The organism is Streptomyces sp. L-9-10, from assembly GCF_004151105.1.
Classification (GTDB): Bacteria; Actinomycetota; Actinomycetes; order Streptomycetales; family Streptomycetaceae; genus Streptomyces.
Genome location: NZ_PHRF01000164.1, coordinates 1 through 114455 on the forward strand (window position 1 = coordinate 1; position 114455 = coordinate 114455).

Genomic DNA, 114455 nt, shown 5'->3' on the forward strand with positions numbered 1-114455 from the left:
GCCACCGCCCTCGAACTCTGCACGCACGGCCACCTCTGCCGAAAGGGCTGTGCGGCGCGCTCATCGGCGGAACGCGTCCTTCGCCTTCTGGCCGGCGGTACGCATGTCTCCCTTGGCGCGTTCGGCCCTGCCCTCGGCGGTCATCCGCTCATTCCCGACCATGCGGCCCACGGTTTCCTTGATGGCGCCCTTGGCCTGGTCGGCCTTCGCGGAGAACTTCTTGTCTGCGGTCATGGTTCGCGCTCCTCACTGTCGAGCTGTTGAGCCGTTCCCTTGACGTAGGAGCGCCTGCCCGAGCACTTCCACCGCAAACCCGTGAACCGCGGAACCGTGAACCCCGCCGCCCCCACGGCCGCCGACCCCCGCGGGCCTCAGCGGACCTTGGCCACGCCCACGTAGAAAGAGCTCTGCTCGTCCTCCGGCGCCGGTGTCCCCTTGAACCACTTCGGGGCCGTCACCAGCCCCGGCTCCACCAGATCCAGCCCGTCGAAGAACCGCAGGACCTCGGCGTGCGTGCGCAGCCGGAGCGCGATGCCGCCCTTGCCGTACGTGTTGGTGACCTTGCCCACCAGGTTCTGCGGCTGGAAGTCCGCGGTGCCCTGCGAGAAGACGAAGACGCTGCCGGACGGCAGCGCGTCCACCAGGGTGCGGGCGATGCCGTACGGGTCGTCCTCGTCCGGGATGAAGTGCATCAGGGCGATGAGCGACAGCGCGACGGGCCTGCTGAAGTCCAGGAAGCCGCGGGCGTGTTCGAGGATCTCGTGCGGCCGGCGGACATCCGCCTCGATGTAGTCGGTGGCGCCTTCGGGCGTGCTGATCAGCAGGGCCTCGGCGTGACGCAGCACGATCGGATCGTTGTCCGTGTAGACGACGCGCGAGGCCGGGGCGATCTTCTGGACGATCTGGTGGAGGTTCGGCTCGGTCGGGATGCCCGTACCGATGTCGAGGTACTGGTCGATCCCGCTCTGCGCCACCCAGGCCGCGGCGCGGTGCATGAACGCGCGGTTCAGCCGGGAGTCGCGCCGGGAGTCCTCGGGCAGTTGCTGCCCTATCTCCCGGTCGACCGGGTAGTTGTCCTTACCGCCCAGCAGGTAGTCGTACACCCGCGCCGGGTGGGGCTTGCTGGTGTCGACCTGGGGCTTGGGTGTGCCTGCCGTCATCTCGGTTCACAGTTCCTTACGGAAATCGGCGAGGATTTGTTTGGTGCGGCGCGCGGATTCCGCGTGAGCCACCATGCGGTCCATCGCCTCCATGTGCTCCGCCACCTCACCGGTGTTGTCGATATAGAGGGCGCCGGTCAGATATTCGACGATGACCATATCGGGCAATTCGGGTATAGCGAATCGGAACAGCACGAAGGGGCTGTAGGTGCCGGGGTGATGCCCGGCGGCGAACTCGGCTATCTGAAGCGTCACATTCGGCAGCTCGGTCGCGGCCAGCAGCCGGTCCACCTGGGCGCGCATCACGGCGGACGAGCCCACGGGGCGGTGTAAAACCGTCTCGTCCATGACAACCCAGAAGGCCGGGGCGTCCGGCCGGGTCAGCAGTGACTGGCGCGCCAGGCGCAGCGCCACATGGCGTTCGATGCGTTCGGGATCGTTCCGGCCGACCTCGCCGTAGGTCAGGATCGCGCGTGCGTAGTCCTCGGTCTGAAGGAGCCCCGGCACGAAATGCGGCTCGTAGGACCGTATGGTCTTGGCCGCTTCCTCCAGGCTGACATGGCCGCCGAACCACTCCGGCAGAACGTCGTGGAAGCGCTGCCACCAGCCGGGCTTGTTGGCCTCGTCGACCAGTTGGAGAAAGGCGACGGCCTCGTCGCCGGTCACACCGTACGAGGGCAGCAGCATCTGTATGTACGGGACCTTGAGCGCGACCTCGGCCATCTCCATGCGCCGTATCGTCGCGGGCGCGACATGCAGCAGTCTGGCGGCCTCGTCGCGGCTGAGGCCGGCTCTCTCGCGCAGCCCCTGGAGCTGCTTGCTCAGGACGAGTTGCCCGATCGTCGGGGCAGACCGAGGCTCGCTCACACCCCACCACCGGCCACCAGCATGCGGGCAGTTTGCCATAGGGGCCCGAGGTCGCACACGGGGGCATCGGCGTGGACGGACGCGGGCGTTCCGGCCGGACGGCAAGATGAACCCGCGACGTCGACTGGGACATCTTCCGGTGTCCTGAGGATGGCGTCCGCCGGTTAGCATCGATTCGCGGCACCTTCTCGCTTCCCGCCGTTCACCTGTCCTGCCCTGCCCCGTCTCCCTGCCGCTGCCCGCCCTCCGTCCCCTGCGTCTCCCCTCCCTTCCCGCCGCTTCCTCCCTTCCCGCCCCTTCCTCCCTTCCCTTCCGTCACCGAGAGCTGGAGTGATCTGGACGTGTCCCGACCGCGTGTGGGTGTGGCCGTGCTGACGATGGGGACCAGGCCCGTCGAGCTGCGAGCCCTGCTGGACTCCGTCGCCAAGCAGCGGGAGGCCCCGACGCGGATCGTGGTCGTCGGCAACGGCGCCCCGCTGCCCGAGCTGCCCGAAGGCGTCATCGGGATCGAGCTGGCGGAGAACCTGGGGGTCTCCGGAGGGCGCAATGTCGCCATGGAGAAGCTCCGCGACTGCGGTGACGTGGACGTTCTGGTGGACCTGGACGACGACGGCCTGCTGATCGAGGCCGATGTGATCACCCGCGTCGCCGATCTGTACGAGGCGCACCCCCGGCTCGGCATCGTCAGCTTCCGTATCGCGGACGAGACCGGGCTCACCCAGCGGCGGCACGTACCCCGGCTGCGGGTCGACGATCCGATGCGCGCGGGCGAGGTGACGACGTTCCTCGGCGGCGGGCACGCGCTGTCCATGCCGATGCTGGCCGAGACGGGCGGCTGGCCCGACGCGTTCTTCTTCACCCACGAGGAGACCGACCTCGCGTGGCGTGCGCTGGACGCGGGCTGGTCGATCCGCTACGAACCGGAACTGGTCCTCCAGCACCCGCGCACCTCACCGGCGAGGCACGCGGAGTTCTACCGGATGACCGCCCGCAACCGGGTGTGGCTGGCGCGCCGGCATCTGCCCGCGCTGCTCGTACCGCTCTACCTCGGTACGTGGATTCTGCTCACCGTGGCCCGTACGCGGTCGGTGAGCGGGCTGCGCGCGTGGTTCGGCGGATTCTTCGAGGGCGTACGGACGATGTGCGGGCCCCGGCGGCCGATGCGCTGGCGGACGGTACGCCGCATGACGGCACTGGGCCGGCCACCGGTCATCTGACCGCGCCGCCGCACGCGGCTTGGTTCAAAAGCCCGCTCCCTACGCCGCTCCCTACGCCCGCTCGATCGGCAAGTGGCGGGGCCCCCGGAGGATCGAGCTGCGGCGGTACGGGGGCGGGTCCTCGGACAGTTGGAAGCCCTCCAGGCGGGGGACCAGCGCGTTCAGGGCGATCTGGGCCTCCACGCGGGCCAGCGGGGCGCCGAAGCAGTTGTGGATTCCGCTGCCGAAGCCGAAGTGCTGGTTGTCCTCGCGCATCGGGTCGAAGTGGTCGGGGTCCTCGAAGCGCAGCGGGTCCCGGTTCCCGGCGGCGAGTACGAGGACCAGCGGGGCGCCCTTGGGGATCGTGACGTCCGCGACCTCGATGTCCGCGAGCGGGGTGCGCTGCGGGAGCAGGTGGACGGGGGGTTCGTAGCGCAGCAGTTCCTCGACCGCCCTGGGCATCAGTTCGGGCTTGTCGCGCAGCAGCCGGTAGGCGTCGGGGAGGCGCAGGAAGGTGAGCGTGCCGTTGCTGATGAGGTTGACCGTCGTCTCGTGCCCGGCGATGAGCAGGAGGGTCCCGGTCGCCATCAGTTCGGTCCTGGTCAGCCGCCCGTCGGGGCCGTTGTCGTGGACGAGCGCGGAGATCATGTCGTCCGAGGGGTGGTCACGGCGCTTGTCGGAGAGGTCCCCGATGTACTCCCCCATCGCCAGCCGGGCGTCCTGGCCGGCTCTCTGGCGGCTCTCCTCGTCCTGCCCCGGCGTCAGGTCGAAGCCGGCGATGATCGCGTTCGTCCAGGCGCGGATCCGGGGCACGTCCTCGTGGGGCACGCCGAGCAGGCGGCAGATGACGGTGACGGGGAGCGGGTACGCGAAGTCCTCGACGATGTCGATACGGTCCTTGTCCCGGAACGCGTCGATCAGTTCGTCGCAGATCCGGGTGATGTCCGCGCGCAGCGCGTCGATCCGGCCCGGGGTGTGGGGCGGTCCGAAGGGGCGCATCGCGATGCGGCGCAGCCGGTCGTGCTCGGGGTCGTCGTGGCCGATGAAGGCCATCTGCTCACTGCTCCGCCTGATCAGCGGGACCGAGGACGGGTCGGCGCGGTTGCGCCAGTCCGAGCTGATCCGCGGGTCGTGGAGCAGCGCGGCGATCTCGTGGTACGTGCCGACCAGATAGCTGCCGTCGTCCTGCCGCGACACCCCGTTCTCGCGGAGTTCGGCGTAGAGCGGGTACGGGTCGGCGCGGTTCGCGTAGTCGGTGATGCGCTGGTAGAGGGTGTCCGGGGACATGCGAGGGGCTCCTCAACGACGGTGGGCGGCGGTCGGGGTCGGTTCGTGCCGCACCAAGGTCAGGCGCCGGTCCGGCAGATGGCCGGTGAGGGCCACGGTCGGTCCGTGCGAGAGCAGTTGGGGATCCGGCACATCGGAGGGGAAGGGCGCGGCCGAGTCGGGCCGGTCGGCGGCGCCGCGCTCGGGGGGAAACGGCGCCGCCGTCTCGATGAGGTACTCGTAGTGCTCCAGCCACTTGGCCCGGTTCACCGTGACCGCTGCTGTGATCCGCCCCTGGTAGCCGTACACGGCGACGAGCCGGCGCTCCCGCAACGAGCCCTGGGCGATGACCACTTGGTCGGAGAAGGTCGGCACGCCGACGGACTTGATGTTGAGGCCGAACTGACTGGACCAGAAGGCGGGCACCGCCAGATGCGGGCGCCTGTGCGGGCCCGTGCTGACCATGTTGTGCGCCGCCACCTCCGCCTGCGCGACCGCGTTGCCCCAGTGTTCGAGGGCCAGCATCTGGTACCCGAAGAGCGGATGCGGGAAGCGGGCCACGTCACCGGCGACGAAGACGTCGTCGGTGACGATCCCGTACATGTTGAAGGCACGGCACCCCGCGTCGCAGGCGACGCCCCGCGGGCCCGCGGCCAGACCCGATTCGGCGAGCCATTCCGTGTTGCGCACGGCGCCGAGCGCGACCACCGCGACATCGGCTTCGATCCGGCTGCCGTCGGAGAATTCGGCGCCCGTGAGCCGTCCGTCGCGGCCCTTGAGGGAGGTGACCGTCACGCCGCAGCGCAGATCGACGCCGTGCGCGCGCTGGAGCTTGGCCGCGAACCCGCCGAGCGCGCCGCCGAGCGCCCCGACGAGAGGAGACGGGCCGCGTTCGGCGACGGTCACCTCCAGACCGCGTTCCCGGCAGGCGGAGGCGATCTCCGAGCCGGTGAACCCGGCGCCGATCACCAGGACACGGCGCGGCCCGGCGTCGAGCCGCTCCGCCAGCTCCGCCGCCTCGTCTCTCGTACGCAGCGTCAGCACACCGTCCAGCCGGGCTTCGGCGGGGTCCGGCCAGGGGCGGGCGCGGGTTCCGGTGGCGATCAGCAGCCGGTCGAACGGCAGGCGTTCACCGTCGGCGAGGATCACCTGCTTCTCGTTCGGATCGATCCCGCCGGCCCGTACGCCGAGCTTCCACCGCGCGTCCACCTCACGGCGGGCCGGCAGCCCGATGTCCGCCGCCCGCGTCCGGCCGAGCAGCACCTGTTTGGACAGCGGCGGCCTGTCGTACGGGGGATGCGGCTCCTCCCCCACCAGCGTCAGCGGTCCGGTGAAGCCTTCGTCCCGCAGCTTCTCGGCGGCGCGCAGACCGGCCAGCGACGCGCCGACGATGACGATGCGGCCGTCCCACGGTTCAAGGGTCACCGGGACCCCGCCCGCTCACCGACGAGGATGGCCTGGACCGGACACGCCGCCGCTGCCCGGCGTACGTGCTCATGCTGGCCGTCGGGCACGGTCGGGGTGAACATCAGGGCCTCCTCGCCATGCAGCTCGAACACCTCAGGGGCGAGAAACACGCATTGCGCGTATCCCTGACAGCGATTGAGGTCGACAACGATCTGCATACCGGTCCACTCCTCCGCGCGCCGCCCGCCGTCTCCGTCCTATGGCCTGCGCGGGAGCGGCGCGAGCGGTGCTGCGCCGACGGGGTGACCTCGGTGGCAGCGGGGTTCGCTCAGGGGCGTCGGGTGTAGAGCGCGTAGAAGACCACGATGACCGTGGCGGCGCCGATGGCCAGTCCGATGCCCGAGGACAGCAGAACGCTGTGGTTGCCGAGGCTGTAGAGGAAGCCCACGCCTCCTCCGACCAGTACGCCCCAGGCCGCCGCGCGTACTTCCGTCATCAGCCGGGGCTGTACGCGGACGAGGCCGAAGACCAGGAGGGCCGCGAGCGCGCCGGAGATCAGGGCCAGGGCGAGCTGGCCGTAGGTGGCGGGGCCGCCGCCCCGGGCGATGTAGGACGCGTAGGCGCCGTAGGCGATGCCCAGCAGCAGAGAGTTCACCAGGAGGCGTGGTGAGACACGGCGCCGCCCGGACTCCTGGGGACGTGCGCCCGGCGCGCCGGGTGGCCGCGCGCCGTCGTGCCGCGGGAGATGCCCCGGAAAGCGAGGCGGAAGATGAGGCATCAGCGTGCGGTGCCGTGTGGGCACCGGTGTCTGGGTCGCCATGGCAGGGGGCTCCTTCCCTCGCACCCCCCGCGTCCGCCCCCGCTTCTCCAGGGCACACCCGCCCGCCGTACGCGTCAACCTCAGCCGAGTGCCCACCAGGCGCCCACCAGGGCCCCGCCAGGTACCCGCCGAGCGCGTACAGCGAGCCCACCGAGAGCCCGACGGGAGCCCGACGCACACCGGCACACACCCGGCACACACCCGGCACACACCCGACGCGCTCTCACCGGGTCGGCGGCGCCCCGCTCGCGCCCGTCGCCCCGTACCCGTTCCCTTGAGGAGTGCGGACCTACCTCTCCACGGCGCTGATCGTCCTGCTGACGGTCCTCGCCCCGCTGAGCGCGGTCGCGGCCTGGGTCGATCTGGAGGTCGGCGACACCGACCGCTTCGTCTCCACCATGGCGCCGCTCGCCTCCGACCCGGACGTACAGAACGCCGTCGCCGACCGGATCACCGACGAGGTGCTGGCCGAGATCGACGTGGGGCCGCTCCTCAAGGACGGGGTCCGCGGGCTGCTGCACGACGCCGTCCTCTCGTTCGAGACGACCAACGCCTTCAAGAACGCGTGGAAGACGGCGACCCGCGCCGCCCACGCCACCGCGGAACAGGCACTGACCAGCGGCGGCGGCAACGCCGTGACGATCGATCTGGCGCCCATCACCGCGCGGGTGAAGAAGCAGCTGACCGACGACAGCGTGCCGTACGCGAACCGGATCCCCGTGCGGCATACGCAGATCATCGTCCTGGAGGCCAACGGACTCGGGATCTGGCGCGATGTCACGCAGGGGCTGCGCGCGGCGGGGATCTGGCCCGCCGTCGGGACGCTGGTCCTCACCGGGGCGGCCGTACTGCTCGCCGTCCACCGCCGCCGCGCGCTCATCGGTGCCGGTCTCGCGTACGCGGCCGGTGCGGCGCTGCTGTTCCTCTGCGTCGCCGTGGCGCGCGGGTCCATCCTCCAGGACCTGCCGGACACCGGTGACAGATCGGCAGCCGCCGCCATCTTCGACGCGTTGACCTCTTCGCTGCGTACCGCCGGCTGGTGCGTGCTCGCCGGTGGGCTCGCCCTGGCCCTCGGGGCCTGGCTGAGCGGCCGGTTGCCCCGGGCGCCGCACGCGCCGCCTCTCGCTCCCAGCGCGCCGCGCAGCTCCTCTCCCGTCTGACTTCCGCCTGGTTTTCAGCTGTTCTTCGGCTGGTTTCCGGCTGATTTTCGGCCGACTTTACTAAATCTTTATGCCGATCCCACCCGACCGAATGTCCCTTTTGAGGCATTTGGAGCACCATGGGGTTATGAGCCAGAACACAGCACAGAGGCCCCCCACCACGGGCATGGGCACAGGAATGGGCACAGGCACGGGCACAGGAACAGGCATGAACACCGGCACCGGAGCAGGTACCGGCTCGCATGCGGAAAGGAAGGCAGCCTGGGCTGTTGGCGGTAGCTTCTTCGCCGGTGTTCTCATGCTGGTCGCGGGAGCTGTCGACATACTTCAGGGCATAGCGGCCGTACGCGGCAACGCGGTCTTCAACCGCGTCACCGGATACGCGTACACGTTCAATCTCGGCTCCTGGGGCTGGATCCACATAGCCCTCGGGATCCTGGTGGCCCTCACCGGACTGGCGCTTCTCATGCGCGTCCCGATGGCACGCTACGTCGGTATCGCACTGGCGGTGGTCTACTTCGTCGCGCAGTTCATGTACCTGCCGTACGCGCCTGTCTGGGCGTTCGTCGGCATGGCCCTCGCGGCGTTCGTGATCTGGGCACTGACCACGGACCGCGGAGCGTCCCTGACGGGCAGCAGATCCTGACGGGCCGGCACTGACGGGCCGGTACTGACGGCCCGTCCCCTCCCCCGACCACGCGTCAACAAGCGCTCGACCACGCAACGTACGCGCATACGGGCACAGCGGCTCTCGCTCCTGTGTCCGTATGCGCGTACGTACGCGGCATGGCAAGGAGAACGGGATGAACGCAGCCAGCGACGCCGCCGGCAGCGGCAAGAACGGCAGCGGCAACGACAGCGGCAAGAACGACGAGATCCTCGACACCATCGGCGCCCTCGTCGCGGAGGAACGCGGCCTGCGCGAACGCTCGACCGAGCATCTCGGCCTCGCCGCCGACGAACAGACGCGGCTGCGCTCCGTCGAAGTCCGGCTCGACCAGTGCTGGGATCTGCTGCGGCAGCGGCGCGCCAAGTCGGAGTTCGGCGAGAACCCCGACGAGGCCGCGGTACGGCCCCCGGGCGAGGTCGAGGGCTACCAGGGCTGACGCCGCCCCACCTCCGCCGGCACCGGCCGGCACCGGTCCCCGCTCCTACGGCGCCGACGGGCCCGGCCTCGCCGACGGGCCCGGCCTCACTGATCGGACGCCTTGAGCGTCCTTTCGGGCACTTTGAGCGTGACCCACACCCGTTTCCCCGGGCCGAGCCGGGGCGCCACGCCCCAGTCGTCGGCGAGCGCGGCCACCAGCGCGAGTCCCCGTCCGCACTCGTCTTCGAGATCGGGGGTGCGGGGGCGTGGCAGATAGTCCCCCGCGTCCTCGACCTCCACCCTGAGCAGCCCCTCGGCCCGTTCCAGGGTGACGGCGATCTCCCTGCCCGGCGGGCTGCCGTGGCGCAGCGCGTTGGTGACGAGCTCCGACAGCAGGAGGGCGGCGGTCTCGCCGGGATCTCCGGGCAGATCAACTTTCGTATGAAGAACTTCCCTGGCCCGGCCGACGCTACGGGGGTGGCTGGGGAGGCGGAACGTGAAGCGCTGTGTGTGCTGGTGCGGCTGTTCGCGCTGTTCACCGTCGTGGTTCATGGGAATGACCTTCCCTGTGGTGCCGGTTTTACTTTCCGTGCACCAAAGGTGACTGTGTGCAGCTAAACTCATCCGTTCGCGGACATTCCCGGAGCCCCGCGATCAGCCCCGTGATCAGCCCTGCGACCGCCGGTCCCGAGCGCGGTCCTGTGCCCGGTCGTGTCCCCGGTCTTGTGACCAGTCCGGGGCCTGGTCCTGAAGCCGGTCCTGAAGCCGGTCCAGCTCCCTGCGGTCGCGCTTCGTGGGGCGGCCCGCCCCCCGGTCGCGAAGGGCGATGGGGACGGTCAGTTCGCGCGGCGGAGGCGGCGGGCTGTTGTCCACGTAGCACTCCACCGCCACCGGCGCGCCCACCCGCTTCTTCACGACGCGCGAGACCACCACGACCCGGTCGCGCGCCGCGTGGCGCAGCCGGATCTCGTCGCCCGGCTTGATCGCGTACGCGGGCTTGACCCGCTCGCCGTTGACGCGGACGTGGCCGGCGCGGCAGGCGGCCGCGGCCTGGGAGCGGGTCTTGGTGAGCCGTACCGACCAGATCCAGGAGTCGACCCGTGCGGTCCCCGCGTCCGAAGCCTCAGAAGTCATATATCGAGGGTAAGCGCGGACGGCCCGACGGCTCACCCCCTTTGTCCGTGTCACCTCACCGCGTCTCATCCGCGTCTCGTCCCCGTCTCGTCCGCGTCTCGTCCCCGTCAACGCCGAGCGGGGTGACGCCGGTCCGAGACGGCGCCACCCCGCGATCACGTCCGGAACTCCGGTCAGATCAATGCGGTTGAGATCGGATCAGGCCGAGGTCAGACGCCGATGTCGCTGCCGTCCTTGCGCCAGACCGCGACCACCGACGGGCGGACGATCTTGCCGGGACCGTCGGGCCACGCGCTCGCCGGCTTCTCGACGGACGCGCCGTCGATCTCGCCCGGGTGCTGCACCGCGACCAGGACCCGGCGGTCCTGGATGACAGGACCGCAGGTCTCCGCACCGTTCGGCATGGTCAGGAACTGCTTCAGCTCACCGCGCCGGTCACCCTGCGTCGCGACGCCGAAGAGGCCGTCGTGCGTGCCGAGCGCGTTGCCGTCCGTCGAGATCCACAGGTTGCCGTGCGGGTCGAAGGCGACGTTGTCCGGGCAGGAGATCGGGCTGACCTTGTCCTTGGGGAAGCCCGCGAAGTAGGTGGCCGGGTCGTTCGGGTCACCCGCGACCAGGAAGAGCCGCCAGGCGAAGCCGTCGCCCGCCGGGTCGTCCCAGTTCTCCGCCAGCTCCAGTACGTGACCGTGCTTGTTGGCGTTACGGGGGTTGGGCTCGGTGGGGCCCTCCTTGCCGGCCTTGCCACGGTCGGTGTTGTTGGTCAGCGCGACATAGACGCGACCGGTGCGCGGCGACGGCTCGACGTCCTCGGGGCGGTCCATCTTCGTGGCGCCGACCTTGTCACCCGCGAGGCGCGTGAAGATGTAGACCTCGTCGGCGCTCATGCCGGGCACGTGCGAGACATCGCCGGTCGCCAGCGGTATCCACACGCCGGAACCGTCGAACTCGCCGTCGTTCGGGAGCTTGCCCGTGCCGTCGAACTCGCCCGCCGGGCTGTCACCGGTCAGCTTGGCGACGTACAGCGTGCCCTCGTCGAGCAGCGTCAGGTTGTGCTCGTGGGCGGCGCGGCTGTTGCCCTTCTTCATCTGCTTCGACGAGACGAACTTGTAGAGGTAGTCGAAGCGCTCGTCGTCGCCCATGTAGACGACGGGGCGGCCGTCGGCGGTCAGCCGGGGCTGCGCGGCCTCGTGCTTGAAGCGGCCGAGGGCGGTGCGCTTGCGGGGCGTGAAGTCCGGGTCGTACGGGTCGAGCTCGACGACCCAGCCGAAGCGGTGCGCCTCGTTGGGCTCCTGCTTGAGGTCGAAGCGCTTGTCGAACAGCTCCCACTTGCGCTCGCTGGCCGCGGTGCCGATGCCGTAGCGCTTGTCCGTATCGCTCGAACCGTTGGCGAAGTACTGGTTGAAGTTCTCCTCGCCGTGCAGCGTGGTGCCCCAGGGGGTGGTGCCACCGGCGCAGTTGTTGAGCGTGCCGAGGACCCTGCTGCCCGTACGGTCCGCCGAGGTGCGGAGCAGATCGCTGCCCGCGGCCGGGCCGGTGAGACGGAACTCGCTGGTCGCGGTGAGACGGCGGTTGAGCTGGTGGCGGGTGACGGCGGTGAGCTTGCCGCTCTTGCGGTCCTCCTCGACCACGACGACGGAGAGACCGTGCGCGGCCCAGGCGATCTCCACCTGCTCGCGGGTCGGCTTGGCCGGGTCGTAGCCCTTGAACATCAGGATCTCGTCGGTGTACTCGTGGTTGGCCACGAGGACCTGACGGTCGCGCTCGCCCTTCAGCGGCAGCAGGCTCAGGAAGTCGTTGTTGTAACCGAACTGGCCCGCCTGCGCCTTGGCGGTCTGCTTGTCCGGGTTGAAGGCCGGCGCACCGCGCAGGATCGGCTCGCCCCAGCGGATGACCACGTTCTGGGCGTAGCCGGAGGGGATGGTCACCTTGTCCGCGGTGTTGGGGGCGACCGGGGTGAAGCGCAGGCCGCGGGCACCGTCGGTCTTGCCACCGCCGCCGTTTCCTTGTCCGTCGCCGTTTCCGGCGACCGGGACGGCGGACGCCGACGAGTTACCGGGGCCGAAGGCGAGCGCGCTGCCCGCCGCGGTGGCGACCGTCACGACGGCGGCGGCGCGCACCAGGGAACGCCTGGACATGGCACCGGCGATGATGTCACCGACGTACTCGTTGTCGCTCTTGTTCGGTACCTCGTGGAAACAGGCGTCGCCACAGCGGTAGCGGCAGGTCAGGGCGGAACGCCCACCCGCGTGAGGACTGGAGCTGGAACTGAGCAGCGGCAGCAGTTTGCGCACTTTCGCCTCCGGAAATGCGATGGTTCGGCGCGCACCGCGCCGACAGCGTGTCGGGATGTCTCGGCTGGTGACGCTAGGTGCGCATGCCACCAGGGTGGCGGCCTCCAGGTGAACGGCACATGAATCCACGCCGACCTCGTGGTCGGGAGAGAGTAATGACGGTGGCGGCCGGGAGGGTACCGTCCTGCCCGTAGGGCCCGTCCTACACGTGGACCGCCCCTGCCGGAGATCGTTCACGGCGGCCGCTAACCTTACGTATCCGCCCTGGCCAGGGATGTGCGTTTCCCCGGTGGCGGACACCGCACCCAACTCATCTGAAAGGCCTCGCCCATGGGCATTCGGAGCTTGCTGCGCAAGGTGTTCGGACGCGACCGTGCGGAGGAGCACCACGAGTCGGCGCCGGTCTCGGCCTCGGTACCGTCTCAGGCGGGCCGTTCGGACCGTACGGATTCGGCGGAGCCGACGCCCAAGGACTCGGGTACGGACACGACGGGCGCTGTCCCGGACGTGACGACGGCCAAGGCCACGACGACGGCTTCGACCTCGGCCTCGACGACGGCTTCGGCCTCGGACGCGGCCTCGGTGTCCGCGCCCGCCCCGGCCGAGCCCAAGGACTCGGTGGAGGCCGTGGAGTCCAAGGACATCGGAGGGGCGGCGGCGGATCTGGTCGCCGCGGCGTTCGACAACCCGCGCCCGGCCGATCCCGATCGCGGCGTGCCGTCGCAGCTGTCGCGGACGAGCGCGATCGAGGAGCCGCCGGCGCTCACGGCCACGCCGGCCCCGGCCGCCACGCCCGCCCCCGTACCCACGCCCACGGTCCCCGCGCAGGCCACGACGGAGCCCGAACTCGACGTGATTCCCGTGCGGGAGGCGGTTGTTCCGGCGGAGCCGGAACGCGAACCGGAGCCGGAACGCGAGCCCGAACCCGAGACCAAGGCGGAACCGAAGGCCGAGGCCGAGGCCGAGGTCAAGGCCGAACCCGAGGTCGTCGAGGTCAAGGCCGAGGTCGCGCCCGAGGTCGTGGAGCCCGCCGCCGAGCCCGCCGCCGAACCGAAGACCGTCGCCGAGCCCGAGCCCGTCGTCGGCACCGGCACCACCACCGGTGCCGCCGCCCGCCCCGCCTTCACCCTCGCCCGCGTCAAGTCCCGTGCCCCCGGCCTCGCCGACCGCTACAAGGCCGCGGGCGCCGCCCTCAAGAAGCGCGGCCTCGCCGGGGAGCGGGCCGGCGTCTATCTGGTGCTCGACCGGTCCGGTTCCATGCGGCCGTACTTCAAGGACGGCAGCGCCCAGCACCTCGGCGAGCAGGCCCTCGCGCTCGCCGCGCACCTGGACGAGAGCGCGACCGTCTCCGTCGTGTTCTTTTCCACCGACATCGACGGGACCGGTGACATCGGTCTCACCGACTACGAGGGGAAGATCGACGAACTGCACGGCTCCCTCGGACGCATGGGGCGTACGAACTACCACCGCGCCGTCGAAGAGGTCGTCGCGCTGCACGAGAAGTCCGGCTCGGCCGGGCCCGCGCTGGTGATCTTCCAGACGGACGGCGCGCCCAGCGCCGTACGCCTCGCCGAGCAGGCTCTCGCCGAGGCCGCGAAGCTGCCGCTCTTCTGGCAGTTCGTGGCGTTCGGCGAGGAGGACGCCAAGGGCTTCGACTTCGCGCGGAAGCTCGGCGCGGACGAGGCCACGGCGAACGTGGGCTTCTACCACGCGGGCCCGGTGCCCAGCGAGGTCCCGGACGCCACGTTCTACCGTGAGCTGCTCGCCGCCTGGCAGCTGTCCGCCCCCGGCAACTGACCTGCCCCGAAACGCCGTTACCACCGTCGTCGCCGTTACCGCCGCCGGCCCCGCGTCCCGCACGCGGCGCCGGCGGCGGTTTCATTCGCGGTCCCGGTCCCACCGGTCGCGGTCCACGTCCCGACGGTCCCCGACGGTCCCCGTCCTGGCAGTCGCGGTCCCCGTCGCCGTCAGTCGCCGTCAGTCGCCGTCGCGCTCCGCCTTCGGCAGCCTCACCGTCACCGCCAGCCCCCCGCCCGCGCCGCCCGGCTCCGCCCTGACCGTCCCCCCGTGCGCCACCGCGATCGAGCGGACGATGGAGAGGCCGAGCCCCGCCCCGCGCCCCATCCGGTCGCGGCCCTCTCCCCGCCGGAACGGTTCGAACAGCGCGGGGATGTCCGCCTCGGCGACAACAGGGCCGGTGTTCCGCACCACCAGCTCCGCGCCCCGTACATCGATGTCCACCGTCCCCCCCGGCACGTTGTACGCCACCGCGTTGGCCAGCAGGTTTCCCACCAACTGCCCGAGCAGCAGCCGGTTTCCGCGCACCACGGCCGCGTCGGCGACACACAGGGAGACCCGCCGCCCGTAGCGTGCCGCCTCCTCGGCCACGGCCTCGCCCAGATCGACCGGCTCCAGGTCCTCCACCTCGCGCTCGCTGCGCGCCAGCACCAGCAGACCCTCGATGAGCTGTTCGCTGCGCCGGTTGTTGTCGAGCAGGGTCTCCTTCGTACGGGCCAGCTCGTCCGGCGTGCACAGGTCGTCCAACCCGACCTGGATCGCGGCGCGTTGGGTCGCCAGCGGGGTGCGCAGCTCGTGCGAGGCGTTCGCGATGAACCGGCGCTGACTGTCGAAAGCTTTCTGCAGGCGCGCCAGGAGCGCGTCCAGGGTGTCGCCCAGCTCCTTCAGCTCGTCATCGGGGCCGCTCGCGCCGATCCGTTCGTGAAGATTGTGTTCGGACAATCGGCGGGCCTTCGCCGTCATCGCGTGCACCGGGCGCAGCACGCGCCCCGCCGTCCACCAGCCGACCGCGACCGCGCACGCCGCCATGACCAGCAGCGCGGCGACGGACCAGAACAGCATCTCGTCGGAGGCGGCGTCCGTGACGTTGTCGGTGAGCTGGTACACGGCGATGGACTGGATCTGCTGCTGGCCGATCAGCCCGCGCACCGACGAGGCGGGGAGCAGAGGCGACACCTGGACCGGCGCCACCCGGGCGGCGATCTCCTGCGCCTCGCTCTGCGTACCGGCGCTGGACAGCAGATTGACGACGGCGAGCAGACAGCCACCGAGGACGACGAAGACCCCGCCGTAGATGAGGGCTATGCGCGTACGGATGGTGGAGCCGGGCCCCAGCGCCTTGCCCGCCGTTCCCGTCGTCCCCCGCCCGCCGCGGTGCGCGGCACATATCACAGCGCGTACCCCACGCCCTGGACCGTACGGATCAGCGGCGGATCCCCGAGCTTGGCCCGCAGCTTGCTGAGACAGACCCGGACCGCGCCGGTGAACGGATCCGCGTGCGCGTCCCAGGCCCGCTCCAGCAGTTCCTCGGCGGAGACCGGCGCCCCGTCCGCCTCCAGCAGGATCTGGAGCACCGAGAACTCCTTGGGCGAGAGGTCGAGCGCCACCCCGTCCCGCGACGCCGTCCGCCGTACGGAATCGAGCCGTACGCCGTGCCGCTCCAGCTGCGGCGGTACGGGCCTGGCGCTGCGCCGCCGCAGCGCGCGCACCCGCGAGACCAGCTCGGGGAAGTCGAAGGGCTTGCCCAGATAGTCGTCGGCGCCCAGATCGAGCCCCTCGACGCGGTCCTCCATGGAGACGGACGCGGTGAGCATCAGGATGCGCGTACGGGACGACTCGGCGACCAGCTTGCGCGCGACGTCGTCGCCGTGGACGCGTGGCAGATCGCGGTCGAGGACGACGACGTCGTAGTCGTGCAGTCCCAGATAGGCGAGGGCGGCGTCACCGCTGTACACGGTGTCGACGGCGAATCCCGCCCGTCGCAGCCCTGTGGCCACCAGCTCCGCCAGGACCTCCTCGTCCTCGGCGACCAGTACCCGCATGCTGCCGTCCCCTGCCCCTGTCCCCTGCCCCGCCTCGTACATGATGCCCTTTCTCTCCCGGGATGTGCCTGTCTACGTCACGAGGTGTTTCGGAAAGCTCTCCCCCTGCCCCGGTGCATCCGCACGCCGTCGCACGCCCCCGCGCATCGCCGCACGCCCTCGCACTCACCCCCGTACACACCCCCGCACACCCGGAGAAAACGCGGGCGACTCGCGCCGGAAGGGTCGGATACGATATTGACATTCCGTAGACCAATTGGTCACACCATGTAGCGACTTGGGAGCAGCCTGCAATGGCTCGACACCTCATCACCAGCGCCCTTCCGTACATCAACGGGATCAAGCACCTGGGCAACATGGTGGGGTCCATGCTCCCGGCGGATGTGTACGCGAGGTACCTCCGCCAGCGCGGCCACGAGGTCCTGTACATCTGCGCGACCGACGAGCACGGCACCCCCGCCGAGCTGGCGGCCAAGGAAGCGGGCGTGCCGGTCGACGCCTTCTGCGCCGAGCAGCACGACGCCCAGAAGGCGATCTACGACGGCTTCCAGCTCGCCTTCGACTACTTCGGCCGCAGCTCCTCCGCGGAGAACCGCGAGATCACGCAGCACTTCGCGCGCCGGCTGAAGGAGAACGGCTTCATCGAGGAGCGGGCGATCCGCCAGGTCTACTCGATCGCCGACGGCCGCTTCCTGCCGGACCGCTACATCGTCGGTACGTGCCCGCACTGCGGCTACGACAAGGCCCGCGGCGACCAGTGCGAGAACTGCACGCGCGTCCTGGACCCGACGGATCTGATCAACCCGCGCTCCGCGATCAGCGGCAGCAGCGAGCTGGAGGTCCGCGAGACCAAGCACCTCTTCCTCCTCCAGTCGAAGCTGGCGGGCGAGGTCGAGAGCTGGATCGACGCGACGAGCGAGGAGTGGCCGCAGCTGTCCTCCTCCATCGCCCGCAAGTGGCTGACCGAGGGCCTGCACGACCGCGCGATCACCCGCGACCTGGAGTGGGGCGTACCGGTCCCCGCCGACGCGTGGCCGGAGCTGGCCGCCGAGGGCAAGGTCTTCTACGTCTGGTTCGACGCGCCCATCGAGTACATCGGCGCGACGAAGGAGTGGTCCGACCAGGACCCGGCGAACCGCGACTGGAAGTCCTGGTGGTACGAGGCCGACGACACGGTCCGCTACACCGAGTTCATGGGCAAGGACAACGTCCCGTTCCACACGGTGATGTTCCCGGCCACCCAGCTCGGCACGCGCGAGCCGTGGAAGAAGGTCGACTACGTCAAGTCCTTCAACTGGCTGAACTACTACGGAGGCAAGTTCTCCACCTCGCAGAAGCGGGGCGTCTTCACCCACGACGCGCTGGAGATCCTGCCCGCCGACTACTGGCGCTACTTCATGATGGCGAACGCGCCCGAGTCGGACGACACGTCGTTCACCTGGGAGCACTTCACGGCGACGGTCAACAAGGACCTCGCCGACACCCTCGGCAACTTCGTGAACCGCGTCCTGTCCTTCTCGCGCAAGCGCTTCGGCGACGCGGTGCCGGCCGGCAAGCCGGCGGGCGAGGCGGAGGCGAGGCTCGGCGACGAGATCGCGGGGCTGCTCGCGGAGTACGAGGGCCACATGGAGACGCTCCAGTTCCGCAAGGCCGCCGCCGCGCTGCGCGCCCTGTGGTCCGCGGGCAACTCGTATCTGGAGGAGAAGGCTCCCTGGCTGGAGATCAAGTCCGACGAGGAGGGCGCGGCGCTGACCCTGCGGACGGCGATGAACCTGATCCACCTGTACGCGGTGATCTCCGAGCCGTTCATCCCGGCGTCCGCCAGGGCGATGCGGGGGGCGTTCGCGCTGACCGACGACACGGCGCGCTGGGTCACGGCCGAGGAGGCGAAGGCGCTGGCGTCCGTTCCGGCCGGTACGGCGTTCACCGTCCCGCCGGTGCTCTTCGCCAAGATCACCGATGAGGACCTGGCCGTGTACCGGGAGCGCTTCGGCGGCGAGGACCCGGCGGCGTAACGCGCGCCTGCCCCTGAGCGGCGAACGGGCCCGGGACTCGGACGAGTACGTCCGAGTCCCGGGCCCTTCGCGCGTACGGAACGGTGCGCGTACGGAACGGGACACGTACGGAGCGGGCGGGGCGGGCGGAGCGGGCGCCTTCGTACGTACCGTCAGTCGCTGAGCGAGTCCGCGTCGCCCATCACCACGATCGGCCGCTTCGCCGGGTCCAGCATCCGCAGCAGTTGCTTCATCCGCCCGCGCGGCAGTGAGACACAACCCTGGGTGGGCCCGCCGTGGTCCACATGGAGCCAGATGCCGCCCCCCTTGTCCTCGCCGAGCGGCCGGGTCCAGTCGAGGGGTGTGGTGCCGGACAGCCGGTTGTAGTTGATCGCGACCACGTAGTCGAAGGACCCCGCGAGCGCCTCGCCCTCGAAGCCGTCGCCCGACGCCTCGAAGGCGGAGCCGCGGTCGTACGGGAGCTTCGTGCCCGGGTTGGCCAGCTTGCCGCCCGCGTCGGTGAGGTCGAACACCCCGATGGGTGAACGCAGATCGCCCTGGAAATGGTCGTCGGTCCAGCCGCGCACGGCGTTGTGGGCGGGCCAGACGTCCGAGACGGCCTGCCAGCCGGTGACCGGATCGCGCTCGTAGACGACGAGGGAGGACGTGCTGGAGTCGCGCTCCATGCCGGTCACCACGACCGCCTGGGACGCCTGCGGGGAGATCTTGGCGCGGGTCGCGGGACCGAGCTCGGGGATCTCCTCCGGCTGGACGCTCTGTGCCTCGGGGGCGGACCGGCCCGTGGCGCCGCCGGTGGTACCGGCGCCGGCCGCGGCGCCCTTGTCCTTCGCGGCCGTCCCGCCCGGCGCCGAGCCCACGTTGTCCGCGTGGTCCGTGGCGCCGCCGAAGCCCGAGCAGCCGGTGAGCAGCAGGCCGGTCGCCAGCAGCGCGGCGATCAGCGGTCTTCCGCGGACAGGGCGGACAGGGCGCACAGACATGTACGGGCCTCTTTCATGTCGCGTTCTGGGGATGCGCGGTGGTTACGGATGCGGTCAGGTCGCTCGGGTCGGTCACAGGTCCTCTGCCGAAGTCTGCGCCGGTGACCATCGCGCGGGCGCCCTCGACGGTCCCCGGCGCGTCGCCCGCGACGCACAGGGTGACGATGACCGCCGAATCGGGGGCGGGGGCGCCACCGATCAGTCCGGTGAACTCCTGGGTGCCCATGACCTCCCGGCAGGCCGGGGAGGGACTGTCCGACGGGTACAGCACCGGCGGATCCTCGGCCTTGGCCGACAGACCGGCCCCTTGGTGCGCGACCAGCGTGAGCAGAGCGCCGCCGGGCCGGAGGGCCTGCACCGGAAGGCACAGGCTCCGGTCCTCCCCGGAACAGGACTGTTCGTACGGGACGAACCGCTGGGTCGAGACGAAGCCGCGGGCCGGCTGCTTGTACCGGGCGTCCTCCGGCACGTCGAGGGCCTGCCAGGTGTCGGGCAGCCGGAGAAGAAGACCGGCCACATGTGCGAAGCGCGTCCGCTGGGCCTGCTCGTCGCCGGCCGACGGGGACGAGCTGTCCGGGACCGGGGCGAGCGAGGGGCCGGTGGCCGGTGGCCGGGTGGGCGGAGCCGCGGTGACCGAGGGGGCGGAGGCCGCGGGGGGCGTGGACTCCTCCCCGGCACGCAGCACGCCGGGGAGCAGCGTGCCGGCGAGGGCCAGTCCGGTCACGGTCGCCGCGGCCCCGGCCGTACGGCGCCGGCGGCGGTTCCGGGCGACCCGTTCCCGTACCTCGCGCAGCCGTCCCTCGGGGGCGGGCAGCCGGGGCACGGCCCTCTGCAGCAGGATCCGCAGCTCCCGCTCGTCCTCCGCGCCCGGTCCGCCCGTCCCATCCATCCTGTCCGTCCCGTCCGTTCCATCCGTCCTGTCCGTCCCGTCCGGCCAGGAGTCACCCACAGCGGTCACCGCCTTCCACGAAGGCGGGCAGCGCGACGCGCAGGGAGCTCAGCGCACGCGCCGCCTGGCTCTTGACGGTGCCGGGGGTGCAGCCGAGGGTCGCCGCGGTGTCGTCGACGCTCAGGTCTTCGAAGTAGCGCAGTACGACCACCGCGCGCTGCCGCACCGGCAGCGCGCGGACCGCGGCGGCCAGCGACTGTTCCAGATCCACCTCGGCGTACGCGTCGAACGTTCCCACCGCGTCCGGGACTTCGCCGTACGGCAGCTCGCCCCGCCAGCGCCGCCGCCACCAGGAGGCGTGCAGGTTCACCAGCGACTTGCGCACGTACGCCTCCGGCCGGTCCCCGGCGATCCGCGGCCACTTGGGCCACACCTTCGCGAGGGTGCTCTGTAGCAGGTCCTCGGCGAGATGCGCGTCCCCGGTCAGCAGCCAGGCCATCCGCAGGAGCCGCGGCCCCCGGGCGGCGACGAATGCCTCGAAGTCGCCGTCGCCCGGGTCCATTGTCCTGCCCTCGCCATTCCGTTCGGATTTCCACGCCAATGAAACGCGGTGGGGCGGCGATCAGGTTGCCTCGGGGCGATGAACGTCCCGCGTCATGGATCACGTTGTCCACATCCGGAGCGTTGTGTACCGTCGTCAGGAGCAGTGTTTGAACTCTCAAGCACAGGTTCCGTCCCCCATGACCCCCCACACCTCAGGAGAGAACACGCTCATGTCCTCCCCCCTTCGCACCACCGCCGGCCCGCTCACCCGCACCTCCGAGGCGACGCCCGCCCCGCACGCCGCCTCGCCGCACGCCTACGACGCCGGACTGCTGCTCCTGCGCGTCGTCCTCGGGCTGACGATGGCCGCGCACGGCAGCCAGAAGCTGTTCGGCTGGTTCGGCGGCGGCGGTATCGACGGCACCGGAGCCTTCTTCACCCAGAGCGGCTACCCCAACGGCAAGGCACTGGCCGTCGTGGCCGGTCTCACGGAGACCTTCGGCGGCCTGGGCCTGGCCCTCGGCCTGCTCACCCCGCTCGCGGGCGCCGCGGTGGTCGGCACGATGGTCAACGCGCTCGCGGTGAAGGGCTTCGGCAGCTTCTTCGCGCCGACCGGCATCGAGTACGAACTCCTCCTGACCGCCGGCGCCGCCGCCCTCGCCCTCACAGGACCGGGCCGCCTCGCCGCGGACCGCTACCTGCCCTGGGTCAGGTCCCACCGCCTGGCCTACGGCGCGGCGGCCCTGGCCCTCGGCCTCCTGATCGCGGCGATCACCCTCCTGCTCCGCAACTGACCCACCACCCCGAACTCGGACACACGCCGCCCCGGGCGCCGCACGGAAGTGGCCCCGGGGCGGCGTCACACCCAGGGCGACTCCGGGAATCCTGGCGTTTTGTCGCCGGTTTCCCGTTCCGTCAACCTTGATCCCTTGACCGCCGGGGCCTGGGCCCAGGAGCATCGAACGTCACTCCAAGTAGCGAGTGGGCACGGGAGAGAGGGACCAGGCCATGAAGGTCACCAAGCTGGTCAGTACGTGCGACATCAAGGACTGCCCGACGCTGTACGCCACCGACCGGGACACGCTGTTGGTACAGGGGAAGACGCCGACCGACCACGGGCTCCAGCTACCCGCCCATGAAAACCTCGTGGAGATTCCGATGGATCTTGTCCGAAGGGCGATTCGTGAGCAGCTCATCTAGGACGCTGGGGGAGCTCTTCGACACCTTCGAGCGGGAAGCCTTCCGGCTGGAGACTCTGAGCGACTACAGCGGGTCCGGCAACGTTGCCTCCTACCAGGAATTCCTTGCCGGTAAGCGTCAGCCGGACGACTACAACTCCGCCTGGGTGAACGAACTCCGCTCGCACACGTCCCTGGGGAAACGCGTGTACCGGGTACACATCCTGTCCCGGCCGCTGAGCCCCTACCTGCGTTTTGAACTCGGCTGGGGATACCGGAAGAACATGAGCGGTGGCGAGGAGTTTTTCATCCTCGACACGACAACCCGGCCGAACCCGCTCCCCGACGTGCCCGATTTCTGGTTCTTCGATTCAGCGGCCACCGCGGTCCTGAGCTACGACAAAGCCGGCGCGTTCCTCGGCTCCGAGGTGCTGGGAGCCGAACGGGCACCGGAATTCGCCGCATATCGCGAAACCGCCCTGGCCGGGGCCGAGCCGTTCACCGACTGGTGGGCCACGTACGGGGAGTGAACAGGGCGCAGTTGGGGGCAGCACTGCGGGCGCTGCGCAGGGCATCCGGAAAGGAGGCCAAGGCGGTGGCCCGCGGTGCCCTGATGTCCCCGTCCAAGCTGTCCAAGATCGAGAACGCGAAGCTCGCGCCCAGCGCGGCGGACGTGGAACGCATCCTGAGTGCCCTCGGCGTGTCGGACGAGGTCAAGGCGGAGTACACGGAGGCCTCGCGGGCGGCGGCAACGGAAGCCACGGCGTGGAGACTGCTGAGACGCACCGGGGTTCACCGGGGACAGCACGCCGCCAAGGCGCTCGAGGCCCAGATGTCGACGTTGCGGCTGTTCCAGCCCGCACTGGTGCCAGGGCTGCTCCAGACGCCGGAGTACATCCGGGCGGTTCTGCGGCGGCACGGCCTGACCAAGGATTCTCTCCTCCGTACGATGAGTGGCCGCATTGACCGGCAGGCGATCCTCTACGACGACACCAAGTCGCTGCGGTTCCTGATCACCGAGCCTGTCCTGCGCTGGCGGATCGTACCGGCCCGGATGATGGCCGCCCAGTTGGACCGGATCGTCTCGATTTCGAGGCTGACGCACGTCGATATTCGGGTGATCCCCCTCGGCACACGGCAGCAGGACTTCGCCGGCCATGCCTTTGTGATCCGGGACGACCGGATGGTCACCGTGGAAACGGTTCACGCGGAGATGGTCGTCACGGACCCGAGGGATATTCAGCTGTATGCCCGGAAGTTCGAGGGGTTCGAGAAGACAGCCCTTTCCGGTGAGGCAATGCGAAGTCTGGTCGAAGGAATCCGAGACGAATTCTTGCAGGAACAGGAAACCGGGTAGTTCAACATTTCCATCGGGCCGATGATTATCACGTTCGGACCGACGGAAGGAATACTCGTGGACAACGGAACCGACCTTTACTCTCTCGATCTCGGCGGCGTGGAATTCGCGAGGGCCTGCGGATGAAATACACACCCCGACGGCGAATCGTGCGTGACTCTCGCCCGCATCGGAGAGGACGCCTGGGCGATGGGCGACAGCAAGCGGCCGGGCGCCACTGCGGTTCACGACCGCCGAGCTGGGAGCGGCGGGCATCGACCCGGCGCGCTTCGGGCTCTCGGCCTGACCCCCTCCGGCCGGCCCCGGCCTCCTGGCCGCGGGCGGCCGGGGCCGGCCGGTCCTTCTCCTCGGCACCGCACACGACAGGACAGCAGCACGTGCACCACCATGGCTATGCGTGGACAGGTCCGAAACATCGCTTCGACCAAGACGGCTCCCGGCGCCCACCAGGACTCCATCCGCCCCTCGCCGGTAGCAGACCGGAGCTGCTCCAACGCTGTCGCGACGTGGCCGCGGAGTTCCCCGTATCCGAGGTGCCCCCCATCCAGACGGCGCACTGGCTCATGAAGCCCCCGGCAGCGATCCGGGGTACGTGGGAGGAACCAGAACGAGCGGTGGCATGGATGAAGAAGCAGCTGGCAGCGTATGCGCCCCGTTTCGATTCCCCGGCGTACCGGGACGGCGGGCACCTGACCTTGTTGGCCGACTCCGCTGCCGAACGGCTCGGCTGGGGTGGTGACGTCTCCCTGGGCTTCTACCTCGAACGCCCCGCGTTTCTGTCGCTGGCCCTGGTCACCTGCTCTCCGAACCGCGCCGCTCCCGCGCTCGCCTGTCCCGCTCGCGCTCCCGCCGCGGCGACGACGCGGTGATCCCGTACCCCGGCACGCCAAGGGGCCCGGAACCACACGGTTCCGGGCCCCTTCGGGTACGGCGGGGGGGCTACTCGCCGGACTTCGCCGGCGGCTTGCGCAGCGCGATGTTCAGCTCGCGGAGGCGGGACTCGGCCAGCTCCGTGGGCGCGCCCATCATCAGGTCCTGCGCGTTGCCGTTGAGCGGGAAGGCGATCGTCTCGCGGATGTTCGGCTCGTCGGCCAGCAGCATCACGATGCGGTCCACGCCCGGGGCGATGCCGCCGTGCGGCGGGGCGCCGAGGCGGAACGCGCGGAGCATGCCCGCGAACTCGTGCTCGACGGTCTCGCGGTCGTAGCCGGCGATCTCGAACGCCTTGATCATCAGCTCGGGCTCGTGGTTACGGATCGCGCCGGAGGACAGCTCGATTCCGTTGCAGACGATGTCGTACTGCCACGCCAGGATGTCCAGCGGGTCCTTCGTCTCCAGGTCTTCCAGACCGCCCTGGGGCATCGAGAACGGGTTGTGCGAGAAGTCGATCTTCCCGGTCTCCTCGTCCTTCTCGTACATCGGGAAGTCGACGATCCAGCAGAACCGGAAGACGCCGTCCTCGAAGTGGCCCGCGCGCCTGGCGGCCTCGACGCGCACCGCGCTCATGATCTTGGAGACCTCGTCGAACTCGCCCGCGCCGAAGAAGACGGCGTGGCCGGGGACGAGCCCCAGGCGCTCGGTGAGCAGCTTGACGTTCTCCTCGGTGAGGAACTTGGCGATCGGGCCGCTCAGCGCGCCGTCCTCGCCGACCCGCACCCAGGCCAGGCCCTTCGCGCCGTGCTCGACGGCGTACTCACCGAGTCCGTCGAAGAACTTGCGCGACTGGCCCGCCGTGTCCGGCACCGGCAGGGCGCGGACGTGCTTCCCGGCGAACGCCTTGAACTCGGAGCCCTCGAAGACGTCCGAGATGTCGGCCAGTTCGAGCTTGGCGCGCAGGTCCGGCTTGTCGTTGCCGTACTTCAGCATCGACTCGCGGAACGGGATGCGCGGGAACGGCGAGGTCACATGGCGGCCGTTGCCGAACTCCTCGAACAGCTCGGTCATCAGCTTCTCGATCGGCTGGAAGACGTCTTCCTGCTCGACGAAGCTCATCTCGACATCGAGCTGGTAGAACTCGCCGGGCGAGCGGTCGGCGCGGGCGTCCTCGTCGCGGAAGCACGGCGCGATCTGGAAGTAGCGGTCGAAGCCCGAGATCATCAGCAGCTGCTTGAACTGCTGCGGCGCCTGCGGCAGCGCGTAGAACCTGCCCGGGTTCAGCCGGGACGGGACCACGAAGTCACGGGCGCCCTCGGGGGAGGTCGCGGTGAGGATGGGCGTGGCCATCTCGTTGAAGCCCAGCGCGGTCATCTTGTGCCGGATGGCGGAGATGACGGACGTGCGCAGCATGATGTTGCGGTGCATGCGCTCGCGGCGCAGGTCGAGGAAGCGGTACTCCAGGCGCCGCTCCTCGTTCACTCCGTCCTCGGCGTTGACCGTGAACGGCAGCGGGCCCGCCGCGCCGAGGATCTCGACCTCGGAGACCTCGATCTCGATCTCGCCGGTCGGCAGCTCCGGGTTGACGTTCTCCGCACCGCGCGCGGAGACCTTGCCGTCGATACGGACGACGGTCTCCTTCGTGAGCCTGGACAGCTCCTCGTTCGCGGGGGTGCCGGGGCGGGCCACGAGCTGCACCAGACCGTAGTGATCACGGAGATCGATGAAGAGGATGCCGCCCAGGTCTCGGCGATTGTGCAGCCAGCCGCTCAGCCGGACGTCGGCACCGACGTCAGAGGCGCGGAGCTCGCCGCAGGTGTGGGACCTGTACCGATGCATCGTCGTGTCATCCAGTTCTTGGCAGTCGGGGTTGGCGGTGCGGAAGCGTTACGTCGTACGACACAACAGGTTACCGCCCGGCCATGACACCCCCCTCGGTGGCGTTTACTCAACACATATTCATAAAGTGGGACAATGCGCACCGAGGATGTCCTGGCCGCGATCGCGACCGGCCTATGGCGCTGGGAGAACGCGTCCGGCACGGTCACCCTCGACGGGGAGGCGGCCCGGCTGCTCGGCCTGCCCGAAGAACCCGTGACCCTCACCGAATCCGCCACGCGCGCCCGTTTCCATCCCATCGACTGGAACGAGATCGACGGCATCGTGAACCTCGCGCTCGCCGAGGAGACCCTGGCCGAGGCCCGGCTGCGGGTCGTGGACGAGAGCGGCCGGGTGCTCCGTACCGTACGGGTCAGGGCCAGGCCGACGGTCACGTCACCGGCCGAGGGGGAACGGGACTACGAGCTGGTCGGCACCGTCCAGGCGGTCATCGAACCCCGGCCGGGCACCACCGTCGAGCGCACCTCCCTCACCGGCGACTGGCGCCGCTCCCGCGAGGCCTTCCTGCTCGACGCGGGCCGCGCGCTGGCCGAGGCGCGCTCGACCGCCGAGGTGCTGCGGGTCGCCGCCTCCCTCTCCATGCCCGGATTCTCACCGGACGGTCTCGCGGTCTACGGCGTCTCAGGCGAGCGGCTGACGATCATCGGCCACCACGGGCACGCCCCGGAGGACTCGGCCCCGTTCGAGGGCATGACGGTGGACACCGACTACCCGGCGGCCGAGGTCGTACGGACCGGCCGGGCCATCTATCTGCCGACCCCGGAGGCGTACGCCTCCCGGTACCCCGCCACCTGGCGGTACGTGGAGCACTTCGGCCGCCACTCCTGGGCCTTCCTCCCGCTGATCGTCGCGGGCCGCACGCTGGGCACCTGGATGGCCGCCTTCAAACACCGGGTCGCGTTCTCGCCCGACGAACGCTCCGTCCTGACGACGGTGGCCCGCATGCTGGCGCAGGCACTGGCCCGCGCGGGCGTCGCCGAGACCGAGCGCGAGCTGTCCCTCGGCCTCCAGCGCACGATGATGCCGACGCTCGGACCCGAGATCCCCGGTATGACGGTGGCGGCCCGGTACGTACCGACCGGCGGCGGGCTCCAGGTCGGCGGCGACTGGTACGACATGATCCCGCTGCCCGGCGGCACGGCGCGCTCCGAGGGCCGCTGGGGCGGACGCTTCGCCCTGGTCATCGGGGATGTCCAGGGCCATGACGTACGGGCCGCCGGCCTCATGGGCCAGCTGCGGATCGCCCTGCGCGCGTACGCCTCCGAGGGCCACCGGCCGGACGCGGTGCTCTCCCGCGCCTCCCGCTTCCTGGCCGGTCTCCAGCACTACCCGGGGCGCGACGGCGGCACCCTCCCCGGCGGCGGACCGCGCACGGACGCGGGGGCCGCCGTGATGGACGAGTGGTACTCCGTGGCCGGCCCGCGCTTCGCGACCTGTCTCTATCTGGAGGTCGACCCGGAGAGCGGCACGCTCGACATCGCCCGCGCGGGCCATCCCGACCCGGTGATCCGCACGGCGGACGGGACCGCGTTCATCCGGCAGACCGAAGGCGGGCTGCCGCTCGGCATCGAGGCCGACTCCGACTACCCCACGACCCGGCTCGTCCTGGGCCCCGGCGAGACGCTCATGCTCTGCACGGACGGGCTCATCGAGACCGGCGGGCACGATCTCGCCACCGGCTGGACGCGGCTGCGGCCCGTACTGGAGCAGGACAGCGGCGAATCCCTGGAGAAGCTCGCCGACGCCCTCATCCAGGCCGTGCACGGCCCCACCTCGCACTACACGACCGGACCGCTCGCGGACCGCCGCGAGGACGACATCGCGCTCCTGCTGCTCTCCCGCGACCTCGCGCCCGCCCGGCTCGGCGGCGGGATCCCCCGGCGCACCGCGCTGACCGTCGCCCAGGCCGAGCCCGAGCGGATCGCGGGCGTACGGCGGCAGTTGCGCGAGCTGCTGCACGACTGGAGGGACGAGGAGCAGATCGACTCCGCGGAGCTGATGGTCTCCGAGATGATCACCAACGTCCTCGTGCACACCGACGGCGACGCCCTGCTCGTCGCGGAGGCGCGCGGCGAGCTGGGAGACCGCCGGCTGCGCGTCGAGGTCGCCGACACCAGCGACGAACTGCCGCACCGCAGGCGCCCCGGAGAGCTGGCGTCCAGCGGGCGCGGCCTGGTGCTGATGGAGGTGCTGGCCGACGCCTGGGGCGTGGACCCGCGCGGCGAGGGGAAGTCGATCTGGTTCGAGCTCTACGAGTGCGGCGGAACGGAACCCGAGGCGTCGTCGTAGACGCCGTAGCGGTCCCTCAGCTCGGACAGGACACCGAACGCGGCGGCCGTCAGCGGTACGGCGAGCAGCATCCCCAGAATCCCGGCCACGCTGGCGCCCGCCGTGATCGCCAGTATCACCACCGCCGGGTGCATCTGGACCGTACGGCTCTGGATCATCGGCTGGAGCACATGCCCCTCCAGCACCTGCACGGCGAGCACCACCCCCAGCGCCCACAGCCCGATCACCCACCCCCGGTCGGCGAGCGCGACCAGCACGGCGACGGCGCCCGAGATGAACGCGCCGAGATACGGGATGTACGCCCCGACGAAGACGAGCGCACCGAGCCCGATCGCGCCGGGGACGCGCAGGATCAGCAGGCCGACGGTGATGCAGACCGCGTCGATGAGAGCGATGACTGTGGTACCGCGCATGAACCCCTCGACGGCGCCGAACGCCCGGCGGGCCATGGCCTCGACGGTATCCCCGGTCGTCCGCGGCGCGAAGGACCTGAGCGCGTCGGCCGCGCGTTCCGAGTCGCGCAGGAAGAAGAACATCAGCAGCAGCGCGAGCACGGCGGTGGCGATCAGCTCGCCGACGACACTGATCCCGGTGAGCACCCCGGAGGCGGCGGTGGCGCCGAACTTCCCGAGCAGCTCCTTGCCGTTCTTCGCCAGATCGTCGAGCGAGGTCCCGGCGGCGCCGAAGTGCCGGGCCATGTCCTGCGCCGCCTGCCGCAGCGAGGTCATGATCTGGTCCCCGTTGTCGACCAGCGCGCTCACGACGATGTACCCCGCGCCGCCGACCACGGCCACGACGGCGACACAGGTGAGCCCGGCGGCGAGCGACCGGTTGAGCCGCAGCGCGACGAGGCGGCGGTAGAGGGGGCCGAGCAGCGCGGTGCCGAGGAGGGCGAGCAGTACGGGCGTGACGGCCGTCTTGAACGTGACGACCAGCCAGATCGCGACGGCCCCGACCCCGGCGATCACCAGCACCACACCGCACCAGGCGGCGAGGCGCCGGGCGCTCTCGGGGAGGACGGACGACGGCGAGATCTGCACGCTCCCACCCGACCACGCGGGAGGAGGCCTGTCCCCCGTTGGCCTCCGCGCGGGTGACGGTCGCCTCCCGGCGGGGGGTCGTGGTCCGGGGTTCGTTTCGGCTCGGGCCGGTGGTTGTGTGCGGGTTGTCGCCGGAGCGGTGCGCCCGCGGCGCGGGGTGCGTCGTGGTGCCGGGTGCCGGGGCCTCCGGAGGTACATGTCCGGACGGCATGATGTACGGCGCGACTCTGCCCAGTCGTTGGTTCGGGCGTCCGTGCGCCACACATCACGCTTCAGTGTCCGTACACGCACCTCCTCCGCCCCCGACCCCCTCCCGCCCGGTGGGCACGCCCGCCCCGCGCACGGACGGGCCTGTCGGTGACGGGCGGTGAAGGGGGGCGCGCAGGGGTCGTGTCCGGGACGTAGAGCGTGATGTGTGGCGCGCGACCGCCCGAACCATCGTCAGGGCAGCTACGCGCCGTAAATCATGCGGTCCCGGGCGCGCGCCCCGGAGCGCCACCCGGCGACAACCCGCACACGACCACCGGCCCCCGCCAAAGACGACCGCACCGCACCCCGCAACCGCCGGCTACGCCGGCACCGTGCCCAGGCGCCCCGCCTGGAAGTCGTCGAACGCCTGCTTGAGCTCCGCGTGACTGTTCATCACGAACGGGCCGTAGTGCGCCATCGGCTCCCGGATCGGGCGCCCGCCCAGCAGGACGACCTCCAGGTCCGGCGTGTTCCCGTCCTGGGACTCGTCCGCGCGCACGCTCAGCGCGCCGCCCGCGCCGAACACCGCCGTCTGCCCCATGTGGACCGGACGCCTCTCCGTACCGACCGAGCCGCGCCCCGCCAGTACGTACGCGAGACCGTTGAAGTCCTCGCGCCACGGCAGGTTGATCTCCGCACCCGGCCGTAGCGTCGCGTGGATCATCGTGATCGGGGTGTGCGTGATGCCGGGACCCTCGTGTCCGTCCAGCGCGCCGGCGATGACGCGGAGCAGCGCGCCGCCGTCGTGCGAGGTCAGGAGCTGGACCTGGCCGCCGCGGATGTCCTGGTACCGGGGGTCCATCATCTTGTCGGACGCCGGGAGGTTCACCCAGAGCTGGAGGCCGTGGAACAGCCCGCCGGACATGACCAGCGACTCCGGCGGAGCCTCGATGTGCAGCAGGCCGGAGCCCGCCGTCATCCACTGGGTGTCACCGTTCTGGATGGTGCCGCCGCCACCGTTGCTGTCCTGGTGGATGAAGGTGCCGTCGATCAGGTACGTGACGGTCTCGAAGCCTCGGTGCGGGTGCCACGGCGTGCCCTTGGGCTCGCCCGGCGCGTACTCCACCTCGCCCATCTGATCCATCATGATGAACGGGTCGAGGTGCTCGTACTTGATCCCCGCGAAGGCGCGACGCACCGGGAAGCCCTCACCCTCGAAACCGCCGGGCGCGGTCGTGACGGCGAGTACGGGGCGGGCCACGGCGTCGGCCGGGGCCGCCACCCGGGGCAGGGTCAGCGGGTTGTCGACGGTCACTGCGGGCATGAGGGCCTCCTTGATGATTCAACGTTCAATTTAGTTGAACAGTGAACATCTGGCAAGGCGCACCGCATTCCCGAGGGGCGGGACATGAGTACGCCGCGGCCGGAGGGGCCGCGGCGGAGGAGGAGCCGGGAAGGAAGGGACAGGACCTAGCCGTACATACGGCGCATCGCGAAGTCCACCATCTGTTCGACCGCCTTCGCGTCGAACACCATCCGGTGGTCGCCCTCCATGTCCAGTACGAAGCCGTATCCCGTGGGCAGCAGATCGATCACCTCGGCGCCGGTGATCACGAAGTACTTCGACTCCTTGCCCGCGTACCGCCGCAGCTCCTTGAGCGTGCTGAACATGGGGATCACCGGCTGCTGCGTGTTGTGCAGCGCCAGGAACCCGGGGTTGTCACCCCGCGGGCAGTAGACCTTCGACGTCGCGAAGATCTGCTGGAAGTCCTCGGCCGACAACGACCCCGTCGTGAACGCCCGCACGGCGTCCCCGAGCGACGGCGGCGAGGGCTCCGGATACAGCGGCTGTTCGCCGTATCCACCCGCGCCGGGGCCGCCCATCGGCTGCTGCTGCGGCTGCTGAGGCGGGTGCGTGTACTGCTGCTGAGCGCCCGGGTTCTGGTCGTAGCCGTACATGAGCGCAAGAGTACTGAGGAATGGTGCCCGGGGGAGCCTCGTCGACCTCGTCACAGTCTCCCGGACGGGGTTGCGCCTTATTACCCATGGGTAGCATCATCGTAGCTACTTACTGGTACGTGTATGAGGAACCCGCCTCCCCGATCCTTACGGAGTCGTCGCCATGGGGCACTACAAGTCGAATCTGCGCGACATCGAGTTCAACCTCTTCGAGGTCCTCGGACGCGACAAGCTGTACGGCTCCGGACCGTTCGCGGAGATGGACGTGGAGACCGCCAAGAGCATCCTCGAAGAGGTCACGCGCCTCGCGGAGAACGATCTCGCGGAGTCGTTCGCGGACGCCGACCGCAACCCGCCGGTCTTCGACCCGGAGACCAGCACCGCTCCGGTCCCGGCCGCCTTCAAGAAGAGCTACCAGGCGTACATGGACTCCGAGTACTGGCGTCTGGGCCTGCCGGAGGAGATCGGCGGCACGACCTCGCCGCGCTCCCTGATCTGGGCGTACGCGGAGCTGCTCCTCGGCGCGAACCCCGCCGTGTGGATGTACGCGTCGGGCCCCGCCTTCGCCGGCGTCCTCTTCGAGGAGGGCAACGAGGCGCAGAAGAAGGTCGCCGCGCTCGCCGTCGAGAAGCAGTGGGGCTCCACGATGGTCCTCACCGAGCCGGACGCCGGCTCCGACGTCGGCGCGGGCCGTACCAAGGCCGTCGAGCAGGAGGACGGCAGCTGGCACATCGAGGGCGTGAAGCGCTTCATCACCTCCGGTGAGCACGACATGTCGGAGAACATCCTTCACTACGTCCTCGCCCGCCCCGAGGGCGCCGGCGCCGGCACCAAGGGCCTGTCGCTCTTCCTCGTACCGAAGTACGAGTTCGACTGGGAGACCGGCGAGCTGGGCGAGCGCAACGGCGTCTACGCGACGAACGTCGAGCACAAGATGGGCCTCAAGGCCTCCAACACCTGCGAGATGACCTTCGGCGACCGCCACCCCGCCAAGGGCTGGCTGATCGGTGACAAGCACGAGGGCATCCGCCAGATGTTCCGCATCATCGAGTTCGCCCGGATGATGGTCGGCACGAAGGCCATCGCCACGCTCTCCACCGGCTATCTGAACGCGCTGGAGTACGCCAAGGAGCGTGTCCAGGGCCCCGATCTGGCGCAGTTCATGGACAAGGCCGCGCCCAAGGTCACCATCACGCACCACCCCGATGTGCGCCGCTCGCTGATGACGCAGAAGGCGTACGCCGAGGGCATGCGCGCCCTCGTCATGTACACCGCCTCCGTCCAGGACGAGATCGCCGTCAAGGAGGCCGAGGGCGAGAACGCGAAGGCGCTGCACGGGCTGAACGATCTGCTGCTGCCGATAGTGAAGGGCTACGGCTCGGAGCGGTCGTACGAGCAGCTCGCGCAGTCCCTCCAGACCTTCGGCGGCTCCGGCTATCTCCAGGAGTACCCGGTCGAGCAGTACATCCGGGACGCCAAGATCGACACCCTCTACGAGGGCACGACCGCGATCCAGGGCCAGGACTTCTTCTTCCGGAAGATCGTCCGCGACCAGGGCCAGTCGCTGAACACGCTGGCCGAGGAGATCAAGACGTTCCTGGCCGTCGGCACCGGCGGTACGGAACTGGCCCCGGCCCGTGAGGCGCTCGCCAAGGCCGCCGCCGACCTGGAGGCGATCGTCGGCCGGATGCTGACCGACCTGACCTCCACCGGCGAGGACGTCAAGAACATCTACAAGGTCGGGCTGAACACGACGCGGCTGCTGATGGCCTCGGGCGATGTGGTCGTCGGCTATCTGCTGCTGCGCGGCGCGGCCGTGGCCGCCGAGAAGCTGGAGACGGCCGCCGCGAAGGACGTGGCGTTCTACCAGGGCAAGATCGCGGCGGCGAAGTTCTTCGCCGCGAACGTCCTGCCGGACGTCTCGACGCAGCGCGCACTCGCCGAGTCCGTCGACGGCTCGCTGATGGAGCTGGACGAAGCGGCCTTCTGACCCGACCCGAGCCGACCTGGCGCCTCCGGGCTCAGACGGCAGGACACCTCCGCAGGCAGGACACCTCTCTCCGGGAGGTGTCCTGCCGTCTGTTCCTCGCGGGACGTTCCTCGCGGGACGTCCCGCCGTCCTGTCCCTTTGCCCACCCCCTCCCCGCCCGTTCTCCCCCTCCGCCCGCCCGCTTCTCGTGCCTGTTCTCCCCATGTGCGGAGCTTGTCCCGCCCAGTTCTGTGCCGTTCCAACCGGTGGCGGGCCCGGTGTCGGGGCCCGTCGTTATGGTGAACCCCATGAGCACTTCCACCCGCTTCGACCGCGGCCACACCGACGACCTCATCTCCTTCTTGACGGCCAGTCCTACGCCGTATCACGCGGTGGCCAACGCCGCGGAGCGGCTGGAGAAGGCGGGCTTCCGGCAGCTGCGCGAGACGGACGCCTGGGACGGATCGGCGGGCGGGCGGTTCGTGCTGCGCGGCGGTGCGATCATCGCCTGGTTCGTACCGGAGGGCGCGGAGCCGCACACCCCCTTCCGTATCGTCGGCGCCCATACGGACTCGCCGAACCTGCGGGTGAAGCCCCTGCCGGACACCGGCTCGTTCGGCTGGCGCCAGATCGCCGTCGAGATCTACGGCGGAACGCTGCTCAACACCTGGCTCGACCGCGATCTGGGCCTCGCGGGCCGCATCTCCCTGCGCGACGGCACGCACCGGCTGATCAATATCGACCGCGCCCTGCTCCGCGTCCCGCAGCTGGCCGTGCACCTGGACCGCTCCGTCAACACCGACGGCCTGAAGCTGGACCGGCAGCGGCACATGCAGCCGATCTGGGGCCTCGGGGATCCCCGGGAAGGCGATCTGATCCGCTTCGTCGCGCAGGAGGCGGGGATCGACGCCGCGGACATCACCGGCTGGGACCTGATGCCGCACGCGATCGAGCCGCCCTCCTACCTCGGCCGCGACCGCGAGCTGCTGGCCGGGCCCCGGATGGACAACCTGCTGTCGGTGCACGCGGGTACGGCGGCGCTGGCCGCGGTCGCCACGTCCGGCGCCGCCGAGCCGCTCCCGTACATCCCGGTGCTCGCCGCCTTCGACCACGAGGAGAACGGCTCGCAGTCGGACACCGGCGCGGACGGGCCGCTGCTCGGCACGGTCCTCGAACGCTCGGTGCTCGCCCGCGGCGGTACGTACGAGGACCGGGCGCGGGCCTTCGCCGGCACGGTCTGCCTGTCGTCCGACACCGGCCACGCCGTGCACCCGAACTACAGCGACCGCCACGACCCGACGCACCACCCGCGCGCCAACGGCGGCCCCATCCTCAAGGTCAACGTCAATATGCGGTACGCGACGGACGGCAGCGGCCGGGCCGTGTTCGCCGCCGCCTGCGAGAGGGCGGGCGTGCCCTGGCAGTCGTTCGTCTCCAACAACTCGATGCCGTGCGGCACGACGATCGGCCCGATCACCGCCGCGAGACACGGCATCCAGACCGTCGACATCGGCGTGGCGATCCTGTCGATGCACAGCGCGCGCGAGCTGTGCGGCGCGGACGACCCGTATCTGCTGGCGAACGCGCTGGTGGCGTTCCTGGAGGGCTGAGCGCGCCCCGGGCCGGACTCCCACCGCCCGCATGGCTGTTACGGACCGGGGTACGCGAATTCCCGTGGCCCTGACAGCCACCACTCACACGAGGAGGCGGGATTCATGGGCATAGGCGGATGCATCGCACTTATCGCGGTGGGAGCGATCCTCACGTTCGCGACCGACTGGGAGATGGAGAGCGTCAATCTCGACCTGGTCGGTCTGATCATGATGGTGGTCGGCATCATCGGGATCGCCACCTTCACCAGCATCGCCCGCCGTCGGCGGGCCATCGTCCCGCCGGTCGCCCCGACCGTGGTGGAACGGGACGACCGGGGCCGGGGCTTCTGACCCGCCGGACCACGCGCTGCCGGCCTACGCGCCGAGGTGGCTTACGCGTCCAGGCCGGCCAGGACGAGTGTGAGCCGGGACGTTCCCGTGCCGTCGACCCGGACGGGCACGCCCCAGTCCTGCTGATGGACATGGCAGGCCGGGTACTCGTTCGCCGGGTCGTCGTCGCAGGAGGCGGCCATCGCGGACACGTGCAGCACGCCCTCGGTGACACCGTCGGCCAGCACCAGTTCGCGGTGGAGGTCCGTACCGGCGCCGCCGCCCTCCGCCAGCAGTTCGGGCGGGGTGGCGGAGACCAGCAGCCGGGTCGAGGGGCCGTAGCGCGTGTCGAGCTTCTGGCCCGTCGGCGCGGTGAAGACGACGTCCAGCCTGAGCGCACCGGGGGCGACCTCGGTGGCCGCCCGCTGGGTGCGATGGGCGACGGCCTCGACATTGACCGCCTCGTCGGGCAGCCGCAGCCGGGTCAGCCGGTGCCGCGCGGATTCGACGACGACGATGTCCTCGCCGACGAGCACGGCGTCGCTCGGCTCGCGCAGATCCGTTGCCAGCGTGGTCACTTCACCGGTCGCCGGGTCGTAGCGGCGCAGCGCGTGGTTGTACGTGTCCGAGACGGCGACCGAGCCGTCCGGCAGCGCGGTGACGCCCAGCGGGTGCTGGAGCAGGGCCTGTCCGGCGGCGCCGTCGCGGTGACCGAAGTCGAAGAGCCCGGCGCCGACGGCCGTACGGATCACGAATCCGCCGCCGTCGCCCTCGCCGTCGCCCTCGCCCGCGCGCTCCACGTAGCGCAGGGCGCTGGTCTCCGAGTCGGCGATCCACAGCCGGTCCCCGGCCGCCGCCAGCCCGGACGGCTGGGCGAACCACGCCTCGGCGGCGGGCCCGTCCACCAGCCCCTCATTGGTGGTGCCGGCCGCGACCCCGACCGTTCCGGTGGCCGGGTCGTACGTCCACAGCTGGTGGACCCCGGCCATCGCGATCCAGACCCGGTCCGCCCACCAGGCGACGTCCCACGGCGAGGAGAGATCCACCTCCAGGGCGGGCCCCTCGGTCGGTGAGCCCTGCCACCACTGCCTGCCGGTCCCCGCGACGGTCTCGATCGCGCCGCTCGCCGGGTCGTACGTCCGCAGCGCGTGGTTCACGGTGTCCGCGACGATCACCTTGCCGTCCGGCAGCAGCGCGAGCCCCTGCGGTTCGCTGAAGGAGTCCGGGCCGAAGCCGCGCACGCCGGTGCCGATCCGGCGGACGACCGTCTCGCCGTCCGCGTCCAGCTCGACCAGCTGATGCCGGGTGGAGTCCGAGACGAGGAAGTGCCCGCCGGGCAGCACCAGCGCCTTCCCGGGGAAGCGCAGATCGGTCGCGACCGGCTCCGGCGGTACGTACGGACCGTCCCCGCGCCGCAGCGTTCCCTTGGCGGCGTGCTCGGTCTCCAGCTCCTCCACCAGCTTCGCGATGGCGTGCGCATGCCCCTCACCCGCGTGCTGGGCCACGACATAGCCCTCGGGATCGATGACGACCAGCGTCGGCCAGGCGCGTACGGCGTACTGCTTCCAGGTCGCCAGCTCGGGGTCGTCCAGCACCGGGTGGTGCACCTCGTACCGCTCGACGGCGTCGACGACGGACTGGTGCTCGGCCTCGTGCACGAACTTCGGGGAGTGGACACCGATGATCACGACCGTGTCCCGGTGCTTCTCCTCCAGCTCCCTCAGCTCATCGAGGACATGCAGACAGTTGATGCAGCAGAACGTCCAAAAATCGAGAATGACGATGCGTCCGCGCAGGTCGGCGAGGGTGTACGACATCTCGCCCGTATTGAGCCAGCCGCCCTTGCCGATCAGCTCGGGGGCACGGACACGGGCGCGGCGGGACGGGGGTGAGGCGGGAACGGGGGTCGCATCGGTCATGAAACAAGGGTGCCACCACCGAAAACGCCCCGGCCGTCAGGGCTCCCGTCGGGCCGCGTGTGAGGCCGACGCCCACGTGTGCGGGGCGCGGGCCGGGGGCACTCGGCGGAGCGGCACCCCACAACCGCGCGCGCCGCACCTCGCACACGGCCGTACGCGTGCGCCCGCGCTCGTATGCGTGCACCTGCGCCGCCGCCGACCGCCGTATCGGCTCCCTCGGGTACCCGTCCTCCATGAGATATCTCGTGCGCGACAAGATCTTCGCGATCGGCGACGACTACTGGATCGAGGACGAGCACGGCCGGCGGGCCTTCCGCGTCGACGGCAAGGCTCTGCGCCTGCGCGACACCCTGGAACTGAAGGCGCCCAGCGGCGAGGTGCTGATCACGCTGCGCCAGAAGCTGCTCAGCCTGCGGGACGCCATGATCATCGAGCGGGACGACCGGCCGCTGGCGACGATCCGCAGAAAGCGGCTCTCGCTGCTGCGCAATCACTACCGGGTCGCCCTGGCCGAGGGCACCGAGCTGGATGTGAGCGGGCGGATCCTGGACCTGGAGTTCGCGATCGAGTACGACGGCGAACTGCTGGCCCATGTCTCGCGGCGCCGGCTGCGGATGCGGGAGACGTACGGCGTGAATGTCGTACGGGACGACGCGGACCACGCGCTGCTGATCGCCGTCGCCGTGTGTGTGATCAGGATGGCGGAGAAGGAACACGAGGACATCTGAGGAGATCGGGGGAGCGAGGGGCCGACGGGCCGGGGGCCGAGGGGCCGAGGGGCCGAGGGGCCGAGGGGCCGAGGGGCCGCAGCTCACTCGGCCACGAGCGGCCACCGGCCTACCGCGTCACGCTCGGCGTCTCCAGTCCCAGCCTGCGGTCCTTCAGCGCGGGGAAGCGTTCACGGGTCGTCGCGACCGTCCCCGGGTCGAGGTCCACGGTGAGGACCTCCTCGTCCGTGCCCGCCTCCGCGAGCACCTCGCCCCAGGGGTCCACCACGATGCTGTGCCCGGACTGCTCCACCCCGGCGTGCGTACCGGCGGTCGCGCAGGCCAGGACGTACGCCTGGTTCTCCACGGCGCGTGCGCGGGTGAGCAGCGTCCAGTGCGCGCGCCTGCGGGCGGGCCAGCCGGCCGGGACGACGAGTGTCTCGGCGCCCGCGGCGACCAGCCCCCGGAACAGTTCGGGGAAGCGCAGGTCGTAGCAGGTGGCGAGGCCGAGAGTGGTCTCCGGCAGCCGGACGGTGACCAGTTCGCCGCCCGCGCCCATCAGCGTCGCCTCGCCCTTGTCGAAGCCGAAGCGGTGGATCTTGCGGTACGTACGCACCAGTTCACCGGCGGGGGAGAGGACGAGCGAGGTGTTGTAGAGGGTCCCGTCCGGGGCCTGGCCGTCCTCGGCTCGTTCCACGATGGATCCGGCGTGCAGCCAGACGCCCGCGTCGCGCGCCGCCTCCGACATCTCCTGGAACGTGGGCCCGTCAGGCGACTCCGCCTCGTCGGCGAAGGACTCGTACGCGAAGGCCCCGACCGGCCAGAGCTCGGGAAGCACCACCAGATCGGCGCCGCGCTGCTCCCGTACCAGCGCCGCCGCGCGCCGTCTGCGCGCGTCGACCGATTCATCCGGTTCTACTGCGATCTGGATCAGCGAGGCGCGCACAGTACCACCGTCCTGGCATTCGAGCCGTCAACACGGGCCTACGATCGTCACACGAAAGCACTGCCGGGGTGCCACCGGGCAGCGTAACTTAGCTGCCAAACCTCCCACGCAGACCGCAGCCCGCCCGCCAGCAAGCCAGCCCGCGTACCGCAGAACCGCCGAGGGGTCCCGTGACCGTCCATCCCAGCCTTCAAAACTACGCCGATGCCTGGACCCACTCCATCGAAGCCATAGCCGAGCTGGTGCAGCCGCTCGTCGAGGGCGAATGGAACCGCCGCACACCGTGCCCCGGTTGGTCCGTACGAGACATCGTCTCGCATGTCATCGGCCTGGAATGCGAGATGCTCGGGGACCCGCGGCCCATCCACTCGCTGCCGCGCGACCTCTACCACGTACGGGACGACCACACCCGTTACATGGAGATGCAGGTCGACGTACGGCGCCACCACACCGCGCCGGAGATGACCTCCGAGCTGGAGTACACGATCATCCGCCGCAACCGGCAGCTGCGGAACGAGAACCGCTCCCCCGACACCATGGTGCGCGCCCCGCTGGGCGCCGAGTGGACCCTCGAAGCCGCCATGCGCGCGCGGGCGTTCGACATCTGGGTGCACGAACAGGATCTGCGTACCGCGCTGAACAAGCCCGGCAACCTGGACTCACCGGGCGCGATCGTGACCCGCGACGCGCTGCTGGCCGCGCTGCCGAAGGTCGTCGCCAAGAAGGCGGGCGCGCCGCCGAACTCTGCGGTCGTCATCGATGTCAGCGGCCCGGTGGAGTTCCTCCGTACGGTCCGGGTGAACGCCGACGGACGCGGTTCGGTGGACGGGTCCCCCTCGCTCGGTCCCGTGGTGACGCTCGCGACGGACTGGGAGACGTACTTCCGGCTGGCGTGCGGACGGGTGCGGCCCGCGGCGGTGGCGGACCGCGTCAAGATCGACGGTGATCTGGACCTGGCCGAGGCGATTCTGCGGGAGTTCGCGGTCACGCCGTAGGGCCGGGCGCGGCGGCGAGACCACGAGCAACGCATCCCACCGGCCGGGGCCGGCCCGGCCCCGCGTCTGCGCCCGGCCCCGCGTCTGCGCCCGGCCCCGCGTCTGCGTCCGCGCTCGGGTCCGCGCCTGCGTCCGCGTCCGCACCCGCGGCCCTGCGCAGGGGCGTCAGGCCGGTACGTGCACGGCCTCCACCCGGCTCGCCACCAGCCGCTCGCGCTCCCGGCGCGCGGTGCGGTTCCGCAGCCGCAGGATCTGCACGACCCCGATCGCCTGGAGAACGAACACGGTCGAGAACGCGATCCGGTAGTTGCCGCCGGTCGCGTCCAGCAGGACGCCGACCGCGAACAGCGTCGTCATCGAGGCGGTGAAACCGCCCATGTTGACGATTCCGGAGGCCGTGCCCTGACGCTCCGGCGGGTTCGCGGGCCTGGCGAAGTCGAAGCCGATCATCGACGCGGGTCCGCACGCGCCCAGGACCGCGCAGAGCGTGATCAGCAGCCACATCGGGGCGTGGTCGCCGGGGTACGCGATCGTCACCGCCCAGGCCAGCGCCGACGCCCCGACGGTCCCCAGGGCCAGCGGCGCCCTGGCCGCGTGGTGGCGGGCGATGACCTGCCCGTAGACCAGCCCGACGACCATGTTGGAAAGCACGATCAGGGTGAGCAGTTCACCCGCGACGGCGCGGGACAGCCCCTGCGCCTCGACGAGGAACGGCATCCCCCACAGCAGCAGGAAGAACATCGCCGGGAACTGGGTGGTGAAGTGCACCCACATCCCCAGCCGGGTACCGGGTTCGCGCCAGGACGCGGCGATCTGCTTCCGTACGTACACGGCACCCGCGTGCTCGGCGGGCGGCGGCTCATGGCCCTCCGGGTGGTCCTTGAGGAAGAGCAGCAGCAGGACGAGGACGAGGACCCCGGCGAGCGCGCTGCCCGCGAAGGTCGTGGTCCAGCCGAGACCGTTCAGGGTGCGGGAGATGAAGAGGGTGGAGACGAGGTTGCCCGCCATCCCGAAGAGCGCGGCGACCTGGGCGATCATCGGCCCGCGCCGGGCCGGGAACCAGCGGGTGCCGAGCCGCAGCACGCTGATGAAGGTCATCGCGTCACCGCAGCCGAGGAGCGCGCGGGAGACGAGGGCGGTGCCGTACGAGGGGGAGAGCGCGAAGCCGAGCTGCCCGAGGGTGAACAGCACGACGCCGATGGTCAGCACCTTCTTGGTGCCGAGCCGGTCGACCATCAGGCCGACGGGTATCTGCATGCCCGCGTAGACGAGCAGCTGAAGTATGGAGAACGTCGACAGGGCCGAGGCGTTGACCCCGAACCGGTCGGCGGCGTCGAGGCCGGCCACGCCCAGGCTGGTACGGAAGATGACGGCGACGAAGTAGACGGCGACGCCGATGCCCCATATCCAGGTGGCACGGCGCCCGCCGGGTGGATCGCCGGGGAGGGTGACCGAGGCGGCACTCACCGGGCCTCACCCCTGACCAGCACCTTGACCCGGCTGACATGCCGGCGCAGACACTGCGCCGCGCCGTCCGCGTCGCCGGTTCTGATCGCGTCGAGCATCTCGGTGTGCTCGGTGATGTTCTTGGCGATGCGGTCGGGGTGCGCCTCCAGCACGGCGACGCCCATCCGCAGCTGACGGTCCCTGAGCTGGTCGTAGAGCTTGGAGAGGATCTCATTGCCCGCGTGGCGCACGATCTCGGCGTGGAAGCACCGGTCGGCGACGGCGACGGCGGCGAGATCCCCGTCCTCGGCCAGCCGCCGCTGCTCCTCCAGCACGTCCTCCAGCCGCGCGATCAACCGCGCGGACGCCGGTACGGCCTTCCGCACGGCGAACTCCTCGACCAGCAGCCGGGTTTCGACGACATCCGCGATCTCCTGCGCGGAGACGGCGAGCACGAGGGCGCCCTTCTTCGGATAGAGCTTGATCAGCCCCTCGACCTCCAGCTTGAGCAGCGCCTCCCGCACGGGCGTACGAGACACCCCGACGGCTTCGGCCAGCTCACCTTCGGTCAGCAGGGTGCCGCCCTCGTAACGGCGGTCGAGAACGGCTTCTTTGATATGGCTGTACACACGGTCCGCGGCGGGCGGTTGCTTCACGACAGCGGCAGGGGCAGCGGCAGGGGCGGGTGGCATGCACACAGCTTAGATACAACAGAGGTGCAACGGCATCCACAGTCCGGGATGCGGACACCCCCGTACGACGCGAGGCTTCCGGACCCCGGCCCGACCACCGCTGTGACGTGAGCCACGGAATCGCTCCCCCGTCCCGTGCATCCCTCGGATCCGCTCACGCGTCCAACACTGGGGACCTTCTACCCACACGGTCCCACTCGGTGTTTTCCCTCGCATTCGCGGATTCGGAGCGTTTCTCTTGATACCCACCCTCCCGGGCGCGCGCAGAGCCGCCGTGGTCTCCCTCACCGCCGGTGCCCTCATGGCCGTCTCGGCCCTGGCCTCACCCGCTCAGGCGGCCGCCGCGCCGACCGTCAGCGCCAAGGGCGGGTTCCTGCTCAACCAAGCGACCGGCGCGACGGTCTTCAGCAAGACCGCCGACACCAGGCGCCAGATGGCGAGCACCACGAAGATCATGACGGCCGCCGTGGTGCTCAGCACCAAGGGCGTCGACCTCGACCGCAAGGTGACCGTCAAGCAGGCCTACCGCGACTACGTCGCCAAGGAAGGCGCGAGCACCGCGGATCTGCGGACCGGCGACAAGCTCACCGTCCGGCAGCTGCTGTACGCCACGATGCTGCCCTCCGGCTGCGACGCGGCCTACGCCCTCGCCGACACCTTCGGCACCGGCTCCACCAACGCCGCCCGCACCAAGTCGTTCATCGCCAAGATGAACGCCAAGGCCACCGAACTCAAGCTCAAGAACACCAAGTTCGACTCCTTCGACGGCATCTCGCAGGGCGGGCAGAACTACACCACCCCGCGCGACCTCGCCAAGATCGCCCAGTACGCCATGAAGTACACCAACTTCCGCTCGACGGTGAAGGCCACCTCGTACAAGAGCACGGCCCCGACCAGCACCGGCGGCAAGCGCACCTACACCTGGTACCAGACGAACCAGCTGCTCGGCTCCTACAACGGCGCCGTCGGCATCAAGACCGGCACCGGCACGGCCGCGGGCCCCTGCCTGGTCTTCGCCGCCACCCGCGGCAGCAAGACCCTCGTGGGCGTCGTCCTGAACAGCTCCGACCGCTACAAGGACGCGGCGAAGCTGCTCGACTACGGCTTCGGCTCGTCGACCGCGAAGACGATGAAGCTGCGGTCGCTCCCGTCGGACGCGCAGAGCGACTGATCCGGAGCAGGTGAGAGCGAGGGCCGTGCCGGGGAACGAGACTCCGGCGCGGCCCTTGTTTCGTACGCCGTGTTCGTAGGCCGGATTCGTAGGCCGGATTCGTACGCCGCGTACAACCCAACAGCCCTCCCAGGACGTTCCGTAGATGGCCGCCGTGCACAGAAAGCTCACAGCGGCCTCACTGATTGCCCCATCGATCCGGAGCGTTCCTTTGACACCCACCCCCCGGGCCCGGCGCGCCGCGCAGGCCACCGCCCTGATCGCCCTCACCGCCGGCGCCCTGCTGACGGTCACGACTCTGGCCGCCCCGGCCCAGGCGGCCACGGCTCCGTCCTCCGCCGCGTCGGCCGTGACACCGCCGACCGCCGCCGCTCCGACCGTCGCCGCCAAGGGCGCACTCCTGGTGGACGACGCGACGGGCGCCACGGTCTTCGCGAAGGACGCGGACACCGGCCGCCGGATGGCGAGCACCACGAAGATCATGACCGCCGCCGTCGTACTCGACGCCAGGAACCTCGACCTCGACCGCGAGGTCACGGTCGAGCAGGCGTACCGCGACTACGTGGCGGCGAACGGTACGAGCACCGCCGACCTCCGCACCGGCGACCGGCTCACCGTCCGGCAGCTGCTGTACGCCACGATGCTGCCCTCCGGCTCCGACGCGGCGTACGCCCTGGCCGACACGTACGGCACGGGCGCCACCAGGGAGGCGCGGACGGCGTCGTTCATCGCGCGGATGAACGCGAAGGCGGCGGAACTCGGCCTCGCCGACACCGTGTTCGCCTCCTTCGACGGCATCGGGACCGACACCACCACCCCGCGCGACCTCGCGAAGCTCGCCCAGCACGCGATGGACAACGCCACCTTCCGCACGATCGTCAAGGCCACCTCGTACAAGAGCACCGCCCCGGCGGCGAACGGCGGCACGCGCACCTACACCTGGTACAACACCAACCAGCTGCTCGGCTCCTACGCGGGCGTCATCGGCATCAAGACCGGCACGAGCACGCCGGCGGGCCTGTGCCTGGTCTTCGCGGCGACGCGCGGCGACAAGACGGTGGTCGGCGTCGTCCTGAACAGCACCAACCAGTACGCGGACGCGGCGGCGCTGCTGGACTACGGCTTCGGGACGTCGACGGCGAAGACGATGAAGCTGCGACAGCTCCCGGCGGGGGCGCAGCGCGACTGATCCGGCGGACTCCGGCGAGTCCTACGGCGCGCGCAGGCCGGCCCGGAAGGCGTCCCACGCGGCGGGGGTGACGCGGACGACCGGGCCGGCCTGATGCTTGGAGTCACGGACGGCGACGGTGCGGGGGAGGTTGAGGGCGACCTCTACGCACTCGCCGGTCTGGTTGCTGTAGCTGGACTTCGCGAAGTCGAACCCGTCACTCACTCATTTCCTTCCCGATGCCCTCAATGAGCTGTACAGAGTCATACGGCGAGAGACTAGCCGCGCAGAGGCGTCCGAAGAGCTGTGCATAGGCAGCGCTCTCCTGCTCGCCTTCGACCCAGGCCGTGGAGCCGAGGCCGTCCATGTGAATCACGTCCACCGCTCCCTCCTCGGCGAACGAAAGAATGTTGAACGGACCTCCCATGCCTGGGTAGCCACCCGCCCGAAAGGGCAGCACCTGGATACGCACGTTGCACAGTTCGGTCAGTTCGCGCAGATGCACCAGCTGCTGTCCCATCACCCTGGCGCCGCCGATGGTCTGACGGAGCGCAGCTTCCCAGATGACCGCGTGTACCTGTAGTGGCCGGTCACCGTACAAACGGGCTTGCCGCTTCCGTCGAACCTCCACGACGCGTTCGATGTGATCGATCTCGTCCGGTGAAGTCTCAGGGACAGCCATGGAGCGGGTGTATTCCGGTGTCTGGAACAGTCCCGGAATGAGCGAGAGCTGCCACTGACGCACCTTGAGTGCCACGTCTTCCATGGCGATGTACTCCCGCAAGTTTCCCTGGTCGAGAACACTCCACCAGCCCTTCGCCTTGCGACGATCGCGGTCCAGCTTGGCCAACCGCAGTAGGCCGTGCACAACTTCGGGGTCTTCAACGCCGTACAGCTTGCAAAGCGCGATGATGTCGGGGTCCCGAAACGGCACCCAGCCCCTCTCCATCTTGGCGACCTTGGCCGTCTGCGCGCTGAGAGCCTCAGCCGCGCGGGACTGGTTGAGTCCGGCGGCCTCTCGGAAGGCCAACAACTGGCCCCCCAACTGCCGTGCCAGAACGGTCGATACACGATTTCCCGTGCTCGCGCGCCGCTGCGTCACTGCACGTCACCTCCTGATGCCAGGCACAGTCTGCAACCGTCGTCCAACCGGACACAATCACGCCAACGGGGAGAATTATCTCCAGGATATTGTCCGTCGCCATACGGACCGCTACTTTCGGTACGCAACCGCTCGCACTGCGGCGCCAACTTGGTGGAAGTGCACCGCCCTGCTCTGCGCCAGAGCAGCCCGCGGCATCGCCACCGCCATGCGCACCACGTACGGGCAGACCCGCCGCACACGGAAAGCGGCGCGTCCATGACCCCAGCCCAACACGAGGCGTCCGAACCTGAGTTCCCTCAGGAGCACGAGCCGCACCAGGTCCTGACAGCCGCCGAAGCGGCCTACACGTACACCTGTCACTGCCACCGCGAACCGGTCCACATCACGCTCCGCGCCTCCGAACTGCCCCGCAGACACGCACGCGGACACTGGAGACGGTGACGACCGAGGGGTAGTCGGGCTCATCCGGTGCGTGTGATGGCGGGTGGGGGCCGCCCCTCAGGCTTCAGTTTCGCGGCTCCGGAGCCGGGCCGCCCCACTCCACTGCCGCGCAGGCCACCCACGTCCCGAGGTCGGCACCAGCGGCTTCCACGCTATCCCGCACTGTGCGGCGACAGCCGCCGTGTGATCCGGTCGAACAGCTCCGTCAGCGGTTCGCCGATGTCGCGGCCGAACTCGGTCAGCCCGTAGGTGACCTGGGGCGGCGTCGTCGGCTCGACCTCCCGCCAGACCAGGCCGTCCTGAACCAGCGCGCGCAGGGTCTGGGCGAGCATCTTCTCGCTGATGCCCTGGATGCTCTCGCGCAGCTCGTAGAACCGGAGGTCGTTGCTCCGCAAGGAGATCAGCACCCAGATACCCCACCTGCTGGTCACGTGGTCGACCAGGTCGCGCGCGGGGCAGTCGGTGTGAAACACGTCATACGGCTTCCCCGCCACGGCCTGTCTGCGCTGCACACCTTCCGTCATGTCATGAGCTTACCTCGGGGTATGTCCTTACCAAAAGTTAGCCCAGGCTCCTAGCGTGACGGCCACAGAGGACATCTGACAAAGGAACTGATCATGATCGTGGTGACCGGGGCTACCGGGAATATCGGCCGGCCGTTGACGCAGGCACTGGCCGAGGCGGGCCGACAGGTGACGGCGGTGTCACGGCACACGGCGGCGGTGCCGGACGGCGTCCGCCACGTGGTGGCCGACCTGGCCGAGCCGGCCGGCCTCAAGCCCGCGCTGGCCGGGGCGAAGGCGCTGTTCCTGCTGCTGTCCGGCGACCTGCACGCCACGGGAGCCAACCCTGCCGAGATCATCGGCGAAGCCGCGGCCGGCGGGGTCCGCCGGGTCGTCCTGCTCTCCACGCTGGGCGTGGTGACCAGGCCCTCCGGCCACACGCGGATCGCGATGCGCGCGCTGGAGGACACGCTGCGGGAGTCCGGCCTGGAGTGGGCCATCCTGCGGCCGGGCGGCTTCGCCTCCAACGCCCTGTGGTGGGCCGATTCCATCCGCACGCAACAGGTCGTCGCCGCGCCCTTCGGCGACATCGGCGTGCCGGTCATCGACCCGGCGGACATCGCCGCGGTCGCGGCGGCCTGCCTGCTGGATGACCGGCACACCGGCGGCGTCTACGAGCTGACCGGCCCGGAGGTGATCACTCCGCGCCGGCAGGCGGAGGCCATCGCCACCGCGCTGGGCTCGCCGGTGAGGTTTCACGAGCTCACCCGCGACGAGGCCAGGACCGCCATGACCCAGAGCATGCCGGCGGAGCTTGCCGACGACACTCTGGACATCCTCGGCTCCCCGAACCCGGCCGAGCTGCGCGTCAGCCCGGACGTCCAGCGGGTCCTCGGCCGCGCCCCGCGCCCCTTCGCCGACTGGGCCGCCCGCAATGTCGCCGCGTTCCGCTGAGACTGGTCAGCGCCGCTGAATCCGCTTTCGTTCCCGGACGACCTGTCCGCCCACAAGGGCGCTGTGATCCCAGCGCACTTGTGGGCCTCGACGCCGGGCATCGTGGCGCACCCTTCCGAGTACGGACACGATTCGGCCCCGTCCTCCCCGCCCCAATTTCCTTTGCCATTCAGCGTGTCCGGCGCGCATGTGACCGACAACTGCCGTGCCCCGATCTCCCGCGTCGAACTGGGAAACGAATGCGGGCAGTTGAGCGGTGAGCCGTGGCGGGGTTCGATGTTTACTCCTCCTTTGTCGGCGTGGCTGTTCCGGTGGCGTGCGGAGATATACGTAATTCTGAGTCACGGACCGCGAGGAGCGCGGGCCATGGGGAACGTTCCTGCTGGAGGTAAAGAGTGTCAAGACAGCGTCTAAGGCTGGGAGTTCTCGCCGCCGCGGCCCTGGTTCTGTCGGGTCCTTCGGTTGCTCCGACCGCCGCGGTAACCCCGTGGTCGGTCGGCACGAGCGTCTCCGCGCAGACCGTCCGGACGAGTCCGTCGGCCGACGAGGACCCGGGCTTTGCCAAGAGGCGCCAGGAAGCCCGGGCCAAGGGGCTCATCGACGCCGACGGCAGGGTTCCGGGAAGTCAGCGCCTGGGGGTCCGGGCGTGGCCACGCGATGACACGGGATACCGCATCCAGCCTCGGGACCTGGCGTTCCTCGGGCTGACGCGGCAGCAGGTCGAATGGTGGCGCCACTACCAGGCACCGTTGGGGACGACTCCGAAGCAGTTCAAGGACATGTCCTCGTCCCTGTTCACGGTCCTGTGCTCCGCATGTGAGCGTCCCGAGGACTACGACGTGCGACTCCAGGGGTCATGGGCGTTCTTCTTCTCGGGCCGCCACAAGAACTTCCCGACCGAGCGGGACCTGGCAGGGCAGCCTCTGGCGCTGGAAAGGTTCCGGCAGTGGATGGGCTCCACACCTCCGAGCGAGCGCCCGGCACGCCGTCCATTCGAATCCTTGTACAAACTGGGGGCGCTCGGTGAGAACGGAAAGCCGGTCGGACCCAGCGACGGCGACTTTCACATCTCGTCCGATGTGATGGTGGCCAAGGCCCGGCAGAAATGGGATGAGATGAGGGACGCGGGAAAGCTCAGCGATGAAGATATCCAAAAGGGTTTCATTCACCAGAAGTACAGTTTCGTCAACCGGACGGCGGTTCGGGAGGCATTCCCGGAGCTTGAGAAGTGGGCGACCATGTGGGAGGAGCGGTTGGGGCGTCCTGTCGCTCCTTCACTGTTCCCCAGCTCCGGACCGCCCAACAAGTCTCAGGTGGGGACTGGAGTGTCCACTCATTTCCGGGACTCCGACTGGGTGGTTACGGTCTCGCCGAAGCGCTGACTCAGGGGTCCGGCGCAAGACCCGCAGGACCTGGAGCACCGAGAAGCCCCACGGCCGTGTGCGCGCCGTGGGGCTCCGTCGTCGGGGCACCGGGGCCCCAGGGTGTTACGCCCAGGTGATCAGGCGCTTCGGCTGCTCCAGGATCGCGGCGATGTCCGCCAGGACCTGGGAGCCCAGTGCGCCGTCGACCAGCCGGTGGTCGAACGACAGCGCCAGCGTGGTGACCTGGCGGGGCTTCACCTTGCCCTTGTGGACCCACGGCTGGGGCTTGATCGCGCCGACCGCGAGAATCGCGGACTCGCCCGGGTTGAGGATCGGCGTACCGGTGTCGACGCCGAAGACGCCGACGTTGGTGATGGTCACCGTGCCGCCCTGCATGGCCGCCGGGGTCGTCCTGCCCTCGCGGGCCGTGGACACCAGCTCCCCGAGCGCCCCGGCCAGTTGGGGCAGCGTCTTGTCGTGCGCGTCCTTGATGTTCGGGACGATCAGACCGCGCGGGGTCGCCGCCGCGATGCCCAGGTTCACGTAGTGCTTGAGGACGATCTCCTGATTCACCTCGTCCCAGGCCGCGTTGACCTCGGGGTTGCGCTTGATCGCGACCAGCAGCGCCTTGGCGACGAGGAGCAGCGGGTTGACCCGCAGGCCCGCCATGTCCTTGTCGGACTTCAGCTCCTCGACCAGCTTCATCGTGCGCGTCACGTCGACGGTGATGAACTCCGTGACATGCGGCGCGGTGAACGCGCTGCCGACCATGGCCGCCGCCGTGGCCTTCCGTACGCCCTTGATCGGGATACGGGTCTCCCGGCCGGCCGCCACGCCGGCCGCCTGGGCCGCCGTCGTCGCCGGCTCGGCGGCCGGCGCCTGGCCGGGAGCCGGGGCGAGAGCCACGGCCGCCGGTTCGGTGGCCGCGGCGGGAGCCGTCGCCGCGTGGACGTCCTCGCGTGTGATGATCCCGCCCGGACCCGTCGGCGTGATCGTCGCCAGGTCCACGCCGAGGTCCTTGGCGAGCTTGCGCACGGGAGGCTTGGCCAGCGGACGGGACAGCGGGGGCGCGCCCGCGTGCCCGTTCATCTCCGCCTGGATGGCGGCGGTCGCGGTCTCCGCGGCCGTCGCCTGCTCCGGCACCGAAGTACCCGGAGCGCCCTTGCGCGCGCGCCGCTTCGTGGACGCCTCGGCGACCCCGTATCCGACGAGCACCGGCGTACGCCCCACAGGTTCTGCGGGCTCGGCCGGTGCCTCCGCGGCGGCGGGGGCGGAGGCGGCGGGCGCCGGCTCCCCGCTGCCCGGTGCCACGTCCACCGTGATGATGGACGCGCCGACGTCGACCGTCGTGCCCTCCTCGAAGCGCAGCTCGTGCACCACGCCTTCGTACGGGATGGGCAGTTCGACGGCCGCCTTCGCGGTCTCGACCTCGCAGACCACCTGGCCGTCGGTGACGGAGTCGCCCGGCTGTACGTACCACTTGAGGATCTCGGCCTCGGTGAGCCCCTCGCCCACATCGGGCATCTTGAACTCGCGGTAGCGGGCCGAGGTGCCGGAAGCGGTGGAAGTGTCAGCAGTCATGGTCACGGCACTCCTCAGTACGCGAGCGAGCGGTCGACGGCGTCGAGCACCCTGTCCAGGCCCGGGAGGTACTCGTCCTCCAGCCTGGCCGGCGGATACGGCGCGTGGTAGCCGCCGACCCGCAGCACCGGGGCCTCCAGGTGGTAGAAGCACCGCTCCGTGAGGCGGGCGGCGATCTCCGCGCCGGAGCCGTAGAAGACCGGCGCCTCGTGGACCACGACCAGCCGGCGCGTCTTCTCCACCGACGTCTGGATGGTGTCGAAGTCGATCGGGGACATCGACCGGAGATCGACGACCTCCAGCGACTTGCCCTCCTCCTCGGCCGCCGCGGCGGCCTCCAGACAGACCTTCACCATCGGGCCGTACGCCGCGAGCGTCAGGTCCGTGCCCTCCCTGGCGACCCGCGCACCGTGCAGCGGGCCGGGGATGGCCTCGGTGTTGACCTCGCTCTTGTCCCAGTAACGCCGCTTCGGCTCGAAGAAGATCACCGGGTCGTCGGTCTGGATGGCCTGCTGCATCATCCAGTACGCGTCCGACGCCGTGGACGGCGAGACGATCTTCAGCCCCGCGACATGCGCGAAGAGCGCCTCGGGGGACTCACTGTGGTGCTCGACCGCGCCGATGCCGCCGCCGTACGGGATACGGATCACGACGGGCAGCTTGATCTTGCCCAGCGAGCGGGCGTGCATCTTCGCGAGCTGCGTGACGATCTGGTCGTAGGCGGGGAAGACGAAACCGTCGAACTGGATCTCCGCCACCGGCCGGTAGCCGCGCAGCGCGAGACCGATGGCCGTGCCGATGATGCCCGACTCGGCGAGCGGGGTGTCGATGACGCGGTCCTCGCCGAAGTCCTTCTGCAGACCGTCCGTGACCCGGAAGACGCCGCCGAGCTTGCCGACGTCCTCGCCCATGATCAGGACCTTGGGGTCGGTCTCCAGCGCCTTGCGGAGCGACTCGTTGATCGCCTTGGCGATCGGGAGCTTCTGTACGGCCATGGCTACTTGCCCTCCCCGGCGGAACCGCTCTGGGTGTCCTCGAACGATGCCTGGTACGCGGCGAACTGTGCGCGCTCCTCGTCGACGAGCGCGTGCCCGTCGGCGTAGACATGGTCGAAGATCGCCATGGGGTCCGGGTCGGGCATGGCCCGTACTACCTCTCGTACCCGCTTTCCGAGCGTCTCGCTCTCCTCGTCCAGAGCCGTGAAGAACGCCTCGTCGGCATGGCCCTCCCGCTCCAGGTAGCGGCGCAGCCGCAGGATCGGGTCCTTGGCCTCCCAGGCCTCCCGCTCCTCGTCCGCGCGGTACTTGGTCGGGTCGTCGGAGGTGGTGTGGGCACCCATCCGGTACGTGAAGGCCTCGACCAGCATGGGGCCCTCGCCCCGGCGGGCCCGCTCCAGCGCGGAGCGGGTCACGGCGAGACAGGCCAGTACGTCGTTGCCGTCGACCCGGACGCCCGGGAAGCCGTAGCCCTGTGCGCGCTGGTAGAGCGGCACCCGGGTCTGCTTCTCGGTCGGCTCGGAGATCGCCCACTGGTTGTTCTGGCAGAAGAAGACCACCGGCGCGTTGTAGACCGCGGCGAAGGTGAACGACTCGGCGACATCACCCTGGCTGGAGGCGCCGTCCCCGAAGTAGGCCATCACGGCCATGTCCGCGCCGTCCTTGGCGACGCCCATGGCGTAGCCGGTGGCGTGCAGCGTCTGGGAGCCGATGACGATGGTGTAGAGGTGGAAGTTGTTGCTGCTGGGGTCCCAGCCTCCGTGGTTCACACCGCGGAACATGCCCAGCAGATTCGTCGGGTCGACGCCGCGGCACCAGGCCACGCCGTGCTCGCGGTAGGTCGGGAAGACATAGTCCTCGTCGCGCAGCGCGCGGCCCGAGCCGATCTGCGCGGCCTCCTGGCCCAGCAGTGAGGCCCACAGCCCCAGCTCGCCCTGGCGCTGGAGCGCCGTGGCCTCGCCGTCGAAGCGGCGGGTCAGGACCATGTCCCGGTACAGCCCGCGCAGCTCCTCCGAGGTCAGGTCGATCCGGTAGTCCGGGTGCTCGACCCGCTCGCCCTCGGGGCTGAGCAGTTGTACGAGCTGCGGCTCAGAACTCGAACTCTGTGGCTGCGACGTACTCTTGGCGCTTGCGCGCTTGGTGCCGCTGCTGCGTCGCGGTTTGCGAGCGGCAGTGCTCTCCACGGTCACGTGCGTGCTCCTCCGTCTGTCCGGCCCCCGGGATCCGCCGGGAACCAGTGCGGCTCGCCTGTTTCCGTCGCGCGCACGGGGGTGGGTGCGACCCGACTGGAACAGACGTGACAGGTGCCCCGGCGAGCGCACTGTCATAGGCACGTTACCCAGTGGGTGGCACTCCTGCGAAACCCCATCTGACCTGCAATTTTGCTTGGATTTCCAAGTAAATTGACAAAATCTCTAACAACCACTGGTCACAGCCCTGCGGGCCGCCGGAACAACGGCACGTTATCCCGCTGATCCACGGCAGGGAAGGGGTGAATGTGTGAGACTGGATTCTGTGTACAAGGACGGAAAAATTACTGTATTTCTTGTTGATGACCATGAAGTCGTCCGCAGGGGTGTCTTTGAGCTTTTGTCCGTCGAGAATGACATCGAGGTCGTGGGAGAAGCGGGTACGGCGGCCGACGCGACGGCCAGGATCCCAGCGGCCCGGCCCGATGTGGCGGTACTGGATGTCCGGCTGCCGGACGGCAGCGGCGTGGAGGTCTGCCGGGAGATCCGCTCGCGGGACGAGTCGATCAAGTGCCTGATGCTCACCTCGTTCGCCGACGACGAGGCGCTGTTCGACGCGATCATGGCCGGGGCCTCGGGCTATGTGCTCAAGGCCATCCGCGGCAATGAGCTGCTGACGGCGGTACGGGACGTGGCGGCGGGGCGGTCGCTGCTCGACCCGGAGGCGACGGCGCGGGTGCTGGAGCGGCTGCGTACGGGCAACAGCCCGAAGGACGACAAGCTGGCCGGCCTCACCGACCAGGAGCGCAGGATCCTGAATCTGATCGGCGAGGGCATGACCAACCGCGCGATCGGCGAGGAGCTGCATCTCGCCGAGAAGACGATCAAGAACTACGTCTCCAGCCTGCTCTCCAAGCTGGGGATGGAGCGCCGGTCGCAGGCCGCCGCCTATGTGGCCCGGCTCCAGGCGGAGAAGCCCTGACCGGGACGTTTCCGGACCGCCGGGAGGCCATGAACCGGGAAGTCCCGACCTTTTGGGAGCCCCGGATCACCCGGAGGCCCCCGGACCGGGCGGACGCGGCCGTGTGTACCGCGTCGGGCCCCGTCCTAATCGGGACCTACGTCCCGCGCATACAGGGCCGCCTCCTCTGTTGGGGAGGCCCTCGGTCACGGACAGTGGACGATATGTCCACCGAGGAACTCCGAGCCATCGATCTGCTCAGCCGGGTGCCGTACGGGCGAGTGGCGACGAGTATGCGCGCGATGCCGTTCGTGGCGCCCGCCCGCCATGTCGTGGCCTGCGGATCCGTCCTGCTGCGCATGCACGCGGGCCTCGGCTACCACCGGGCGTGCGGCGGCGGCGTGGTGGCGTACGGCGCGGACAACTTCAGCAGCGACGAGGCGGACCGGTGGTCGGTGGAGTTCACCGGGACCGCCGAGATCATCGAGCCGACGGCCCCCGAGGTGGAAATGTTCGGCACGGGCCCCCGCCGCGTGGACGGTGAACCCTTCGATCCGGTGTATATGCGGCTTACACCCCAGTTCGTTACCGTACATACGCTCGACTATTCCATGGAGCGACGAAGCCAACACGTTGCGTGATCTAACATCTGACAAGTGCCGCGCTCATATGAAATCGCCGCACCTGCTGCGACCGCCGTGATCTCCCTTCCCGTGCCTGCCGCCGCTCGTGCACCTCGTTCCGTGCTTGCCCCCGTACATCCCTCCGCACCACCACACCCGTCCGCACCACCGCACCCCTCCGCCCCGCTCCACCCGTCAGCCCCGCCTCACCCCTCGGCCCCACTGCACTCCACGCTCCCGCTCCACGCCCCCGCGCCGCCCGTCCGTACGCTCCTGCGCCGCTACCGGAACGCGGGCGAGCCGCTCTCCTGCGAACCCGTCGCCCAAGGGCTTCTCAACCGCGGCTACCGCCTCCGCACCACCCGGGGCGCCTACTTCCTCAAGCACCACCTGGACGGCGACCGCGACACCATCGCCCGCCAGCACCGCGCCACCCAACGGCTCCAGACGCTCGGCGTGCCCGTCGCGCCGCCCGTCGAGAACGCCGACGGCGACACCGTCGCGGTCATCGGCGGCCACTGCTACGCCCTGCACCCGTGGATCGATGGACGCCATCGCGACGGCTCGCAGCTGTCCGCCCGCGGATCGGGCCACCTCGGCGCGCTCCTCGGACTCGTGCACACCCGCCTGGAGCGGGTGATGGAGCCCGAGCCGCCGGCGCTCGCGTACGACAGCCCCGACCCCGCCGACACCTTCGACCTCATCGACGAGCTGCTCTCCCTGGCCCGCGGCCGTACCCGCAGGGACGTCTTCGACGCACTGGCCGAACACCGCCTCATGGAACGCCGGGACCTGCTGGAACGCCACGCCCACCGCAGACCGCCCGCCGGCGCGGAATCGGCCACGGGCTGGGTGCACGGCGACTTCCACCCGCTGAATCTGCTCTACCGGGGCGACGATCCGGTCGCGATCATCGACTGGGACCGGCTCGGCGTACAGCCGCGCGCCGAGGAGGCGGTACGGGCAGCGGCGATCTTCTTCGTCCGGCCGACGGGTGAGCTGGAGCTGACGAAGGTACGGGCGTACGCGCGCGCCTACCGCCGGGCGGCCGGCGCCCGCGCCTCCGAACTGGCCGCGGCCGTGCACCGGGTGTGGTGGGAGCGGCTCAACGACTTCTGGATACTGCGCTGGCGCTACCAGCTGGACGACCGAAGGGCCGACCCGCTGTTCGCAGCGGTGTCGGCCCTCGCGGTGTGGTGGACGCGGGAGTACGAGGCGGTGCGCGAGGCCTTCGCCGGCTGATCCCGGCTCAGGGAGGGCGCGCGGGCCGCGAGGAGCGGCGCGCGGCCCGTCCCCACGCGGCCCGTCCCCGTCCGCGCGCGGCCCTCCGGTCAGGGAGTGGTGCCTCCGGCGCCGGGATCGCCGTTCGCGCCGTTCCCGCCGGGGGCGCCGTTGTTGCCCGTCGTCGTGCCCACGGTGGCGCCCCCGTCGGACGTACCGCCGTCCGAGGTGCCCCCGTCCGACGTACCGCCGTCCGACGTGCCTCCGTCCGACGTACCGCCGTCGGAGGTGCCTCCGTCCGACGTGCCCGTGCTCGACCCGCCGGTGCCGGAGCCCGTCGAACCCGTCTCCGGAGGAGGCGGCGGACTCTCACTCGACTCGTCGGACTCGCTCGGCGTCTCCGACGGAGACTCTTCCGGCGTGTAGCTCGGCAGGTGGTTGCCTCCCGTGGAGGTGTCCGGCTCCGTGGTGTCCTCGTCCTGGGAGTCCGAGGGCGAGGGCGAGTCGCTCGGTGTCGACTCGCTCGTGGTGCTCGACGGCTTGTTCTCCGTCTTGTCGCTGCCGCCGTTCGTGTCGCCGATGCCCTGGAGCGCGTAGGCCACCCCCGCCACGATCGCGATCACCGCGAGCGCGACGAAGATCCACATCTTGCCTCGGCCGCCGCCGCCCTGGTGCCCGCCGTCGTACCCGCCGTCGTCCGGGTTCCTCGGCGGCAGGATCGGGCCCTGTGAGGTGTCACCGTGCGGCGGGTGCCCCATCGCGGTCGTCGCGGCCATGCCCATCGCCGGGGTGTTCCCGCCCATGTGCGGCTCGACCGCCCCGGTGTTCCAGGTACCCGTATGGCTGCCGTGCTGCTGGAGCATCTGCATGCCGTACTGGATCAGCCCGCGCATCTCCTCGGCACTCTGGAACCGGTCGTCCGGCTCCTTCGCGAGCGAACGCATGACCAGGCCGTCCAGCTCCGGCGGCGCCACGTCCGAGACCTCGGACGGCGGGACCGGGATGTCCTGGACATGCTGGTAGACGACCGAGAGCGGGGTCTCACCGGTGAACGGGGGCCGCAGGGCGAGCAGTTCGTAGAGCAGACAGCCCGTGGCGTACAGGTCGCTGCGGTGGTCGACGGCCTTGCCCAGCGCCTGCTCGGGAGAGAGATACTGCGGCGTGCCCATGACCATGCCGGTCTGGGTCATCGTCGACTGCGCGCCGTGCAGGGCACGCGCGATACCGAAGTCCATCACCTTCACCGCGCCGGCGTCCGTGATGATCACGTTCGCGGGCTTGATGTCCCGGTGCACGATGCCGTGCTGGTGCGAGTAGGCGAGCGCCTCCAGCACCCCGGAGACGATGATCAGCGCCTGCTCGGGCGGCGGAGCCTCCGCGCTGACCAGCAGATCACGGATGGTGCGGCCCTCGACCAGCTCCATCACGATGTACGGCACGGTCTGGCCGTTGACGGTGTCCTCGCCCGAGTCGTACACCGCCACCACCGCATGGTGGTTCAGCCCGGCGACCGACTGCGCCTCGCGGGTGAAGCGGGCCTTGGAGACCGGGTCCTCGGCGAGATCCGCCCGGAGCAGCTTGACGGCGACGATGCGTCCCAGCCGTACATCCTCGGCCGCGAACACCTCGGCCATGCCGCCGCGCCCCAGGCGGTGGGTCATGCGGTAGCGGCCGTCGCCGACCATCCCGCCGACCAATCCGTTGTCGCCCCAGGAGTCCGCCGCATCCGACACTCCGCCGCCTGCTTCGGGTTCGGGTGCCATCAGTCCTCGCCGTCGTTTCTGTCCGCGGAAGCGCACGCGCGCGCGAGGCGCCCCGCGGTATGTCTGTGTGTCTCAGAGGGTCTGTGTGTCTCAGAGGGTGTCTCAGGGGTGGCTATGCCACATCACGCTACAGCCTCCGTGTGACACGCCGGTCCAGGATGGACCGGTCATGAAACCCGCTCACGCGGTACCCATGCAAATTCCATGCTTTTCCTGTAACGCTTCCGAGACGCTTGTTGTGCGTACGGTCACGGAACGGGCACCCGGCTTGACGTGTCAGTGCCCTCGGGCAGACTTGGCGCGTATTCGCGTCAGCGCGCCGAGGGGGAAGCAAGTCATGAGCCAGGACGGCGCACAGGGCCGCTATGCGGGCGGTTCGGTCGCGGGGGGCCGGTACCAGCTCCGGGACCTGCTCGGCGAAGGCGGTATGGCGTCCGTCTACCTGGCGTACGACGTGGCGCTCGACCGTCAGGTCGCGATCAAGACACTCCACACGGAGCTGGGGCGCGAGCAGTCCTTCCGCGAGCGCTTCCGCCGCGAGGCCCAGGCCGTCGCCAAGCTGTCGCACACCAATATCGTCTCCGTCTTCGACACGGGCGAGGACACGCTTCACGAGAGCGGCTCCGCAGCGGGGTCCGGCGCGCTCATGCCGTACATCGTCATGGAGTACGTCGAGGGGCAGCCGCTCGGCTCCGTGCTCCAGGCGGACATCGCCCAGTACGGGGCGATGCCGGCCGACAAGGCGCTGAAGGTGACGGCCGATGTGCTGGCCGCGCTGGAGACCAGCCACGAGATGGGGCTGGTCCACCGGGACATCAAGCCCGGCAACGTGATGATGACCAAGCGCGGCATCGTCAAGGTCATGGACTTCGGCATCGCGCGCGCCATGCAGTCGGGTGTGACGTCGATGACACAGACCGGCATGGTCGTCGGTACGCCGCAGTACCTGTCGCCCGAGCAGGCGCTCGGGCGCGGTGTCGACGCGCGCTCCGACCTCTACTCGGTCGGCATCATGCTCTTCCAACTGCTGACGGGCAGGCTGCCGTTCGACGCGGACTCGCCGCTGGCGATCGCATACGCGCATGTGCAGGAGGAGCCGGTCGCTCCGTCCAGCATCAACCGCTCGATCACCCCCGCGATCGACGCGCTGGTCGGACGGGCACTGAAGAAGAACCCGAACGAGCGCTTCCCGAGCGCGGAGGCCATGCGCGACGAATGCGCGCGGGTGATGCCCGGCGGGCAGGTGGGCGCGCCGGTGATCGTGCAGGGCATGCCGCGGAACAGCGGTGCGGGCGTGGGCTCGGCGGTCTTCCCGCCGCTGGACCAGTCGGTGCAGGCGCCGCCGAGCGCGCAGGGCGTGCAGACGCCGTACCAGCCGGGTCCCTACGGGCCTCCGACGCCGAACGCGAACCCGATGCGGACGTCGGCGCCGGCGCACACGCCGGGGCCCGGCGCCGGGCCCGGCTACGGCTATCCGCAGACGCCGCCACCGGCGTACCAGGCCCCGTCGCCGGTTCCGCAGCAGTACACGATGTCGCCCCAGCACCAGACGACGGCCGGTTCCGGCCATGGCGCGCACGGCGGGGGGCACGGCGGAGGCGGCCGGCCGGGCGGCCGGCGGAACATGCCGGTCGTCGTGGGCGCGATCGCGGTCGCGGCCCTTGCGGTCGCCGGGCTGATCACGGTGCTCTCGATGAACCAGGACTCGCCCGGCGGCACGAACGCGGATCCGGGCGCCGGCGACTCCGCCGCACCGGTCGCGGGCCACCGGGACCCGGAGCGGAACCGGACCATCGACGCGACGAAGTGCTCGGATGCCTCGGAGGACGGCCTCGACCCGACCAAGGTGACCGTCCCGGATCTGCGCTACAAGGACGTCCTCTCGGTCAAGGACTGCCTCCGCGCCGCGGGGTGGACCTGGTCGGAGCCGAAGAAGCAGAACGACGGCACGCAGGCCGAGGACATCGTGATCGGCCAGTACCCGCGGCCGGGCGCCGCCGTGCTGCCCAAGGAGCAGGAGTTCGAGCTGACGATCTCCACGGGGGATCCGGAGTAAGTCGGTCCGGGGCCGGATCTGTCGGCCCGGCCGGCCCGGAGCCGGGCTGCCGTGCCCTCGGCGTCGTACGTCCGTCGCACTTCCGATCAGCGCGTACGTCCGTCGTACCTTCTGGTCGGCGCGCACTTCCGTCGTACTTCGGAGCGGCGCGTAGTACTCACGACGGACCGGCCGTCCGCCGGAACGCGCACCCCTCACCGCACGTATCCCCCACCCATGGAACGTCCGGGATGCCGGACTTGTCGCCCCATGTGACGCTGGATCGGTGACTCCAAGGTTCCGCACCTCTTGCGCGATCGCGGTCGCATCCCTGTTGCTGGCCGCACCCGGCGCGTACGCCGAGGAGTCCGCACCACCCCCGCCGCGCACGTCCGCGGCCCCCGAACCCGCGGTCTCCTCGCTGGCCGGGCGTCTCGCCGGGGAGGGGAAGACGCGGCCGGGCAGACCGCCGGAGCCGGATTCCGAGGACGCGTCGCCCGAGGACGTGGGTCCGAGCGCGAGCGCGGAGAGCGCGGCACCCGTACGGCCCGGCCGGCCGTCCTCCCCGGCGAAGCCGCCCGCCCCTTCCCGTAAGCCGTCGTCCCCTTCCGCGTCCGCGAAACCGTCCGACTCCGCCCCCGCGCGTACGGACGAGGAGGCGGCGGACGAGTGGAGTGCGGCCGACGAGCCGGGGGAAGCCCCGAGGCCGCCGGAGGAGCGGGCGGGTTCGGGCGAGCCGACGGCATCCGCGTCCGCGCCGTCCAGCGCCGCCCGCAGGCCGGACGCGACGGCCCTCGACAGGTCGGCTCCCCGGCCGGTTCCCGTACTGACCCTGGGCGCCGGAATCACGCTGCTCGGCCTGGGGCTCGGCTTCCTCGGGCTGCGGCTCCGACGGCGCTGAGACTCCCCGCCTCGCCGAGGGTCCTCCTTATGGCGTACTTATGACGTCCGCCTCAGGTCGCTTGCGGGCCGCGACTTACTCGGTATACATACTGAGTATGTCCATTCGCCACGGGCTTCTCGCCCTCCTCGAACGCGGTCCGCGTTACGGCTCCCAGCTCCGTACGGAGTTCGAGTCGCGCACCGGTTCCACCTGGCCGCTCAACGTCGGCCAGGTCTATACGACCCTGAGCCGGCTGGAGCGCGACGGCATGGTCACGCAGGAGGGCGAGGACGAGGCGGGTCACACGCTCTACGTGATCACGGAGACCGGCCGCGCGGAGCTGCGGTCCTGGTTCCGTACGCCCGTCGACCGCGCCAGCCCGCCACGCGACGAACTGGCGATCAAACTCGCCATGGCGGTCGGGGCTCCGGGTGTCGACATCCGGGAGGTCATCCAGGCGCAGCGGCACCACACCATCCAGGCGATGCAGGACTACACGCGGCTGAAGGCGCAGGCTCTGGAAGCCGTTCCGACCGACCGGGACGAGGTGGCGTGGCTCCTCGTCCTGGAACAGCTCATCTTCCAGACCGAGGCGGAGGCCCGCTGGCTCGACCACTGCGAAGTCCGGCTGATCCGGCTCGCGATGATGCCGGGGCGCGGCGGCAAGCAGCCGGAGACGCCGCCGGGCGATCCGGCCGCCGGATCCACGCCCGGATCCACGCCCGGGGCCACCAGCCGGTCCACGCCCGCTTCCGCTGCCGCTTCCACACCCACGGCGGCGCCCGCCTCCTCCGCACCGTCCGCCGGCTCGACGGCCGACTGACCGCGCCGGAGCCGCGGACACCACTGTCCGCGGCTCCGGCCGCCGCCCGAACCGCCCGGCCGGAGCCCGCGGGGTCTCTGGGGCGACCGCACCGCCTCCCGCGCCATCTCACTCGTCACACCGAACCGCTCGTACGTCCGCGTACGCCCAAAGGGGGGAACCCTCATGGCTCGCAAATCACATCAGCCACACCAGTCACAGTCACCACAACCGTCACAGCCGTCACACCCGACGTCACAGCAGCATCAGGCGCCATCGCATCAGTCACAGCAGCGCTCGTCGCAGCGGCCCGTGCTCCAGCTCCAGGAGCTGACCCGCGTCCACGGCAGCGGCGCCACCGAGGTGCACGCGCTGCGCGGTATCAACCTCGATGTATTCCCCGGCGAACTCGTCGCCGTCATGGGCCCGTCGGGCTCCGGCAAGTCCACGCTGCTCACCATCGCGGGCGGCCTCGACAACCCCACCTCGGGCCGCGTGATCGTCGAGGACACCGACATCACCACCGTCGACCGCAAGAAGCTGGCGGCCCTGCGCCGTCGCAGCATCGGCTACGTCTTCCAGGACTACAACCTGATCCCCGCGCTCACCGCCGCGGAGAACATCGCGCTGCCCCGCGAGCTCGACGGCGTTTCCGCGCGCAAGGGCCGCGTCGAGGCCCTGGCCGCGCTCCGGGAGATGGGCCTGGAGGAGCTCGCCGACCGGTTCCCCGACGAGATGTCCGGTGGCCAGCAGCAGCGCGTGGCGATCGCCCGCGCCCTCGTCGGTGACCGGCGTCTGGTCCTCGCGGACGAGCCGACCGGCGCCCTGGACTCCGAGACCGGCGAGTCCGTGCTCGCGCTGCTGCGCACGCGCTGTGACGCCGGCGCGGCCGGCATCCTGGTCACCCACGAGCCGCGCTTCGCGGCCTGGGCCGACCGCGTGATCTTCCTGCGGGACGGCGCGGTCGTCGACCAGACGCTGCGCAGCCAGGCGGACTCGCTGCTGACGGGCCAGGCGGCCGAGCTGTGAAGACCTGGTTCCACTCCTGGCGCGCCGCGATACGGATAGCCCGCCGCGACGCCTGGCGCTTCAAGGGACGCAGCTTCCTCGTCCTCTCCATGATCGCGCTGCCCATCCTCGGCGTGAGCGCCGCGGATCTGACGCTGCGCAGCTCGGACCTCTCGGCGACGGAACGCCTGGACCGCGACCTCGGCCGGGCCGACGCGCGGATCTCCGACCCCTTGCTGGCCGGTGAGCCCCTCCTACAGAGCCCGACGGGCGAGCAGTACGCACCGGTCGGCGACTTCGAGGACAAGCCGTGGCCCGACGGTCCCACGGACATCAAGAAGGCCATCCCGGCGGGCTCCACCGTCCTGGAGGACACGGTCGGATCCGGCAAACTCCGCACCACGCACGGGCTGCTGCACACCGAGATCCGGGAGATCAAGGCGTCGGACCCGATGGCCCGGGGCATCATGCGCCTCCTCGACGGGCGCTTCCCGGAGAAGGGCGGCGAGGTCGCCGCGACCACGCACTTCCTGGAGACCAGCGGGCTTCGCGTGGGCTCGAAGCTGACCGCCCGGGGGCTCGACGCCGACTACCGGATCGTCGGCGCGTACGAACTCCCCAGCTCCCTCGACTCCGACCAGGTCACCGCCCTTCCCGGCGCGTTCCTGGCTCCGCTCGACAAGGCTCTGAAGGCCGACGATCTGCCCGGCACGTCCCCGACCACCACGCAACTGGTGCGCGTCTCGGGCGGTTTCACGTGGAACATGGTGCAGAAGGCCAACGCCAAGGGCGTCACGGTCACCTCACGCGACGTACAGCTGAACCCGCCCGCCGACTCGGACGTCCCGCTGTACCAGCAGGACGGCTGGGGAACGTACGAGCAGAGCGCGGCGTCCAAGACCTTCGAGATGGCCGCGGCCGGCACCATCGTCGGTCTCGCGATGCTGGAGATCTGTCTGCTGGCGGGGCCCGCCTTCGCGGTCGGCGCCCGGCGCTCGCGCCGTCAGCTCGGCCTGGTCGGGGCCAACGGCGGCGACCGGCGCCATATCCGGGCCATCGTGCTCGGTGGCGGTCTGGTGATCGGTGTCGTCGCGGCTGTCGTCGGTACGGTCCTCGGTATCGCCCTCACCATCGCCCTGCGTCCCGTGCTGGAGGACTACCTCGGCCAGCGCTTCGGCGGCCTGGAGTTCCGGCCGCTGGAACTGATCGGTATCGCGGCGCTGGCCGTGCTCACCGGTCTGCTGGCGGCGATCGTCCCGGCCGTCACCGCGTCCCGTCAGACCGTGCTGGCCTCGCTCACCGGCCGCCGCGGGGTGCGCGGAAGCAGCAAGGTGCTGCCGGTCCTCGGGCTGATCGCGTTCGCGCTCGGTGCCGCGATCGCGCTGTACGGGTCGACGATGACCGACCAGTTCGCGGTCGTCGCGGGCGGCAGCGCCCTCGCCGAGCTGGGTGTGGTCGCGCTGACGCCGGCCCTGGTGGGTCTCTTCGGCCGGATCGGTCGCTGGATGCCGCTCTCACCGCGGCTGGCGCTGCGTGACGCCGTACGCAACCGGGGACGCACGGCCCCCGCCGTGGCCGCGGTGCTGGCCGCGGTCGCGGGCACGGTGGCGGTCTCGACGTACCAGGCGAGCAGCGATGCCGAGAGCCGGGCCGCGTATACACCGCAGCTGCCCCACGGCGCGGTCTCCGTGATGCTCAACGAGGGCGGCGGCCGGGATGTCCCGGCCGTGCGTACGGCCGTCCAGCAGAATCTGCCCACCGAGATTCGGGCCGACGTGGACCGGATCTCGGTCGGGAAGTCCAGTTGCTCGATGTGGGGCGGCGAGGACGGCTGCGGGCAGTACGAGGTCGTCGTACCGAAGGCCAACCAGTGCCCGCTGTGGGCGACGGCCAACGGTGGCGAGGACCCTGCGGAGAAGTACAGCAAGGCCGAGCGGCGCAAGCTCGTCAAGGACTGGCGCTGCAAGGAGAGCGACATCTACAGCTTCGTCAACGGCGGTGTGCTGATCGGTGACGCCAAGCTGCTGAAGGTCCTCGGGGTCAAGGACGCGGGCGCCGAGAAGGCGCTGGCGGACGGGCGGATCGTCTCCTTCGACAAGCGGAACATCGACACGAACGGCAAGATCGGCATCCGGCTGGTCACCGACACGGACGCGGCCGACGCGGCCAGGGAGAAGGGCGAGGAAGCACCGGGCGTCGTCACGTCGGTCGCCGCCCACCAGGTCGGGGACGCGCCCAACGTGTACGGCATCGCGATGATCATGACCCCGGCCACTGCGGAGGCGGCGGGTCTCAGCACCGTCCCGCTCGGTGCGTACTACTCGACCGGCGCCATGCCGAACAGCGCCCAGAAGCAGAAGCTGGACAGCGAGCTCGACAAGACCGGCAGCGATGTCACGCTCCACATCGAGAACGGGTACGAGAGCGAGAGCGACATCGTGCTGCTGGCGCTGACCGTCTTCGCGGGGCTGGTCACCATCGGCGCCGCCGGTATCGCCACCGGTCTCGCGCAGGCCGACGCCGAGGCCGACCTCAAGACACTCGCCGCGGTCGGCGCCCCGGCGCGGGTCCGCCGGACGCTCAGCGGGTTCCAGTGCGGGGTGGTGGCCGTGATGGGTGTACTGCTCGGCTCGGCGGCCGGGGTGCTCCCGGCGATCGGGCTGCGGCTGACCCAGCGACGCGGCGAGCTGGACTGGTACCACAAGGCGCTCGACGAGGGTCTCGGCGCCGTCACCGCTCCGCACGTACCGATCGTGATCCCGTGGGGGACGCTGGCCGCGCTGCTGGTCGCCGTGCCGCTGGGCGCCGCGATCCTGGCGGCGCTGGTCACCCGCTCGCACCGGGTGCTCGGCCGCCGGGCGGCGACGTAACCCCTGACCCCACGGGCCCGTCCAGGGGATCACCGCGCGACCGTGCCCCCGTACCAGGGTCATCCGCCTTCGTACGGGGGCACACCATGTGGTGACGCACATGTGCGAGACAATGGGCCGCATGGAGATGCCGAGGAACGAACGGTCGCAGGAGAGCCCCCACGTTCTTGTGGTGGGACAGGACGGGATGGCGCTCGGCGGCGGTGGAACCGACGACGGCGCGCGAGAGATCCCGGTGACGGAGATGGTCGAGCAGCCCGCGAAGGTCATGCGCATCGGCAGCATGATCAAGCAGCTTCTGGAGGAGGTGCGGGCGGCGCCTCTGGACGAGGCGAGCCGGGTACGGCTCAAGGAGATCCACGCGGGCTCCGTGAAGGAGTTGGAGGACGGGCTCGCCCCCGAACTCGTCGAGGAGTTGGAGAGGCTCTCGCTCCCCTTCACGGACGAGGCCATTCCCTCCGAGGCGGAACTGCGGATCGCGCAGGCCCAGCTGGTGGGCTGGCTGGAGGGCCTCTTCCACGGGATCCAGACGGCGCTGTTCGCGCAGCAGATGGCGGCCAGGGCCCAGCTGGAGCAGATGCGCCGCGCGCTGCCGCCGGGTTCGGTCCAGGAGGATGACGGGGATCAGGGCCACGGCACGATCGGCTCGGGCCCGTACCTGTAGATCTCCTGGATCTTTCGGATCGCTCCGACGACTCTGTCCGGGGCGGCTGACTCTGTCCGGCGCGGCCCGGCGCACCGAGTGGTGTGCCGGGCCGCGGACGTATCAGACACCGACGGTCGGACACTGACGATCGGACTCCGACGATCAGGTGTCGAAGGTCAGACGCCGAAGGTCGGACGCCGACTCAGGCGTCGGTGTATCGGGCGCCTGGGGGCGCCCGTCGGCCGGTGAGCCTGGTTCAGGCGCTCGCGGACGTGAGCAGCAGGATCTTGCCGACGTGCGTGCTCGCCTCCAGGGCGCGGTGCGCCTCGGCCGCCTCCGGCATGGGCAGTGTCCGGTCCACGATCGGGCGGACCCGGCCGTCGGCGATCAGCGGCCAGACATGCTCCCGTACGGCCGCGACGATCGCCGCCTTCTCGGCCAGCGGCCGGTGGCGCAGGGAGGTCGCCGTGATGGCGCCGCGCTTGCCGAGCAGGGCGCCCAGATTGAGTTCGGCCTTCACTCCGCCCTGGAGGCCGATCACCGCCAGCCGGCCGTTCACGGCCAGGGCCCGTACATTCCGTTCCAGGTATTTCGCGCCGACGATATCGAGAATGACATCCGCGCCCGCGCCGTCCGTGGCCTTGCGGATCTCCTCCACGAAGTCCTGCTCGCGGTAGTCGATCAGGATGTCCGCTCCCAGCTCGGCGCAGCGTGCCAGCTTCTCGGGGCCGCCCGCCGTGACCGCGACACGCGCGCCCACCGCCTTGGCCAGCTGGATCGCCATCGTGCCGATCCCGCTCCCCCCGCCGTGCAGGAGCACCGTCTCGCCCGGTCGCAGATGCGACACCATGAAGACGTTCGACCAGACGGTGCAGGTGACCTCGGGGAGCGCGGCGGCCGAGACCAGGTCCAGGCCGCTCGGTACGGGAAGCAGCTGTCCGGCCGGGACGGCGACCTTCTCGGCGTACCCCCCGCCCGCCAGCAGCGCGCATACCTCGTCGCCGACGGCCCACCCCGAAACCCCCGGGCCGAGTGCGGCGATCGTGCCCGCGCACTCCAGACCGGGGTACGGGGCCGAGCCGGCCGGGGGATCGTAGAAGCCCTGTCGTTGCAGCAGGTCCGCGCGGTTGACGGCGCTCGCCGCCACGTCGACGAGCACCTCGCCCTCGCCGGGGACGGGATCGGGCACCTCGGCCCATACAAGCGCCTCGGGGCCACCGGGTTCCGGAATCGTGATCGCATGCATGGCCGCGAGGCTACTCCGGCGGATGCGAAGCGGCGCCCGGTACGGTCAGTTCGCGTGGTCGGGCCCCGACGGGCTCTGCGCCCGGACAATGGTGATCAGACGGTCGGTCAGCTGGAGCGGGCTGGCGGCGGGGTCGTCGTAACCCATCAGCCGGTGGCCGCGCAGCACGCTCACCACGAGATCGTCCGTCTCCCGCACATTCCGGCCCACCTCGGCCTTTATGACGGGGCGTTCGATGATGTCGAGGCCGCTGCCCTGCTGGATCAGATCCTCCATCACCGTGCCCGCGCTCGGACTGAGCACGGACAGCCCCAGCAGCCGGCCGGCCGCGCTGGCGCTGGTGATGACGGCGTCGGCCCCGGACTGGCGCAGGAGCGGTGCGTTCTCCTCCTCGCGCACGGCGGCGACGATCTTCGCGGCCCGGTTGAGCTGACGTGCGGTCAGCGCCACCAGCACGGCCGTATCGTCGCGCTGGGTGGCGATGACTATCTGACGCGCCCGCTGCAATTCGGCACGGATCAGCACATCGCTCCGGGTCGCGTCGCCGACCACGCCCACGAACCCTTCCGCGTTGGCCGCGTCGATGACCTTGTTGGACGGATCGACGATGACGATCTGTTCCTTCTTGAGCCCCGTGGCACAGAGGGTCTGCATCGCCGAGCGGCCCTTGGTGCCGAAGCCGACGATGACGGTGTGGTCACGCAAGTTGGACCTCCAGCGGTTCAGCCGCCACTCCTCCCGGGTGCGCTCCGTGAGCACTTCGAGAGTGGTACCGACCAGGATGATCAGGAAAAGCACCCGCAACGGGGTCACCAGCAGCACATTGACCAGCCGCGCGCTGTCGCTGTACGGGACGATGTCGCCGTACCCCGTCGTCGAGAGCGTGACGGTCGCGTAGTAGACGGCGTCGAGGAAGTCGACCGAGTCATCCGCGTTGTCGTGGTAGCCGTTTCTGTCGATATAGACGAGAAACACCGTCAGAGCGAGGACGAACAGCGCCATCAACAGTCGCCTGGTGACCTGACGCAGGGGCTGTACGGCCGTACGGCGCGGAAGCTTGACCCGCGCCGCGACGAGATGTTCGTCGGCGTGCCTGGCCATCGCATCTTGGCCGGGAAGTTTCACGTGAAACACCCTCCATCGACCGATGCCGCCCACGGCAGGTCGAGAACTTCGAGTTCGTCACCTGGCCGCGCGCCGCCCGGCGGCACGACCGCGAGTCCATCCGCCGCGGCGATGCCGCGCAGCATGGCGGGACCGTTGAAGTGCAGCGGTACGAGCCCCTCGTCATGGTGCACGAACGGCACCAGGCGGGTGTCATGCGGGTGGCCGTGTACCGCGTCCCGCAGCGGTGCGCGGTACGGAGGACGGGGCGCCCGCCCCGCCAGCGTGCGCAGCAGGGGCTCGGCCAGCGTCAGCAGCCCGGAGACCGCGGCGAGCGGGTTGCCCGGCAGCCCGACCAGATGCCGCCCCGAGGGCAACCGGGCCAGCAGCATGGGATGCCCGGGGCGTACGGCGACCCCGTCGACCAGCAGCTCGGCGCCCGTCTTGTCGAGCACCGGGTGGACATGGTCGACGGGTCCGCCGGCCGTACCGCCCGTGGTGAGGACGAGATCCGCCGTGGACCGGGTGACCGCGCGGCGCAGCGCCTCGGCGTCATCGCGGATCCGGCGGGTGGCGATGACATCGGCGCCGAGCGTCCGGAGCCAGGGCGCGAGCATGGGGCCCAGCGCGTCGCGGATCAGCCCGTCGTGGGGCAGCCCCTCGGTGAGCAGTTCGTCGCCGAGGACCAGCACCTCCACGCGCGGGCGCGGGAAGGTGAGCAGTTCGTCATAGCCGGCCGCCGCCGCGAGCCCGAGGACTGCGGGGGTCACCAGGGAGCCGGCGGGCAGCAGCCGGTCGCCGGCCCGGCACTCCTGGCCGCGCGGTCTGATGTCCTGTCCGGGGATCACCTCGCGGTCGGCGTGGAGATGGCCCCGGCTGTCCGTACGGGCATGCTCGCTGCGGATCACCGCGGTCGTGTCGGGCGGGATACGGGCGCCGGTGGCGATCCGTACGGCCGTACCGTCCGGGAGCGGAGCCACCGCACCATGACCGGCCAGGATGCCGAGGTCGTCGGCGTCCTGGAGGCCGGGGGTGCCGGAAACCTGGACGTCAGGGGTGTCGGCGCCCTGGACACCAGGAGTGTCGGCCGCCCGCGTTCCGGGGGCGTCGGCCGTCGCCCCGTCGCGCGAGGAATCCTTGACGGGCCGCACGGACCAGGGACCCGGGCCCGAGACCGCCCAGCCGTCCATGGCGGAGGTGTCGAAGGACGGCAGATCGGTGAGTGCGGTGAGCGGCTCGGCGAGCGCCCGGCCCAGCGCCCGGTCGAGGGGTACGGAGGCGGTGCGGGCGGCCGGGACCGACCCTGCCGCGCGGACCGAGAGCGCGCGGGCGGCCTCCCATGGCTCGGCGCGGTGCCGAGCGCTGGTGGCGGAAGCGGCGCCAGGGTCTTGTGTGGCGCCGTGGCCCGGTCCCGTGCCGTGGCCCGATGCGGCGCCACGGGCCCGGTCCTGTTCCTGGCCCGAACCCTTGCCCTGGCTTTGGCCCTGTTCATGGCTGTGCCCATGGCTGTGACACGGATTGTGCGCCGGGGCGGTGACCAGGTCCGGCGCCGGGCCCGCACACGGTGGCTCTTTGCCGACGAGGGCCAGGGCGTCGTCGAACCCGTCGCCCTCGCGGTCCTGGGCCGTCATCCGGCGTCGGCCCCCTTGGCGCCTGGTCCGTCGGTGCCCTCCGTCTCCTCCGCCCAGCGCAGGGCGAGCGCCACGGCCTTGCGGGCGGCTTCGGCGACCGCCTCGGGACCGTCTCCGCCCGCCTTGGCCGCCGCGTAGCCGACCAGGAAGGTCGTCAGCGGCGCGGCAGGCCGGGCGACGCCGTGCGCGGCGTCACGGGCGAGGTCGAGAAGTACACGGGTGTCGACATCCAGCTCGATGCCGAGTTCGTCCTTGACTGCGGTGATCCATTCGTCCAGCACGGTCCCATGCTCTCTGATCCTGGCCCGCGCTGTGGAGATGTCTTCCCAGGTGTCGCAGTCGAAGGAGGCGAACGGATCGGCGTCGACCCGGGCGAGGTCGAGTTCCTGCACCAGCAGGCGGAGCGGCAGGCCGGGCAGACTGCCGTACTCGGTGGCGAGAAGGGCCAGTTCACGGCGGAGCGGTTCGGCGCGGTAGGCGGCGACGAGCGGCTGGTCGCGGCCGTCGGCGTCGGTGAGCAGCGCCCCCTCCCGGCCAGTTCTGCCCAGCGTCTCGATGAGGCGGCGCACCGTCGGCTCCCCCAGGAACGGCAGGTCCGCGGAGAGTACGAGCACGGTGTCCGCCTCGGCACACCGCACCCCCGCGTCGAGCGCGGCGACCGGCCCGCCGCCCGGCGGATCCTCGCGCGCCCAGCGCACCGGCCGTACCGTGGGCCGCCTGCTGCCCACGACCACGGTGCGGGCGGCCCCTTCGCAGGCCGCCAGCACCCGGTCGAGCAGCGATCGGCCCCCGACGCGTACTCCAGGCTTGTCGGCGCCGCCGAGCCTCTTGGCGGCACCTCCGGCGAGCACGATGGCGTCATACGCGGTCATGGCTGAAGTATGGGCCGCGACCGCCCGGCCGCAGCACCCGCGGTGGCCTGTTTCCGGGCGACCGTCTCCCTACAGCGTGCGCAGCAGCACCGCCGGCTGTTCGACGCAGTCCGCCACGTAGCGCAGGAAACCGCCCGCCGTGCCGCCGTCGCAGACGCGGTGGTCGAAGGTGAGCGACAGCTGGACGACCTGACGCACGGCCAGCTCACCCTCGTGCACCCACGGCTTGGGCACGATCCGGCCGATCCCGAGCATCGCCGCCTCGGGGTAATTGATGATCGGCGTCGAGCCGTCGACCCCGAACACCCCGTAGTTGTTGAGGGTGAACGTCCCGCCGGTCAGCTCGCCCGGCGTGAGCGTGCCCGACCTGCCCGCCTCCGTCAGCCGCGCGAACTCGGCGCTCAGCGACTCCGCCGAGCGGGCGTGCGCGTCCCGTACGACGGGGACGACCAGGCCACGGTCGGTCTGCGCGGCGAACCCGAGATGCACCTCCGGCAGGCGCACGATCTCCCGGGCGGCCGGGTCCACGGTGGAGTTCAGCTCGGGGTGGCGGGCGAGGGCCGCCGTGCAGATCCTGGCGAACACGGCGAGCAGCGAGATCTTGGCCCCTCCGGCCGCGTTCATCGCCCTGCGAGCGGCCAGCAGTTCCGTGGCGTCCGCGTCGACCCAGCAGGTCGCGTCCGGGATCTCGTGACGGCTGCGGGTGAGCTTGTCCGCGACCGCGCCGCGTACGCCACGCAGAGGCACCCTGGTGACGCCGGGCCGCGCGGACGGGGAGGCCGCCGCCGGAGCCGGTGCCGGGGACGGAGCAGGAGCCGGAGCCATGGCAGGAGCCGGGGCGCTGACGGCGGCCCGTGCCTGTGTGGCGCCCTGGTGGATCGCCTGCTCGACATCGCACCGCAGGATCAGCCCGTCCCTCCCCGTGCCCGTCAGGTCCCGCAGATCGAGACCGTGCTCACGGGCCAGCCTGCGTACCAGCGGGGAGACGACCGGGACCGGCCCGGCCGCACCGTTCACCGGTTCACGAATGAGGGCGGGGGCGGCGGGGGACGCGCTCAACGGCGCCCGGCGGACCCGGCGTCTGCGCGCCGCGGGAGCGCCCGTGCCGTAGCCGACCAGTACGTTGCCCGACGCCTCGTCGGAGGCCGAAGCCGATGCGCGGGCAGGCGTCGGGCCCGGGGCCGGAGCGGCGGCCGGGGCGGGCGCGGCGGCCTGTGGCGTGGCCGCCGTCGTCACCGTCGGGGCGGAGGCCGGTCCCGACGCGTCGGCAGGTTCCGACGCGCCCACCGCCACTGTCAGCAGCGGCGCCCCGACGGGCAGCTCCGTGCCCTCTTCGCCATAGCGCGCCGTCACCACACCCCCGTAGGGGCAGGGCACCTCCACCATCGCCTTGGCCGTCTCTACCTCGACCACCGGCTGATCGACGGCGACGACATCCCCCACCGACACCAGCCAGCGGACGATCTCCGCCTCGGTCAGCCCTTCCCCGAGGTCCGGCAGTTTGAATTCCAGCACCTGGGCCATCAGCTCTCCGTCTCCCACTGGAGTCGCGCGACCGCGTCCAGCACCCGGTCCACTCCCGGAAGATGGTGCCTCTCCAGCATGGGCGGCGGATAGGGAATGTCGAATCCGGCCACGCGCAGCACCGGCGCCTCCAGATGGTGGAAGCAGCGTTCGGTGACCCGCGCGGCGATCTCCCCGCCCGGTCCGCCGAATCCGGTGGACTCATGGACGACGACCGCGCGCCCCGTGCGCCGCACGGACGCCGCGACCGTCTCGTCGTCGAACGGCACCAGCGAGCGCAGATCGACGACCTCCAGGTCCCAGCCCTCGGCGCGGGCGGCCTCCGCCGCCTCCAGACAGACCGGCACGGAAGGACCGTAGGTGATCAGCGTGGCGCTGGTGCCCCGGCGCCGGACGGCGGCCCGCCCGATCGGAGCGACCTCGGCCGGCTCGTCCGGCGACCACGGGGCCTTCGACCAGTAGAGCCGCTTCGGCTCCAGGAAGATCACCGGATCGTCGGAGGCGATCGCGGCCCGCAGCAGCCCGTACGCGTCGTCGACCGTCGCGGGCGTGACGACGTGGAGGCCGGGCGTCGCCATGTAGTACGCCTCCGAGGAGTCGCTGTGGTGCTCGACCCCGCCGATCCCGCCGCCGTACGGCACCCGCACGGTGATCGGCAGCGGCATCGCGCCCCGCGTGCGGTTCCGCATCTTCGCCACATGGCTGATCAGCTGCTCGAACGACGGATAGGCGAAGGCGTCGAACTGCATCTCCACGACGGGCCGCAGGCCGTACATCGCCATCCCGACGGCCGCCCCCAGAATGCCGGCCTCGGCGAGCGGGGTGTCCGTACAGCGGTCGTCACCGAACTCGGCCGCGAGCCCGTCGGTGATCCGGAAGACTCCGCCGAGCGTGCCGACGTCCTCACCGAGGACATGGACGGAGGGGTCCTCGGCCATCGCGTCGCGCAACGCGCGCCGCAGGGCCTGCGCCATGGTGGCTGGCTTCACCGCGACGGTGGTCATCGCGCCTCACCGGGTCCTTCCGCGCGTCCTGCGCCGTGTCCTTCGCCGGGGCCTTCCTCCGTGCCTTCCCCTGCCGAGGCGTCCAGCTCAGCACGGAGTTGGGCCGCCTGCTCACGCAGCTGGGCGGTCTGGTCCGCGTAGACATGCGCGAAGAGGTCCATGGGGTCGAGCACCGGCTCGGCGTTCATCCGGTCGCGCAGCCGCGCGGCCATCGTCTCGGCGGCGTCCGCGGCCTTCCTGATGCCGTCCTCGTCGAGCACCCCGCGCGCGGTCAGCTCGCGTTCGAGCAGCCGGACCGGGTCGTGCGCGCGCCAGATCTCGACCTCGTCGCCCGCCCGGTAGCGCGTGGCGTCGTCGGCGTTCGTATGGGCGTCCATGCGGTACGTCACGGCCTCGACCAGCGTCGGTCCCCCGCCGCGCCCGGCGCGCGCCAGGGCCTCGCCGAGGACGGTGTGCACAGCGACCACATCGTTGCCGTCGACCAGCCGTCCCGGCATGCCGTACCCGACGGCCTTGTGGGCCAGGGAGGGCGCCGCGCTCTGCTTGGCGAGCGGCACCGAGATCGCGAAGCCGTTGTTCTGGACGAGGAAGACGACCGGGACCTGCCACACGGCGGCGAAGTTCAGCGCCTCGTGGAAGTCCCCCTCGCTGGTGCCGCCGTCGCCCACGAGGGCGAGCGCGACCACGTCGTCCCCCTTGAGCCGGGCCGCGTGCGCCAGGCCGACGGCGTGCGGCAGCTGGGTGGCCAGCGGTGTCGACAGCGGGGCGATCCGGTGCTCGTGCGGGTCGTAGCCGGTGTGCCAGTCGCCACGCAGCAGCGTCAGCGCCTGTACGGGATCGAGCCCGCGCGCCACGGCCGCGAGGGTGTCGCGGTAGCTGGGGAAGAGCCAGTCCTGCTCCCGGAGGACCAGCGCGGCGGCGATCTGGCAGGCCTCCTGGCCGGTGCTCGACGGATAGACGGCGAGCCTGCCCTGCTTGGTCAGGGCCGTGGCCTGCGTGTTGTACCTGCGCCCGCGGACCAGCTCGGTGTAGAGCCGCAGCAGCAGGGCGGGGTCGGCCCCGGCCGCGGCGTCCGTACCCAGCACGCGGTACGGCTCCGGGTCGGGCAGCAGCGGCGCGGGGTCGGTACGCGGCCGCCACGCCGGGGGCGGGTGCGGCAGGTGGCCCGCGGCACCGGGCAGTTCCTGGACCGACGTACTGCTTTTCTTCACGCGTGCACCTCCTCGTGGGAGTGGGCGAACGGGTGCCAAAATGTGGCACGCCTCACCTACCGATTGTTCGGTCGACAGGGCATTTTGGCTACACGCGGCTCCAGCCTGTGGACAAACGGTTCTCCACAGCTTGGGATGGACGCAGCCCGTCCATGGCGCGGAGGCGAGGAGACAGGAGAGCTGAACAAATGGCCGACGGCACGGACCACGAGATCGACGGGGTGGGGGTCGGGCCCGGCGCCGAAAGAGGCGGCGGCGGTACGGAGCCCCTGCTTCCGGCGCGCCCGCTGGATGCCATCGACCAGGACATTCTGCGCATCCTGCGAGCGGACGGCCGCGCCTCGATACGGTCGGTGGCCGAGCGCGTCCATGTCTCGCGCGCCAACGCCTACGCCCGGATCAACCGGCTGATCGACGACGGCGTGATCCGCGGGTTCAGTGCCAGCGTCAACCATGAACGCGCGGGCCAGGGCTCCTCCGCGTACATCACCCTGAAGATCGTGCAGAACTCCTGGCGCACGGTGCGCGAACAGCTCCAGGAGCTGCCGGGGGCCACCCATATCGCACTGGTCAGCGGTGACTTCGACGTACTGCTGCTGGTGCACGCCCCGGACAACCGCTCCCTGCGGGAGCTGGTCCTGACCAGGCTCCAGTCCATCCCCGAGGTGCTCTCGACCCGCACGCTGCTGGTGTTCGAGGAGACGGACCTGAACGGTCCCCTCCCGTAGAAACGGCCCCTGTTCATGGTCAACGGCCCCCTCTTCAAAGAGGAGGCCGTCGACGGGTTCAGGAGACGACGGCTACGAGCCCTGCTGGGGGCCGCCCCGCTGCGGCTCGGTGCGCAGCCCGTCGAAGGCCAGCCGTACGACCGCGTCCGCGACCTGGTCACGGTCATAGCCGCCGGGCGCGTGCGGCCGGTACCACTCCACCAGCGAGTTGACCATGCCGAAGAGCAGCCGGGTCGCCAGCCTGATGTCCATGTCGGCGCGCAGATCGCCGTCCGCCGCGGCGGCCTTCAGCAGATCGGCGACCCGCTGGTCGAACTCCCGGCGTCGCTCCATGGCCCAGCGCTCGGTCTGGGTATTGCCCCTGACCCGCAGCAGCAGCGTCACATAGGGCAGCTCCGCGATCAGCACCTCGACCGTACGGCGGGTCACGTACTCCACCCGCCCGATGGCCCGTCCGCGCGTCGCCCCCTCCTCTTCGAGGATCCCGAAGAGGCCGTCCAGGGCGCGGCTGACCGCACGGCGCAGCAACTCCTCCTTGCCCACCACGTGGTGGTATATCGAGGACTTGGAGATCCCGGCCGCCTTGGAGAGATGCTCCATGGAGGTGCCGTCGTACCCGCGCTCGTTGAAGACGCGGACAGCGACGGTCAGCAGGGTCTCGGGCGTATAGGTGTCGCGCTTCGCGGTGGTCATGACGCGTCGTCCTCCTGCGCGGCGGCCAGACGGCGCAGGGCCTGGGAGGGGGCGTAGCGGCCCGTGGGGTACTCCTCGTGCAGCGCCTCCAGCGTGTCGAGCGCCCACCGCGCGCCGAGCCGGTCGCCCCAGTCGAGCGGGCCGCGCGGGTAGTTGACGCCGAGCCGCATCGCGAGGTCGATGTCCTCCGGGGCCGCCACCCGGCGCGCCGCCGCGTCGAGGGCGAAGTCCACGAGCATCGCGACCGTACGGGTCACGATCATGCCCGGGATGTCGCCGATCACGCTGACGTCCTTGCCCAGCGCCTGGAAGAGGCCGACGGCCTCCTTCAGGGCCGCCTCCGCCACGTGGGCCGCGGGCGCGAGGGCGATCCGGGTCGCCTCCCGGTAGTCCAGCGCCAGATCGAAGTGGATGACGGGCATCCCCGCGTCGTCGGCGGCCGAGCCGTCCGCCAGGAAGAGACGCGTGCCGTCGGACAGTTCGATCCAGCCGGGGTAGCCGGGGACGGCATCCTCCTCACGAGTGACGCCGATCCCCGCCTCCTCGATCAGGCCGGGCAGCGCGTCCGCCGCGAACAGCTCGCCCCGCACGACGACGGACGCGGGCGCCTTTTCCGGCCCCGCCGTGTGCGCGGCGGCCTGCGGCGTGGCGTCCTCGCCGTACGCGTACCACCCCCGGCCGGCCTTGCGCCCCAGCCGCCCCGACTCCACCAGCCGGCGCTGTGCGAGCGACGGCGTGAACTTCGGGTCCTGGAAGAAGGACTCCCAGACCGACCGGGTGACGGCCTCGTTGACGTCCTGGCCGATCAGATCGGTCAGCTCGAAGGGGCCCATCCGGAAGCCGCCGCACTCGCGCAGGACCGCGTCGATGGTGGCGGGCTCCGCGGCCCGCTCCTCGTACACGCGCAGCGCCTCCGCGTAGAAGGGGCGGGCGACGCGGTTGACGATGAAGCCCGGGGTGTCGGCGCAGCGCACCGGCGTCTTTCCCCAGGCCAGCGCCGTCGCGTGGGCGCGCTCTGCGGCCGTCTCGTCGGTCGCGAAGCCGCTGACGACCTCCACGAGGGGCAGGAGAGGGGCGGGGTTGAAGAAGTGCAGTCCCAGGAAGCGGCCGGGGTGGCGCAGCGCGCCCGCGACGGCCGTGACGGAGAGGGAGGAGGTGTTCGTGGCGAGCAGGCAGTCGTCGGCGACGATGTCCTCCAGCGCCGCGAACAGTTCCCGCTTGACGGCGAGTTCCTCCAGGACCGCTTCGACGACGAGCGCGGCGTCCGCCAGCTCGGCGAGGTCCCGGGCCGGGTGCAGCCGGGCGCGCGCGGCGTCGCGCGTCACGGCGTCGAGACGGCCCTTCTCGACCAGCCGGTCGAGTCGCCCCGCGAGAGTGGTGGCGGCCTGCTCCGCGCGGCCGGGCACGGCGTCGTAGAGCCGTACGGGGTGGCCCGCGACCAGCGCCACCTGGGCTATGCCCTGCCCCATCGTGCCGGTGCCGACGACCGCGACGACGCGGCCGGGCTCGATTGCTGTCATGGACGCAATCCTCCCGTATGAGTGAGCCATTGAGTGAGCCGGTTATCCACAGACGGGTCGTCCACGGACGAGTTATGGGACGAGTACGGGCGAGTTGTGCACAGGTTCGCCGGACACCCTTGTCCCGACCGATCGTTCGGTTACTCTAACTCTGTCCGCCCGTTCATGTCCCTGTCCGTGTCCCTGATGCTCAGCCCGACCGAGGAGTGGGTCCGTCATGGCCGCCGCCCAGCTCAGTCCCCAGCAGCTCTCCGACAAGCACCGGCCCACGCTCGACCGGGCTCTCGACGCGATCAGCACCCGCGCCTACTGGTCCCCGCACCCCGAGCACCCCAAGGGGTACGGGGAGACCGCCCCGGCGGACGGGCTCGCCGCCTTCCAGGCGCTGCGCGGGACCCGCTTCGAGCTGGACCAGCCGGGGACGGACGGCTGGACCGGTGGCGAGATCTCGCCCTACGGCCCGGCGCTGGAGGTCGAGTATCCGCACGCGGACCTGGATGTCCTGCTGCCCGCCATGCGCGCGGGGATGGGCGCGTGGCGCGAGGCCGGGCCCGAGACGCGCGCCCTGGTCTGTCTGGAGATCCTGGCCAGGATCAGCGCCCGCACGCACGAGTTCGCGCACGCGGTGATGCACACCAGCGGGCAGGCGTTCATGATGGCGTTCCAGGCGGGCGGGCCGCATGCCCAGGACCGCGGTCTGGAGGCCGTGGCGTACGCGTACCGGGAGCAGATCCGTACGCCGGCCGAGGCCGGCTGGTCCAAGCCGCAGGGCAAGCGCGACCCCCTTGAGCTGCGGAAGACCTTCACGGCGGCGGGGCGCGGGATCGCGCTGCTGGTCGGCTGCAACACGTTCCCGACGTGGAACGGCTACCCGGGCCTGTTCGCCTCCCTGGCCACCGGCAATCCGGTGCTCGTCAAGCCGCATCCGCGGGCGGTCCTGCCCCTCGCGCTGACGGTCCGGGTGGCCCGCGAGGTGCTCGCCGAGGCGGGCTTCGACCCGAATCTGACCGCCCTGGCCGTGGAGCGGCCCGGCGAGGGGATCGCCAAGACCCTGGCCGTACGCCCCGAGATCCGGATCATCGACTACACCGGGTCCACCGCTTTCGGCGACTGGCTGGAGACCCACGCCCGTCAGGCGCAGGTGTACACGGAGAAGGCCGGCGTCAACACCGTCGTGATCGACTCCACCGACGACTACAAGGGGATGCTCTCCAACCTCGCGTTCTCGCTCTCGCTGTACAGCGGCCAGATGTGCACCACCCCGCAGAATCTGCTGATCCCCCGGGACGGCATCGCGACGGACGTCGGCGAGAAGTCGTACGACGAGGTGGTGGCCGATCTCGCGGCCTCGGTGAGCGGGCTGCTGGGCGACGACGCCCGCGCCAACGCGCTCCTGGGCGCGCTGGTCAACCCGGAGGTGAAGGCCCGTCTCGACGCGGCGGGCGGGCTCGGGGATGTCGCGCTGGCCTCGCGCGAGATCACCAACCCGGACTTCCCGGACGCAGTGGTCCGTACGCCCGCGATCGTGAAGGCGGACGGCGCCCGCAAGTCCTGGGAGAAGGCGTGGGAGGGCGCGGCCCAGGGCGGCGGCGCCACCGACGCGGAGCTGCCGTATCTCGCGGAGTGCTTCGGCCCGGTGTCCTTCGCGGTCGCCGTGGACTCGACGGAGGACGCGCTGGAGCTGCTGCGGCGCACGGTGCGCGACAAGGGCGCGATGACGGTCGGCGCGTACACGACGTCGAGCGAGACGGAGCGCGCGATCGAGGACGTCTGCCTGGAGGAGTCCGCGCAGCTCTCGCTGAACCTCACGGGAGGGGTCTATGTGAACCAGACAGCGGCCTTCTCCGACTTCCACGGCTCCGGCGGCAACCCGGCGGCGAACGCGGCGCTGTGTGACGCGGCGTTCGTCGCGAACCGCTTCCGGGTGGTGGAGGTACGCCGCCAGGCCTGAGGCGCGCTGGACGCCTGAGGCGTATCCCGGGCGCCCGGGGAAGGGGTGCCGCCCGCCGGTCAGGGGGCGGGCGGCACCGACCCGGCTAGGGGGACGTGGCCGCTCCGGGAGGCCGTGGCCTCGTCGGGAACCGCGGCCGGCCCGCCCCAGTGGAACAACGTCATGGCCACGCTGGTGGCGAGGTTGTAGCTGGACACCTGCGACCGCATCGGGAGCGACAGCAGTGCGGTGGCCCGGCTCCGGACGTCCGCCGAGAGCCCGTGCCGCTCGGAGCCGAAGGCGAGCAACGCGTCATCGGGGAGGGTCACGGACCGGATGTCCTCGCCCTCCGGATCCAGCGCGTAGAGCGGTCCCGGAGGAAAGTCATCGGGAGAGAGCCGCTCGACAGCGGTGGCGAAGTGGAGCCCGGCGCCGGCGCGCACGGCGTTCGCGTGCCAGGGGTCCAGGTCGCCGGTCGTGATCACACCGGTCGCCCCGAACCCGGCGGCGAGCCGCACCACGGCCCCGACATTGCCCAGATTGCGCGGGTTGTCGAGGACGACGACGGGTGCCGGACGGGGCAGAACCGACAGCGCGTCGAGGTTGGCGCGGCGACCGCGCCTGACCGCGAGTGCCGCGATCTGCGTGGCGTGGACACGCGGCACCAGCTCCCGCAGGACGTGGGCCGGTACCTCGACGACGGATTCCTTGATCGCGTCCGTCAGGTCGTCGGCGAGTTCCGCGGCCAGGGCGAGGGCGGCGTCCTTGTCGCTCGTGACGGCCGACCGTACGTCCGCCCCGAACCGGAGCGCGTGTTTCAGCGCGTGGAAGCCGTCGAGGACCACCAGGTCGGGGCCGGCCTCGCGCCACTGCCGTACGGCGCGGGCGGCATCAGCGTCGTTCATCGCCTCAGGGTACGGCGTGCCCACCATGACCAGGCAGTTCGCGGGCCCCGCCCGGCCGCTGCCCGAGAGCCGCGGCCATGGCGGGAGACGTATGGGGTCTCACGACCGGCCGTCGGGCCCGACAAGGGTGCGGGGCTGGTCAGGGCTCTCGCTCAGCTGCTCGGGCAACGGTTTGCCCCGCCAGAGGAAGAGCCGGTCCCGCAGATGTGCGATCCGGTCACCGAGCCATCGCAGGAAGTTCGTCGGCAGGAACACCGCGTCCGCGGCGATCATCGCGAGCGAGAAGAACGGCAGCCCGAGCAGCACGGCGATGCCCGCGTGCTCCAGCATCATCGCGACCAGCAGCACATTCTTGACGCGGCGGTTGAAGAGCGTGAACGGGAAGGCGACCTGCACGATGACCGTGCCGTAGCTGACCAGCATGACCATGACGCCGCTGGAGGCGAGCAGCCCGGAGAGATCCGGCCAGGGCGAGAAGTAGTCCAGGTTGAGCGGGTAGTACAGGGCGGTGCCGTCCTGCCAGCGCGAGCCCTGGATCTTGTACCAGCCGGCGGTCGCGTAGACGAGACAGACCTCCGCCATGATCACGGCGAGTCCGGCATTGTGGACAAGGTTGGCGAGGATGTCGAGCAGCGCGCGGGGCTCGCCGTCGGGCGCGTACCGGTTCGCCGCCCACCACAGGCCCTGCGCGACCCAGAGTGCCCAGAACAGGATGAGCATCCACAGTTCGACATGGACCCGGTCCAGCGACGTACCGACCAGGAGCGCCCCTCCGAGGACCACCCACAGGACCGGTCCGACGCGGTCCGGTACGGCACGGTTCACGACAGGGTCCGGTATGGCACCGTCTGGTACGACGTCGGCCCCCTTGCGGGCGGCACGCGCCGCGCGCCTGGCGTCCAGCGACCAGACCTGACCGCACCGCGTCAGGACAAGATAGATCGCGATCAGATGGATGATGTTGTCGCCGCCGTCGCCCATGAAGATGGAGCGGTTCTGCAGCGACAGCACCCCGAACATGAAGACCACGGACATCGTGCGGGTGCGCCAGCCGAGCAGCAGCAGCGCGCTGGACAGCACGGCGACGGCGTACACGATCTCGAACCAGACCGTGCTGTCCGACCACATCAGCCCGGTGAAGGCACCGTTCTTGGCGATCAGTTGCTGGGCGAGGTCCCAGCCCCACGGGGCGTCGGGCCCGTACATCTCATGGCGGTGAGGCAGCTCGCGCAGGAGGAAGAGCAGCCAGGTACCGGCGAACCCGATCCGGACGACGGCGCTCTGGTACCGGCCGAGAGGGCCGGCGGTCACGCGCTGGATACCGCGGGCGGCCCAGCGGTCGAAGGTGACCCGCCGGCCGCCCCGGCTGCCCTCCGTCGCGCTCGGCGGCCCGTCCGGGGGCCCGTCCGGGGGCCCGTCCGGGGGCCCGTCCGGGGGCCCGTCCGGGGGCCCGTCCGGGGGCCCGTCCGGGGGCCCGTCCGGCGGACTGTCCGGGGGCCCGTCCGGCGGACTGTCCGGCGGACTGTCCGGCAGCCGCTCCGGTGCCCCGTCCGGCAGGCGCTCCGGCGTCGCGCCCGGCAGACCGTCCCGCGGATGCTCCGACCGCTCGCTCACTCGCCCGCCTCCGTACGGTCGTTCCGTACGCCCCCGGGAAGATCGGACGCGTTCACCGTCCACCAGGGGAAGACCCGGTAGAACGGGCGCGTATTGACCTTCTCCCCGCTCCAGGCGGGGGCCGTGATGGCGGTCGTGGCGGACCTGAGCTGGAGGCGTTCCACGGAACCGCCCAGATCGTGGTCCTCCAGGCGGAGCATCACTATGCGGCGGACGTAGCTCTCGGAGAGCTGCCCGCGCAGACCGTTGGGGCGGTTCTTGTCGTCGCGCGATCCGACGAAGAAGTCCCAGCCCCGGCGCAGCTCGTTCTGGTCGACATGGCTGGGCAGCGGATTGCCGCGGATCGCCGCGCCGTCCTCGGCGGAGAGATCGATCCAGTCGGAGGTCCTACGGGAGCCGTCGGGGGTCTCGATCTCGGCGCGCGCCTGGACGGCCACGTTCTGCTGGAGCGGGTTGGGCGCGAAGAGCTTCCAGTTCTGTTCGAACTCGGGATAAATCCAGCCGTCGACGGTCTCACCGTGCTGCTTGGTGAGCGTGTTGGACGGGGCGACATGCAGAAACACCATGGCCACATGTCCGCAGGCCAGCACCCCGATGACCGCGAGGGCCACGGCGGCCACCACTTGGTAGCGGAGGGAGAGGCCGGCTATCCCGGCGCCCGGTGGCGGCCCGGCCGGCACACCCTCGTCGTCGTACGAATCCATCCCGCCCCGATCCCCGTTGGTGCCACAGTCACTTATCCACAGCGGTTGACACCCTACGGGCCGCCGACTCACCATTGAAGTCCATGAACCGAACGATCGGTCGGTAGGGGGCTCGGATGACGGCAGTGACCGCGGGAACAGCTGCGGAGGCGACGATGGAGACGACGGCGGAGGGGTTCGAGGCGGGGTTCGACGCCGCGGTGGCCGCCGATGAGCGCATCGAGCCGCGCGACTGGATGCCCGAGGCATACCGCGCCTCCCTGGTCCGCCAGATCGCGCAGCATGCCCACTCCGAGATCATCGGCATGCAGCCGGAGGCGAACTGGATCACGCGCGCGCCGTCGCTGCGCCGCAAGGCGATCCTGATGGCCAAGGTGCAGGACGAGGCGGGACACGGGCTGTATCTCTACAGCGCGGCAGAGACGCTGGGCACCGGCCGTGAGGAGCTGCTCGACAAGCTCCACACCGGCCGCCAGAAGTACTCGTCGATCTTTAACTATCCGACGCTGACCTGGGCCGATGTCGGCGCGATCGGCTGGCTGGTGGACGGCGCGGCGATCACGAACCAGGTGCCGCTGTGCCGCTGCTCGTACGGCCCCTACGCCCGCGCGATGGTCCGGATCTGCAAGGAGGAGTCCTTCCACCAGCGGCAGGGGTACGAGCTGCTGCTCGCGCTCAGCAACGGGACCCCGGCGCAGCACGACATGGCGCAGGACGCGGTGAACCGCTGGTGGTGGCCGTCGCTGATGATGTTCGGCCCGCCGGACGACGAGTCGGCCCACTCCGCGCAGTCCATGGCCTGGAAGATCAAGCGGCATTCCAACGACGAGCTGCGCCGGCGCTTCGTGGACATCTGCGTCCCGCAGGCCGAGGCCCTCGGGCTGACCCTGCCGGACCCGGATCTCCGCTGGAACGAGGAGCGGGGCCGGCATGACTTCGGCGCCATCGACTGGGCCGAGTTCCGCGAGGTCCTGAAGGGCAACGGCCCCTGCAACGAGCAGCGCATCACCCAGCGCCGCCGGGCGCACGAAGAGGGTGCCTGGGTACGGGACGCGGCGGCGGCGTACGCGACGAAGCGCGCCGCCGACGGCGCGGCGGCGGAAGACGGGATCCGGATGATGGAGGCGACGGCATGAGCAGCTCGACGGACTGGCCGCTGTGGGAGGTGTTCGTACGCTCCCGCCGCGGACTGTCCCACACCCACGCCGGGAGCCTGCACGCCCCGGACGCGGAGATGGCCCTCCGCAACGCCCGCGATCTCTACACCCGGCGCAACGAAGGGGTGTCGATCTGGGTCGTCCCGTCCTCGGCCGTCACCGCCTCCTCCCCCGACGAGAAGGACCCGTTCTTCGCGTCGGCCGCCGACAAGCCCTACCGGCACCCGACCTTCTACGAGATCCCGGAAGGGGTGAAGCACCTGTGAACGACGCACCGGTGACCGCCCCGACGACGATCCCGCAGGCGGCCCCGCCCCGGGCCGCGGCCCTCGCGCTCGGCGATGACGCCCTCGTGCTCTCGCACCGGCTGGGGGAGTGGGCGGGACACGCGCCCGTGCTGGAGGAGGAGGTCGCGCTCGCCAACATCGCGCTGGACCTGCTCGGCCAGGCACGGATCCTGCTCTCCCTCGTCGGGGACGAGGACGAGCTGGCCTATCTCCGCGAGGAACGGACCTTCCGCAATCTCCAGTTGGTCGAGCAGCCCAACGGCGACTTCGCGCACACGATCGCCCGCCAGCTCTACTTCTCGACCTACCAGCTCTTCCTGTACCGGCAACTGGCCGCCGGGGACAGCGCGTTCACCGGCCTCGCGGCCAAGGCCGTCAAGGAGGTCGCGTACCACCAGGACCACGCCGAGCACTGGACGCTGCGGCTCGGCGACGGCACGGCCGAGAGCCATGAGCGGATGGCGCGGGCCTGCGGGGCGCTGTGGCGGTTCACCGGCGAGATGTTCGAGCCGGTGGAGGGTCTGGAGGTCGACTGGCCGGCTCTGGAGGACAGTTGGCGCGCATCCGTCACCGGCGTGCTGGAGCGGGCGACGCTGACGCTGCCGGAAGGCCCCCGCTCCGGCGCCTGGCGGGCGGGCGCCGGCCGGCAAGGACTGCACACGGAGCCGTTCGGGCCGATGCTCGCCGAGATGCAGCATCTGCACCGCAGTCACCCGGGCGCGTCATGGTGAGCGGCACGGGCTCCCGGACCGCCGCCCCCTCCACCGCGGCCGCTTCAGCCGCTTCGGGCGATACGCACCCGACCGCGTTGGAGGCCGAGTTGCGCGCACTCGCCGGGGCGGTGCCCGACCCCGAGCTTCCGGTGCTGACGCTGGAGGAGCTGGGCGTGCTGCGCACGGTCGTGATGTCGGGCCCCGGCCGGGTCCGGGTCGAGCTGACCCCGACCTATACGGGCTGCCCGGCGATCGAGACGATGTCCGAGGACATCGAGCGCGTGCTGCGCGAGCGCGGCATACCGGACGTCTCGGTCGTCACGGTCCTCTCCCCGGCCTGGTCGACGGATGACATCAGCGCCGAGGGCCGGCGCAAGCTCGCGGAGTTCGGCATAGCCCCGCCTCGCCCGGTTGCCGCCGACGGGCCCGTACCGCTCTCGCTCTCGATCCGCTGCCCGCACTGCGGCTCGACCGACACCGAGCTGCTGAGCAGGTTCTCCTCCACCGCGTGCAAGGCGCTGCGCCGCTGCACGGCCTGCCGTGAACCGTTCGACCACTTCAAGGAGTTGTAGATGTTCCATCCGCTCCGGGTCAGCGAGGTCGAGCCGCTCACGGACGACGCGGTGGCCGTCACCTTCACCGTCCCGCCCGAGCTGCGCGCGTCCTTCCGCCACACCCCCGGCCAGCACATCGCCCTGCGCCGAACCGACGCGCGGGGCGGGGAGATCCGGCGTACGTACTCGATCTGCGCGCCCGCCGGAGCCGATCCCGTGCTGCGGGTGGGGATCCGGCTGGTCGAGGGCGGCGAGTTCTCGACGTACGCCCTCAAGGAACTCGCCGTGGGCGACGTGGTCGACGTCATGGAGCCGACCGGCCGTTTCACGCTGGAGCCGCGCGCCGGGCACTTCGCGGCGGTCGTCGGCGGCAGCGGCATCACGCCGGTGCTGTCGATCGCCGCCACCCTGCTGGCGCGGGAGCCCGGCGCCCGGTTCTGTCTGGTCCGCAGTGACAGGACCGTCGCGTCCACGATGTTCCTGGAGGAGGTCGCCGACCTCAAGGACCGCTATCCGGACAGGTTTCAGCTGGTCAGCGTGGTCTCCAGAGAGGAACAGCAGGCGGGGCTGCCGTCCGGCCGGCTGGACCGGGAGCGGCTGATGGAACTGCTGCCCGCGCTGCTGCCGGTCGCCGACGTCGACGGCTGGTTCCTCTGCGGCCCGCTGGGTCTGGTCACCGGCGCCGAACGGGCGCTGCGCGGTCTCGGAGTGGCCCGCGACCGTGTCCACCAGGAGATCTTCCATGTCGATGACGCGGCCACGGCCACGGCGGCGCCGGGCACGGCCACCGCGCCGGTCCCCGCGCACAGCACGCTCACCGCGACCCTCGACGGCCGCTCGGGCAGCTGGCCCGTCAAGGACGGGGATTCCCTGCTGGAGACCGTGCTGCGCAGCCGCGCGGACGCGCCGTACGCGTGCAAGGGCGGGGTCTGCGGGACCTGCCGGGCGTTCCTGGTCTCGGGCGAGGTCAGGATGGACCGTAACTTCGCGCTCGAACCGGAAGAGACGGAAGCGGGCTATGTGCTGGCCTGCCAGTCCCATCCGGCGACCGCGGAAGTGGAGTTGGACTTCGACCGCTGAGCGACCGTGACCACCGAACGACCTGACCACCGAACGTCTGACCGCCGATCCGGGGCCCGGCTCACTGCGTGCCCCGGAAGGGCTCTGAGACGGGCCTCAGAGGACGAACGCCGGGCTGCCGTTGTCCGTGACCATCGGACGCCCGGCGCCGTCCCAGGCGAGCATCCCGCCGTCCACGTTCACCGCGTCGACACCCTGCTGAACCAGATACTGGGTGACCTGAGCCGACCGGCCGCCGACCCGGCACATGACATAGGTCCGTCGGCCCTCGGCCACCGCCTCGGTCACCTCACCGAAGCGGGCCACGAAGTCGCTCATCGGGACATGCAGCGCGCCCTCGACATGGCCGGCCGCCCACTCGTCGTTCTCCCGGACATCCAGCACCAGGCCGTCGGCCGGGACCGCCGCGGCATCGACCGAGGGCAGCGGGGCGAAGTTCATGGAAAGTGCCTTCTCTCGTACGTGACCGGGGCGGGCGGGATTCCGGACCGGGACCAGGAGGACCAAGCCCTGCGGACCGGCACCGGCACCGGCACCGGCACCGGCACCGGCCTGATGGTCTTCCGAACGTCCCCGCGGGCTCCCGCCCGATCAGCGGGCTCCCGGTCGGGGGCTCCGAAAAAATCTACTGCACCAGCCTTGCCAGTTCCGTCTCACGCTCGGAGACCTCCGCGAGCAGTTGCTCGGCGATCTCCTCCAGCAGCCGGTCCGGGTCGTCCGGAGCCATCCTGAGCATCGCGCCGATCGCGCTCTCCTCCAGCTCCTTGGCGACCACCGTCAGCATCTCCTTGCGCTGCGCCAGCCACTCCAGCCGGGCGTAGAGCTCCTCGCTCTCGCTCAGCCGAGGCGCCAGCGGCTCCGGCCCCGCCGCCCATTCCGCGACGAGTTCCTGGAGCAGAGGCTCGTCCCCCCGCCCATAGGCGGCGTTCACGCGTGTGAGGAACTCCTCACGCCGCGCCCGCTCCTTCTCGTCCTGCGCCAGATCCGGATGCGCCTTGCGCACCAGATCGCGATAGAGCTTGCGGGCCTCGTCGCTCGGCCTGACCCGCTTGGGCGGCCGCACGGGCTGATCGGTCAGCATCGCCGCCGCCTCCGGCGACAAGCCGTCGGAGTCGAGCCAGTCGTGGAACAGCTCGTCCACACCCGGCATCGGCTGCACCAGCGCGCGGGCCTCGCGCGCCTTGCGCAGATCCTCGGGATCACCGGTGCGCGCCGCACGGGCCTCGGCGATCATCGCGTCCAGCTCGTCGAGCCGGGCGTACATCGGGCCGAGCCGCTGGTGGTGCAGGCGGGAGAAGTTCTCCACCTCGATCCGGAAGGTCTCCAGCGCGATCTCGAACTCGATCAGCGCCTGCTCAGCGGCGCGCACGGCCGTCTCCAGCCGGGCCTCCGGACGCGGCGCCGCCCCCGCGTCGGGCGCGTCTCGTACGTCCTGCTCATCGTCGTTTCGGATCGTCGGCTCCCCAGGGGCGTCGTGCATCACCCGTCCAGCGTAAGGGCGAACGCGGTGGCCCCCGCGCCGTCCCATGCCGTCACACCCCTGGACCGACAGCCGTCACACCCCTGAACCAGCGAGCCCGACGGACCAGCGGGTCCGGCACCCCGTCCGCCAGGGCCCCGCGGTCCGAGCGGACGACGCCACCCCCTCGGACCTAGCACCCCCTCGGACCTAGCACCCCCTGGGACCTACTGCCGATCTCGGACCTACTGGTCCAGCTCGGCCGCGATCCGCCCGCTCCTGATGGCCGCCAGCAGCTCGGCGTGGTCCGCCTCCGTACGGTCCGCGTACGCCATGGCGAACGCCGCCACGGCCCCGTCCAGCTCCTCGCTCTTGCCGCAGTATCCGGCGATCAGCCGCGGGTCCACGCTGTGCGCGTGGGCCCTGGCCAGCAGCGCGCCGGTCATCCGTCCGTAGTCGTCTATCTGGTCGGCCGGAAGCGCCGCCGGGTCCACGCTCCCCTTGCGGTTCCTGAACTGCCGTACCTGACAGGGCCTGCCCCGGACCGTCGTCCACCCCAGCAGGCTGTCGCTGACCACCTGCATCCGCTTCTGCCCCAGCACCACACGCCGTCCCTCGTGCACCGCCTCCGGCGCCTCGAAGCCCACGGCCGGCAGATGGGGCAGCAGGGCTGAGGGCCGCGCCTCCTTCACCTGGAGGACCAGCGGCTCGCCCCGGTGGTCGAGGAGCAGCACCACATACGACCGCGTCCCGACGCTGCCGGTACCGACCACCCGGAACGCCACATCGTGGATCGCGTACCGCGCGAGCAGCGGCAGCCGGTCCTCCGAGAGCGTGCCCAGATACTCCTCCAGCGAGGCGGCGACCGCCGCGGCCTCCTCGTCGGACACCCGCCGCAGGACGGGCGGCGCGTCCACGAACCGCCGCGTGGCCCCGCCCGCGTCCCCGCCCACGCCGGGCACCGTCTCGGTGGCCTTGGCCGCGAACCGCGCGCTCGTGTTGTTGCGCGCCTTCTCCGACACGCGTTCCAGCGTGCCGGCCAGGTCGCGCGCGTTCGCGTGCGAGACCAGCTCCTCATCCGCGATGGCGTTCCACGCGTCGAGCGCGGGAAGCTTCGTCAGCAGCCGCATCGTGCGCCGGTAGGCGCCCACCGCGTCGTGTGCCCCCTGCCGGCAGGTGTCCTCGTCCGCTCCCGCCTCGCGGCCGGCCAGCACCAGTGAGGTGGCGAGCCGCTTGACGTCCCACTCCCAGGGGCCGGCCACGGTCTCGTCGAAGTCATTGAGATCGATCACGAGCCGGCCGCTCGCGTCCCCGTACAGACCGAAGTTCGCCGCGTGCGCGTCCCCGCAGATCTGCGCGGCGACGCCGGTGACCGGGGTGCCCGTCAGATCGTGGGCCATCAGCCCGGCGGCGCCCCGCAGAAAGGCGAACGGGGTCGCGGCCATCCGCCCCACCCGCAGCGGCGTCAGCCCGGGCACCCGGCCGCGGCTCGACTCCTCGACGGCCCGCACCGCGTCGGGCCGCCCCGCCGTGAACACCACCGAGTCGTGCGCGGACCTCGGCACCCGGCGCCGGAGCGCCTTGCCCCGGCCCTTGGGCGTCTCCGCCCCGCCCACGGCCGTACGCGGCGCGAAACCCGGCACCACCGGAATGCGCGCGCTCCCGGAAACCCCGGAGCCCTCGGAAACCGTGCGCGACGTGTCCGCCGCCGACCCGACATCGCCCATGGCGTGCCGCCTCCCCCGTACTCGTGCGAGATCAACCACACACGACGTTACCGCCGGGCCCGACAGCCGTCCTCCCCTGTGGAAAACCCCGGCCCGCTCCCGCTGCGCCCCTGTGGACAGGGCCTAGCAGCTGCCCTCCGAAGCCCCTCGCAGATGGGACTCGGCCCACAGCGCCAGCTCCTTCAGCGCGGGTTCCATCGCCGCCCCCGCCTCCGTCAGCCGGTACGAGACCCGCAGCGGCGGCCCCTCATCAACCTCCCGCACGACCAGCCCCGCCGCCCCCAGCTCCGTGAGCCGGTCCGAGAGCATGCGCTCGCTGATGCCGGGGATCGCCCGGCGCAGCTCCGCGAAGTAGACCGCTCGTTCCATCAGTACGGAGATGATCGGCCCGGTCCACCGCTTGCCGAGCAGCTCGAAGACGCGCGTGATGCTCACGTCCACCTTCTTGCACGCGTCCTCACTGTGGTCCGCCATACGCACAGAGTACTGGTTTTCCCAGGCGGGATGAAAAAAAGTAAGCGGCTATGTTATCTATAGGACCGAACGGAACTTCCGTCCGTTCGCCGTCATACACCACCCCTCATGGAGACCCTCATGGCCACGCTTCTGCACATCGACTCCGCCGTCTTCCCCGAAGGCTCCGCCTCGCGCGACATCACGGCCGCCTTCGTCCAGTCCTGGCGGGAGCAGCACCCCGAGGGAAAGATCATCTACCGCGATCTCGCCGCCGCCCCGCTGCCCCACCTGAACGTCAGCGCCGCCGCCGCGGGCGCGGACGACGCGCTGCGCGCGGAACTGGCCGCCGAACTGGCCGAGGCCGACGCCGTACTGATCGGCGCGCCGATGTACAACTTCACGATCCCGTCCACCCTGAAGGCGTGGCTCGACCAGGTGATCATCGTCGGCCACAACGCGGGCCGCCCCGACGCGCCGCTGGCCGGCACCCCGTTCACGATCGTCGCCAGCCGCGGCGGCTCGTACGCCCCCGGCACCCCGCGCGAGGACAGCGAGTTCGTCCAGAACTACCTGGAGAAGGTGCTGGCGAACATGTTCGGCACCACCCAGATCGACTTCATCGTCCCGGAGCTGACCCTGGCCCACACCAACCCGGGCATGGCCGACCTCATCCCGCTCGCCGAGGCGTCCCGCGCCAAGGCGGAGGAGGAGGCCACCCAGAAGGCCAAGGCCCTGGCCACCCGCCTCGCCGCCTGAGCGCCACCAAGCACCCGAGCGCTCCCGGGCGCCACAAAACACGCAGAGCACCTGCACGGTACAGAGCACAGAGAAGACACAGCGGGCACACAGAGCGCCCGAAGCCATGCCTCCCACGGGACCCCGCCCGCGGGAGGCATGTCTCACACCCGGACGTCTCACACCCGGACACCGGGAAGACACGACGAAGAAGCCCCGTAGGTCGATGACCTACGGGGCTTCCATCTGTGCGCGAGGGGGGAGTTGAACCCCCACGCCCTTTCGGGCACTGGAACCTGAATCCAGCGCGTCTGCCTATTCCGCCACCCGCGCATTGGGTGTGCCGTCCGGTGCTTCACCTGCTGGTGTGCGCTCCTGGCGACATCGAGAAGATTAGCACGGTGCGGAGGGTGGGTTCACCTCCGTTTGTTTCGATGACCCGGCCGCGGAACAGGGAACGAACAGCGGCCGCCCCCCACTCCTCGTGAGTGCACCCCGGGTGCGGGACACTGGCGTCAGGCCGCCTCTACGATCCGTGTGAGAGGTGACACTCATCGACGGGGCAGACAAGGGGAACCAGCCGATTTCCCGACGCGTGGATACGATCAGTAAGCAGTACCAGGACGGCCACTACGGAGGAGGTGCCCCATGGGAGTCATGAAGCGTTTCGAACAGCGTCTCGAAGGTTTGGTCAATGGCACCTTCGCGAAGGTGTTCAAGTCCGAGGTCCAGCCCGTCGAGATCGCGGGTGCCCTCCAGCGCGAATGCGACAACAACGCAACGATCTGGAACCGCGAGCGGACCGTCGTACCCAATGACTTCATCGTGGAGCTGAGCACGCCCGACTACGAGCGCCTCAGCCCGTACTCCGGACAGCTCGGCGACGAGTTGTCCGGACTCGTCCGCGATTACGCCAAGCAGCAGCGCTACACCTTCATGGGCCCGATCAAGGTCCATCTGGAGAAGGCCGAGGATCTCGACACCGGCCTGTACCGCGTCCGCAGCCGCACGCTGGCGTCCAGCACGTCCCAGGCGCCCGAGCGCGGTCCCGCGGGCTCCCCGGTGCCCGCCTCCCCGCACGGTGGCGCGCCCGGCGCCGCTCCCGGCGGTTACGGGTACCCGCCCGCCGCGGTCCCTCCCATGCCGCCCGCTCCACCGCCCGGTGGCGGCCACGCGCCCGCGGCGCACCGCCCTCCGGCCCCCGGCCCCGGCTCGCCGCCGCACGGCCAGGTGCGCCGCTGGATCGAGATCAACGGCACCCGCCACCAGATCTCCCGCGCGACACTCGTCCTGGGCCGCAGCACCGACGCGGACGTACGGATCGACGACCCCGGCGTATCGCGCAGGCACTGCGAAATCCGCACCGGGACGCCCTCGACCATTCAGGATCTCGGGTCGACCAACGGCATCGTGGTAGACGGACAGCACACCACCCGCGCTACGCTCCGCGACGGCTCGCGGATCGTCGTGGGCAACACCACCATCGTTTACAGGCAAGCCGAAGGGTGAAGCGGGGGCAATGTCAGAGCTGACCCTGACGGTCATGCGGCTAGGTTTTCTGGCCGTTCTGTGGCTGTTCGTGATCGTGGCCGTACAGGTCATCCGCAGCGACCTGTTCGGAACACGTGTCACGCAGCGCGGCTCACGCCGCAACGCCGACGCCCGACCGCAGCAGGCACGCCAGACACCGGCGCCGCCCCAGCAGCGCCAGCAGCAGCAACAGGGGGGCAGGCAGCGCCGCGGAGCCCCCACCAAGCTCGTCGTGTCCGAGGGAAGTCTCACCGGCACCACGGTGGCGCTCCAGGGACAGACCATCACGCTGGGCCGCGCGCACGACTCGACGATCGTGCTGGACGACGACTACGCGTCCAGCAGGCATGCCAGGATCTACCCGGACCGCGACGGCCAGTGGATCGTCGAGGACCTCGGCTCCACCAATGGCACGTATCTCGACCGGACCCGGCTCACGACCCCGACACCGATCGCGCCTGGCGCTCCGATCCGCATCGGCAAGACCGTCATCGAGCTGCGGAAGTAGTACGACAATGAGCGAGCGGAGCGAGCGAGCCGCGGCGGTACCGACGGCGGACCGCGGCCGGCTCCCGACCGGAGGGTGGGCAGTGTGGCTCGAGACCGGCTGGCGCGACAGTCGACTGGCGAGCCGACGGGCGAGGTGCGCATGAGTCTGTCTCTGCGCTTCGCCGCCGGATCGCACAAAGGCATGATCCGGGAGGGAAACGAGGACTCCGGTTACGCCGGTCCGCGGCTGCTGGCCATCGCCGACGGCATGGGCGGCCAGGCCGCCGGCGAGGTCGCCTCGTCCGAGGTGATCTCCACCCTCGTACAGCTCGACGACGATGTACCGGGTTCGGACATCCTCACCTCGCTCGGCACGGCGGTGCAGCGCGCCAACGACCAGCTGCGCGTGATGGTCGAGGAGGACCCCCAGCTGGAGGGCATGGGCACCACGCTCACCGCCCTCCTCTGGACCGGCCAGCGCCTCGGGCTCGTCCATGTCGGCGACTCCCGCGCCTACCTCCTGCGCGACGGCGTACTGACCCAGATCACCCAGGACCACACCTGGGTGCAGCGGCTGGTCGACGAGGGCAGGATCACCGAGGAAGAGGCCACCACCCACCCGCAGCGCTCCCTGCTGATGCGCGCGCTGGGCAGCGGCGACCACGTCGAGCCCGATCTCTCCATCCGTGAGGTCCGGGTAGGCGACCGCTATCTGATCTGCTCCGACGGCCTCTCCGGCGTCGTCTCCCACCAGACGATGGAGGAGACGCTCGCCGGCTACCAGGGCCCGCAGGAGACCATCCAGGCGCTCATCCAGCTCGCGCTGCGCGGCGGCGGCCCCGACAACATCACCTGCATCGTGGCCGACGTCCTGGACGTCGAGTCCAACGACACCCTGGCCGGGCAGCTCAACGACACCCCGGTCGTGGTCGGGGCGGTCGCCGAGAACCAGCTCCCGCTCAGCTCCGCCGAGAACGCCGCCGCGATGCAGACCCCGGCGGGCCGCGCCGCGGGCCTCGGCCGCGCCGTACCGCCGCAGCCCGGCGGGGGCGGCTTCGGCCCGCCCGGAAGCGGCGACAGCGCCGGCTACGACGGAATGCCGCCCGAAGGCGGTTTCGGGGCCTACGACGACGAGGAGTTCGTCAAGCCCCGCCCGCGCCGCCGGTGGCTCAAGACGTCGTTCTACGCCGTCCTCGCGCTCGCCGTCGTCGGCGGTGGTCTGTACGGCGGCTACTACTGGACGCAGACTCAGTACTACGTCGGCGCCAACAAGCAGCACGTGGCGCTCTACCGGGGTATCAGCCAGGATCTCGGCTGGGTCTCCCTCTCGAAGATCGAGAAGGAAACCGACATCGAACTCAAGTACCTGCCGGACTACCAGCGCAAGCAGGTCGAGGCCACCATCGCCGAGAGCAGCCTCGCCGGCGGACGCGACAAGATCGACGAACTCGCCGTCCAGGCGTCGGCCTGCAAGAAGGACGAGCAGCGCCGTCTGGCCACGAAGACCACCGACACCAAGCCGAAAGCAACCACTCCCTCTCCGGGCCCCAGCCTCTCGGAAGAGGAGCAGAAAGTGGCCTCGAACTGCGGTAAGCAGTAGGAGCCGGCCGTAGGGGGCCTTTCACCACCATGAGCGTAGTCACCAACACGACGACCATCGGCGCCATCGAAGCACCGAGCCGCCGCAACACCGAGCTTGCCCTGCTCGCCTTCGCCGTCGCCATCCCGGTGTTCGCGTACCTGAACGTCGGGCTCGCGCTCGACGGCAAGGTGCCCACGGGCATGCTCGGTTACGGCCTCGGCCTCGGCCTGCTCGCCGGCGTCGCCCATCTCGTGGTGCGCAAATTCGCCCGCTACGCCGACCCGCTGCTGCTGCCTCTGGCGACGCTGCTCAACGGCCTCGGGCTGGTGCTGATCTGGCGTCTGGACCAGTCACCCCGGCTCATCCGGCTCGCCGAGCTCAGCTTCGGCGTCTTCAGCCCGTCCGCGACGAAGCAGCTGCTGTACTCGGCGATGGGCATCGCGCTCTTCGCGGCCGTCCTGATGCTCCTCAAGGATCACCGCATCCTCCAGCGCTACACGTACATCTCGATGGCCGTCGCGCTCCTCCTGCTGGTCCTGCCCATGTTCTTCCCCGCCAGGAACGGCGCCAAGATCTGGATCAGCATCGCCGGCTTCAACCTCCAGCCCGGTGAGTTCGCGAAGATCATCATCGCGATCTTCTTCTCCGGCTATCTGATGGTCAAACGCGATGCCCTGGCCCTCGCCAGCCGCCGCTTCATGGGGCTCTACCTGCCCCGTGGACGCGACCTCGGACCGATCCTCGGCATCTGGGCGCTCTCGATCCTCATCCTGGTGTTCGAGACCGACCTCGGTACCTCACTGCTCTTCTTCGGCCTCTTCGTGGTCATGCTCTACGTCGCCACCGAGCGGACCAGCTGGATCGTCTTCGGCCTGCTGATGTCGGTCGGCGGAGCCGTCGGCGTCGCCACCTTCGAACCGCACGTCCAGGCCCGCGTCAACGCCTGGCAGGACCCGTTCTCCTGCTACGCGACCGACGGCGCCTGCCAGCAGATCGGCGACGCCCTGCTGTCCTTCGGCTCCGGCGGCACGCTCGGTACGGGGCTCGGCCAGGGCAACTCCGACCTCATCGGCTTCGCCGCCAACGCCGACTTCATCCTCACCACCGTCGGCGAGGAGCTCGGCCTCGCCGGGACGATGGCGTTCCTGCTGCTGTACGGGCTGATCGTGGAGCGCGGCGTACGTACCGCCCTCGCCGCCCGCGACCCCTTCGGCAAGCTCCTCGCCATCGGCCTCTCCAGCGCCTTCGCCATCCAGGTCTTCGTGGTCGCTGGCGGCGTCATGGGGCTCATCCCGCTGACCGGTATGACCATGCCGTTCGTCGCGGCCGGCGGCTCCTCCGTGCTCGCCAACTGGGCCCTGATCGGCATCCTGATCCGTATCAGCGACACCGCGCGCCGGCCCGCACCGGCCCCGGCCCCCTCACCCGACGCCGAGATGACCCAGGTGGTCCGACCGTGAACAAGCCCCTGCGCCGCATCGCGATCTTCTGCGGGCTGCTCGTCCTCGCGCTGCTGATCCGGGACAACTGGCTCCAGTACGTCCGTGCCGACGAGCTGAACTCGCACAAGAACAACCGCCGGGTCCTGATCGAGCGGTACAGCGCCGAGCGCGGCAACATCATCGTCGACGGCAAGCCCATCACCGGCTCCGTCAAGACGGACGACACCGACTTCGTCTACAAGCGCACCTACACCAACGGGCCCATGTGGGCGCCCGTCACCGGCTACGCCTCGCAGGCCTTCGACGCCAACCAGATCGAGAAGCTGGAAGACGGCATCCTCACCGGCAACGACGACCGGCTCTTCTTCGACCGCACCCTGGGCATGTTCACCGGCAAGGAGAAGAAGGGCGGCAGCGTCGTCACCACCCTCAGCGGCGCCGCCCAGAAGGCCGCCTTCGAGGGCCTGGGCAACAAGAAGGGCGCCGTCGCCGCGATCGACCCCCAGACGGGCAAGATCCTGGCGCTGGCCTCCACCCCCAGCTACGACCCCGCCACGTTCGCCGGGAACAGCAGCAAGGACACCAAGGCCTGGGTCGGCCTGGACAAGAAGAACAACCCCGACGACCCGATGCTCAACCGGGCGCTGCGCCAGACCTACCCGCCCGGCTCCACCTTCAAGGTGGTCACCGCGGCCGCCGCCCTGGAGCACGGCCAGGTCACGGACATCGACTCGGCCACCGACACCCCGCTGCCGTGGATCATGCCCGGGACCACCACCCCGCTGCGTAACGAGGGCAACATCCCCTGCAAGGACGCCACGCTCCGCACGGCGCTGCGCGTCTCCTGCAACACCGTCTTCGGCAAGCTCGGCGCGGACCTCGGCAAGGAAAAGATGCTGGAGACCGCGAAGAAGTTCGGCTTCAACCAGGAGCAGTTCATCCCGGTACGCGCCGACGCCTCGGTCTTCCCCGAGGAGATGAACGCGTCGCAGACCGCGCTCTCCTCGATCGGCCAGTTCGACACCCGTACCACCCCGCTCCAGATGGCCATGGTCACCGCCGCGATCGCCAATGACGGCAAGCTGATGAAGCCGTACATGATCGACCGCCTCGTGGCGCCGAACCTGGACGTGCTCGACCAGAACGAGCCCGAGGAGCTGAGCCGCCCCCTCAACCAGGAGAACGCGCAGAAGCTCCAGAGCATGATGGAGACGGTCGTCAACGAGGGCACCGGCGGAAACGCGCGCATTCCGAACGTGACCGTCGGCGGCAAGACCGGTACCGCCCAGCACGGCGAGAACAACAGCAAGAACCCGTACGCCTGGTTCATCTCGTACGCCAAGGCGGGCAACGGCTCCCCGGTCGCCGTCGCGGTGGTCGTCGAGGACAGCGGCGCCAGCCGCGACGACATCTCCGGCGGCGGCCTCGCGGCCCCCATCGCGAAGAGCGTGATGAAGGCGGTCCTCGACACCAAGAAGTGATGCCGGTCACGGCTCACGTCCATTCCTGCACATTGCGATACCGGTCGTATATCAGGTGACCGTTACGGGCCAACCGCATGCGGCGTGCCCGGTAGCGTAGGCGCGAACAGCACACCGCCGGACCACACACGGGTGCGGTCGGGACTGACGGAGAGGGCTGGAACGTTATGGAAGAGCCGCGTCGCCTCGGCGGCCGGTACGAGCTGGGCTCGGTGCTCGGCCGTGGTGGCATGGCGGAGGTCTACCTCGCGCATGACACCCGGCTCGGTCGCACCGTCGCCGTGAAGACGCTCCGGGCGGACCTCGCCCGCGATCCGTCCTTCCAGGCCCGGTTCCGCCGAGAGGCCCAGTCGGCCGCCTCGCTCAACCACCCGGCGATCGTCGCGGTCTACGACACCGGCGAGGACTACGTCGACGGGGTGTCCCTCCCGTACATCGTGATGGAGCACGTCGACGGCTCGACCCTGAGAGAGCTGCTGCACTCCGGGCGCAGACTCCTGCCCGAGCGCACGCTGGAGATGACCGTCGGCATCCTCCAGGCTCTGGAGTACTCCCACCGCAACGGCATCGTCCACCGTGACATCAAGCCGGCCAACGTCATGCTGACGCGGACCGGCCAGGTCAAGGTCATGGACTTCGGCATCGCCCGCGCCATGGGCGACTCCGGGATGACGATGACGCAGACCTCGGCCGTCATCGGCACCGCCCAGTACCTCTCCCCCGAGCAGGCCAAGGGCGAGCAGGTCGACGCGCGCTCCGACCTCTACTCCACCGGCTGTCTGCTCTACGAACTGCTGACGGTCCGGCCCCCGTTCATCGGGGACTCCCCGGTCGCCGTCGCCTATCAGCACGTACGGGAAGAGCCGCAGACGCCCAGCGTCTTCGACCCGGAGATCACGCCCGAGATGGACGCGATCGTGCTGAAGGCCCTCGTCAAGGACCCCGACTACCGCTACCAGTCGGCCGACGAGATGCGCGCCGACATCGAGGCGTGCCTCGACGGCCAGCCCGTCGCCGCCACGGCGGCCATGGGCGCGGTCGGCTACGGCGGCGGCGGATACGGCGGCCCCCCGGACCAGCCGACGACGGCGATGCGCCACGGCGACCCGGGCGGCCAGACCTCCATGCTCCCGCCCATCGGGCCGGACGAGGGCGGCTACGGCGGCTACGACGACCGCCCGGCACGACGCCGGCAGAAGAAGTCCAACACCTCGACGATCCTGCTGGCGGTCGCGGGCGTCCTGGTGCTGGTCGGCGCCATCCTGATCGGCAAGTCGGTCTTCGGCGACACCGGCGACGGCAGCAGCCAGCTGGATGTCCCCCAGTTCGTCGGCGAGACGCTGACCGAGGCCGAACGGCACGCGGACAACGCGGGCGTGAAGATCGCGCAGTCCGGCTCGGAACGCTGCGAGGTGCCCAAGGGCTCCATCTGCAGCCAGGTCCCGGCCTCCGGCAGGATGAGCCAGGGCGAGACGATCCAGGTCGTCGTCTCCGAGGGCGCTCCGCAGGTCAAGGTCCCGGATGTCACCGACAAGCAGAAGCAGAGCGCGACGGACATCCTGGAGTCCGAGGACTTCACGGTCGACTACAAGCAGGAGGAGTCGGACGAGGATCCGGGGACGGTGCTCTCGCAGGATCCGGAGGGCGGCTCCATGGTCGAGAAGGCCTCCAAGATCACGCTGACGATCGCCACTCAGAACCAGGTCTCGGTTCCTCCGGTGGTCGGCGCGCAGTTCGACGCCGCGCAGAACCAGCTCCAGCAGCTCCAGTTCACGGTCGTACGCAACGACGTGGACTCGGAGCAGCCCCTGGGCACCGTTCTTGAGCAGGACCCGCAGGGCGGCACCAAGGCCGCCGAGGGCTCGCAGGTCACCCTGAAGGTCTCCAAGGGCCCGCAGCAGCAGAAGGTCCGGATCCCCGAGATCCGCGGGAAGACGTTCGGAGAGGTGCAGGGCACGCTCCAGGGCCTGGGCCTCAATGTCGCGCTCGCGCAGAACTCGCCGAACGACCCCAATGCCCTGGTGATAAACAGCGATCCCCAGCCCGGTCAGGAAGTCAACAAGAACGACACGGTCACCGTGACCACCGTGGGCGGTCAGGGCAACAACAACGGGGGCAACAACAACGGCGGCGGGAACAACGGTTTCTTCGGCGGCCCGGACGCCGGCAACGTCCGTAGGGACTGACCGGCGGAACAGGCGGTACGCGAACAGCCCCGGCACCCTTGCGAAGGGTGCCGGGGCTGTTCCGTGCCGTCCCCGGGGACGGCCGGGCCACGACCGTCAGCGAAGCTCGGGCGGGGGCGTGCGGTTCTTGTCGACCTTCTCCGTGCGCTCCAGCTCGGCCCAGACGATGTAGCGGTAGTCCGAGGTGTAGATCGGCGTGCAGGTCGTCAGGGTGAGATAGCGGCCGGCCTTCTTCTTCCCCGACTCCTCGGGGACCGGCTGGAGCACGTCCACGTTGTACTTCGACGTCTTCGGAAGCTCCTTGAAGACCTTGTAGACGTACCAGGTGTCGCGGGTCTCGAAGACGACCGGATCGCCGGTCTTGAGCTTGTGGATGTTGTGGAACCTCGCCCCGTGGCCGTCCCGGTGCGCGGCCAGCGTGAAGTTGCCCTTCTCGTCCCAGGGGAGCGCCGACTTGACCGGCTCGGTGTAGTAGCCGGCGATCCCGTCGTTCAGCGACGAGGCCGTGGTGCCCTTCTTGACCAGCACCTCGCCGGTGTTCATCGCGGGGACGTGGAGAAAGCCGATGCCGTCCTCGGAGTCGTAGACCGGTGGGGCGGAGCCGGGCTTCTTCTCCTGCGCCCAGCCGTGGCGTACGTCGTCGCCCTGCTTGGCGGCCTCGCGGTCGGCGAGGACGTTCGTCCACCACAGCGAGTAGACGACGAAGAGGCCCAGTACCACGCCGGCGGTGATGAGCAGTTCGCCGAAGACGCTGACGGCGGCCGCGAGCGGGCCCCTGGGGCGGCGGACCCGTACCGGAGCCGGGGCGGCCACGTCGGGGGCCTGGCGCGCCGTGCTCTCCGGGCCCGGGTCCCCGTCCGACGGCGGCGGTGCGTCGGGCTGCTCGTCGTGCTCGGTACTCGCTGCCACCGCACCCGTCCCCAAGTCCCTGATGTGTGTCCGCGCTCCGATCGGCGTCAGCCGACGAGAGCGTCGGGTTTGCCCTTGCTGCGCGGCCGTTCGTCCACCATCTTGCCCCACACGATCATCCGATAGGTACTGGTGAACTCCGGGGTGCACGTCGTCAGCGTGATGTAGCGACCGGGCCCCGTGAACCCCGAACCGGGCGGCACCGGACCGATGACGCTCACATTCGACGGGGCCGTCTGCGGCAGGAGCCGGGTCATGTCGTACGTGTAGTACGCGTCCCGCGTCTCGACGATGATCTCGTCGCCGGGCTTCAGCTGATTGATGTAGCGGAAGGGTTCGCCATGGGTGTTGCGGTGGCCGGCCACCGCGAAGTTGCCCTGTTCGTCGGAGGGCATCGCCGTCTTGAGGCGGCCCTCCGAGTAATGGCCGACCATGCCGCGGTCGAGGACCTTCGGCTTGCTGATCCCCTCGGCGATCGGCACGACGACGTCCAGCTTCGGGATGTGCATGATGGCGAAGCCCTGCCCCGGCTCGAAGGCGCCCGGCTGCCGGTCCTTCGACCAGCTGTCCTGGATCTTGTTCGTCTCCTTGCCGGCGTACTGGTCGGCCCGGATGTTCGTCCACCACAGCTGGTACGTGACGAACAGCAGCATCAGGACGCCGAAGGTGATGAACAGCTCGCCGACCGCCCGGCTGGCGATGACGGCGGGGCTCTCCTTGAGGGCACGCGCCGCGCGCCGCGCCTCGACCCGGGAGAGCGGCCGGGCGGGCGCCGGCTCCCCTGAGCCGGGCACGGAGCCGTGTCCTGAGCCGTGCCCTGCCCCGGCCCCGGCGGGCTCGGCACGTCTGCGGCCCCGGCCACCGCCCCTGGCGGCCCTGCGCCGCTCGGCCCGGCCCCCTGTCACTGGCTCCGGCTCGGCCGCCCGGCGCGTGTCCGCCGTCCGGAGTCCGACGGTCTGATCATCCAGCCGGGGCTCGGGAGCGGGAGCGGGTACGCGAGCGGGTACGGAGTGCGCGGGCCCCGGTTCGGACACGGGCGCGGGATCCGGCTTGGACACCGGTATCAGGGCCGTGTCGGCCGTCGGCGACGTACCGCCCTCGCCCGCGTAGTACGAGGGGGGGCCGGACTCCGGCCCCTGGGGGGTCTCCGCCGCGCACTGGCGGTAGTAGTCGCCGGACCACTCCGGCCCCGGGGCCGCGGCCGGGGCTTCCGGCGCGGGCTCCGGCTGCCGGGGGCCCCGGTGCCGCCCCTGCTTCCGTACCGGCTGCTGTCCCTGCTCCTGCCCGGGTCCCTGTTGCCTGCCCGGGAGCGGATCGTTCAGTGGGTCCGCCAGCCCGTCCACCGCCGCCTCGAACGCTCCGGAGACCTCGTACCCTCCCTGCTCGTACGAGGCTCCGTAACCCGCTTCGTGTTCGGGGCGGAGTGCCGTCACGCGAGCGCCTTGCCCACCACCGGCGCCAGCCCCGTCGACCGGCCCACCGCACCCGGATCGCCGCACTGGGCCAGCCAGTTGGCCAGCATCAGATGCCCGTGTTCGGTGAGGACCGACTCCGGGTGGAACTGCACACCCTCGACGGCCAGTTCACGGTGGCGTACGCCCATGATGATGCCGTCCGCGGTGCGCGCCGTGACCTCCAGCTCGTCCGGCAGCTTCGCGGGCTCCGCCGCGAGCGAGTGATACCGGGTGGCGGTGAACGGTGAAGGCAGCCCCGCGAAAACGCCCTTGCCCTCATGCGTGACGAGCGACGTCTTGCCGTGCAGCAGCTCGGGGGCCCGGCCCACGACACCGCCGTACGCCACCGCCATCGACTGCATGCCGAGGCAGACCCCGAAGACGGGCACCGCGGTCCCGGCGCAGTGACGCACCATCTCGACGCAGACACCGGCCTGTTCGGGCGTACCGGGCCCGGGAGAGAGCAGAACCCCGTCGAAGCCGTCCTGGGCGTGAGCGGTCGTCACCTCGTCGTTGCGCAGCACCTCGCACTCGGCGCCGAGCTGGTAGAGGTACTGGACGAGGTTGAAGACGAAGCTGTCGTAGTTGTCGACGACAAGAATGCGCGCGCTCATCCGGCGGCCCCCGCTCCGTCGACCGTCACGTCGTTGAACGGCAGCAGCGGCTCCGCCCACGGGAAGACGTACTGGAACAGCACATAGACGACGGCGAGCGCCAACAGGAGCGAGATCGCCGCCCGCAGCCACACGTTGCCCGGCAGATGCCGCCAGATCCAGCCGTACATGCTGTCCCTTCCGTCCGGTACCGCGCCAGGCGGTACGGCACCAGACTAAAGGGATCCACCGGCACATGGGCGGTTCATCGGTCAGCTGCACAGAGGTTCGGGGGTTGCTCTTCGTCACAGGCGCCGGCGCCGGCGCTACCCGACCGGCTCCGCGTAGTGCAGATCCACCGTTCCCGTGTAGCCCGGCAGCGTCTGCTTGTCGCGCTCGTCGACCTTCCAGCCGAGGCCGTACGCCTTGACGTACAGCTGGTAGTTCTGGACCGCCGGGGAGTCGGTGAGCGCCTTGCGGAGCTTGTCCTGGTCACCAACAGCGGTGATCTTGTAGGGCGGAGAGTAGACGCGGCCCTGGAGGATCAGCGTGTTCCCCACGCACCGCACGGCGCTGGTGGAGATCAGCCGCTGGTCCATGACGCGGATGCCCTCGGCACCGCCCTTCCACAGGGCGTTGACGACTGCCTGGAGATCCTGCTGGTGGATCACGAGGTCATTGGGCTGAGGCTCGGGATAGCCGGGGTTGGCCGTGGCGTTCGGCGGGGCGTCGTCGAGTGTGACGGTGAGTGCCTGACCGGTGACCTTCTTGGTACCCGCCGCCTTTTCCAGGGCGTTCAGCCTGGCTTCCTCGGCCGCGGTGGTGCCGTGGTCGCGGCTGACGAGGGCGTCGACGTCACGCCGTACCGCCGCGTTGGCGTCGCCCAGTTCGGCGTTCTTGCGGTCGCGCTCGTGGATCAGATCGGACAGCTTGAGCAGCGAGGTGTCCGTACGGATGTTGGTGCCCTTGGCCGTGTTGAAGCTGGTCACGAAGATCAGCCCGGCGAGGGCGAAGACGGCAGCCGTGAGCAGCCGGACGGGCCGCCTGTTCGGTCGGCGGACCGGCCCTGGGGGAGAGTCGGCGGAATTGCTCAACGTACCCTTATCTCCTTAGGCGCCGCGGAAGCACTACGCTAACGGACGCCCGGGGGCGGCGGTGTTCCCCCTGCTCTCCGCCCCGGCACACCGTTTCAGTCCCCCTGCGCGGTCACGCAGCGCATCGACAGGAGAGTCCCTCGTGCCGAAGTCACGTATCCGCAAGAAGGCCGAGTTCACGCCGCCTCCGGCCGCGAAGCAGACGGTCAACCTCAAGCTGACCAATCGGAGCTGGGTTGCCCCGGTCATGCTTGCCCTGTTCCTGATCGGCCTGGCCTGGATCGTCGTCTTCTATGTGACCGAGGGCGATCTTCCGCTGGAGAGCTTCGGGAACTGGAACATCGTGGTCGGGTTCGGCTTCATCGCCGCCGGCTTCGGTGTCTCGACCCAGTGGAAGTAGCGGGTCCACCACCCCGCCGTCAAGCTCCGCCCCTACTTATCCACAGCGTTGTCCACAGCAGGGGAAAAGGTCAGACGATCTGTGGATAACTCCACGGGACGTTGACGCCGGTGTGACTACTTCCGCCATTCTGATGACACGCTCGCCCCTTGTCGCTGCTGGTCAAACCCACATCAGCGACAAGGGGCACGCACGTTCCCCACAGGATGCACAAGATCCGCCACACACTGTGGACAACTGTGGAGTACGGGCCGTCCTCACCAGGTCACGCTCAGGTGAGTGAGACGGTTCTGGCCACGATGGTCACGACCGTCGCCACCAGCACCAGCGCGCAGGTCCCGTACTGCACGAGGGCCCGCCGCTCGCGAGGCGCGTGCACCATCCCTATGGCGACCACCACGCCCGCCACCAGCCCGCCGACATGCGCCTCCCAGGCGATGTTGGACCAGGTGAAGGTGAAGAGCAGATTCAGCGCCAGCAGGACGAGGACCGGCCGCATGTCGTAGTTGAGCCGCCGCATCAGTACGACGGTCGCGCCGAGGAGCCCGAAGATCGCGCCGGAGGCGCCCAGCGAGGGCTGGTTCGGCGCGGCGATGAGATACGTGAGCGCGCTGCCGGCCAGCCCGGAGAGCAGATAGAGCGCCAGGAAACGGACGCGGCCGAGGGCGGCCTCCAGCGGGCCGCCGAGCCACCACAGCCCGAGCATGTTGAAGGCGATGTGCCAGATCTCCTGGTGCAGGAACATGGCGGTGACCAGCCGGTACCACTCACCGTCCGCGACGCCGACGACCCGGCCGAGGCCGGGACTGTAGGCGTAACCGATGAGGTCGAGATCCTCGACGAGCCGATGCCGGTCGCCCACCGCGAGGACGGCGACGAACACCGCGACATTGATGCCCAGCAGGATCTTGGTGATCAGCCGGGGGTCGGCCGCGACCGTGCCGCCGGCGAGGGTGCGCGGCTGGTTGGCGGTCGCTCCGTGTCCCGTACCCGAACCCTGCCGGACGCATTCCGGGCACTGGAAGCCGACAGAGGCACTGATCATGCACTCGGGGCAGATGGGGCGCTCGCAGCGCGTGCAGCGTATGCCCGTCTCCCGGTCCGGATGCCGGTAACAGCTGGGCGTGCCTTCGGTGACGGCAGGCTGGTCCTGGCCTCCGTGGCCGCCTGGCGGGTGGTCCATCGGTCCCCTCGGTCCTCGTGACGGCGGACGGTGCCCGGCACGGCACAGCGCACCGCCCCGCCCGTCCGGTATGTAACCACTACGGACGGGCAGGGCGGGAGGTTCCCCGAACCGGGGAACCGGACAGCGCGCGAGCGGTCAGCGCGTCTCGACGACGACCGATTCGATCACGACCTCCTGCAGCGGGCGGTCGGTGCGCGGGTTGGTCTGGGCGCCGCCGATGGCGTCCACGACCTTCTTGCCGGCCTCGCTGGTGACCTCACCGAAGATGGTGTGCTTGCGGTTCAGCCAGGAGGTCGGCGCCAGGGTGATGAAGAACTGCGAGCCGTTGGTCCCCGGGCCCGCGTTGGCCATCGCCAGCAGGTACGGCTTGTCGAAGGAGAGGTCCGGGTGGAACTCGTCCTCGAACTGGTAGCCGGGGCCACCGGTGCCGTTGCCCAGCGGGTCCCCGCCCTGGATCATGAAGCCGCTGATCACACGGTGGAAGACCGTGCCGTCGTACAGCCTGTCCGTGGTCTTCTGACCGGTCTCCGGGTTGACCCACTCCCGCTCGCCCTGCGCGAGCTCGACAAAGTTCTTGACCGTCTTCGGCGCGTGGTTCGGCAGGAGCCGGACCTCGATGTCGCCGTGGTTGGTCTTCAGGGTGGCGTAAAGCTGCTCGGCCACGATCTGCCTTCCGTAAGTCTTCTCTGACTCTCACGATCCTCGCACGGAAGGCGTGATCGCCGCCCGGCCGCTGCCCTCGAACGTGCTTTACGCCCGTCTTGGTGCGGTTTCGGGGCCGGATGGAGGCGGTGGAAGACAGAAGGGTTCAGGGCAGCCGAAAGCGAGCAGTCGCGGAGAAGGCGGTGTGGTCACGCCGGAACCCGCGCATGCTGGAGGGAAGCGCGACATCGTCGTCCGTCGATACGTACCAGAATCTACGCGGAGGACCGCGATGTCCGGGCATCACCCGCGTCGCCTTTCATGACCCGGATGCCCGCAACGCATGCCGAGACCGAGCCCGACAGGCATGATCTCGAAAAGGGTGGATAGGCGAAATACGGAACGCCACCGAGGAGGATGATCCTGTGACCCGCATGGACAGCGTGCGCGCCGCTACCGGTTCGGCGAAGGAGAGCGTGCAGCACGCCGCGGAAGCGGTGGCCCCTTACGCCGGCTCGGCCAAGGAACAGGCCGCTCTGGCCAAGGAACAGGCCGCGCTCTACGCCCGCGAGGCGCGTGTACGGCTCGCGCCGACAGTATCGAAGGCCGCTCAGCAGGCTCGTGTTCAGTACGGCGCCCATGTGGCGCCCCGGGTACCCCCAAAGGTCGATGAAGCCGCTCACCGCGCCGCGGTGGGCACTCGTCAGGCCGCCCGTCAGGCGGCGGATTACACAGTGCCGCGCGTGAACCAGGCGATGGCCACCGCACGGCCGGTGGCCGGACAGGCCGCGGCACGTTCAGCGGCCGCCCTGGCCGCTCTGCGCGGACAGGTCACGGCGAAAGAGATCCAGAAGCTGGTGAGGAAGCACGAGCGGCGGGCCAGGGCCGGCCGCGTGGCCAAGGGCCTGGCGGTCCTCGGCGTGCTGGCCGGTGGGGCTTTCGCCGCCTGGAAGTGGTGGGACAAGCAGGCGAATCCGGACTGGCTCGTGGAGCCGCCGGCCGCTACCGAGGTCTCGGAGCGTGGTCCGCTGACGTCCGTGGACGGCAGCCATGTGGTCGATCCGCTGGATCCGGAGGTCCAGGCGAAGCAGGCCGAGGCCGAGGCGTCGGAGAACGACCGGGACGACCGCCCCTGATCGCACGGACCACGGAGATCACTGACCGGGCGTGGCACTCGCCGCGCCTGTAGTCCTTGTCGTCCGCGCGCTCGCCGTCCGCACTCGAACCGTGTGCGTACGTGCTGTTCGCGCTCTTGCTGATCGCGTACTCGCTGTTCGCGCTCTTGCTGATGTACTCGCTGTCCGCGTCGTCCTCGTCGCGCCACCGGCGTACGGGGCTCGGCGACGGGCGCACCGGAGGTGAGGGGCGCCGGGAGACCGCGGGGTTCCCGGCGCCTCACGCCGCGACGAGTGCCGCGTCGGCGGCGTACGCGCTCACCTGCGCCGCGCGGGCATCTGCCTCGCTCGGCACGGTCGCCGGCAGATGACGGACCGAAGGTGACGAACCGTGCGCCTCCGCGTGGATACGCTGCTTGATCGTGGGCGGCAGCGACCGGCCGCGTGGCAGCGACCTGGGTACGGTCGCCCTGGCCGGAGCGGCCTTGGCGACGTAGTGCGCGGCGGCGGGTGCCGGCGCGGGCTGCTCGGCCGGCTGCTGCACGGCGTTGCCGGCGGCCGCGGCCGGGGCGGTCAGCCCCAGGGAGGCGAGCACCGCGAAGAACGCGGTGATGAAGACAGTCCACAGTTTCTTGACCTTGAAGGCGGCCATGACCCCTCGCTTTCGGGTTGGGCGGTTTACATACCTTCCTTATGATGTGGACGCATCTTGAGAATCCACGGAGCTACGCCGCCGTCCGGCAGTTCTTCGGATGAACACCACTCGTACGGTCCAACCGACCCCGCGTAATCGCGGGGCGGAGCGCGCCCGAAGCCGCATCTGAAGCAGTGCTTCCGCGCCGCCGACCGACCTGTACAAGCGCACGTCAGCGCCCTTTCACCGACTCCGCCCCGCTCTCTTCGCCGGCCGAGGCACGACTTCCGCGCCGCCGCCACCCGGAACGATCGCCGCCGCGCGGGGGCCACCGCCTGCTCGGCCTCGCGGATCACCCGCCTGCCGCCCAGGGCGCGCCGTATCGGCACAAACCGGAAAAGCTGATGTCTGGACCGCCGCTCGGCCCGCTCCCCGGACCGCCGCTCGGCCGCCCCTTCCCGGCAGACCTTCCCGGCAGAAGAGAAAGAGAGAGAACGCCATGACGCTGCGCCTGTCCCGAGAGCTCATACGTTCGCGGCCCGTCGCCGCCCTCGCCTCCGTGTGCTCCGTGGCGGCGCTCGCCGCGCCCGCGCCCGCCATCGCCGGTGGCGCTTCCACCAGTTCGGGCAAGGGCGGCATAGCCAAGCCGACCGTGGTGCTGGTGCACGGCGCGTTCGCCGACGCCTCAGGATGGGACGGGGTGGTGGAGCGGCTTCAGCGCGACGGCTATCCCGTCATAGCCCCCGCGAACCCGCTGCGCGGGCTGGCCAGTGACTCCGCCTACATCGCCAGCGTCCTCAAGAGCGTCAAGGGACCGGTCATCCTCGCCGGCCATTCCTACGGCGGTGCGGTGATCGGCGAGGCCGCCGCCGGCAACCGCGACGTCAAGGCACTCGTCTACATCTCGGCGTTCATGCCCGACAAGGGGGAGACCCTCGGGGCGCTGGGCGCGAAGTTCCGCGGCAGCGAGCTCGGTCCGGCGCTCAGACAGGTGCCGTTCCAGGACGGCGACGGCACGACGGGCACCGATCTGTACATCAAGCCCGACAAGTTCCACCAGGTCTTCGCCGCGGACCTCGCGGCGTCCACCGCCGCACAGATGTCCGCCACCCAGCGCCCGATCAGCGCCACGGCCTTCACCGAGAAGGCCCGCGGCGCCGCCTGGAAGTCCATCCCGTCGTGGTTCCTGGTCGCCACCGAGGACCGGGCGATAGCCCCGGATCTGGAGCGCTTCGAGGCCAAACGGTCGGGCTCCCACACCATCGAGGTGAACTCCTCGCACGTGGCGATGATCTCTCACCCCGGCACCGTCACCAGCCTCATCCTCGACGCCATACGCACCGAGGCCTCCGGCACCCCGTCCCTGGCCACGACGGGCAGTACGACGAGCGCCACCGGCCTCATCGGCGTCGGCGCGATCGTCGCGGGCGTGGGCCTGATCGTGGCCGTACGCAGGCACCAGGCACGCGACCGCTGACCCCCGAGCCGCCGCGAACCCGGAGGTGGTTACTCCCTCGCCCCGAGTCTGCCGCGGTTGTGCAGGACGTACAGGAACGCCAGGGACGGGACGATGAGGAGCACGGCGGCGCCGGCGACGCCCACGAGCACCCACAGGGTGGGCGTGGGCGAGGCGGCTTCGGAGATGCTCAGGTGAGTACCCAGCAGGTACGGGTACTGCGCGACCCCCCATCCGCAGACGACGGCGGCCACCGCCAGGGCCGCCGGCATGCGCAGCGCACCGGTTCTTCCCGTCTTGAGCAGGAAGAGAGTGGCCAGGCCGCTCAGGGCGGAGATGATGAGCAGCGGCAGTCCGCGGTGGCTCAGCTCGTGGAACAGCCGCGGCGAGTCGGCCTGGAGCACGAAGATCCCGGCCAGGCCGACCAGGCCGGTGACGGCTCCGGCGAGCAGCGCGCGCCGGCTGAACCACGCTTCGAGTGCGGGGCTCCCCGTCTGCCGCGCGGCGGCCGTCAGGAACACCGCGGCCAGGTAGGAGCAGACCAGGACCGCCAGTACGCCACCGAGCACGGACGTCGGGTTGAGCCAGCTGCCGAGGGGATCGCCCTTCCCGCCGGCCGGTACCCGTCCGGACGCGATCGCCCCGGCCAGGCTTCCGAAGCAGTACGGGGTGACCACCGAGGACAGCGCGAAGAACACTCCGTAGACCCGCTGCTCCGGGGTACGCATCGACTCCTTGCGGAACGCGAAGCCCGCCCCGCGCAGCACGATGCCGAGCGCGGCCAGCCCCAGGGGGATGTACAGCGTCGTGGTGATGGCGGCGAAGGCCGCGGGGAAACCGCTCCACAGCACGACGAGGCAGTAGATCAGCCAGGTGTGGTTGGCCTCCCAGACAGGCCCGACCGTCAGGTCGATCAGATGGCGGGACCGGCTGCCACGCGCCGCTCCGCCGCCGGTCAGGTCCCAGAAACCGGCGCCGAAGTCGGCGCCGCCGAAGAGCGCGTAGGCGATGACGCCGACGAACAGGATGACCGCGATGGCATCGCTCATGCCGACCGGCCCTCTTTCGGGTGAGTTCCGGCGAGAGGCCGCTCGGGCCCGTAGGGGACGTCGACGGCGTCGTCGCCCTCGTCTCTCCATCGTCGTGTCAGGGACCGCAGGACGAGTACGGCGCCGGTTCCCACCGCGAGGTAGATGGCCAGGGCGGCCGCGAAGAACGGCCAGAGATTGCCCTGGGTCGCCACGGCGTCCTTGGTCAGCAGCAGGCCCCTGACCGTCCACGGCTGCCGTCCGACCTCGGTGACCACCCAGCCGCTCTCCAGGCACAGCACCGCGACGACTCCGCTCACGGCGACGCACCACAGGAACAGGCGGTTGGCCGGCACCTCCCGGCGGCGCCACCACAGCCACGCGAACCAGAGGGCGAGGGCGAGCAGCGCGAACGCCGTACCGACCATGACGTCGAAGGCCAGATGGACGATGCTCACCGCCGTGTCCTCGGGCCGTACCGCGGGAGGGATGGCGTCGAGTCCGCGGATCTCGGTGGAGGGGCTGAACCCGGCGAGCAGCGAGGCCATGTCGGGTACCGGGAGCCCGTAGCGGACCTCGCCGTCGATCAGTACGCCGGCGAGCGTCTCCGGGACGTGGTTCCCGGTGGTGGGCAGCAGTTCGATGGCGGCGAACTTCGCCGGCTCGCTGTGGAACACCTGACGGGCGACGATGTCGCCGACGAAGATCTGTACGGGTATGGCGACGGCGGCCACGGTGAACCCGATGAGGAACCCGAGCCGGTGGTAGGAGTCGCGGCGCCCCTTCAGCATTCCGACGGCGTAGACCCCCGCCACCGAGAAACCGGCGACGATATACGCGGCCAGCAGCATGTGGATGCTCTCGAACCAGAAGGCGCCGTTGAAGAACACGCCCGCCGGACGGACCTCCGCCACGCGCCCGTCCCGCATCGTGATGCCGCCGGGCTGGTTCATCCAGCTGTTCGCCGCCACGACCGCGCAGGTGCCGCCGATGCTCGCCAGGACGACGGGTACGCCCGTCCAGAAGTGCGTCCAGGGCGGAAGCCGCTTCCAGCCGTAGATATAGATCGAGACGAAGATCGCTTCCAGGAAGAAGAAGATGCCTTCGATCGCGAAGGGGAAACCGAAGGCGGCGCCGTAGCGTCCCATCAGCCCCGGCCAGAGGATCCCGAGTTCGAAGCTGAGCACGGTACCGGTGACGGCTCCCACGGCGAACAGCACGGCCGCCACCTTCGACCAGCGCTGCGCGAGAAGCAGGGCCTGGTCGTCACCGCGGCGCAGACCGCGGTAGTTGGCGATGAGCATGAGAGCCGTGAGAGCGACGCCGAACGGCACGAGAATGATGTGGAAGCCCAGAGTGAACGCCATCTGCTCGCGGGCGGGCAGCAGTTGCGGCGGATCGTCGGCCGAGGCCAGAACCTGAAGCAGGACCCCGGCAGCATCAGGTGAGTACGGCATCCCCGCATCCTTCATGCGCCCGTCGGACTCACGGCCCCGGTGACACGGACCGGAGAACCGAAGCAACCCGTTCGGACGACGGGAGCGGGCGGAGGCCGGCCGCCGGGTTCGCCGGCCCGGCGTTGAGGCCGGTGACCGGTCCTTCGACGGTCACCGGCCTCTCCGTCACCGGCCTGTTCGTCACCGGCCTCTCCCTCACCGGCCTCTCCACGGACAGGGCGGGATCTGTGGCCTGGTCAGGCCGCGGCCAGTGCCACGGTCGGGGGTGTGCGCGCGGCTCGCAGCGCCGGGTAGAGTCCGGCGATCGCGCCGATCACCATCGTCGAGGCGACCCCGCCCACGGGTGCCACGAGGGGGATCGCCGTGGGCCAGCCCTGGCTGAGGGCGTATCCGGCGGTGACGGCGGCGCCGAGCGCCGCTCCGCCCAGTCCGCCCAGTGTCGACAGCAGCAGGGCCTCGACGAGGAACTGCCGGGTGATGTGCCGGCGGGCCGCGCCGAGGGCGCGTCGCAGGCCGATCTCCCTGCGTCGTTCGATGACGGTGATGACCATGGTGTTGGCCACTCCGATACCGCCGACGAGCAGGGCCACCCCGCCGAGTCCGACGAGCAGCCCGGTGAAGGACGCCTCGGCCGCCTGACGCGCCTTCAGCGCGTCGGAAGGGCGGCTGACGGCGACATTCTGGGGATTCTCGGGGTCGACGGCACGGGGCAGCAGACCGCGGACGCTTTCGACGAGGGAGTCGGGAGAGCGCTCGTACACCATGGTGGGGCGGCCGTCGAAGCCGAGATACCGCTCGGCCGCCACACTGTTGACCAGGACCGCGGAGTCCAGATCCTGTGCGAGCGGCACCGGGTCGAGGACGCCGAGGACGGTGAAGTAGCGGTCTCCGATCCACACTTGCTCGCCCGCGTGGGTCACTCCGAGCCGGTAGGCGGCCCGGTGGCCGAGCACGGTCGTGGGGTAGCGCTCGGGCGCCCGGTCCAGCCAGCCGCCCCGGGCCAGGGTGCCGCGCAGGGTCTTCACCAGGTTCCCGTCCACGGCGAGGACGGTCAGCCCGTTCGTCTCGGCGGGATCCACCCGCGCGTTGCGGTAGGCACCGATGTCCTTGACCTCGCCGGTCGCGCTGACGGAGTCGACGCCGTCGGCACGGGCGACCGTGTCCACGGCGGTCTCGGGAAGGAGTACGGGCTCGCCGGTCAGGGGGTCCTGGCCCGGGGCGATGGTCAGGAGGTTGGTGCCGAGTTTGTCCAGTTCGGCGTCGAGGTGTGCCTGGCTGGAGGTGGAGATCCCGAGGACGGCGATCATCGCGGCGATCCCGATGGCGATGCCGGCGGCGGAGAGCACCGCGCGCAGCGGACGCGTCCGGAGCCCGTTGGCACCCAGCCGGAACAGATCGCCGCCGCGCAGGCGTGAGGGCGCGAGGTTCGTACGGCCTCTCATGCGGTCGCCCCGTCCGCGCCCATGCCGGGCGGTGCCTCGCGGAGGTCGTCGACGAGTCGTCCGTCCCGCATGAGCAGCCGTCGTGGCAGGCTCGCGGCCAGCCCGGTGTCGTGGGTGATGATCACGACGGTGGTGCCCGAGGTGTGGAGTTCGCGCAGCAGGTCCACCACCAGGGCGCCGGAACGGGTGTCGAGCGCGCCGGTCGGTTCGTCCGCCAGCAGCAGCGGTGGATCGCCCACGACGGCGCGGGCGATGGCGACCCGCTGTCGTTCGCCGCCCGACAGCTGGTGGGGCCGGTGGTCCAGGCGGTGGCCCAGCCCGACCCGGTGCAGCGCGGCCTCGGCGCGTGCCCGGCGCCGCCGCCGGGGCAGCCCTGTGTACAGCAGTCCGTCGGCGACGTTGTCGATGGCGCGGGTGCCTTCGGCGAGGTGGAAGTGCTGGAAGACGAAACCGATCCGGTGGGCGCGCAGCGACGACAGGCCCCGGTCGTCGAGCCGGGCCACATCGTGCCCGTCGATGACCACCTGCCCCGAGGTGGGCCGGTCCAGAGTGCCGATGAGATTGAGCAGGGTCGACTTGCCCGACCCGGAAGGCCCGACGACGGCGACCAGTTCCCCCGGCGCGACCGAGGCCGTGACCTCGCGCAGGGCGTGGACCCGGTGCTCACCGCTGCCGTACGAGCGGCCCACATCCGTCAGCCGCACCACGGGCTCGGCGCAACCGGCGGGCAGGACGGCGGTGTCGTGCATGACGGCGGTCACAGCCTGGGCACCCCCACCCGTACGCCCTCGGAGATCCCCGGGCCGCTCACCTCCACACGGCCGTTGGTGAACGCACCCGTCTTCACCTGCACCCGGCGGACCTTCCCGCCCTCCACGATCTGCACCCCGAATCCACCGCCCGGCAGCGGCAGGAGTGCCGTGACCGACACCGAGTACACGTTCTCGGCCTCCACCCGGCTCAGCACCACGATGACGTCCGCGCTCTGAACGTTCTTGACTTCCCCGGGAGAGCTGAGCTTCACGGTGACGGGAACGACCTTCTTGCTCTCCTTGTTCAGCTTCTGCGCCCCGACGGAGGAGACCGTCCCCGGTGTCCGCTTGCCGTCCGGCAGCTCGATCTCCACCTTGGCGCCCTTGACGACGAGTTCCTGTGCCTCCTGCGGCACCTCTGTGGTGACCCGCTGCTGGGAACCGCCGGCCTGGAGCACCTCGGCGCCGGCCGCCGCGGGGTCACCCGGGCGCACCGACGCCTTCTTGATCCGCAGGATGTCGGGGGCGAACACCACCCGGCCCAGCTCGATCTTTCCGCTCCGCGGCAGGCCGTTGTTCTTCTGCCAGCGCTTCACCGCGGCCTCGGTCTTCTCCGTGAACTCCTCGTCGACCGTGAAGTCGACATAACCGAGCGCTGCCAGATTCTCCTCCAGCATGCGCACATCCCTGCCGTTCTTCATACCGGTCTTGAACTCACGCCAGGCGGGAAGGTCACCCCGCATCAGGAACACCGGCATGTCATCGACCGCGTACAGGCGCTCCCCGCGCTCGATGATGCTGTTCGCGGACGGCAGCCAGGTGAAGATCCCCCGCAGCTGATTCGTGACCCGGCGGTCACCGAAGAACTGCAGGACGCCGAAGGACCGCACCTCCGAGACCAGATCGGCCCGCACGATCTTCTCCGTGGCGGGCGGCATCGGCTCACCCACGGTGGACGGTTCCGGCGTGCCCTCCCGCATGGAGAACAGGCCGCCGCCGACCGCCACACCCACGAGAGCCACGGCGGCTCCGACGAACAGCCGGCGACGCCCGCGCCGACGACCGCGACGCCGCCCCCTCTCACCGGCCCCGGAGGACTCGGACTCCTCCCCATAGGGCTGAACCTCCGCCCCGTAGGACGCAGCGGTCTCCCCGTGGGTCGCGGCCCCGGGCCCTACAGGCTCGGCGACGTCCCTCACCGCCCACCGCCCTGCGACGACGCGTCCTCGATCATCTTGTCGAGCACGTCCTGCTCGCGCTTGCACGCCTTCTGCGCCGCATTGAGCTCGGGGCTCGATTCGAGCTGCACGCTGCCGTCCGCGTTCGGCTTGGGGGGCACGTAACCGTTCTTACGCATACATGCCATGTACTTCAGGCGGAGCGCCTCGAAGTCGGGGTTCTTGTTGAGGTCCTT

Annotated in this window: 107 protein-coding genes, 1 tRNA gene and 1 pseudogene (1 of these 109 running past the window's edge); 48 read left to right on the plus strand and 61 right to left on the minus strand. The window is 70.5% G+C overall.

Going from position 1 to position 114455, the window contains the following annotated elements; genetic code table 11:
- Nucleotides 1-60 precede the first annotated feature (60 nt).
- The 3 genes from CU044_RS35460 to CU044_RS35470 form a co-directional block, all read right to left on the minus strand.
- Nucleotides 61-234 carry a CsbD family protein gene (locus CU044_RS35460; RefSeq protein WP_129772870.1) on the minus strand — a complete coding sequence of 58 codons (174 nt, stop codon included), beginning with the start codon at nt 232-234 and terminating at the stop codon, nt 61-63.
- Between the two features lie 137 nt (nt 235-371).
- Nucleotides 372-1160, minus strand: a complete 789-nt coding sequence (locus CU044_RS35465) for an SAM-dependent methyltransferase (protein ID WP_129772871.1) — start codon at nt 1158-1160, stop codon at nt 372-374.
- Between the two features lie 6 nt (nt 1161-1166).
- Nucleotides 1167-2027, minus strand: coding sequence for a helix-turn-helix transcriptional regulator (locus CU044_RS35470; RefSeq protein ID WP_129772872.1), 861 nt, complete (start codon nt 2025-2027; stop codon nt 1167-1169).
- A gap of 341 nt (nt 2028-2368) precedes the next feature.
- Here CU044_RS35470 and CU044_RS35475 point away from each other — a divergent pair, with 341 nt between their 5' ends.
- Nucleotides 2369-3244, plus strand: coding sequence for a glycosyltransferase family 2 protein (locus CU044_RS35475; RefSeq protein WP_129772873.1), 876 nt, complete (start codon nt 2369-2371; stop codon nt 3242-3244).
- 51 nt (nt 3245-3295) lie between these two features.
- Here CU044_RS35475 and CU044_RS35480 read toward each other — a convergent pair whose 3' ends face one another.
- From CU044_RS35480 to CU044_RS35495, 4 genes are all read right to left on the minus strand, one after another.
- The gene (locus tag CU044_RS35480) at nt 3296-4510 is read right to left on the minus strand and encodes a cytochrome P450 (RefSeq protein WP_129772874.1); all 1215 of its coding nucleotides are present in this window, start codon (nt 4508-4510) and stop codon (nt 3296-3298) included.
- A gap of 12 nt (nt 4511-4522) precedes the next feature.
- Nucleotides 4523-5914, minus strand: a complete 1392-nt coding sequence (locus tag CU044_RS35485) for an FAD-dependent oxidoreductase (RefSeq protein ID WP_129772875.1) — start codon at nt 5912-5914, stop codon at nt 4523-4525.
- Nucleotides 5911-6114: a ferredoxin gene (locus CU044_RS35490; RefSeq protein ID WP_129772876.1), complete on the minus strand. Its 204-nt coding sequence runs from the start codon at nt 6112-6114 to the stop codon at nt 5911-5913. Before CU044_RS35490 ends, CU044_RS35485 begins: the two co-directional genes overlap by 4 nt.
- 110 nt (nt 6115-6224) lie before the next feature.
- A complete protein-coding gene (locus CU044_RS35495; RefSeq protein WP_240046031.1) occupies nt 6225-6551 on the minus strand; it encodes a hypothetical protein in 327 nt (108 codons plus the stop codon).
- Nucleotides 6552-6997: 446 nt separating this feature from the next.
- Here CU044_RS35495 and CU044_RS35500 point away from each other — a divergent pair, with 446 nt between their 5' ends.
- From CU044_RS35500 to CU044_RS35510, 3 genes are all read left to right on the plus strand, one after another.
- Complete coding sequence (locus tag CU044_RS35500; RefSeq protein ID WP_129772877.1) at nt 6998-7876, plus strand: hypothetical protein; 879 nt, start codon at nt 6998-7000, stop codon at nt 7874-7876.
- Between the two features lie 298 nt (nt 7877-8174).
- Nucleotides 8175-8522: a hypothetical protein gene (locus CU044_RS35505; RefSeq protein WP_240046032.1), complete on the plus strand. Its 348-nt coding sequence runs from the start codon at nt 8175-8177 to the stop codon at nt 8520-8522.
- Between the two features lie 157 nt (nt 8523-8679).
- The gene (locus CU044_RS35510; protein ID WP_129772879.1) at nt 8680-8982 is read left to right on the plus strand and encodes a DUF2630 family protein; all 303 of its coding nucleotides are present in this window, start codon (nt 8680-8682) and stop codon (nt 8980-8982) included.
- A gap of 86 nt (nt 8983-9068) precedes the next feature.
- Here the strand turns inward: CU044_RS35510 and CU044_RS35515 are convergent, their stop codons facing one another.
- From CU044_RS35515 to CU044_RS35525, 3 genes are all read right to left on the minus strand, one after another.
- Nucleotides 9069-9515 carry an ATP-binding protein gene (locus CU044_RS35515; protein ID WP_129772880.1) on the minus strand — a complete coding sequence of 149 codons (447 nt, stop codon included), beginning with the start codon at nt 9513-9515 and terminating at the stop codon, nt 9069-9071.
- Between the two features lie 114 nt (nt 9516-9629).
- Nucleotides 9630-10097, minus strand: a complete 468-nt coding sequence (locus tag CU044_RS35520) for an RNA-binding S4 domain-containing protein (protein WP_129772881.1) — start codon at nt 10095-10097, stop codon at nt 9630-9632.
- Nucleotides 10098-10306: 209 nt separating this feature from the next.
- Nucleotides 10307-12388: a PhoX family phosphatase gene (locus tag CU044_RS35525; RefSeq protein WP_129772882.1), complete on the minus strand. Its 2082-nt coding sequence runs from the start codon at nt 12386-12388 to the stop codon at nt 10307-10309.
- A 330-nt stretch (nt 12389-12718) separates the two neighbouring features.
- Here CU044_RS35525 and CU044_RS35530 point away from each other — a divergent pair, with 330 nt between their 5' ends.
- Entirely contained in the window at nt 12719-14185 is a 1467-nt protein-coding gene (locus CU044_RS35530; protein ID WP_193564154.1) for a VWA domain-containing protein, read from the plus strand.
- 180 nt (nt 14186-14365) lie between these two features.
- Here the strand turns inward: CU044_RS35530 and CU044_RS35535 are convergent, their stop codons facing one another.
- Both CU044_RS35535 and CU044_RS35540 read right to left on the minus strand, forming a co-directional pair.
- Nucleotides 14366-15520 (minus strand): ATP-binding protein, encoded by a 1155-nt coding sequence (locus tag CU044_RS35535; RefSeq protein ID WP_129772972.1) that lies wholly within the window; start codon nt 15518-15520, stop codon nt 14366-14368.
- Between the two features lie 53 nt (nt 15521-15573).
- Nucleotides 15574-16227 carry a response regulator transcription factor gene (locus tag CU044_RS35540; RefSeq protein WP_129772974.1) on the minus strand — a complete coding sequence of 218 codons (654 nt, stop codon included), beginning with the start codon at nt 16225-16227 and terminating at the stop codon, nt 15574-15576.
- Between the two features lie 293 nt (nt 16228-16520).
- On the opposite strand from CU044_RS35540, the gene metG reads away from it, so the two are divergent.
- Nucleotides 16521-18242 (plus strand): methionine--tRNA ligase, encoded by a 1722-nt coding sequence (gene metG, locus CU044_RS35545; protein ID WP_129772883.1) that lies wholly within the window; start codon nt 16521-16523, stop codon nt 18240-18242.
- Between the two features lie 152 nt (nt 18243-18394).
- Here the strand turns inward: metG and CU044_RS35550 are convergent, their stop codons facing one another.
- Genes CU044_RS35550 through CU044_RS35560 form a run of 3 tightly spaced genes read right to left on the minus strand, consistent with a single transcriptional unit; the run spans nt 18395 to nt 20670 of the window.
- Nucleotides 18395-19219, minus strand: coding sequence for a hypothetical protein (locus CU044_RS35550; protein ID WP_129772884.1), 825 nt, complete (start codon nt 19217-19219; stop codon nt 18395-18397).
- Between the two features lie 13 nt (nt 19220-19232).
- Nucleotides 19233-20177 carry a hypothetical protein gene (locus CU044_RS35555; protein ID WP_129772885.1) on the minus strand — a complete coding sequence of 315 codons (945 nt, stop codon included), beginning with the start codon at nt 20175-20177 and terminating at the stop codon, nt 19233-19235.
- A complete protein-coding gene (locus CU044_RS35560; RefSeq protein ID WP_129772886.1) occupies nt 20161-20670 on the minus strand; it encodes a SigE family RNA polymerase sigma factor in 510 nt (169 codons plus the stop codon). Before CU044_RS35560 ends, CU044_RS35555 begins: the two co-directional genes overlap by 17 nt.
- A gap of 211 nt (nt 20671-20881) precedes the next feature.
- Between CU044_RS35560 and CU044_RS35565 the strand changes: the two genes are divergently transcribed.
- The 6 genes and pseudogenes from CU044_RS35565 (at nt 20882) to CU044_RS35590 (ending at nt 24055) form a co-directional block, all read left to right on the plus strand.
- Complete coding sequence (locus tag CU044_RS35565; protein WP_129772887.1) at nt 20882-21445, plus strand: DoxX family membrane protein; 564 nt, start codon at nt 20882-20884, stop codon at nt 21443-21445.
- A gap of 214 nt (nt 21446-21659) precedes the next feature.
- Nucleotides 21660-21851 (plus strand): hypothetical protein, encoded by a 192-nt coding sequence (locus CU044_RS35570; protein ID WP_129772888.1) that lies wholly within the window; start codon nt 21660-21662, stop codon nt 21849-21851.
- Nucleotides 21835-22359, plus strand: a complete 525-nt coding sequence (locus CU044_RS35575) for a DUF6879 family protein (RefSeq protein ID WP_129772889.1) — start codon at nt 21835-21837, stop codon at nt 22357-22359. Before CU044_RS35570 ends, CU044_RS35575 begins: the two co-directional genes overlap by 17 nt.
- Entirely contained in the window at nt 22356-23186 is an 831-nt protein-coding gene (locus CU044_RS35580; protein ID WP_129772890.1) for a helix-turn-helix transcriptional regulator, read from the plus strand. Before CU044_RS35575 ends, CU044_RS35580 begins: the two co-directional genes overlap by 4 nt.
- A 57-nt stretch (nt 23187-23243) precedes the next feature.
- Nucleotides 23244-23472: pseudogene (locus CU044_RS39910) on the plus strand (DUF397 domain-containing protein).
- A 91-nt stretch (nt 23473-23563) separates the two neighbouring features.
- Entirely contained in the window at nt 23564-24055 is a 492-nt protein-coding gene (locus CU044_RS35590; RefSeq protein WP_129772891.1) for a hypothetical protein, read from the plus strand.
- 70 nt (nt 24056-24125) lie between these two features.
- Here the strand turns inward: CU044_RS35590 and aspS are convergent, their stop codons facing one another.
- Nucleotides 24126-25898 (minus strand): aspartate--tRNA ligase, encoded by a 1773-nt coding sequence (aspS, locus tag CU044_RS35595; RefSeq protein WP_129772892.1) that lies wholly within the window; start codon nt 25896-25898, stop codon nt 24126-24128.
- A 135-nt stretch (nt 25899-26033) separates the two neighbouring features.
- Between aspS and CU044_RS35600 the strand changes: the two genes are divergently transcribed.
- The gene (locus CU044_RS35600) at nt 26034-28247 is read left to right on the plus strand and encodes a SpoIIE family protein phosphatase (RefSeq protein WP_129772893.1); all 2214 of its coding nucleotides are present in this window, start codon (nt 26034-26036) and stop codon (nt 28245-28247) included.
- Here the strand turns inward: CU044_RS35600 and CU044_RS35605 are convergent.
- The 3 genes from CU044_RS35605 to CU044_RS35615 form a co-directional block, all read right to left on the minus strand.
- Nucleotides 28208-29287 (minus strand): AI-2E family transporter, encoded by a 1080-nt coding sequence (locus CU044_RS35605; protein ID WP_165372048.1) that lies wholly within the window; start codon nt 29285-29287, stop codon nt 28208-28210. The genes CU044_RS35600 and CU044_RS35605 overlap by 40 nt on opposite strands.
- A gap of 568 nt (nt 29288-29855) precedes the next feature.
- Nucleotides 29856-30800, minus strand: a complete 945-nt coding sequence (locus CU044_RS35610; RefSeq protein WP_129772894.1) for a pirin family protein — start codon at nt 30798-30800, stop codon at nt 29856-29858.
- A gap of 146 nt (nt 30801-30946) precedes the next feature.
- Nucleotides 30947-31435 (minus strand): SseB family protein, encoded by a 489-nt coding sequence (locus CU044_RS35615; RefSeq protein ID WP_129772895.1) that lies wholly within the window; start codon nt 31433-31435, stop codon nt 30947-30949.
- 163 nt (nt 31436-31598) lie between these two features.
- Between CU044_RS35615 and CU044_RS35620 the strand changes: the two genes are divergently transcribed.
- The 3 genes from CU044_RS35620 (at nt 31599) to CU044_RS35630 (ending at nt 35347) form a co-directional block, all read left to right on the plus strand.
- Nucleotides 31599-33425, plus strand: coding sequence for an acyl-CoA dehydrogenase (locus tag CU044_RS35620; protein WP_129772896.1), 1827 nt, complete (start codon nt 31599-31601; stop codon nt 33423-33425).
- A gap of 287 nt (nt 33426-33712) precedes the next feature.
- Nucleotides 33713-35014, plus strand: coding sequence for a M18 family aminopeptidase (locus CU044_RS35625; protein ID WP_129772897.1), 1302 nt, complete (start codon nt 33713-33715; stop codon nt 35012-35014).
- A gap of 105 nt (nt 35015-35119) precedes the next feature.
- Nucleotides 35120-35347, plus strand: coding sequence for a DUF6458 family protein (locus tag CU044_RS35630; RefSeq protein WP_129772898.1), 228 nt, complete (start codon nt 35120-35122; stop codon nt 35345-35347).
- A gap of 41 nt (nt 35348-35388) precedes the next feature.
- Here CU044_RS35630 and CU044_RS35635 read toward each other — a convergent pair whose 3' ends face one another.
- A complete protein-coding gene (locus CU044_RS35635) occupies nt 35389-37245 on the minus strand; it encodes an NHL domain-containing thioredoxin family protein (protein WP_129772899.1) in 1857 nt (618 codons plus the stop codon).
- A 233-nt stretch (nt 37246-37478) separates the two neighbouring features.
- Here CU044_RS35635 and CU044_RS35640 point away from each other — a divergent pair, with 233 nt between their 5' ends.
- Nucleotides 37479-37973, plus strand: a complete 495-nt coding sequence (locus CU044_RS35640; RefSeq protein ID WP_129772900.1) for an LURP-one-related family protein — start codon at nt 37479-37481, stop codon at nt 37971-37973.
- A gap of 109 nt (nt 37974-38082) precedes the next feature.
- Here CU044_RS35640 and CU044_RS35645 read toward each other — a convergent pair whose 3' ends face one another.
- Nucleotides 38083-38898 carry a carbon-nitrogen family hydrolase gene (locus CU044_RS35645; protein ID WP_129772901.1) on the minus strand — a complete coding sequence of 272 codons (816 nt, stop codon included), beginning with the start codon at nt 38896-38898 and terminating at the stop codon, nt 38083-38085.
- Nucleotides 38899-39068: 170 nt separating this feature from the next.
- On the opposite strand from CU044_RS35645, the gene CU044_RS35650 reads away from it, so the two are divergent.
- Nucleotides 39069-39893, plus strand: a complete 825-nt coding sequence (locus CU044_RS35650) for a maleylpyruvate isomerase family mycothiol-dependent enzyme (RefSeq protein WP_129772902.1) — start codon at nt 39069-39071, stop codon at nt 39891-39893.
- A 165-nt stretch (nt 39894-40058) separates the two neighbouring features.
- On the opposite strand, the gene CU044_RS35660 is transcribed toward CU044_RS35650, so the two are convergent.
- A complete protein-coding gene (locus CU044_RS35660) occupies nt 40059-41360 on the minus strand; it encodes an MFS transporter (RefSeq protein ID WP_129772903.1) in 1302 nt (433 codons plus the stop codon).
- A complete protein-coding gene (locus CU044_RS35665) occupies nt 41357-42031 on the minus strand; it encodes a GntR family transcriptional regulator (RefSeq protein ID WP_129772904.1) in 675 nt (224 codons plus the stop codon). Before CU044_RS35665 ends, CU044_RS35660 begins: the two co-directional genes overlap by 4 nt.
- 238 nt (nt 42032-42269) lie before the next feature.
- Between CU044_RS35665 and CU044_RS35670 the strand changes: the two genes are divergently transcribed.
- Entirely contained in the window at nt 42270-43202 is a 933-nt protein-coding gene (locus tag CU044_RS35670) for a serine hydrolase (protein WP_240046033.1), read from the plus strand.
- A 211-nt stretch (nt 43203-43413) separates the two neighbouring features.
- Nucleotides 43414-44391, plus strand: coding sequence for a serine hydrolase (locus CU044_RS35675; RefSeq protein ID WP_240046034.1), 978 nt, complete (start codon nt 43414-43416; stop codon nt 44389-44391).
- 21 nt (nt 44392-44412) lie between these two features.
- On the opposite strand, the gene CU044_RS35680 is transcribed toward CU044_RS35675, so the two are convergent.
- From CU044_RS35680 to CU044_RS35690, 3 genes are all read right to left on the minus strand, one after another.
- Nucleotides 44413-44595 (minus strand): DUF397 domain-containing protein, encoded by a 183-nt coding sequence (locus CU044_RS35680; RefSeq protein WP_129772906.1) that lies wholly within the window; start codon nt 44593-44595, stop codon nt 44413-44415.
- A complete protein-coding gene (locus tag CU044_RS35685; RefSeq protein ID WP_240046035.1) occupies nt 44588-45472 on the minus strand; it encodes a helix-turn-helix transcriptional regulator in 885 nt (294 codons plus the stop codon). Before CU044_RS35685 ends, CU044_RS35680 begins: the two co-directional genes overlap by 8 nt.
- Nucleotides 45473-46068: 596 nt before the next feature.
- Complete coding sequence (locus CU044_RS35690) at nt 46069-46440, minus strand: helix-turn-helix domain-containing protein (protein WP_129772907.1); 372 nt, start codon at nt 46438-46440, stop codon at nt 46069-46071.
- A gap of 93 nt (nt 46441-46533) precedes the next feature.
- Between CU044_RS35690 and CU044_RS35695 the strand changes: the two genes are divergently transcribed.
- The gene (locus CU044_RS35695) at nt 46534-47373 is read left to right on the plus strand and encodes an NAD(P)H-binding protein (RefSeq protein WP_129772908.1); all 840 of its coding nucleotides are present in this window, start codon (nt 46534-46536) and stop codon (nt 47371-47373) included.
- A 395-nt stretch (nt 47374-47768) separates the two neighbouring features.
- Entirely contained in the window at nt 47769-48755 is a 987-nt protein-coding gene (locus CU044_RS35700) for a hypothetical protein (RefSeq protein WP_129772909.1), read from the plus strand.
- Nucleotides 48756-48860: 105 nt separating this feature from the next.
- On the opposite strand, the gene CU044_RS35705 is transcribed toward CU044_RS35700, so the two are convergent.
- The 3 genes from CU044_RS35705 to pdhA (CU044_RS35715) are packed head-to-tail and all read right to left on the minus strand — an operon-like array spanning nt 48861 to nt 52503.
- Nucleotides 48861-50318 (minus strand): dihydrolipoamide acetyltransferase family protein, encoded by a 1458-nt coding sequence (locus CU044_RS35705; protein WP_129772910.1) that lies wholly within the window; start codon nt 50316-50318, stop codon nt 48861-48863.
- A gap of 14 nt (nt 50319-50332) precedes the next feature.
- A complete protein-coding gene (locus tag CU044_RS35710; protein ID WP_129772911.1) occupies nt 50333-51313 on the minus strand; it encodes an alpha-ketoacid dehydrogenase subunit beta in 981 nt (326 codons plus the stop codon).
- 2 nt (nt 51314-51315) lie between these two features.
- Nucleotides 51316-52503, minus strand: coding sequence for a pyruvate dehydrogenase (acetyl-transferring) E1 component subunit alpha (gene pdhA, locus CU044_RS35715; RefSeq protein ID WP_129772912.1), 1188 nt, complete (start codon nt 52501-52503; stop codon nt 51316-51318).
- 325 nt (nt 52504-52828) lie between these two features.
- On the opposite strand from pdhA (CU044_RS35715), the gene CU044_RS35720 reads away from it, so the two are divergent.
- From CU044_RS35720 to CU044_RS35730, 3 genes are all read left to right on the plus strand, one after another.
- Nucleotides 52829-53485: a response regulator transcription factor gene (locus CU044_RS35720; RefSeq protein ID WP_129772913.1), complete on the plus strand. Its 657-nt coding sequence runs from the start codon at nt 52829-52831 to the stop codon at nt 53483-53485.
- A 203-nt stretch (nt 53486-53688) separates the two neighbouring features.
- Nucleotides 53689-54105, plus strand: coding sequence for a pyridoxamine 5'-phosphate oxidase family protein (locus CU044_RS35725; protein ID WP_129772914.1), 417 nt, complete (start codon nt 53689-53691; stop codon nt 54103-54105).
- A gap of 204 nt (nt 54106-54309) precedes the next feature.
- A complete protein-coding gene (locus CU044_RS35730; protein WP_240046039.1) occupies nt 54310-55329 on the plus strand; it encodes a phosphotransferase in 1020 nt (339 codons plus the stop codon).
- Between the two features lie 89 nt (nt 55330-55418).
- On the opposite strand, the gene CU044_RS35735 is transcribed toward CU044_RS35730, so the two are convergent.
- Entirely contained in the window at nt 55419-57071 is a 1653-nt protein-coding gene (locus CU044_RS35735; RefSeq protein WP_129772916.1) for a protein kinase, read from the minus strand.
- Between the two features lie 337 nt (nt 57072-57408).
- Here CU044_RS35735 and CU044_RS35740 point away from each other — a divergent pair, with 337 nt between their 5' ends.
- From CU044_RS35740 to CU044_RS35770, 6 genes are all read left to right on the plus strand, one after another.
- Nucleotides 57409-59127, plus strand: coding sequence for a Stk1 family PASTA domain-containing Ser/Thr kinase (locus tag CU044_RS35740; RefSeq protein ID WP_129772917.1), 1719 nt, complete (start codon nt 57409-57411; stop codon nt 59125-59127).
- A gap of 265 nt (nt 59128-59392) precedes the next feature.
- The gene (locus CU044_RS38935; RefSeq protein ID WP_165372049.1) at nt 59393-60007 is read left to right on the plus strand and encodes a hypothetical protein; all 615 of its coding nucleotides are present in this window, start codon (nt 59393-59395) and stop codon (nt 60005-60007) included.
- A 97-nt stretch (nt 60008-60104) separates the two neighbouring features.
- Nucleotides 60105-60812 (plus strand): PadR family transcriptional regulator, encoded by a 708-nt coding sequence (locus CU044_RS35755; RefSeq protein ID WP_129772920.1) that lies wholly within the window; start codon nt 60105-60107, stop codon nt 60810-60812.
- 291 nt (nt 60813-61103) lie between these two features.
- Complete coding sequence (locus CU044_RS35760; RefSeq protein WP_129772921.1) at nt 61104-61820, plus strand: ABC transporter ATP-binding protein; 717 nt, start codon at nt 61104-61106, stop codon at nt 61818-61820.
- Entirely contained in the window at nt 61817-64669 is a 2853-nt protein-coding gene (locus CU044_RS35765) for an ABC transporter permease (protein ID WP_129772922.1), read from the plus strand. The genes CU044_RS35760 and CU044_RS35765 overlap by 4 nt, the downstream gene beginning before the upstream one ends.
- A gap of 121 nt (nt 64670-64790) precedes the next feature.
- A complete protein-coding gene (locus tag CU044_RS35770; RefSeq protein ID WP_129772923.1) occupies nt 64791-65333 on the plus strand; it encodes a bacterial proteasome activator family protein in 543 nt (180 codons plus the stop codon).
- A 238-nt stretch (nt 65334-65571) separates the two neighbouring features.
- Here CU044_RS35770 and CU044_RS35775 read toward each other — a convergent pair whose 3' ends face one another.
- From CU044_RS35775 to pdhA (CU044_RS35805), 7 genes are all read right to left on the minus strand, one after another.
- Nucleotides 65572-66561 carry an NAD(P)H-quinone oxidoreductase gene (locus CU044_RS35775; protein ID WP_129772924.1) on the minus strand — a complete coding sequence of 330 codons (990 nt, stop codon included), beginning with the start codon at nt 66559-66561 and terminating at the stop codon, nt 65572-65574.
- Between the two features lie 45 nt (nt 66562-66606).
- The gene (locus CU044_RS35780) at nt 66607-67662 is read right to left on the minus strand and encodes a potassium channel family protein (RefSeq protein ID WP_129772981.1); all 1056 of its coding nucleotides are present in this window, start codon (nt 67660-67662) and stop codon (nt 66607-66609) included.
- 20 nt (nt 67663-67682) lie between these two features.
- A complete protein-coding gene (locus tag CU044_RS35785) occupies nt 67683-69296 on the minus strand; it encodes a molybdopterin molybdotransferase MoeA (RefSeq protein ID WP_129772925.1) in 1614 nt (537 codons plus the stop codon).
- On the minus strand, nt 69293-70168 hold the full coding sequence (locus CU044_RS35790) for an NTP transferase domain-containing protein (protein ID WP_129772926.1): 876 nt from the start codon (nt 70166-70168) through the stop codon (nt 69293-69295). Before CU044_RS35790 ends, CU044_RS35785 begins: the two co-directional genes overlap by 4 nt.
- 69 nt (nt 70169-70237) lie before the next feature.
- A complete protein-coding gene (locus CU044_RS35795; RefSeq protein ID WP_129772927.1) occupies nt 70238-71692 on the minus strand; it encodes a dihydrolipoamide acetyltransferase family protein in 1455 nt (484 codons plus the stop codon).
- Nucleotides 71692-72696 (minus strand): alpha-ketoacid dehydrogenase subunit beta, encoded by a 1005-nt coding sequence (locus CU044_RS35800; protein ID WP_129772928.1) that lies wholly within the window; start codon nt 72694-72696, stop codon nt 71692-71694. The genes CU044_RS35795 and CU044_RS35800 overlap by 1 nt, the downstream gene beginning before the upstream one ends.
- Nucleotides 72693-73907: a pyruvate dehydrogenase (acetyl-transferring) E1 component subunit alpha gene (pdhA, locus tag CU044_RS35805; RefSeq protein ID WP_129772929.1), complete on the minus strand. Its 1215-nt coding sequence runs from the start codon at nt 73905-73907 to the stop codon at nt 72693-72695. Before pdhA (CU044_RS35805) ends, CU044_RS35800 begins: the two co-directional genes overlap by 4 nt.
- Nucleotides 73908-74059: 152 nt before the next feature.
- On the opposite strand from pdhA (CU044_RS35805), the gene CU044_RS35810 reads away from it, so the two are divergent.
- Complete coding sequence (locus CU044_RS35810) at nt 74060-74635, plus strand: Lrp/AsnC family transcriptional regulator (RefSeq protein WP_240046036.1); 576 nt, start codon at nt 74060-74062, stop codon at nt 74633-74635.
- A gap of 72 nt (nt 74636-74707) precedes the next feature.
- On the opposite strand, the gene CU044_RS35815 is transcribed toward CU044_RS35810, so the two are convergent.
- Nucleotides 74708-75328 carry a TetR/AcrR family transcriptional regulator gene (locus tag CU044_RS35815; RefSeq protein WP_129772930.1) on the minus strand — a complete coding sequence of 207 codons (621 nt, stop codon included), beginning with the start codon at nt 75326-75328 and terminating at the stop codon, nt 74708-74710.
- Complete coding sequence (locus tag CU044_RS35820) at nt 75325-76848, minus strand: 3-hydroxyacyl-CoA dehydrogenase (RefSeq protein WP_129772931.1); 1524 nt, start codon at nt 76846-76848, stop codon at nt 75325-75327. The genes CU044_RS35815 and CU044_RS35820 overlap by 4 nt, the downstream gene beginning before the upstream one ends.
- Before the next feature lie 217 nt (nt 76849-77065).
- Between CU044_RS35820 and paaN the strand changes: the two genes are divergently transcribed.
- Nucleotides 77066-78799 (plus strand): phenylacetic acid degradation protein PaaN, encoded by a 1734-nt coding sequence (gene paaN / locus CU044_RS35825; RefSeq protein ID WP_129772932.1) that lies wholly within the window; start codon nt 77066-77068, stop codon nt 78797-78799.
- Between the two features lie 59 nt (nt 78800-78858).
- On the opposite strand, the gene CU044_RS35830 is transcribed toward paaN, so the two are convergent.
- The 3 genes from CU044_RS35830 to CU044_RS35840 all read right to left on the minus strand — a co-directional run bounded on the left by CU044_RS35830 (nt 78859) and on the right by CU044_RS35840 (nt 82142).
- Nucleotides 78859-79683, minus strand: a complete 825-nt coding sequence (locus CU044_RS35830) for a TrmH family RNA methyltransferase (protein ID WP_129772933.1) — start codon at nt 79681-79683, stop codon at nt 78859-78861.
- Nucleotides 79684-79782: 99 nt separating this feature from the next.
- Nucleotides 79783-81003 (minus strand): HTTM domain-containing protein, encoded by a 1221-nt coding sequence (locus CU044_RS35835; RefSeq protein WP_165372050.1) that lies wholly within the window; start codon nt 81001-81003, stop codon nt 79783-79785.
- Nucleotides 81004-81293: 290 nt separating this feature from the next.
- Complete coding sequence (locus CU044_RS35840) at nt 81294-82142, minus strand: DUF5819 family protein (RefSeq protein WP_345790169.1); 849 nt, start codon at nt 82140-82142, stop codon at nt 81294-81296.
- Between the two features lie 14 nt (nt 82143-82156).
- On the opposite strand from CU044_RS35840, the gene paaA reads away from it, so the two are divergent.
- Genes paaA through CU044_RS35865 form a run of 5 tightly spaced genes read left to right on the plus strand, consistent with a single transcriptional unit; the run spans nt 82157 to nt 85792 of the window.
- Complete coding sequence (gene paaA / locus CU044_RS35845) at nt 82157-83137, plus strand: 1,2-phenylacetyl-CoA epoxidase subunit PaaA (protein WP_129772986.1); 981 nt, start codon at nt 82157-82159, stop codon at nt 83135-83137.
- Nucleotides 83134-83424, plus strand: coding sequence for a 1,2-phenylacetyl-CoA epoxidase subunit PaaB (paaB, locus tag CU044_RS35850; RefSeq protein WP_129772935.1), 291 nt, complete (start codon nt 83134-83136; stop codon nt 83422-83424). The genes paaA and paaB overlap by 4 nt, the downstream gene beginning before the upstream one ends.
- A complete protein-coding gene (paaC, locus tag CU044_RS35855; protein WP_240046038.1) occupies nt 83421-84176 on the plus strand; it encodes a 1,2-phenylacetyl-CoA epoxidase subunit PaaC in 756 nt (251 codons plus the stop codon). Before paaB ends, paaC begins: the two co-directional genes overlap by 4 nt.
- On the plus strand, nt 84170-84730 hold the full coding sequence (gene paaD, locus CU044_RS35860) for a 1,2-phenylacetyl-CoA epoxidase subunit PaaD (RefSeq protein WP_129772936.1): 561 nt from the start codon (nt 84170-84172) through the stop codon (nt 84728-84730). Before paaC ends, paaD begins: the two co-directional genes overlap by 7 nt.
- Complete coding sequence (locus CU044_RS35865; RefSeq protein WP_129772937.1) at nt 84731-85792, plus strand: 2Fe-2S iron-sulfur cluster-binding protein; 1062 nt, start codon at nt 84731-84733, stop codon at nt 85790-85792.
- A gap of 96 nt (nt 85793-85888) precedes the next feature.
- Here the strand turns inward: CU044_RS35865 and CU044_RS35870 are convergent, their stop codons facing one another.
- The 4 genes from CU044_RS35870 to CU044_RS35885 all read right to left on the minus strand — a co-directional run bounded on the left by CU044_RS35870 (nt 85889) and on the right by CU044_RS35885 (nt 89452).
- Nucleotides 85889-86233, minus strand: coding sequence for a rhodanese-like domain-containing protein (locus tag CU044_RS35870; RefSeq protein WP_129772938.1), 345 nt, complete (start codon nt 86231-86233; stop codon nt 85889-85891).
- Nucleotides 86234-86417: 184 nt separating this feature from the next.
- On the minus strand, nt 86418-87275 hold the full coding sequence (locus CU044_RS35875; RefSeq protein WP_129772939.1) for a J domain-containing protein: 858 nt from the start codon (nt 87273-87275) through the stop codon (nt 86418-86420).
- A 221-nt stretch (nt 87276-87496) separates the two neighbouring features.
- Nucleotides 87497-88978: a DUF2252 domain-containing protein gene (locus tag CU044_RS35880; RefSeq protein ID WP_129772940.1), complete on the minus strand. Its 1482-nt coding sequence runs from the start codon at nt 88976-88978 to the stop codon at nt 87497-87499.
- Between the two features lie 123 nt (nt 88979-89101).
- Nucleotides 89102-89452 (minus strand): helix-turn-helix domain-containing protein, encoded by a 351-nt coding sequence (locus CU044_RS35885; protein ID WP_129772941.1) that lies wholly within the window; start codon nt 89450-89452, stop codon nt 89102-89104.
- A 120-nt stretch (nt 89453-89572) separates the two neighbouring features.
- Here CU044_RS35885 and CU044_RS35890 point away from each other — a divergent pair, with 120 nt between their 5' ends.
- Nucleotides 89573-90190, plus strand: coding sequence for an NAD(P)H-dependent oxidoreductase (locus CU044_RS35890; protein ID WP_129772942.1), 618 nt, complete (start codon nt 89573-89575; stop codon nt 90188-90190).
- 228 nt (nt 90191-90418) lie between these two features.
- Here the strand turns inward: CU044_RS35890 and CU044_RS35895 are convergent.
- Nucleotides 90419-90502: transfer RNA gene (locus tag CU044_RS35895), tRNA-Leu, on the minus strand.
- Between the two features lie 315 nt (nt 90503-90817).
- On the opposite strand from CU044_RS35895, the gene CU044_RS35900 reads away from it, so the two are divergent.
- From CU044_RS35900 to pknB, 6 genes are all read left to right on the plus strand, one after another.
- Nucleotides 90818-91678, plus strand: coding sequence for a DUF3662 and FHA domain-containing protein (locus CU044_RS35900; RefSeq protein WP_129772943.1), 861 nt, complete (start codon nt 90818-90820; stop codon nt 91676-91678).
- Between the two features lie 10 nt (nt 91679-91688).
- Nucleotides 91689-92207 (plus strand): FHA domain-containing protein, encoded by a 519-nt coding sequence (locus CU044_RS35905; RefSeq protein ID WP_129772944.1) that lies wholly within the window; start codon nt 91689-91691, stop codon nt 92205-92207.
- A gap of 141 nt (nt 92208-92348) precedes the next feature.
- The gene (locus CU044_RS35910; protein ID WP_129772945.1) at nt 92349-93788 is read left to right on the plus strand and encodes a PP2C family serine/threonine-protein phosphatase; all 1440 of its coding nucleotides are present in this window, start codon (nt 92349-92351) and stop codon (nt 93786-93788) included.
- Nucleotides 93789-93817: 29 nt separating this feature from the next.
- Nucleotides 93818-95230, plus strand: a complete 1413-nt coding sequence (locus tag CU044_RS35915) for an FtsW/RodA/SpoVE family cell cycle protein (RefSeq protein ID WP_129772946.1) — start codon at nt 93818-93820, stop codon at nt 95228-95230.
- Entirely contained in the window at nt 95227-96693 is a 1467-nt protein-coding gene (locus tag CU044_RS35920; RefSeq protein WP_129772947.1) for a penicillin-binding transpeptidase domain-containing protein, read from the plus strand. The genes CU044_RS35915 and CU044_RS35920 overlap by 4 nt, the downstream gene beginning before the upstream one ends.
- A 167-nt stretch (nt 96694-96860) precedes the next feature.
- Nucleotides 96861-98879 carry a Stk1 family PASTA domain-containing Ser/Thr kinase gene (gene pknB / locus CU044_RS35930; RefSeq protein ID WP_129772948.1) on the plus strand — a complete coding sequence of 673 codons (2019 nt, stop codon included), beginning with the start codon at nt 96861-96863 and terminating at the stop codon, nt 98877-98879.
- Nucleotides 98880-98975: 96 nt separating this feature from the next.
- Here the strand turns inward: pknB and CU044_RS35935 are convergent, their stop codons facing one another.
- The 5 genes from CU044_RS35935 to CU044_RS35955 form a co-directional block, all read right to left on the minus strand.
- Entirely contained in the window at nt 98976-99692 is a 717-nt protein-coding gene (locus tag CU044_RS35935; RefSeq protein ID WP_240046041.1) for a class E sortase, read from the minus strand.
- A gap of 143 nt (nt 99693-99835) precedes the next feature.
- Nucleotides 99836-101221: a class E sortase gene (locus CU044_RS35940; protein ID WP_129772950.1), complete on the minus strand. Its 1386-nt coding sequence runs from the start codon at nt 101219-101221 to the stop codon at nt 99836-99838.
- Nucleotides 101218-101856 (minus strand): aminodeoxychorismate/anthranilate synthase component II, encoded by a 639-nt coding sequence (locus tag CU044_RS35945; protein ID WP_129772951.1) that lies wholly within the window; start codon nt 101854-101856, stop codon nt 101218-101220. The genes CU044_RS35940 and CU044_RS35945 overlap by 4 nt, the downstream gene beginning before the upstream one ends.
- Nucleotides 101853-102026 carry a hypothetical protein gene (locus tag CU044_RS35950; protein WP_129772952.1) on the minus strand — a complete coding sequence of 58 codons (174 nt, stop codon included), beginning with the start codon at nt 102024-102026 and terminating at the stop codon, nt 101853-101855. The genes CU044_RS35945 and CU044_RS35950 overlap by 4 nt, the downstream gene beginning before the upstream one ends.
- A 135-nt stretch (nt 102027-102161) precedes the next feature.
- Complete coding sequence (locus CU044_RS35955) at nt 102162-102929, minus strand: DUF881 domain-containing protein (RefSeq protein ID WP_129772953.1); 768 nt, start codon at nt 102927-102929, stop codon at nt 102162-102164.
- 142 nt (nt 102930-103071) lie between these two features.
- On the opposite strand from CU044_RS35955, the gene crgA reads away from it, so the two are divergent.
- Nucleotides 103072-103329: a cell division protein CrgA gene (crgA, locus tag CU044_RS35960; protein ID WP_129772954.1), complete on the plus strand. Its 258-nt coding sequence runs from the start codon at nt 103072-103074 to the stop codon at nt 103327-103329.
- 271 nt (nt 103330-103600) lie between these two features.
- On the opposite strand, the gene CU044_RS35965 is transcribed toward crgA, so the two are convergent.
- Complete coding sequence (locus CU044_RS35965; RefSeq protein ID WP_129772955.1) at nt 103601-104512, minus strand: rhomboid family intramembrane serine protease; 912 nt, start codon at nt 104510-104512, stop codon at nt 103601-103603.
- Between the two features lie 138 nt (nt 104513-104650).
- The gene (locus CU044_RS35970) at nt 104651-105178 is read right to left on the minus strand and encodes a peptidylprolyl isomerase (protein WP_129772956.1); all 528 of its coding nucleotides are present in this window, start codon (nt 105176-105178) and stop codon (nt 104651-104653) included.
- Between the two features lie 404 nt (nt 105179-105582).
- Between CU044_RS35970 and CU044_RS35975 the strand changes: the two genes are divergently transcribed.
- Entirely contained in the window at nt 105583-106293 is a 711-nt protein-coding gene (locus CU044_RS35975; RefSeq protein WP_129772957.1) for a DUF5324 family protein, read from the plus strand.
- 259 nt (nt 106294-106552) lie between these two features.
- Here CU044_RS35975 and CU044_RS35980 read toward each other — a convergent pair whose 3' ends face one another.
- Complete coding sequence (locus CU044_RS35980) at nt 106553-106924, minus strand: DUF6344 domain-containing protein (protein WP_129772958.1); 372 nt, start codon at nt 106922-106924, stop codon at nt 106553-106555.
- 481 nt (nt 106925-107405) lie between these two features.
- Between CU044_RS35980 and CU044_RS35985 the strand changes: the two genes are divergently transcribed.
- Nucleotides 107406-108383 carry an alpha/beta hydrolase gene (locus tag CU044_RS35985; RefSeq protein WP_129772959.1) on the plus strand — a complete coding sequence of 326 codons (978 nt, stop codon included), beginning with the start codon at nt 107406-107408 and terminating at the stop codon, nt 108381-108383.
- A gap of 29 nt (nt 108384-108412) precedes the next feature.
- Here the strand turns inward: CU044_RS35985 and CU044_RS35990 are convergent, their stop codons facing one another.
- The 6 genes from CU044_RS35990 to CU044_RS36015 form a co-directional block, all read right to left on the minus strand.
- Nucleotides 108413-109411, minus strand: a complete 999-nt coding sequence (locus CU044_RS35990) for a cytochrome d ubiquinol oxidase subunit II (protein ID WP_129772960.1) — start codon at nt 109409-109411, stop codon at nt 108413-108415.
- Entirely contained in the window at nt 109408-110847 is a 1440-nt protein-coding gene (locus CU044_RS35995) for a cytochrome ubiquinol oxidase subunit I (protein ID WP_129772961.1), read from the minus strand. The genes CU044_RS35990 and CU044_RS35995 overlap by 4 nt, the downstream gene beginning before the upstream one ends.
- 236 nt (nt 110848-111083) lie before the next feature.
- Complete coding sequence (locus CU044_RS36000) at nt 111084-112289, minus strand: ABC transporter permease (RefSeq protein ID WP_129772962.1); 1206 nt, start codon at nt 112287-112289, stop codon at nt 111084-111086.
- Entirely contained in the window at nt 112286-112996 is a 711-nt protein-coding gene (locus CU044_RS36005; RefSeq protein WP_240046042.1) for an ABC transporter ATP-binding protein, read from the minus strand. The genes CU044_RS36000 and CU044_RS36005 overlap by 4 nt, the downstream gene beginning before the upstream one ends.
- Before the next feature lie 50 nt (nt 112997-113046).
- The gene (locus CU044_RS36010; protein ID WP_129772963.1) at nt 113047-114063 is read right to left on the minus strand and encodes a peptidoglycan-binding protein; all 1017 of its coding nucleotides are present in this window, start codon (nt 114061-114063) and stop codon (nt 113047-113049) included.
- A gap of 173 nt (nt 114064-114236) precedes the next feature.
- A protein-coding gene (locus CU044_RS36015) for a hypothetical protein (protein ID WP_129772965.1) crosses the window boundary here: on the minus strand, nt 114237-114455 show its final stretch. It continues 393 nt past the right edge of the window; only the last 219 of its 612 coding nucleotides appear in the window; the start codon falls outside the window, past its right edge — the gene reads right to left on this strand; its stop codon occupies nt 114237-114239.

Bases quoted from the DNA above. Each gene is read 5' to 3' on its own strand.
- CU044_RS35460 (WP_129772870.1), bottom strand. From the start codon at position 234: ATGACCGCAGACAAGAAGTTCTCCGCGAAGGCCGACCAGGCCAAGGGC.
- CU044_RS35465 (WP_129772871.1), bottom strand. From the start codon at position 1,160: ATGACGGCAGGCACACCCAAGCCCCAGGTCGACACCAGCAAGCCCCAC.
- CU044_RS35480 (WP_129772874.1), bottom strand. From the start codon at position 4,510: ATGTCCCCGGACACCCTCTACCAGCGCATCACCGACTACGCGAACCGC.
- CU044_RS35490 (WP_129772876.1), bottom strand. From the start codon at position 6,114: ATGCAGATCGTTGTCGACCTCAATCGCTGTCAGGGATACGCGCAATGC.
- CU044_RS35505 (WP_240046032.1), top strand. From the start codon at position 8,175: ATGCTGGTCGCGGGAGCTGTCGACATACTTCAGGGCATAGCGGCCGTA.
- CU044_RS35510 (WP_129772879.1), top strand. From the start codon at position 8,680: ATGAACGCAGCCAGCGACGCCGCCGGCAGCGGCAAGAACGGCAGCGGC.
- CU044_RS35515 (WP_129772880.1), bottom strand. From the start codon at position 9,515: ATGAACCACGACGGTGAACAGCGCGAACAGCCGCACCAGCACACACAG.
- CU044_RS35520 (WP_129772881.1), bottom strand. From the start codon at position 10,097: ATGACTTCTGAGGCTTCGGACGCGGGGACCGCACGGGTCGACTCCTGG.
- CU044_RS35530 (WP_193564154.1), top strand. From the start codon at position 12,719: ATGGGCATTCGGAGCTTGCTGCGCAAGGTGTTCGGACGCGACCGTGCG.
- CU044_RS35540 (WP_129772974.1), bottom strand. From the start codon at position 16,227: ATGCGGGTACTGGTCGCCGAGGACGAGGAGGTCCTGGCGGAGCTGGTG.
- metG (WP_129772883.1), top strand. From the start codon at position 16,521: ATGGCTCGACACCTCATCACCAGCGCCCTTCCGTACATCAACGGGATC.
- CU044_RS35550 (WP_129772884.1), bottom strand. From the start codon at position 19,219: ATGTCTGTGCGCCCTGTCCGCCCTGTCCGCGGAAGACCGCTGATCGCC.
- CU044_RS35560 (WP_129772886.1), bottom strand. From the start codon at position 20,670: ATGGACCCGGGCGACGGCGACTTCGAGGCATTCGTCGCCGCCCGGGGG.
- CU044_RS35565 (WP_129772887.1), top strand. From the start codon at position 20,882: ATGTCCTCCCCCCTTCGCACCACCGCCGGCCCGCTCACCCGCACCTCC.
- CU044_RS35570 (WP_129772888.1), top strand. From the start codon at position 21,660: ATGAAGGTCACCAAGCTGGTCAGTACGTGCGACATCAAGGACTGCCCG.
- aspS (WP_129772892.1), bottom strand. From the start codon at position 25,898: ATGCATCGGTACAGGTCCCACACCTGCGGCGAGCTCCGCGCCTCTGAC.
- CU044_RS35600 (WP_129772893.1), top strand. From the start codon at position 26,034: ATGCGCACCGAGGATGTCCTGGCCGCGATCGCGACCGGCCTATGGCGC.
- CU044_RS35610 (WP_129772894.1), bottom strand. From the start codon at position 30,800: ATGCCCGCAGTGACCGTCGACAACCCGCTGACCCTGCCCCGGGTGGCG.
- CU044_RS35615 (WP_129772895.1), bottom strand. From the start codon at position 31,435: ATGTACGGCTACGACCAGAACCCGGGCGCTCAGCAGCAGTACACGCAC.
- CU044_RS35620 (WP_129772896.1), top strand. From the start codon at position 31,599: ATGGGGCACTACAAGTCGAATCTGCGCGACATCGAGTTCAACCTCTTC.
- CU044_RS35625 (WP_129772897.1), top strand. From the start codon at position 33,713: ATGAGCACTTCCACCCGCTTCGACCGCGGCCACACCGACGACCTCATC.
- CU044_RS35630 (WP_129772898.1), top strand. From the start codon at position 35,120: ATGGGCATAGGCGGATGCATCGCACTTATCGCGGTGGGAGCGATCCTC.
- CU044_RS35635 (WP_129772899.1), bottom strand. From the start codon at position 37,245: ATGACCGATGCGACCCCCGTTCCCGCCTCACCCCCGTCCCGCCGCGCC.
- CU044_RS35640 (WP_129772900.1), top strand. From the start codon at position 37,479: ATGAGATATCTCGTGCGCGACAAGATCTTCGCGATCGGCGACGACTAC.
- CU044_RS35665 (WP_129772904.1), bottom strand. From the start codon at position 42,031: ATGCCACCCGCCCCTGCCGCTGCCCCTGCCGCTGTCGTGAAGCAACCG.
- CU044_RS35690 (WP_129772907.1), bottom strand. From the start codon at position 46,440: ATGACGGAAGGTGTGCAGCGCAGACAGGCCGTGGCGGGGAAGCCGTAT.
- CU044_RS35695 (WP_129772908.1), top strand. From the start codon at position 46,534: ATGATCGTGGTGACCGGGGCTACCGGGAATATCGGCCGGCCGTTGACG.
- CU044_RS35705 (WP_129772910.1), bottom strand. From the start codon at position 50,318: ATGACTGCTGACACTTCCACCGCTTCCGGCACCTCGGCCCGCTACCGC.
- CU044_RS35710 (WP_129772911.1), bottom strand. From the start codon at position 51,313: ATGGCCGTACAGAAGCTCCCGATCGCCAAGGCGATCAACGAGTCGCTC.
- CU044_RS35725 (WP_129772914.1), top strand. From the start codon at position 53,689: ATGTCCACCGAGGAACTCCGAGCCATCGATCTGCTCAGCCGGGTGCCG.
- CU044_RS35735 (WP_129772916.1), bottom strand. From the start codon at position 57,071: ATGGCACCCGAACCCGAAGCAGGCGGCGGAGTGTCGGATGCGGCGGAC.
- CU044_RS35740 (WP_129772917.1), top strand. From the start codon at position 57,409: ATGAGCCAGGACGGCGCACAGGGCCGCTATGCGGGCGGTTCGGTCGCG.
- CU044_RS35755 (WP_129772920.1), top strand. From the start codon at position 60,105: ATGTCCATTCGCCACGGGCTTCTCGCCCTCCTCGAACGCGGTCCGCGT.
- CU044_RS35770 (WP_129772923.1), top strand. From the start codon at position 64,791: ATGGAGATGCCGAGGAACGAACGGTCGCAGGAGAGCCCCCACGTTCTT.
- CU044_RS35775 (WP_129772924.1), bottom strand. From the start codon at position 66,561: ATGCATGCGATCACGATTCCGGAACCCGGTGGCCCCGAGGCGCTTGTA.
- CU044_RS35780 (WP_129772981.1), bottom strand. From the start codon at position 67,662: ATGGCCAGGCACGCCGACGAACATCTCGTCGCGGCGCGGGTCAAGCTT.
- CU044_RS35785 (WP_129772925.1), bottom strand. From the start codon at position 69,296: ATGACGGCCCAGGACCGCGAGGGCGACGGGTTCGACGACGCCCTGGCC.
- CU044_RS35790 (WP_129772926.1), bottom strand. From the start codon at position 70,168: ATGACCGCGTATGACGCCATCGTGCTCGCCGGAGGTGCCGCCAAGAGG.
- CU044_RS35795 (WP_129772927.1), bottom strand. From the start codon at position 71,692: ATGGCCCAGGTGCTGGAATTCAAACTGCCGGACCTCGGGGAAGGGCTG.
- CU044_RS35800 (WP_129772928.1), bottom strand. From the start codon at position 72,696: ATGACCACCGTCGCGGTGAAGCCAGCCACCATGGCGCAGGCCCTGCGG.
- CU044_RS35810 (WP_240046036.1), top strand. From the start codon at position 74,060: ATGGCGCGGAGGCGAGGAGACAGGAGAGCTGAACAAATGGCCGACGGC.
- CU044_RS35815 (WP_129772930.1), bottom strand. From the start codon at position 75,328: ATGACCACCGCGAAGCGCGACACCTATACGCCCGAGACCCTGCTGACC.
- CU044_RS35820 (WP_129772931.1), bottom strand. From the start codon at position 76,848: ATGACAGCAATCGAGCCCGGCCGCGTCGTCGCGGTCGTCGGCACCGGC.
- paaN (WP_129772932.1), top strand. From the start codon at position 77,066: ATGGCCGCCGCCCAGCTCAGTCCCCAGCAGCTCTCCGACAAGCACCGG.
- CU044_RS35830 (WP_129772933.1), bottom strand. From the start codon at position 79,683: ATGAACGACGCTGATGCCGCCCGCGCCGTACGGCAGTGGCGCGAGGCC.
- paaA (WP_129772986.1), top strand. From the start codon at position 82,157: ATGGAGACGACGGCGGAGGGGTTCGAGGCGGGGTTCGACGCCGCGGTG.
- paaB (WP_129772935.1), top strand. From the start codon at position 83,134: ATGAGCAGCTCGACGGACTGGCCGCTGTGGGAGGTGTTCGTACGCTCC.
- paaD (WP_129772936.1), top strand. From the start codon at position 84,170: ATGGTGAGCGGCACGGGCTCCCGGACCGCCGCCCCCTCCACCGCGGCC.
- CU044_RS35865 (WP_129772937.1), top strand. From the start codon at position 84,731: ATGTTCCATCCGCTCCGGGTCAGCGAGGTCGAGCCGCTCACGGACGAC.
- CU044_RS35870 (WP_129772938.1), bottom strand. From the start codon at position 86,233: ATGAACTTCGCCCCGCTGCCCTCGGTCGATGCCGCGGCGGTCCCGGCC.
- CU044_RS35880 (WP_129772940.1), bottom strand. From the start codon at position 88,978: ATGGGCGATGTCGGGTCGGCGGCGGACACGTCGCGCACGGTTTCCGAG.
- CU044_RS35885 (WP_129772941.1), bottom strand. From the start codon at position 89,452: ATGGCGGACCACAGTGAGGACGCGTGCAAGAAGGTGGACGTGAGCATC.
- CU044_RS35890 (WP_129772942.1), top strand. From the start codon at position 89,573: ATGGCCACGCTTCTGCACATCGACTCCGCCGTCTTCCCCGAAGGCTCC.
- CU044_RS35900 (WP_129772943.1), top strand. From the start codon at position 90,818: ATGGGAGTCATGAAGCGTTTCGAACAGCGTCTCGAAGGTTTGGTCAAT.
- CU044_RS35905 (WP_129772944.1), top strand. From the start codon at position 91,689: ATGTCAGAGCTGACCCTGACGGTCATGCGGCTAGGTTTTCTGGCCGTT.
- CU044_RS35910 (WP_129772945.1), top strand. From the start codon at position 92,349: ATGAGTCTGTCTCTGCGCTTCGCCGCCGGATCGCACAAAGGCATGATC.
- CU044_RS35915 (WP_129772946.1), top strand. From the start codon at position 93,818: ATGAGCGTAGTCACCAACACGACGACCATCGGCGCCATCGAAGCACCG.
- pknB (WP_129772948.1), top strand. From the start codon at position 96,861: ATGGAAGAGCCGCGTCGCCTCGGCGGCCGGTACGAGCTGGGCTCGGTG.
- CU044_RS35945 (WP_129772951.1), bottom strand. From the start codon at position 101,856: ATGAGCGCGCGCATTCTTGTCGTCGACAACTACGACAGCTTCGTCTTC.
- CU044_RS35950 (WP_129772952.1), bottom strand. From the start codon at position 102,026: ATGTACGGCTGGATCTGGCGGCATCTGCCGGGCAACGTGTGGCTGCGG.
- CU044_RS35965 (WP_129772955.1), bottom strand. From the start codon at position 104,512: ATGGACCACCCGCCAGGCGGCCACGGAGGCCAGGACCAGCCTGCCGTC.
- CU044_RS35980 (WP_129772958.1), bottom strand. From the start codon at position 106,924: ATGGCCGCCTTCAAGGTCAAGAAACTGTGGACTGTCTTCATCACCGCG.
- CU044_RS35985 (WP_129772959.1), top strand. From the start codon at position 107,406: ATGACGCTGCGCCTGTCCCGAGAGCTCATACGTTCGCGGCCCGTCGCC.
- CU044_RS35990 (WP_129772960.1), bottom strand. From the start codon at position 109,411: ATGAGCGATGCCATCGCGGTCATCCTGTTCGTCGGCGTCATCGCCTAC.
- CU044_RS35995 (WP_129772961.1), bottom strand. From the start codon at position 110,847: ATGCCGTACTCACCTGATGCTGCCGGGGTCCTGCTTCAGGTTCTGGCC.
- CU044_RS36000 (WP_129772962.1), bottom strand. From the start codon at position 112,289: ATGAGAGGCCGTACGAACCTCGCGCCCTCACGCCTGCGCGGCGGCGAT.